The sequence below is a fragment of the Pseudarthrobacter sp. 05T312 genome, from assembly GCF_056396685.1.
The window spans coordinates 55838-145705 of record NZ_JBFTLY010000010.1 but is presented as its reverse complement, the minus strand read 5'-3'; the positions used below and the strand labels follow the sequence as shown (position 1 = coordinate 145705).

Here is an 89868-nt window from a genome sequence, read left to right as displayed (position 1 = left end):
GATGCGAAGTTGCAGCAGCCTGGGCCGGGCAGTGATGTTGTGGCGGTGGCGACGCGGAAGGCGTTGTTGAAGCAGCCTCTTGACGGGGGGACGGCGAAGACCGTGGGGTTTGATGGTGAGGGTGTGCCTGCGGCTCCGGTGCAGTTGGGCGGGTGTACGCATGCGGCGTGGTCGGGTGCGAACAAGTACGTCCGGGATTGCGTCAATGATGCTGATGATAAGAATGTAGCGGTGCCGAAGGCGAGTGCGTCGCCGTCGTATGTTTTCCGGGTGAACCGGGACCTGGTGGTCCTGAACGATGTGAACTCGGGGAATGTGTGGTTGGTCAACCAGAACATGCAGCTGGTGAACAACTGGGACGACGTCATCCCACCCAAGAACCAGTCCGACGACCAGGACCAGGAATCGGCGGACAACAACACCATCAACATCCTGCCGGACCGCACCAAACCCAACCGTCCGCCGGAAACCAAGCCGGACGCCGTCGGAGTCCGGCCGGGCCGCACCACCGTCCTCAGCGTCCTGGACAATGACTCCGACCCCGACGGCGACGTCCTCACCGCAGCGGTGGGGGACTCCGGACCCAAATCGGGAACGCTGGAAAGCATCTACGGCGGCACCGCCTTCCAGATCACCGTCCCCGCAGACGCCAAGCCGGGCACCGAGACCTTCAACTACAGCGCCTCGGATGGCCGCGGCCTGTCGGCCACGGGCCAGGTCACGCTCAGCGTGGTGGGGCCGGACGAAAACAAGCCGCCCAAGTTCAAGCGCGGGGAAGACACCACCATGCTGGTGGAACAGGGCAAGACCGTCAGCCAGAACATCCTTACTGACTGGATCGATCCCGACGGCGACGACCTGGTCCTGCTGGACGCCAAGGCCGACAACGACCAGGACCAGGTCAAGGTGCGGCGCGACGGCCTGCTGACCTTCCAGGATTCCGGCGCCACCGCCGGCAAGAAGAACGTCCAGGTCAGTATCTGGGACGGCCGCGCCACCGTCACGGGCAAGGTAGTGGTCAACGTGCAGCCGCCCGGAGCCCTGGCACCGGTGGTCAACGCCGACCACGTCACCGCCGTGGTGGGCCAGGATCTGGTCATCTCCCCGTTGAAGAACGACGTCGACCCCAACGGAGGTGCCCTCCGCCTGGCCCAGGTGGAAGCCAACGGCCCCGCCGAACTTGGCCCCGTCACCGACGGCGGCACCTTCACCTTCCGCAGCAGCACCCCGGGCCCCGTCTACCTGACCTACATCGCCAGCAACGGCCCCCAAAGCAGCCAGGGCCTCATCCGGGTGGACGTGGAATCCGGCAACGACGGCGGCGACCCCGTGGCGGTCCATGACGTTGCCCTGATGCCCACCGGCGGCAGCGTGTTGCTGGACCCCTTGGCCAATGACTCCGACCCCTCCGGGGGTGTCCTGGTGCTGCAGTCTGTGAGGCTTCCGGACAATGCGACGGTGTCCGTCAGCGTGATCAACCACAGCGTCCTGCGCATCACGGACATCCTGGGGACCAAGGACCCCATCCTGTTCGAATACACCATGTCCAACGGAAAGAAGTCGGCCACCGGCTCGGTCTCCGTGGTGCCGGTCCCGGCACCGGCCGTGGTGGAAGCACCCCAGCCCAAGCCGGACGAGGTGAATGTCCGCGTCAATGACGTGGTCACCATCCCCGTCCTGGACAACGACACCCACCCGCAGGGGCAGGAACTGACCGTGGACCCCGTCCTGCCGCAGGCGGTTGATCCTGCCGACGGCAAGAGCTTCGTCTCCGAGAACACGCTCCGGTTCATTGCGGGCAGCCAGCCCAAGACCGTGCGCGCCATCTACAACGCGGTGGATCCGCAGGGCCAGAAGAGCGCCGCCGCCGTGACCATCCACATCCTTCCGCTCGAAGGCGCGGAGAACTCCCGGCCGCAGCCGCGGAACCTCACCGCCCGTGTGGTGGCTGCCGGTACCGTCCGCATTCCGGTTCCCCTGGACGGCATAGATCCCGACGGCGACTCCGTGCAGCTGACCGGCATCGACAGCACCCCCGCCATGGGAACCGCCACAGTGGGCAGCAACTTCATCGACTTCACGGCAGCCGGGGACGGCGCCGGCACCGATACGTTCCGCTACAAGGTGGTGGACCGACAGGGGGCAGTGAACACGGGAACCGTCACGGTGGGCATCGCGCCCCGTGGTGACATGAACCAAAAGCCCACCCCGGTGGACGACGAGGTTCGGGTGCGCCCCGGCCGGCAGATCGCCGTCGACGCCACCGCCAACGACACCGATCCCGACGGCGACCGCATCCGCATCCTCACCGACGGCATCGAGGCCGACCCCGCCCTGCAGGCCACCGTCAGCAAGAACAGCGGCCGCATCATCCTCCTGGCCCCCAACGAGGCCGGAACCGTCAACGTGCGCTACACCATCGCCGACGACCGGGACGCCACCGCCCAGGCCACCATCCGCCTGGTGGTTGACAACGACGTGCCGCTGAAGGCGCCGATCGCCCGCGATGACCGGGTCACATCCGCCCAGGCCATGGGAAAGACCGCCGTGGACGTTCCCGTCCTGAAAAACGACGAGGATCCCGACGGCGTCGGCGAGAACCTGAAGATCAGCACGGACGCCACCACGGCCCGGCCCGGCGGCAACGGCAACATCCTGGTGGACCTCACCGAGCAGCCACAGCTCATCCCGTACACCGTGGAAGACGTTGATGGCCAGCAGTCCACAGCCATCATCTGGGTACCGGGCCTTGGCCAGCAGGTTCCCACCCTGGCCAAGGACGAGGTCCTCGAGGTCGTGGCAGGCCAGTCCGTGGACGTCGACCTGAAGGAATGGGTCAAGGTCCGGGAAGGACGTTCACCCCGGCTGACCCAGGCGGACCGGATCAAGCTCATTGGTGCCGACGGCGGCGATCCGGTGACGCGCGACGGCACCGGCCTGAAATACACGGCAGGTGCGGATTACGTAGGCCCCGGATCGCTCACGTTCGAGGTGACCGACGGGACCGGGCCGGATGATCCTGCCGGACTCAAGTCCACCCTCAGCATCCGCACCAAGGTCCTGCCGGACCCGAACAAGAACAACCCGCCGGAGCTGCTGGGCGCCAACGTGGACGTTCCCAAGGGTGACAGTGCCAGCACAGACCTTGGCAAGCTCACTTCAGATCCTGACCAGGACGACGTCGAGAAGATGAAGTACCAGCTGGTGGGGGATTCCCCGGGCGGCTTCAGTGCACGCATCGAAGGCAACACGCTTAAAGTTTCGGCGGCCGACTCCACGGCGACCGGAACCCGCGCCGCCGTGCAGGTCAAGGCCATCGACCCCCGCGGGCTCGAGGCCACGGCCACGTACCAGCTTGCCGTGACCGCCTCCAACCGGCCCAAACCGGTGGCCAACGACGACGTGCAGGACAACGCCGCCGCCGGCAAGCCGGTGACCATCAACGTGCTGGCCAACGACGCCAATCCGTTCCCCGAAACACCGCTGAAGATCATCGCCGCCAATACCGAAACGGGCAGCGGCAATGTGGGCGTCAACGGTGACTCTGTGACCGTGACACCGGCGCCGGGCTTTACCGGAACGATGGTGGTGGCCTACACGGTGGAGGACAAGACGGGGGATGCGTCCCGGCACGCCACTGCGCGTGTCCGGCTGACCGTTAAGGACAAGCCTGCAGCACCCACCACGCCGCAGGCACAGAGCGTCGGCGACCAGACGGCGCTGCTGACCTGGTCCGCGCCGGCCGACCGGGGCTCGCCCATCACCAAGTACACGGTGGTCGGCGAGGGCGGGTTCCGGCAGGAATGCCCGGCCAACACGTGCACCCTGAACAACCTGACCAACAACACCACCTACCACTTCCAGGTGACGGCCACCAACGAGTTCGGTGATTCCGACCCGTCCCCGGCGTCAGCCGATGTCCGGCCGGACGTTAAGCCGGATACGCCACAGGCGCCGTCGCTGAAGTTCGGCGACAAGCAGCTGGCAGTCAACTGGGCCGCGCCGGCCAGCAAGGGATCCCCGGTCAAGTCGTACGACCTGGAAATCTCGCCGGCGCCGGCCGGCCAAAACGCCCAGATCCAGGGGCTGACGTCAGTCAGCTACGTGTGGAAGGGCTTGCAGAACGGCGTCTCCTACAAGGTCCGGGTCCTGGCCCGCAATGACGCCAAGGACCCGTCCGAGTGGAGTCCCTATTCCGCAGCGGAGGTGCCCGCCGGAGTTCCCGCCACGCCGACGGCGCCCAGCGTCTCCCAGGCAACGCCCGTCGGTTCGCAGAGCCAGTTGCGCGTCGTATGGTCGGCCCCGAACAACAACGGCGACGCCGTCTCCTCCTACACCCTCACCACGCTCCGGGGTGGAGCGCCCGTGGCGAGCCAGCAGGTGTCCGGCACCTCGCAGAACGTCACCGTGGATAATTCGGAAACGAATTACACGTTCACGGTATCCGCCACCAACAAGGCTGGAACCAGTGCCACGAGCGCGCAGTCCGCGGCGATCCGGGCAGCCGGCAAACCTGGCACTGTCAACGCAGGAACCGTCAAAGAGAACGGGACCAGCGGCCAGCTGGACGTGACGTTCACGCCCCTGACGGATGCGCAACGCAACGGCTCCACCGCCTCCGAGATTGCCTATTCCTACAACGCCGACGGCAAGACCGGGTCGATCAAGGCCGGGGGAGGGACCATCGGCGGCATGACCAACGGCCGGGACATCACCGTGACCATCATTGCCACGTCCACCAAGAACAACATGTCCGGGGACGCCAAGGGGATTGGTACAGGTAACCCGTATGGTCCTGCCAACGCCCCCAGCGTGAACGGCACCACCTCAGCCAGGGGAGACGGCCAGGTGCACTGGACCTGGAATGATCCGGGGACAAACGGCAGGCCGCTGAGCTACTACGAAGTGAGCATGGACGGCGGTGGCTGGCAGAACGTTGGCAAAGCGAACAAGTTTGATGCCGGAGCCGGCGGGTGGAGCACGAGCCACAAACTGCGGGTCCGTGCCTTCACGGTCACGGCAGGCGCAGTCGGCGGACCCGCCACTTCGACGTCCGGCCCGGACAACGTTCCGCCCCCGCCCACGGACTGGTACGTGACGGCCAGCCCGGTGCGCAGCTGCACGGAGCCCCGCCAGGGGACTGACAGCTACATTGCCGGCAATCCGTCCCAGTGCACCGGTGCCGGCAAGTGGCTCGATGCCGGTGCCCCGTCCACGGCGGACCGCTACCAGGTCTGGTACAAGACCTCCAACAACCCGAGCGGCATCTGGTACCACCTGAACTCCGGGATGGCGTCCGGTAACTGGCTCCGCTGCGACACCTCCAACGTGGGCTGCACCCCGCCCAAGGGCATGCCCAACCGCTAGCAACCGCATCACCCCCTGTGGGCCCGGACCTCCCGGGCCCGCAAGGAATCCCGATCCATCAAAAGGAAGAACAACTTTCATGACCATGACCATTGAGCAGGCCGAATGGTTTGCCGGTACGTTCGAAAAGCTGGTTGCCAACGTTGGGCAGGCGGTGCTGGGCAAGGAACACGTCATCCGGCTGACCTTCACCGCCATGCTGGCCGAAGGCCACGTCCTGTTCGAGGACGCGCCGGGGACCGGCAAGACCTCCCTGGCCCGCGCCCTGGCTGCCACGGTGCAGGGCTCCAACAACCGCATCCAGTTCACCCCTGACCTGCTGCCTTCCGATGTCACCGGTGTGACCATCTACGACCAGAAGACGCAGAAGTTCGAGTTCCACAAGGGACCGATCTTCAACAACATCGTCCTGGCCGACGAAATCAACCGCGCCTCGCCCAAGACCCAGTCAGCGCTGCTGGAGGTCATGGAGGAATCCCGCGTGACCGTGGACGGTGTCACGTATTCCGCCGGCCGGCCGTTCATGGTGATGGCCACCCAGAACCCGATCGAACAGGCAGGAACCTACCGCCTTCCCGAGGCGCAGCTGGACCGCTTCCTGATCAAGACCTCCATCGGCTACCCGGACCACGCGTCCACCGTCAGGCTCCTGGGCGGCAGCAACCTGAAGGACCGCTCCAAGGAACTGTCCGCCGTCATCACCACCCAGGCAGTGGCGGACATGGCCGACCTCGCCGCAACGGCACACGTGGACACCGCGGTGCTGGAGTACATTTCCAGGCTCTGCGAGGAAACCCGCAACGCCCCGGAAACCCGGCTGGGAGTTTCCGTCCGCGGTGCCCTGGCCATGGTGCGGGCCGCGAAGGTCTGGGCCGCCTCGCAGGGCCGGAACTTTGTCCTTCCGGACGACATCAAGGAACTGGCCTCCGTGGTGTGGACCCACCGGTTCGTGATGGACCCCGAAGCAGAGTTCTCTGGCGCCACCGCTGAGGCCGTGCTGACCCGGATCCTGGCCGACGTCGCCGCCCCGCAGCAGCGCACCAACGCCTGAGCCGCCCGGCTGCGGCCGAACGCCGCAGCCCCCGCCATTCCATTCCAGCGCAACAACGAAGGCACACCCCTATGTCCGACGGCACGTCCAGCGGTACCCCGTTGACCCGGTTCGCGGAGCGTTTCCAGCAACTCTTCCACCGGAACGGCCGCCCCACCCGGCTGCACCCCGCAGCGGTGTGGTCCGAGGCCAGCAGCACCGCACTCCAGGCCCTGACGCCCGCTTGGCGGTCCGTCCGGGACACCTGGCTGAAGTATGCGTGGCCGGTTCTTTCCGTGGTCAGCATCCTGGGCTGGTCCGTCCTGGCCGCCGCGATCCTGCTCTGGGCCACCGGCCAGGCCTTCGGCTGGCAGGAAGCCACGGCAGCGGCCATAGCCGCCTTCGCCATGTTCGTGATCGCCGTTGCCTTCATCCTGGGCCGGTCCGCCTACGGCGTGGTCCTGGACCTGGCCCGAACCCGGGTGGCGGTGGGGGACAGCGCCGTCGGCAGCATCGCCGTGTCCAATACCTCGGCGCGTCCCCTCCTGCCGGCCGCGCTGGAACTGCCGGTCGGCAGCACCACGGCCGTGTTCCACCTGCCGCGCATGAAGCCCGGCCAGGTCCATGAAGACCTGTTCACCATCCCCACCGCCCGCCGCGCCGTCATCGTGGTGGGACCGGTCCGCTCCGTGCGTGCGGACCCGCTGCACCTGCTGCGCCGCCAGGTCCTCTGGACCGAACCGGAGGACCTCTTCGTCCACCCGCGGACCGTAGCCCTGGCCGGTTCCGCCGCGGGCTTCATCCGGGACCTTGAGGGCATGCCCACCACGGACCTCTCCAGCGCCGACGTCTCCTTCCACGCCCTGCGCGACTACGTACCGGGCGATGACCGCAGGCACATCCACTGGAAGACCACGGCCCGCACCAACAAGCTCATGGTCCGCCAGTTCGAAGAAACCCGACGCGCCCACCTGGCCATCTCGCTGTCCATCAACACCGAGGAATACGCCTCCGAAACCGAGTTCGAGATGGCCATCTCCGTGGCCGCCTCCATCGGCCGGCAGGCCATCCGCGAGCAGCGTGAACTGGATGTCCTGACCCAGAAGGGCCCCCTGCGCTGCGAAACCGGCCGCAACATGCTCGACGACATGACCCGGATCGTCGGCGCCCCCATGCGCCGCACCGCCGTCGACCTCGCCCGGACCCTGGCCGACACGGTGCCCAACGCCTCCGTGGTCTTCTTCGTGGTGGGCAGCAACGTGACGGCAACCCAGCTCCGCTCCGCCGCCGCCTCCGTCCCGCCCGGTGTCCGCAGCCTGGCAGTAAGGGTGGAAGCCGGCGCCGCCCCCACCCGGGCGAACATCGCAGACCTTACTGTCCTGACGCTCGGCGACCTGGCCGACCTTGCCATCGTGCTGAGAAAGGCGGCCGCATGAGCACCGCACCGGGCCGTTCCCCGCAAACACAGATTCCCCCAACCCGTACCCGCCGCAAGGCGGCCACCACGGAGTCGGCCTTCATGGACGGCCAGCCGCCATGGCACTTCGTGCTCGACGCCGGGGCGCTGGTGGTCCTGCTGGGGCTGGGCCTGCTCGGCTTCGGCCTGAGCTTCGGCGGGGACCCGTACTACCTGCTGTCCGGGTTCGGCGGCATCGTCCTGGGCCTGGGCATCGGCGCAGCGAACGCCCACCTGCGCCTGGGCCTGCTGATCACCACGGCCCTGGCCCTCGCCGCGTACCTGGTCCTCGGAACCTGGCTGGCGGTGCCCGATGCTGCCATTGCCGGATTCGTCCCCACCCTTGATTCGCTGCGGACCCTGCTCCTTGGCGTCGTCTTCGCCTGGAAGGACATGCTCACGGTAGGCGTGCCGGTGGGGACGGCCGGCGGGGTGCTCATCGTCCCGTTCCTCAGCTCGCTGATCACGGCGCTCGTGGCCGCGCTTCTGACCTGGCGCGCCAAAAGCCCTTACCTGCCCCTCCTGCCGGTCCTGGTCCTGTTCGTCACCGGCATCGCCTTCAGCACCAACGCGGCGTTCCTGACACTGGAACGCGGCGTCGGCCTGACCGTCCTCGGCATAGCCTGGGCCACCTTCCGCCGCGACGCCCTAAGGCGGAACAACACCCGCCGGGTGGCGGTCAACAACCCGCAGACGGACACGGCCGCCGGACGCCGGGCCAGGATCCGCCGGCTGGGCATGGCGGCGGGGGTCATCGCCGCCAGCGTGGGGGTCACCGCGGTGGCCGCTCCGCTGGTCAGCGCAGGGGAGGACCGGAAAGTCCTCCGCAACGTGGTGGTGCCCCCGTTCGACCCCAAGGACTACATCACGCCCCTGGCAAGCTTCCGGACGTACGTGAAGGACAAAAAGGACGACACCCTGTTCGTGGTCAAGGGCCTCCCGAAGGACGGCCGGGTCCGGCTCGGCGCCCTGGATGCCTTCAACGGGACCAACTACAACATGGACCCCAACGGCTCCGGAAACTTCAGCAAGGTGGGCGATGCGAAATCCATCAACACCCTCGCCGACTCCTCCGGTGTGGTGCCCACCAACGACTACTCGATCAGCATCAACATTGAGGACTACCAGGGCTACTTTGTCCCCGGCGGACGGAAGACCACCGGCATCAGTTTTGACCAGTCCGGCTCCGCCGCCGCTGCGGGCCTCTACTTCAACCCCGGCTCCGACACCGCGGTGACCACCAGTGGGCTGTCCCGCGGCGACTCCTACAGCGTCCAGGTCTCCGATCCCGTCAAGCTCGAGCATGGCCAATTGACGCAGTACGACTTCGCCAAGGTTTCCCTCCCGGACGCGCTGGAGGTGCCGCCGGTGGTGGGATCCCAGGCCAACGACCTGTCCGCCGATGCGCCCACGGCCATCGACCGGGTCCGCCAGATCGAAGCCCACTTCCAGAAGACCGGGGCGTTCAGCAACGGCCTGGTCAGTGAGGGCCAGCTGCCCAGCGTCTCCGGGCACGGCTCGGCCCGTATCCGCAGCCTGCTCACGGCCAAGCAGATGCTTGGTGACGATGAGCAGTACGCGGTGGCCATGTCCCTGATGCTCCGGCACCTGGGCATCCCCTCCCGGGTGGTGATGGGCTTCTACCCTGAACCGACCAGCCCGGAGAACGGCGCCGGCGAGGTGAAAATCACCGGCAAGGACGTCCACGCCTGGGTTGAGGTGGCCTTTGAACGGGTCGGCTGGGTCAGCTTCGATCCCACCCCGCCCAAGGACAACATTCCCATCCCGCCGGACCCCGAGAACAAGTCCAAGCCCAAGCCGCAGGTGCTGCAGCCGCCGCCCCCGCCGCAGGAGCCGGCGGACCTGCCGCCGGACTCTTCACCGGACGCGCTGGATGCCGACCAGAAGAAGAACAACCCGTGGCTGTTCTGGGGTGCCCTCCTGGGTGCCCTGGGCGTCGTCGCGATCCCGCTGGTGATCCTGGCGCTGCCGCTGCTGCTGATCGGACTCTTGAAGGCACGACGACGGAAGTCGCGTTTCCGCGACGGGCACCCCGCCCAGCGTGTGGGCGGAGGGTGGAACGAGGTGGTGAGCCTCGCGACAGACCTGGGCGCCGCCGTCGACACCCGTTCGACGCGGCGCGAAAGCGCCGCCGTGCTGGCCGAAGCGTTCCCTGCCACCCAGGGGACCACCACCATGCTGGCGCGGCGGGCTGACGCCTCCATCTTCGGAGCCGGGGAGCCCACCGAGGAGGAGGTCCGCGAGTACTGGACCATCGTTGACGGGTCACTCAAGGAAATGACCTCGGGCATGGGATTCTGGCGGCGGCAGCAGGCACGGTTCTCGCCGCGCTCGCTGCTGGCCGACGCCCGGACCGCTATGAACTCCGGCAACGGACTCAAGCTGCGCGGCGGCCGTGTGGCGCTCCCCGCGGTGGGCGGAATCCTGGCTGCGCGCCGCCGTCGCCTCGCCGGCGGAAGCGCTGCGGGGAAGGCCGCCGGAACGCCGACCCCATCATCGGCACCCCAACCGGAGACCCCGCAGCGCGAAGAGCCCGGACCCGAACAGCAGAAGCCAGACCAGCAAGGACCCAGCCCGCAGTGATGCCCGATCCCGAACGCTGCCCGCGCTGCCAACAGCAGATCCGGGCGGGCGCCACCTTTTGCACTGCCTGCTGCGCGCCGCTGCCCAACCGGGCCGCACGCCGGACCCGCACCCCGGATCCTGTGATGGGCTATGACAGGAGCGGTGCCCTGGGCGCGCGCCCCGAGCACGCCCCCGGGATTCCCGGTACTATCCCGGTAGTAGAAAGCCCCCCGGCAGGTCGGCCGGCGGGCACAGCACAAACGGGCCCCGCGGGCAGGAACAGCGCGCATGCGGGTGCCGGGCCGGGCATGACCGGCGGTTCCACCAGGGTGGAAGCCGCTCCAGGGGGAGGAACGGGAATGGCAGTGAACCTTGAGCTTGTTCCGGCTACGGCGGGCAAGCGGCTTGGCGCCGCCGTCATCGACTGGCTGCCCGGGGTGGCGGTGCTGGTGGTGGCGTTCGCCATCGGATTCGCCGGGATCACCCGGACCAGGAGCGGTGGCTTCATTGTGTACGACACCTCGTCCCTGGTGCTGTTTGGCGGCATTGGCCTGGGCCTCACCCTGGCCTACCTGTTCGTGGTGCTCGGGCTGGAAGCCCGGACCGGCAAGACGCCCGGCAACCTGGCCATGGGCATCCGCAGTGCGGACCAGGACGGCTACGCACCCGGCGCGGGCGCTGTCTTCCTGCGCGGCCTCATCACCGGGGCAGGCATCCTCCTGTTCCTGCTCGCGGCAGTGCTGGTAGTGGTCTTCAAATGGTTTGACGCCGCCCTGTTCATCCTCGGCCCCCTGCTCCTGGTGGGTGCGGCGTGGGCTGTGCTGGTGGTGGTTTCCAACCGGTGGGACAAGAACGGCGGCCTCCGGGGCTGGAACGACACCGCTGCCAAGACCCTGGTGTTCGACGTCAACGCCGGAAGGGACCCCATCACCACCGGCGGCATCCAGGGGCCTTACAGCTTCGCCCCCATGGACCTGCCGCCCGTGCAGCAGGTGCTCTCCCCAGTGGCAGGCGCCAAGCCACGGCACCCCGCGGCCACCGAAGCGTCACCCTCCCCGGCAGCGCAGCCTCCGGCCTCCTACGCCGCGGCGCCGGTGGCACCGGCGCCGCAGGTCAACGGACCCCAGGCGTCCTCGCCCCAAGCACCAGCGCCGTCGGCCACCATGCCGTCCCAGACCATGCCCTACACGTCGCCGGCGTCCTTCGCGCCGCCCGCGGTCGATTCCCAGGGCGTTCCCCCGGGGCACCGGGTGCCTTCGCAGCACGTGGACGACGACGTCGAACGCACCCAGGTCCGTCCCGGCGCCGGCGGCCCCGCCCAGGTGGCCGTCCTCCGCATCCGCCTGGACGACGGCCGCGACTTCCAGCTGGACCGCAGCGTCCTGGTGGGCCGAAACCCGGTGGGGCAAACGGGCGAACAGCACGCCCAACTGCTGGCCGTGGACGATCCCGGGCGCTCCATCTCCAAAACGCACCTGCACCTGCTCACCGACGGCGCGGGCATCTGGGTGACGGACCGGCAGTCGACCAATGGAAGCGCCGTCACCACCCCGGACGGCCTGCGCACCCCCCTGGTGCCGGGCGTCCCCACGTTTGTTACCCCCGGCTCCAGCGTGCACTTTGGAGACCGTACCTTTTACCTAGGACAGGCATGAACCAGCACCCCGCCAGTGTTTCCCCCACCATCCAGCCGGGGCCGGGCCTCAGCCTCACCTACGGCTACGGGACGGACAGGGGACTCCGCCGGGAACTGAACGAGGATTCCTACATCGCCGCCGACCCGGTCTTTGCCGTGGCCGACGGCATGGGCGGCCATGAAGCCGGCGAAATAGCCAGCGGCCTCTGCGTGCGCGCCCTGGCCGAAATGCCCCAGGTCACCACCGGGGAGCGGAACATCACGGCGTCCCTCCTCCAGCAGTACCTGGTCCGCGCTGACGCCTCCATCCGCGAAGCCACCGGCGCCCGCGCCGGGACCACCCTGACCGGGGCCGTGGTGGTGGAACAGATGGGCATGCCGTACTGGCTGGTGCTGAATATCGGCGATTCGCGCACCTACCGGCTCAGCCAGGGCCGGTTCGAACAGATCAGCGTGGACCACTCAGAGGTCCAGGAGCTTGTGGACGCCGGCGAGATCACCGCCCAGGAAGCCACCGTCCACCCCCGGCGCCACGTGGTGACCCGGGCCCTGGGCACGGGCGATGAGACAGAGGCGGACTACTGGCTCCTCCCCGTGCAGGAAGGCGACCGGGTGCTGGTCTGCTCCGACGGCCTCACCGGGGAACTGGCGGACGAGGACATTCTCCGGATCCTCAGCAGCGCCACGGAGCCGCAGGACGCAGTGGACGCCCTGATCCAGGCTGCCCTGCGCAGCGGCGGCCGGGACAACGTGACGGCAATCGTGGTGGACGCCCGGAACGTCGCGCACGACGACGGTGCCGGCACCACCGCGCCCCGCCACGCGCCGGTGGACGGTGACGAAGTGACGCTGCCGCGGCCCCCGGCGTCGGAGGCGGTAACAGAGCCCCTGCCCGAACCCGTTGACGCCCGCGCGGACCAGGACGGGGAGCCCGGCCGATGACGGGCGCAAGCTACACCCCCGGCACCTGGCTGGGCATTGTCCGGTCAGGGACCGCAGTCCTGCTGGCCCCGGAAACACCGGCGGAACTCGCCGGGGCCATCTGGGACCTCCTGGGTTCCCGCCCCGAGCCGCACGAGGTCCTGGCCGCCGTCACCAGCAGTTCCGGCGGGTCACTGACCCGGATACCGTCGTTCGGCATCCTCGATTTCAACGGGTCACTCCGGGTCTTCCTCCGCGGCGGGCTCGACCTCGCCGTGGAGCAGCCCGGCGGACCGGTGGATCTCGACGGGCGCGATGTGACCACCTGGACCGAGCGCATGTTCGTGGTGCCCGGAAAGTGCCGGCTGACCATCGCCGGCGGCACGGATACCGCGGGGCACGGTGCCGGCAGCCCCGGACGTCCGCTGGTCGGGCTGCCACAGCCTGGACTGCCACTGCCCGAGCTTCCCCTGGGGGAGGGCGTGGTGCTGCTCCAGTCCCTGACCCTGGGCGCGCCGTCCGGCCCCGCCGCCGTCGCCGCTCCAGCCCCAGCGGAGCGCGAAGCATCCATGGGCACTCCGGCCGGTGTTGACGGCCCATTCGCCGTGAATTCTTCCGGGGAGGTGGACGGTCCCGCCGACATCGACCAGCCCCTTGCCCCGGAAGTGCCAACGGGTGGGGGCCAAACATCCGATTCCCCCGTCGGGACCGCTACTGCCATGCCGGCCGCAGCCGCCGCTGACCCGCAGCAACCAGACGCGCTGCCCGATCCCGAACCCGCCGTGCGCCACCTTGATCCGGAAGCCACCATCGCTCCCGGCGCGATCATGGACGCCGACGGAGAGCTTCTCGAAGAAGCCGGCGACGAAGACTCGGCCGGCCTTGGCGACCCAGGACCGGAGCTGCCCGGTTCCGGTACAACCGGGGCGGAACCAACCGCCCCCGCGGCGGGCCACGCCGATGCCGCACCCGCCGTGGAGATGACCACGTCCTACGACCACCTGTGGGACCGCACCGTGATGCGGAACATCGAGGACGCCGCCGTCCGCGAGGACCCCGACGCCGACTCCGGGCACGTGGTGCCGCAGCAGCAGCCGGCGCTGGCCGCCGCCGAACCACTGCCCGCCCTCGGGACGGCAGGGGAGGCGGACCCGGCGGGCTCCTCCGCAGAACCGGCGGCAGCGGAAGCCGGAGCACCGGAAGCCGGCCCCGCGCCTGCCAGCCCGGACGGTGCCGAAGGACCCCGGACCAGCCCGGACGGTGCCGCTGCAGGTCCGCCCCGTCCTGGGTCGGCTGGAGTGCTCATCGACTCCGTCCCCTGGCGCACCGGGGGAGCAGCACCCGCGCCCTCCCGCCCCGAGGGCCAGCCGTCTGTCCAGGTACCGGCCCCGGTAGCCGGCCACGACCCGGTACCCGCCCCGGCTCCGGAACCCGCACCCGTCCAGGCTCCCGTCGCAGACCATGGGCCGCAGGCGCACCCGCCTGCCCCGGGCCGGCAGCCCGACCCAGGCTTCGACCCTGACCACGACGGGCAGACGGTCATGAAGAGCAGCCTCGCCGGAACCGCGGGCCCGGCCTCAAACGCACCCGCGGCGCAGCAGGCTGCGGGCGATGGTCCGCTGGTGCTGGCCCGCGTCTGCGCCCAGGGCCACGCCAACCCGCCCACCCGCGCCCAGTGCAGCGTCTGCGGGGCCGCCCTGTTGCCCGATGCGGTGCAGGTGGCTCGTCCCAGGCTGGGGCGGATGCGGCTGTCCACCGGAGACCTGCTGGACCTCGACCAGTCCATGGTGATCGGCCGCCAGCCGTCGGTGTCCCGGGTCCAGGGCGGCGTGATGCCGCGCCTGGTGCAGGTGGCAAGCCCGGGCGGTGACATCTCGCGGTCCCACGTGGAGGTGCGGCTTGAGGGCTGGCACGTGATGCTCTGCGACCTCAAGGCCACCAACGGCACCGTCCTGGTCCGCGAAGGCCAACCGCCCCGCCGTCTCGCCCAGAACGAGATGGCCATCCTGCTCGACGGCGACATCGCCGAGCTGGGCGACAACATCTCATTGCGTTTTGAGGAGATTCCTTGAGTTCCAAACGGCCCGTTGCGCCGCCGCCCCGCATTCCGGGGTTCACCTACATCAGCCTGCTCGGTTCGGGCGGCTTTTCCGACGTCTACCTCTACGAGCAGGACAGGCCGCGCCGGAAGGTCGCCGTCAAGGTGCTGCTCTCGGACCTGAAGACCGAGGGCGCCCGCCGGCGTTTCGAGTCCGAGGCCAACCTCATGGCCCAGCTGTCCTCGCACCCCTACATCGTCACCATTTTCGAAGCGGAAGTAACCGACGACGGGCACTCCTACCTGGCCATGGAGTACTGCTCCCGGCCCAGCCTGGACGTGCGGTACCGGCGCCAGCGCTTCAGCGTTGATGAAGTCCTGGCCGTCGGCATCCAGGTGGCCTCCGCCGTCGAAACCGCCCACCGCGCCGGCATCGCCCACCGCGACATCAAGCCCGCCAACATCCTGGTGACGGACTACAACCGTCCCGCGCTGACCGACTTCGGAATCTCCGGCACCCTTGCCGGGGACTCCGACGACGACTCCGGCATGTCCATTCCCTGGTCCCCGCCGGAACAGTTCCGCGACGGCAGTGTTGACGGCGTCATGGTGGACGTGTGGGCCCTCGGCGCCACGCTGTACACCCTGCTCGCCGGCCGGTCGCCCTTCGTCATGCCAGGGGCGGACAACTCACAGCGCGAACTGATCAACCGGATCAGCAACACCCCGCTGCCCCGGCTGGGCCGTCCGGACGTACCGGAGTCGCTGGAACTGGCCCTGGCAACGGCCATGGCCAAGTCGCCGCAGTCCCGGTACTCCTCCGCCCACGCCTTCGCCCTGGCCCTCCAGCGCATCCAGGCCGAACTCAACCTCTCCGTCACGCCCTTCGAGGTCCTTGAAGAACCCCAGCAGGAGGAGAGCCACCCGGACGACGGCACGGAGGAGACGCGCGTCCGCAGCATTGCCGCCATCGATCCCGAACGCACCGGCAGCGCGCCCACCTTCCCGGCCCGCACCCGGCCCAACGCAACCGGTGCCGGTGCCGACGCCACGGGACGCCGCGGTGGTGCCCTCCCGCCGTCGTCCTTCACTCCCGCCGGCCCCGACCAATGGCGGCAGGCCCCCGCTGTGCCCTCCATCCCGGCGGGTCCCGCCGGGACCAACGGGCCCGGAGCAGGCGCGGCCGACGGCGGCGGCCAGGGGGAGTGGGCACAGTCCACCGTCCTGCGCGGCAGCACCGGCGCGGCGAACTATGGTGCCCCGGTCAGCGACGGCGCGGGGCCTGACACCTACACCGCCGACGCAACCGTGCATCGGCCCGTGAACGTGGACCAGCCCCAGGCAGAGCCGGCGGCAGACCATGGCAAGCGCAACCTCTGGCTTGCGCTGGCGGGCGGAACCCTCCTGGCCCTGGCGGCGGTGGTGGGCATCGTAGTGGCCAACACTGCGACCGGGACGCCCAAGGCAGTGGACACCCAGCAGGTCAGCAAGCCGCCGGCCGACGCCGTGGACAGCGGCACCGTCCCCAGTGTTGAAGGCCTCACGGCATCACGAAAGCCCGAAGATCCAAACACCATCATCTTCTCCTGGACCAACCCGCAGCCCAGGGAGGGCGACTCCTACAAGTACCGCTCCAAATCGGCCAAGGCGGACGGGCCCTTCGAAACCACAAAGGTACCTAAAACCTTTGTTTCCGGGTTCGGCCCCACTCCCATTTGCCTGGAAGTGATCCTGGTGCGGGCCGACGGCAGCGCCTCGCCGGAAGGCCCGGACTCCGTCGCCTGCCTGCAGGACTAGCCAGCTGATGACGCAAACACATTGCCCACTGAGGAGGCACAGATCATGGGGGATCTAGCAATAGATTTCTGTGGCGAATGGTACGAGTTATCGGATGAGGACATCTTCAATATCGGCCGCGAAGGCGACCTTGAAGTGGATGACAACCCGTACCTGCACCGGCAGTTCCTGCAGGTGGCCCGCTACGACGGCATCTGGTGGCTCAGCAACGTGGGCAGCATGCTGTCCGCTACCGTGGCTGACGCGTCCGGGGGCATGCAGGCGTGGTTGTCGCCCGGTGCACGGATTCCGTTGGTGTTCAGCCACACCAACGTCATCTTCACGGCCGGGCCCACCACCTACGAGTTTGCCGTGCACCTGAAGACGCCGTCCTTCCGGCAGGAAGCCCGGGAGGATGCCAGCAGCGGTGACACCACCATCGGCCCCGTGGTCTTCACCGACGCCCAGAAGGCGCTGATCGTCGCCCTCGCCGAGCCGGTGCTCCGGCGCGAAGGCACCGGTTTCAGCACCATCCCGTCCTCGGCGGCCGCCGCCAAGACCCTGGGCTGGGCGCTGACCCGCTTCAACCGCAAGCTGGACAACGTCTGCGACAAGCTGGACCGCGTTGGCGTGGTGGGCCTGCGCGGAGGCGGCGGCAAGCTTGCCACCAACCGCCGCGCCCGGTTGGTGGAACACGCGGTCACCACGCACCTGGTGACCCCTGATGACCTGTACCTGCTCGAAAAGATGAGGGGCGTGGACGAAGGATGAGGATCCGGCTGACACTCCGCCGCGAACCCGCCGACGCCAAGGACCTGGCTGTCACGGTGGACGGCCTGGCCACCGTGGCCGACATCGCCACCGTGCTCTGGGCGGCCGACCCCGACCGCAAGGGCACGCCCGCGCCGGACAACCTTTCCCTGCGCATCGACGAAGCCTTCGTGGGCGCCGGCATCACCGGAAACGTCCTGGCCCGGGAGGACAACCTCCTCGAATCGGGCCTGCGCCCGGGCTCCGTGGTCTCGCTGGCCCAGGTGAGCGGGCAGTTCCACGAACCCGGAGCCAGCCGTGGCCCTGCTGCGGCCACGCTGCGCGTGTTGTCCGGGCCCGACGTCGGCCGCGAATTTTCGCTGCCCACCGGAACCAGCTACATCGGCCGGGACCGGGACGTGGACATCCGCCTGACGGACCCGCTCACGTCCAAGCGGCACGCCCGGATCACGGTGGGCGAGAGCATCGAGATCGTGGACACCAATTCCGCCAACGGCCTCCTGATGGACGGCCTGCCCGTCACCCGGGCCACCCTGAACTCGTCCGACACCGTGACCCTGGGGGACACCACCGTCACCGTGGTGCCGCTGGGGCACAACCACGCGGCAGCGCCGACGTCGCCCCTGGTTGACTTCAACCGCTCCCCGCGCGTTGTGCCCCGCTTCGACGTGCCCAAGCGCGTCCTTCCTGCCGGGCCCAAGCGCCCCGAGGACCATCCCTTCCCGTACATCATGCTGGTGGCACCCCTGATGATGGGCGCGGTGATCTTCGCGGTCACGCAGAACGTGCTGTCCATGGTGTTCATGCTGATGATGCCCCTGTTCATCGTGGGCCACTACGTGGACACCAGGATGCGGACGCGGAAGCAGCAGAAGGAACAGCTCAAGCAGTTCCGCGCCTCCATGGCTGCGTTCCGGCAGGACCTGACCGAACTGCAGCAGGTGGAAAGGGCGGTCCGGCTCCAGGAAGCACCGTCCGTCAGTGACACCGTGGATGCCATCTACAAGCTTGGGCCTTTGCTGTGGACGCACCGGCCCGAGCACTCCTCCTTCCTGGGCCTGCGCTTTGGACTGGGGACCGCGCCCTCCCGCATCCCGCTGGAGGAACCCTCCAACAATGACACCGAGGTCCAGTTCGCCCGCGAGATCCAGGACTGCATCAAGCAGTTCAGCGAGATCGAAGGCGTCCCCGTGGTCTCCCAGCTGCGCACCTCCGGCGCCCTGGGCATCGCCGGCGCCCGCGGCCTGGTGGACGACGTTGCCCGCGGCATGGTGCTGCAGCTCGTGGGCCTGCATTCACCCGCCGAGGTGGTCCTGACGGCCATCACCTCCGCCCAGTCCCGCGAACGGTGGAACTGGCTGCAATGGCTGCCGCACGTGGGCTCGGGGCACAGCCCGCTGGGCGGGGACCACCTGGCCGCCGGCTCCGCCGGCGGTTCGTCCCTGCTGGCCCGGCTGGAGGACCTGGTGGATGCCCGCGAAGCGGCCGCCAAACGGACCGCCCCGGAACTGCGCCCCGGCATCGACCCCGTCAAGCATGAACTCGAAGAGCCGGTCCTTCCCTCGGTGCTGGTCATCGTGGAAGACGACGCTCCCGTGGACCGCGGCCGGCTCACCCGGCTGGCGGAACGCGGGCCCGACTCCGGCGTCCACGTCCTGTGGGTGGCCACCGACATCCAGGCCCTGCCCGCCGCCTGCCGCGACTTCATGGTGGTGGACGGCGACCACGGCACCACCACCGGACAGGTGCGCCTGGGCCGCCACACCTATCCCGTCAGCTGCGAGAGCGTGGACGCGGAACTCGCCGCCCAGCTCGCCCGGATGCTCGCGCCCGTGGTGGACGTGGGCAAGCCCGTCAACGACGACTCCGACCTGCCGCGCGCCGTGTCCTACGCAACGCTGATCGGCAAGGACTTCCTGGACAACCCGCAGTCCGTGGCCGAGCGCTGGACGGAAAACAACTCCGTGCACGCCACCGCGGTGGCGAACCGCAAGGACAACGGCACGCTCCGGGCCCTGGTGGGCTCCAAGGGCATCGAGCCGCTGTACCTGGACCTGAAGAACGAGGGGCCGCACGCGTTGGTCGGCGGCACCACCGGCGCGGGCAAGTCCGAGTTCCTGCAGTCCTGGGTCATGGGCATGGCCGCCGCCTACAGCCCGGACCGGGTCAGCTTCCTGTTCGTGGACTACAAGGGCGGCGCCGCATTCGCGGACTGCATCAACCTGCCGCACACCGTCGGGCTGGTCACCGACCTGTCCCCGCACCTGGTGCGCCGTGCCCTGACGTCCCTGCGCGCGGAGCTGCATTACCGTGAGCAGCTGCTGAACCGGAAGAAGGCCAAGGACCTGCTGGCCCTGCAGCGCGAGGCAGACCCGGAAGCCCCGCCGTACCTGATCATCATCGTGGACGAGTTCGCCGCCCTGGCCAACGATGTTCCCGAGTTCGTGGACGGGGTGGTGGATGTGGCCGCCCGTGGCCGCTCCCTGGGCCTGCACCTGATCCTGGCCACCCAGCGGCCCGCCGGCGTCATCAAGGACAACCTCCGCGCCAACACCAATCTCCGGGTTGCGTTGCGCATGGCCGATGAGGACGACGCCACGGATATCCTCGGCGTCCCGGACGCCGCCTACTTCGACCCCGCCATTCCGGGCCGCGGTGCCGCCAAGACGGGGCCCGGCCGCATCCAGGGGTTCCAGACCGGCTACGCCGGCGGCTGGACCACCGACAAGCCGCAGCGGCCCCAGATCGACATCGTGGAAATGGCTTTTGGTTCCGGTCCCAGCTGGGAAGCGCCCGCCCCTGACAAGCCCGTTGCCCAGGAACCGGCCGGCCCCAACGACATTGCCCGGATGACTTCCACCATCGTGCACGCAGCGGACACCCTGGCCATCCAGCCGCCCCGCAAGCCATGGCTGGACGAACTGGCCAAGACCTACGACTTCTCCAAGCTGCCCAACCCCCGCACTGACGAACAGCTCCTGCTCGGCGTGGCCGACGACCCCGTGCACCAGGACCAGCCCACCGTGTTCTACGAACCGGACCGGGACGGCAACATGGCCATCTACGGAACGGGCGGTTCCGGCAAGTCCGCAGCCCTGCGCGGCATTGCCATTGCCGCTGCCGTCACCCCGCGCGGCGGCCCGGTCCACGTGTACGGCATCGACTGCGGCTCCTCCGGGCTGCGGATGCTGGAAGAGCTTCCGCACGTGGGCGAGATCATCAACGGCGACGACGTGGAACGAGTTGGGCGGCTGCTGCGCCTCCTCCGCGACATCGCCGAGCTGCGGTCCGCACAGTTCGCTGAGGTGCGGGCGTCCACCATCGTGGAGTACCGGAAGCTGGCCAACCGGCCGGACGAGAAGCGGATCTTCGTGCTGGTGGACGGCATGTCCGCGTTCCGGGAAGCCTACGAGCACAGCAAGCTTTCCGGGCTCTGGGACATCTTCCTGCAGCTGGCCACCGACGGCCGCACGCTGGGCATCCACCTGGTGGTGACGGGGGACCGGCCCAACGCCGTCCCCGCGTCGCTGCTCGCCTCCATCCAGCGCCGGCTGGTGCTGCGCCTCTCCAACGAGGACGACTACATCTCCATGGACGTGCCCAGGGATGTCCTCACCGCCACGTCGCCCCCGGGCCGCGGCCTGCTGGACGGGCTCGAAGTCCAGCTGGCCGTGCTGGGCGGCAACTCCAACCTGGCGCTGCAGGCCCGGGAAGTCCACAAGCTCAGCGAAGCCATGCTGCGCCAGGGCCTCGATACCGCACCTGGAATCGAACGGCTGCCCGAGCAGGTGGACCTGGACGTCCTGCCCGCCGGCAGCCCGGACCTGCCGGTGGTCGGCGTGGACGACGAATCCCTGCAGCCCGCGGAGATCATGGCCCGCGGCCCGCTGCTGCTGGCGGGCCCCCCAGGCGCCGGCCGGACCGTGGCCCTGGTGACCCTGGCCTACGCCCTGCGCCGGTCCAACCCCGCCACCGAGCTGATCTACCTCGGATCCCGCCGGTCCGCCGTCGCCTCCCTCCCCATCTGGAACCGCTCGGTGGTGGGACCTGACGACCTCGCCGAGGTGGTGGAGGACCTGGTGGAGCATTCCACCGGTAATCCCGGAGCTGTGGCGTTCTTCATCGAAGGCCTGACGGAGTTCACGGACACCATCGCCGAATCAGGGATGGCGCAGCTGGTCACCGCTTCATTGAAGGCGGACCAGTGGGTGGTGGGCGAGTCCGAATCCTCCACCTGGTCCAGTGCCTGGCAGCTTGCCCAGCCGTTCAAGTCCGGGCGCCGGGGCCTGCTCCTCAACCCGGGCGACATTGAAGGCGACAGCCTGCTCAACACCTCGCTGGGCCGGGTGAGCCCCGACTTCATCCCGGGCCGTGGGTACGTGGTGGGACGCGGCAAGGCACGGAAGATCCAGGTGGCCCTGCCGCCCGAAAACCGGGACTGAGCAGGACCAATGACGGCGGGGCCGCTGCTGCGGCGGATTTGCGGCCCCGCCAGGCGCTGTAGAAGACTACCGGGGACACCAGAAAGCCGCGGTGGGGGGCTGCGCGCATCGAAAGGTAGCAATGACCCCGTCCGCTCCGATCCTCCATGCCGTCTCGACGACGGCTTCAGCAGCTGCCCTGGCTCTAGCTCTTGGCTTCTTCCCGGCCGGGCCCGCGCTCGCCGCCGCCACCGCGCCCTCGCCAACTCCGGCGTCGGACACCCAGGCCCCATCAGACTGCGGGTTGGTCTGCGTACCCATCCTCGCCAGCAGCCCCGACGCGGGCCAGACCGGGCGGCCGCGGAAATCCAGGGACCCGGTCCCGCCGCCGGCCCAGCCGGCACCTCCCGCCGGAGTGCCTGCCCCTACACTCCAGCCCGTCCAGCCCCAACCGGCGCAGCCTGACGTCCCGGCCCCGGACCCGGCCCAGCTGCCGGCAACGGTGGCGCCGGACCCGGAGGGGGCCGCTGCCACGGAATCGCCGTCGGCCACAGCGGGCTACCGCCCACCCACCGGCCCCTCGAGCGGGCAGGACTGGAACAGCCCCGTCACCCGCTCCGGCGGGCCGACCCAGATGGCTGCCGTGGCTCCCGCCGGCGGTGAGGGCCCGGGTGGACCGGCCCTCGGACCCATCGCCCTGGGCACGCTGCTGGTGGGCACTTCCGCCGGTGCCTTCGCCGTGTGGAACCGGAACCGGCTCCGGTCGCACTGAGCCCGGGCGGGTGCCACGCCGTGCTGCCCCACGGCTGTCGGAGGTGTAGGGCAAGATAGGTCTGTGAGCACAGGACCAGGACCCGCAGAACAGACCGCCACCCGGACCACGGCACCGCACCAGCCCGAAGCGGTACCCACAGAGGCCATCCGCGAGGAATACGAAAACCTTGCTGACCTGGTCCGGAAGTACCGGTTTGCGTACTACCAGGAGGACGCGCCCCTGGTATCGGACGCCGAGTTCGATTCGCTCTTCCGCCGCCTCGAGGAGATCGAGGCGCTGCACCCCGGGCTCGTCGCCAACGATTCACCCACCCAGGAAGTGGGCGGCGAGGTGTCCGCCGCCTTCGCGCCGGTGGAACACCTGCAGCGCATGTACAGCCTGGAGGACGTCTTCTCGCTGGAGGAGCTTGAGGCCTGGCTCAACCGGGCCGAGGCCAGCATCGAAAAAATCGGCGACGGCGGCGCCAATGCTGCCTGGTTGACCGAACTGAAGATCGATGGCCTGGCGGTCAACCTCCTGTACCGCGACGGCAGGTTGGTGCGCGCGGCCACCCGCGGCGACGGCACTACCGGCGAAGACATCACCCACAACCTGCTCACCATCAAGGAAATCCCGCAGGAGCTGCGCGGCAGCGGTTTTCCCGCGGAAATGGAAGTGCGCGGCGAGGTCTTCATCCCGTCCAAGGCCTTCGCCGAGTTCAATGAGGCCCTGATCGAAGCCGGCAAGGCTCCGCTGGCCAACCCACGCAACGCCGCAGCAGGTTCGCTGCGGCAAAAGGATCCGGCAGAGACGGCCAAACGGCCGTTGAAGATGTTCGTCCATGGCATCGGCGCCCGGGAGGGCCTGGCCGCCGGCAGCCAGTCGGAAACCTACGGCCTGCTGAAGGAGTGGGGCCTGCCGGTCAGCCCGTACTTCGAGGTCCTGGCCGCCCGGGACGACGTCCTGGCCTTCATCAAGCGGTACGGGGACCAGCGCCACAAGCTGCTCCACGAAATCGACGGCATCGTCATCAAGGTGGATGATTTCGCCACCCAGCGGGCCCTGGGCAACACCACCCGCGTTCCGCGCTGGGCCGTGGCGTACAAATACCCGCCGGAGGAAGTCCACACCAAGCTGCTGGATATCCAGGTCAACGTGGGCCGCACCGGCCGCGTCACGCCCTACGGCGTCATGGAGCCGGTCAAGGTTGCCGGATCCACCGTGGAAATGGCCACCCTGCACAACCAGGACGTGGTCAAGGCCAAGGGCGTCAAGATCGGCGACATCGTCGTCCTGCGCAAGGCGGGGGACGTCATCCCCGAAATCGTGGGCCCGGTCCTGAACCTCCGGGACCAGCAGGACCCACCGGTACGCGACTTCGTGATGCCCACCGAGTGCCCTTCCTGCGGTACCCCGCTGGCACCTGCGAAGGAGGGGGACGTGGATGTCCGCTGCCCCAACGCCAGGTCCTGCCCGTCCCAGCTGCGGGAGCGGGTGTTCCATGTAGCCGGCCGTGGCGCCTTCGATATCGAGGCCCTGGGTTGGGAAGCGGCCATCGCACTGACGCAGCCCGCGGAACCGGACACCCCTCCGCTGACTTCCGAAGCCCGGCTGTTCGACCTCACCCCCGAGGACCTGGCCGGCGTCAGGATCCAGCGCGAAAAGAAGAGCAAAGGCGTTCCCACGGGCGAATACGAGCTGGTGCCGTACTTCTTCAGCAAGGGCACGGCCAAGTCGCCGTCCAAACCCACCGCCACCACCCAGAAGCTGTTCACGGAACTTGAAAAGGCCAAGACCCAGCCGCTTTGGCGCGTCCTGGTCGCCCTGTCCATCCGACACGTTGGTCCCCGCGCATCACGGGCCCTCGCGCAGGCGTTCGGCAGCATGGACCGCATCCGCGCCGCGTCCGAGGAGGAACTTGCGCATGTGGACGGCGTCGGCCCCACCATCGCCGCCGCGCTCAAGGAGTGGTTCGCCGAGGACTGGCACGTCGAGATCATCGACCGCTGGGCCGCCGCCGGGGTACGCATGGAGGACGAACGCGACGAGTCCATGCCGCGCACCCTGGAAGGGCTGACCGTGGTGGTCACGGGGTCCCTGCCCAACTTCAGCCGCGACGAGGCCAAGGAAGCCATCCTGCTCCGCGGCGGCAAGGCAGCCGGCTCCGTTTCCAAGAACACCAGTTATGTGGTTGCGGGCGAAAGCGCCGGCAGCAAGCTGGACAAGGCAGAGCAGCTGGGCATCCGCGTCCTGGACGAGGACGGGTTCCGGCAACTGCTTGACGGCGGGCCGGCAGCCGTGGGGGATGCGGCGGCAGGAGATGCCGTGGAACCGGGCGGGGATGACGGGGGCAACGAAGAGGCGACCGTACCTGCCTCTGCAGGGGAGAACACTGCCGGGGAGAGCACCGTGGAGGAGAACGCATGACGTCCGCAACGGAACTGCTGGAGGTAGCCAAACAGGCCGCCGCGGCAGGCGCTAAAGTCCTGTCCGGCCGTGACGGCAACGCCCTGGACGCGAGCAACAAGGGAGCGGCCGGGGACTGGGTGACGGCCTTTGACCTTGCCGCGGAAAACGCCGTGCGTGGCGTCATTACCGCCGCCCGCCCCGGCGACAGCATCACCGGCGAGGAACAGGGCACCACCCGGGCCGCCGACCCCACCGGTTACCGCTGGTCCATCGACCCCCTGGACGGCACCACCAACTTCATCCGCAACATCGTCTACTACGCCACCTCCGTGGCTGTCGCCGATGCCGACGGCGCCTGGCTGGCCGGCGTCGTCAACGCCCCCGCCCTGGGGCGGGTGTACTACGCTGCCCGCGGCCAGGGCGCATGGCTGGAGGAGCGCGGCACTGTCACCAGGCTGGACGGGCCGGTACCGGGCCGCGCCGGGCAGATCCTGGCCACCGGGTTCAGCTACGAGCCCGATATCCGAGCCCAACAGGCCGCTGCCTTCGGCGCCTTGATGGACGGCTTCGCCGATGTCCGCCGGCTTGGTTCCGCCGCCCTGGACCTGTGCATGGTGGCCGACGGAACCCACGATGCCTACGGTGAGCGGGGACTGAACGAGCATGACTTTTCAGCCGGCGCCCTGATCGCGGAGGAGGCCGGCTGCTGGGTGCGCAGGCCGCGCCTCACCAGCCCGCTCGACGGCGGACCCACGGACGACGAGCGCCTGGACGCCTGGACCTGCGCCGCCAGCCTGGAGCTGTCCGGCAAGTTTCCGCTCTGAGCGGGCACACGGGTGGCCTGATTGAAGGAACGGGGTTGCCCGTTCTGATAGTTCTGTCACGGAAAGTGCCTTCCTGCCGTACGGCGCCCCGGCCCGCCACTAGCATTGACGGGTGCAGCCGCAGATAACCATCCGTCCCGCCGTCGAGGCCGACTTCCCCGCCATTGCCCGGATCACCGGAGCTTCCTATCTTTCGGCAGGCTACTTCGACGACGCAGCCCACCCCTACATGGTCAACATCATGGATGTGGCAGAGCGCGCGGAGCAGGCCACCATCTGGGTGGCGGAGCGCGATGGAGCCGTGGTCGGTTCGGTGACCCTGGCACTGGCGGGGGAGCCCTACGCTGATATCGCCCTGCAGGATGAGCTGGAATTCCGGATGCTGGTGGTGGACCCGGCCGTCCAGCGCAGCGGCGCCGGCAAAGCCATGGTGGAGGCCATCATCGGCCATGCCAGGACGCTTCCCGGTATCCGTGCGGTGGCCCTCACCACCGGCCAAACCTGGGAGAGCGCGCACGGGCTCTACCGCAAGACCGGCTTCCAGCGGGTGCCGGCACGGGACTGGCTGGTCCCCGGAACCGACATAAAACTGCTGGTTTACCGGCGCGACCTGTAGCAGCCCTACAGTGGTGGCGACCCATTCCAGCTTTGAAAGGCCCACCCATGCGCAAAACCTTCGGCAGCGGATCCGTCTGGGAACAGACCCTCGGTTATTCCCGCGCCGTCCAGGTGGACAACACCCTCTACATCTCTGCCACCGCGGCCAGCGGCGACGAAGGAGTGGTGGGGGATGACTTCTACACCCAGACCCAGTACATCCTGCAGAAACTCGACAAGGTCCTGGCGGATGCCGGCTTCGACTACGGGGACGTGGTGCAGTCCAAGCTGTACCTGACGGACATCAGCAAGTGGGAAGAGGCCGGCCGGGCCCACGGCGAGGTGTTCGGCGAGATCCGCCCCACCCTCTCCCTGGTCCACGTGCTCCCGTTCCTGGACCCGAAGATGCTCGTCGAAATCGAAGTGGTCGCGCAGAAGAGCGAGTAAGTTTCCGGCCCTACCGTGCCGGCAGGCCGTAGCGGTGCTCGGGCCTGCCGGTGGTGCCGTAGCGGAGCTGGATGTCCACCGCTCCGTCGTCCGCCAGCGAGGACAGGTACCGCTGGGCGGTGGCGCGGGAAACTCCCACCCGGGCGGCCACCTCGGCGGCGGAGTACTGCTCGCCGGGGGCCAGCGATTCCAGCACCGCGGCCTCCGTTGCGGAGCGTGGTTTCGACGACGGCGTGACGTCCCCCGGAATCAGCGCGCGTTTGGCGCGCTCCACGCCCTCCTGGTCCAGTGCCCCGGGCTGCCCTAGGAGGCGCCGGTACCGGGCATAGGAGCGCAGCTGCTGGGACAGTGATTCCGCGGTGAAGGGCTTGAGCAGGTACCCCAGGGCGCCGCGGCGGAACGCCACCCGGACCGACGCGGGATCAGACGCGGCGCTGAGGATGATCGTGTCCACGTCCAGCTGCTGCAGCAGGTCCAGCCCGGAGGCGTCCGGAAGGTACACATCGAGCAGCACCAGGTCCGGCCGCAGGCTGTGGATCGCCTGCAGGGCCAGCGACGCCGTACCGACAGGGGCCAGCGCCAGGAACCCGGCCACCGAATCCACGTAGGCGGCGTGCAGCTTGGCCACGTGGAAGTCGTCGTCCACGATCAGGACCCGAAAATCGTCAGCCATTCTTTTCCTTTCCGGCTTCCCCCGTGGTCTTTGCGGCAGGGCTTCCTGCCGTCGTATGCGGCAGGGTGGCCATGAATACGGCCCCCGGCCCACCCCTTGCGCCGCGGTCCAGCACCTTCACCTCGCCGCCCCGGCGCCGCGCCAGCTGGCGGGCCAGCGCCAGTCCGAAACCCTGGCCGCCGCCGGCGCGGACCGGTCCGGACGCGGTGGTGAAACCCTCGGCAAACACGGCTTCCGTGTCGGTGCCTTCCGCCAGCCCGTCACCGGAGTCCGCCACCACGACGTGCAGCGTGCCGCCGTCGTCGCCCGGCTCATCCAGCACCTCCAGCTCAACCCAGCGGTCCGCGGATGACCCCGCCACGGCGGCGTTGACGGCGTTGTCGATCAGGTTGCCCAGCACGGTGGTCACATCCTGGGCCTCCGTCACCTGCCCGCGGACAAGGGTTTCGGGCCCGATGCGCAGCGCGACGCCCCGCTCGTCCGCCTCCACGCCCTTGGCGCCCACGAATGCCTGCAGGTACGGGTCCTGGAGCAGCTCGGCCTGGTCCACCGGGAACTTCAGCGGGCCGGTGGCGGCGAGCCCTGCGAGGTAATCACGCGCCTCCTGGTGCTGCCCGATGCCCAGGAAACCGGCAAGGGTGTGCAGCTGGTTGGCGAACTCGTGCCGCTGGGCGCGCAGCGCGGTGGACATGGTGCCGACGGCGTCGAGCTGCCGCGTAAGCTCCTGCAGTTCCGTCCGGTCGCGCAGCATGACCACCCAGCCCAGGTCCTCCCGGCGGTGCAGGGCTTTGCGCGCATTCACCACCAGCACCCGGCCGCCCGCCACCAGCTCGAGGGCGTCCTGGGGCGATGCGCTGCTGCCCACCGCCGGGCCGGCAACACCGGATCCCGGGCGGGTCAGGGACTTCAGCTGTTCCGGGACCGGCGCGTCCTCCCAGCGCGAGCCCGCCAGGTCCGGCAAACCAAGCAGACGCTGCGCCGCGGCGTTGAAGACGCTGACCCGGCCGTCGGCACTGACGCCGATCACGCCGTCGTCCACGCCCTGCAGCACCGCCACCTGGTCGTGCACCAGGGTGCTGATCTCCTCCGGCTCCAGGCCCAGTGTGAGGCGCTGCAGGCGGCGGCGCAGCAGGAAGGAGCCCAGCACCCCGGCCAGCAGGGCGCCAGCGGCGGTCAGTGCAACGGGCCCGATATCCCGGGCCACGCTCTGGGCCACTGTTTCCATGGAGTAGCCCACGCTCACCTCGCCCACCACCGTGCCGGTCCCGGGCGCGTACACCGGAACCTTCGCGCCGGCGGACGGACCGAGCGTTCCGGTGTTCCGGGTGGTGATCTCCTGCCCGGACAATGCCTCGGAGGGATCGGTGCTCACCTTTTCGCCCAGGCGCTGCGGATCCGGGTGGGCCAGCCTGATGCCGGTTTCGTCGGTAATCACCACGAACAGCGCCCCGGTCCGGGTCCGCGCTGCCTCCGCGGATGCCTGCAGCGGCCCGGCCAGGAGTTCGGCGGGCGGGGGAGTGCCGGGCTGGTTGCTGATCGCCAGCACATCGGCGCGGACCTCCGGATCGGAGGCAACAGTCCGGGCCAGGGTCAGTGCCTGGTTCTCCGCATCGCTGCCCACCCGGTCGTAGGTCAGCCACGCATGGACGGCGGTGCTCAGCAGCACCACCAGCAGCACCACGGCCAGCTGGAGCAACAGCGTCTGGGTGGAAAACCGCAGCGGCTGCCGGGACGCGGAACGCTGCATTCATCCTCCTTGACGGGTGGCGGCGGGCCAGGGTTTTGGCGCCGAAGCGCTGTGAGCACAATGAGCAAAATGCTTCCAATAAGCAGTATGCCAATCAATTGAGCCAAAGGCACTGCCGTGACGGCCGCCACCCTACAGTCTGTAGCACGCGTCACACCGCTGTGCCGCTGTTCACAAGAAGGAGCCGGCTGTGCTGGTAATACTTGGATTCGCCATGATCGCGGTATTCATGGTGCTGATCATGACGAAGAAGTTGACGCCAGTGCTGGCGTTGATCATTGTCCCTACTGTTTTCGGCCTGTTCGCCGGTGCCGGCCTGGGCATCGGCGACATGGTGATGGACTCCATGAAGTCCATGACCTCCACCGCGGCCCTGCTGATGTTCGCCATCATCTACTTCGGCCTGATGATCGACGTCGGGCTCTTTGACCCGCTGGTGAAGTTCATCCTCCGCAAGCTGGGCAACGACCCCGCCAAGGTGGTCCTGGGCACCGCCATCCTGGCCGCCGCCGTGTCCCTGGACGGCGACGGGTCCACCACCTTCATCCTCACCACCGCGGCCATGCTGCCGGTCTACCTGCGGCTGAAGATGAGCCCCGTGGTCCTGACCTGCGTGGCCGGCCTGGCCAACGGCACCATGAACATCCTGCCGTGGGGCGGCCCCACGGCCCGCGCCGCCACCGCCCTGAAGATCGACGTCAACGACGTCTTCGTTCCCATGATCCCGTCCCTCGTCGCCGGCCTGGTGGTCGTCTTCGCCTTCTCCTGGCTGCTGGGCCTGCAGGAACGCAACCGCCTCCGCGCCACCGCCCCCGAGATCTGGGGCGTGCCGGACACTGCGGAAGAGTTCGACGGCGGCACGTCCGCAGGTGCCTCCGGAACCCCCGCTTCCGGAACCGGCCGCGGCCGCAGGGGCGGCAACCCCGGCGGAGCAGCCCCCGCCGGTGGCTCGGTGGCTGTCCTGGACCGTACCGAAACCCTGGTGGATGAGCACGATTCCGCCATGGCGGACACCGCGCTCGATCCCCACCGGAGCACCCTGCGCCCCAAGCTGTTCTGGTTCAACCTGGCCCTGACCGTCGCCGTCATGGTGGTGCTCGTCGCCAACGTCGTCCCGCTGCCGTTCGTCTTCATGGTGGGCGCCGCGATCGCCCTGCTGGTCAACTTCCCCAAGGTCAAGGACCAGGGCGCCCAGCTCATTGCGCACGCACCGTCCATCGTGGCCGTGGTCAGCATGGTCATGGCCGCCGCCGTCCTCACCGGCGTCCTCAAGGGCACCGGCATGGTGGAAGCCATGTCCGCCTGGCTGGTCCAGATCATCCCCACCTCCATGGGCCCGTTCATGGCCGTCATCACCGGTGTGCTCAGCATCCCCATGACGTTCTTCATGAGCAATGACGCGTTCTACTTCGGCGTCCTGCCGGTCCTCAGCGAAACCGCAGCCCACTACGGGGTCGGCGCCGCCGACATGGCCCGCGCCTCCATCACGGGCCAGCCCTTCCACCTGCAGAGCCCCCTGGTTCCGGCCATCCTGCTGCTCGTTTCGCTGGCCAAGGTGGACCTGGGCGACCACCACAAGAAGGTCCTGTGGCGCACCGCCGTCATCTCCCTGGTGATGCTCGGCGTCGGGATGCTGACTGGAGCCATCGGTATCGGTTAGTCTGTAGCTGCCCGCGCTCCCTGTCCCCGAGGCAGGAGCGGGCATCGAAGGTGCCCGTCTGACGCCCGCTGGGGGATGTCAGACGGGCATCTGCGTTTCCGCACTAGACTGGATCGGAAAACAATTCGAACTTTGCAGGGGAGATCCATGGCTGCGATCAACCGTGACGACGTCGCGCACCTCGCGCGGCTCGCTCACATCGAGATGAGTGCCGAAGAGCTGGACAGGATGGCCGGCGAACTCGCCGTCATCGTGGATTCGGTCAAGTCCGTCAGCGAGGCCGCAGGGGACGACGTGCCGGCCACCTCGCACCCCATTCCGCTGACCAACGTGTTCCGCGACGACGTCGTGGGCCACACCTTCACGGCGGAACAGGCACTCTCCGGCGCCCCGGACTCCGACGACAACCGTTTCAAGGTTCCGGCCATCCTGGATGAGGCATAGACATGACTGACAAGAACACCAGCGCCGACACCCTGATCCGGCTCTCTGCCGCGCAGCTTGCCGAGAAACTCCACGCCGGCGAAGTCACCGCCGTCGAAGCCACCCAGGCCCACCTGGACCGCATTGCCGCCGTCGACGGGAAGGTCAACGCCTTCCTGCACGTCAACGCCGAAGAAGCGCTCGCCGTCGCCGCCGAGGTGGACGCCATCCGTGCCGCCGGCGGGGCGGAAGCCAAGGCCCTGCACTACCTGGCCGGCGTCCCCATCGCCGTCAAGGACCTCATCGTCACCATCGGCCAGCCCACCACTGCCGGCTCGAAGATCCTCGAAGGCTGGCACAGCCCGTACGACGCCACCGTGGTGGAGCGCCTGCGTGCCGCAAAGATGCCCATCCTGGGCAAGACCAACCTGGACGAGTTCGCCATGGGCTCCTCCACGGAGCACTCTGCCTACGGCCCTACCCGCAACCCCTGGGACCTGGACCGGATCCCCGGCGGCTCCGGCGGTGGCTCCGCTGCCGCCGTCGCCGCTTTCGAGGCACCCCTGGCCCTGGGCACGGATACCGGCGGCTCCATCCGCCAGCCCGGTGCCGTCACCGGAACCGTTGGCGTGAAGCCCACGTACGGCAGCGTTTCCCGCTACGGCGCCATCGCCATGGCGTCCTCCCTGGACCAGATCGGCCCCGTCACCCGGACCGTCCTGGACTCCGCCCTCCTGCACCAGGTCATCGGCGGCCACGATCCCCGCGACTCCACCTCACTGCCTGAACCCCTGGCGGACCTCGTCGCCGCCGCGAAGACCGGTAACGTGCAGGGGCTGCGGATCGGCATCATCAAGGAACTGCACGGCGAGGGCTACCAGGCCGGCGTCGAAAACCGTTTCAACGACGCCCTGGAGCTGCTCAAGGAAGCCGGCGCGGAGATCGTGGAGGTCTCCTGCCCCAACTTCCAGTACGCCCTGGGCGCCTACTACCTGATCATGCCGTCCGAGGCCTCCTCCAACCTGGCCAAGTTCGACGGCGTCCGGTACGGCCTGCGCGTCCTCCCCGAAGAGGGCCCCATGACCATCGAACGCGTGATGGGTGCCACCCGCGCCGCCGGCTTCGGCGACGAAGTCAAGCGCCGCATCATCCTGGGCACCTACGCCCTGTCCGCCGGCTACTACGACGCCTACTACGGCTCCGCGCAGAAGGTCCGCACGCTGGTCCAGCGGGACTTTGAGGCCGCCTTTGCGCAGGCTGACGTCCTGATCTCGCCCACCGCCCCCACCACGGCGTTCCCGCTCGGGGAAAAACTGGACGATCCGCTGGCCATGTACCTCAACGACGTCGCCACCATCCCGGCCAACCTTGCCGGCGTCCCGGGCCTGTCGCTGCCCGGTGGGCTGGCCGACGAGGACGGGCTGCCCGTGGGCATCCAGCTGCTGGCCCCGGCCCGCGAGGACGCCCGCCTGTACCGGGCGGGTGCGGTCCTCGAATCGCTGCTCGAAGCGAAGTGGGGCGGCCCCCTGCTGGCACAGGCTCCTTCGCTGGTTGAGCCTGTCGAAACCGCCGCCGCTGCCGCTACCCTCGAAACCCAGGAGGCAAAATAATGAGCACTGACGACATCCTGAGCTTCGAAGAGGCCATGGAGAAGTACGATCCTGTCCTGGGGTTCGAGGTCCACGTGGAGCTGAACACCAAGACCAAGATGTTCTCCTCCGCCCCGAACGTCTTCGGCGATGAGCCCAACACCAACGTCAACGAGGTGGACCTGGGCATGCCCGGCGTGCTGCCCGTCGTCAATAAAACGGCCATCGAGTCCTCCATCAAGATCGGCCTGGCGCTCAACTGCAAGATCGCTGAGTCCTGCCGCTTCGCCCGGAAGCAGTACTTCTACCCGGACACCCCCAAGAACTTCCAGACGTCCCAGTACGACGAGCCCATCGCGTACGACGGCTACCTGGACGTTGAGCTCGAGGACGGCACCGTATTCCGCGTGGAGATCGAGCGCGCCCACATGGAGGAGGACGCCGGGAAGCTGACCCACATGGGCGGCGCCACCGGCCGGATCCAGGGCGCCGACTTCTCGCTGGTGGACTACAACCGCGCCGGTGTGCCGCTGGTGGAAATCGTCACCAAGCCCATCGAAGGCGCAGGCTCCCGTGCACCGGAACTGGCCAAGGCCTACGTGGCGGCCGTCCGGGAGATCGTGAAGAACCTGGGCGTGTCCGACGCGAAGATGGAACGCGGCAACGTTCGCTGCGACGCGAACGTTTCGCTCCGCCCGCACGGCCGCGAACGGTTCGGCATCCGCTCGGAAACCAAGAACGTGAACTCGCTGCGCGCCGTGGAACACGCCGTCCGCTACGAGATCCAGCGCCACGCTGCCGTCCTGGACTCCGGCGAACCGGTGATCCAGGAGACCCGCCACTGGCACGAGGACACCCGCACCACCACGTCCGGCCGCGCCAAGTCCGACGCCGACGACTACCGCTACTTCCCGGAACCGGACCTGGTTCCCGTGGTGGCCTCCCGCGAATGGGTGGAGGAACTGCGCGCCACCCTGCCCGAGCCGCCGGCCGAGCGCCGCAAGCGCCTCAAGGCCGACTGGGGCTACTCCGACCTCGAATTCCGCGACGTTGTCAACGCCGGCGTCCTGGACGAGATCGAGGAAACCATCGCCGCCGGCGCCACGGCTTCCGTGGCCCGCAAATGGTGGATGGGTGAGATCGTGGGCCGTGCCAAGGCCGCCGACGTGGACCCCGGCCAGCTGGGCGTTGAGGCTGCCACCGTGGTGGAGCTGAGCCGCATGGTTGAGGCGGGCAAGATCAACAACAAGATGGCTTCACAGGTCCTGGACGCCGTGCTCGCCGGTGAGGGCACCCCGGAGGAGATCGTGGCGAAGCGCGGCCTGGCCGTCGTGTCCGACGACGGGCCCCTCCTGGAAGCCATCGACGCCGCACTCGCCGCGCAGCCCGACGTCGCGGACAAGATCCGCGGCGGCAAGGTACAGGCCATCGGCGCGATCGTGGGCGGGGTCATGAAGGCCACCCGCGGCCAGGCCGACGCCGGCCGCGTGAAGGAACTGATCCTGGAGAAGCTGGGCGTCACCGTTTAGCACTCCCACCCAGCCGGGCCGCACTTGTTGCCGTTTTGAGCCCTCATCACGGCATTAACTGCGGCCCGGTTGGCTTTAAGTACTCAGCCGGCGGTCAGCGAAACTACCCGTGGCTGCGCGTCGGTGGCGGACTTACACTGGAGCCCACAGGGCGCAGGTGCCCTGGCTGCGTGCGGGAGGAACAACCATGGTGGTCCGGGAACCTATGAGGATGCGCAAGGCGGTGCTGGCCGGTGCCGTGGCCGTGGCACTCACCGGGACGGGCGCCGCGCTGGCATGGTCCGCCACCGGCACCCCCGCACCCTCACCATCATCACAACCAGCGCCTGGCAACCCAGGCAACGCTCCGGGGCCTGATAAGCCGGGCAAAGCCGCGCGGGGGCAACTCCTGCACGGCGAGGGCGTGGCCAAGAACCCCGACGGTACGTTCCAGACGGTCCTGGAACAGAACGGGACCGTGGAATCGGTCAGCGGTTCGGCCATCACCGTCAAGAGCGGGGACGGTTTCTCCCAGACCTACACGGTCAACGGCGACACGAAGGTCACCACGATTCCTCCGGCCGCCAACCCAGGTGCAACGCCCAACCCAGGTGCAACGCCCAGTCCGGGAGGAGCGCCCAGCCCCGGTGGAAAGTCCGACGACGGCAAGCGGCTTAAGCCGGCCGACGGAACCATCGCAGACATCGCCGCCGGGGACACCGTGCGCATTACCGGCTTCAAGGACGGTGACAAGGCCACGGCCACGCGGATCGTGAAGGGCGCCGGCGATGGACCCGGCCTTGGGTTGGGACGCGGGTTGGGGCGGGGTCCAGGCCATGCGCCGGGACACGGCCAAGGACTTGGCCACAAGATGGGGCAGGGCAGCGACCAGGACGGCCAGGACTCCTAGCTTTCAACGCACCAGCCGGCTCAGCCGTGCTGCACCAGCCCTGCCATGATGTCCTCGAGGGCCTCGCAGACCATCACCACGGAGCGCCGCTTCAGGTTCTCCGGCCTGGCCAGCAGGTCGATCCTGCGCCGGGTGCTGATGCCCTCCAGCGGCCGCAGCACGATGTCCGGGTTCAGGACCGGGCCCGCCGTGTACCTGGGCAGCAGCCCCACCACGCCCCCGGCAGCCACCAGCGCTGCAACCGTGGAGTAGTCGTTGATGCGGTGGATGATGTTCGGTTCCCGGCTGGAGAGGGCAGCTACCGCGGACAGGACGTCGGCGGGGGAGTAGCCGGGGTGGCTGGTCACCCAGGCCTCGCCGCCGACGTCGTCCGCCGTGACCGTCTCCTGTTGGGCCAATGGGTGGCCTGCCGGCAGCGCCACATCCAGCGGCTCATGCGCCAGCGGGATCACGGCGACGCGTTCCGCCGGCCAGCGCGGGCTGTGGTCCATACGGTGTGCGAGCACCAGGTCGTACCGGGCGGTGAGGGCCGGGAAGTCCTGCTGGGCAACATCCTCGTCCGAAAGTTCGATGCGCGGGTGCTCCGGCCGGTCCAGCATGCGGGCCAGCGGCGCGAACAGCGCCTGCCCCGCGCTGTGGAATCCACTGAGAGTCACCCTGCCCGCGGGGGACCCGTGATAGGTGCCCAGCGCGCCTCGGGCCTCGGCCATGGCGCTGACGACGGCGGCGCCCGCGTCCGCGAGCACCTGTCCTGCCTCCGTCAGCACCAGGTTCCGGCCCTCCTTGCGCGTCAGCGGAACCTCCACGGTGCGCTGCAGGTGCGCCAGTTGCTGCGACACGGCTGACGGGGTGACCATGAGCGTATCGGCCACCGCTTTCACGCTGCCGAGGGCGCCCAGTTCCCGCAGGATTTCCAGCTGATGAACCTCCATACGTCCACTCTAATCATTAGCAATGGCTACATCGTCGATTGAGAAGATCCCTGTTGTGCTAAAGCATCGCCGGGGCTTCAATGGGGAGGTACCCCGCAGAGTGAACGCCAAGCAGTAAAGGACGCCAATGAAGGCCCTGTATAAAGCCGGCCCGCACGCCGGCTTCGAGCTCGTCGACCGGCCCGAACCCGAAGCCGGCCCGGCCGACGTGAAGATCCGCGTCATGACCACCGGAATCTGCGGCACCGACCTGCACATCCAGTCCTGGGATTCCTGGGCACAGGGGATCATCGAAGCTCCCCTGATCGCCGGGCACGAGTTCTACGGCGAAGTGGTGGAAGTGGGCGAGGACGTCCGCGAGGTCAAGGTAGGGGACAGGGTCTCCGGCGAAGGCCACGTGGTGTGCGGCATGTGCCGGAACTGCCGGGCCGGACGCCGCCAGATGTGCATCCACACGGTCAGCGTGGGCGTCCAGCGCGACGGTGCCTTCGCCGAGTACGTCGTCATCCCCGAAACCAACGTCTGGGTCCACCACGATTCCTCCGTCACGCCCGAACTCGGTGCCATTTTCGACCCCTTCGGAAACGCCGTCCACACGGCCCTCAGCTTCCCGCTGGTAGGCGAGGACGTGCTGATCACCGGCGCTGGCCCCATCGGGCTCATGGCCATCGCCGTGGCCCGCCACGCCGGGGCACGCAAGATTGCCATCACGGACGTTTCCGGGCCGCGGCTGGACCTGGCACGGCAGCTGGGGGCCGACCTTGCCATCGATGTCTCCACCACCAAGGTGCGCGATGCCCAGCGTGAGCTGGGCATGCGCGAAGGCTTCGACGTCGGAATGGAAATGTCCGGGCACCCCTCCGCCCTGCCTGAGATGATCGACAACATGAACCACGGCGGCCGGATTGCCATGCTGGGGCTGCCCAGCCAGGAGATCACCATCGACTGGGGCAAGGTGGTCACCCACATGCTCACGCTCAAGGGCATCTACGGCCGCGAGATGTACGAAACCTGGTATGCCATGAGCGCCATGCTCTCCTCCAACCCCCTGCTGCACGCCGGAATCTCTGCCGTGGTGACGGACACGCTGCCGGCCACGGACTGGGAAAAAGGCTTCGATATTGCCCGCAGCGGCGTGGGCGGCAAAGTTGTCCTCGACTGGACCCGACTGTAAGGAACCCCATGTTCACCTCCATCAAGGACCAGCTGCGCGAAGAGCTGGACGAGATCCGCACCGCCGGACTGTACAAGACCGAACGCAGCATCAGCTCACCGCAGTCCAGCCACATCACCGCCGGGCAGATTGGCGGCCCCGGAGCCGACGTGCTGAACTTCTGCGCCAACAACTACCTGGGCCTGGCCGACCACCAGGACATCATCGGCACCGCCAAGGCCGCCATGGACGAACGCGGCTTCGGCATGGCCAGCGTCCGGTTCATCTGCGGCACCCAGGACCTCCACCTGGAACTCGAAGCAAAGGTCTCCGCGTTCCTCGGCACCGAGGACACCATCCTGTTCTCCAGCTGCTTCGACGCCAACGGCGGTGTCTTCGAGTCGCTGCTGGGACCGGACGATGCCGTGATCTCCGACGCGCTCAACCACGCCTCCATCATCGACGGGATCCGCCTCTGCAAGGCCCGCCGCTACCGCTACGCCAACCAGGACATGGCCGAACTCGAAGCCCGCCTGCAGGAAGCACAGGGCGCCCGCCGGACACTGATCGTCACCGACGGCGTCTTCTCCATGGACGGCTTCCTCGCCCCGCTTGAAGCCATCTGCGACCTCGCCGAAAAGTACGGCGCCATGGTCATGGTGGACGATTCCCACGCAGTGGGCTTCATGGGCGCCACCGGGGCCGGGACTCCCGAGCACGCCGGCGTCTCCGACCGGGTGGACATCTACACCGGCACCTTCGGCAAGGCCCTGGGCGGAGCATCCGGAGGCTACGTCTCCGGACGCGGCGAGATCGTGGCCATGCTGCGCCAGAAGGCCCGGCCCTACCTGTTCTCCAATTCCCTCGCTCCCGCCATCGTGGCCGCCACCCTCAAAGCGCTGGACCTGGTGCAGAACTCGGCCGACCTCCGCCGCCGCCTGTTCGAGAACGCCGAACTGTTCCGCCGCCGCATGACCGAGGAAGGGTTCGACCTGCTCCCCGGCGAACACGCCATTGTCCCGGTCATGTTCGGCGACGCCGTCATGGCAGCCAAGGTGGCGGACCGCATGCTGCAGCACGGTGTCTTCGTCACAGCATTCAGCTTCCCCGTGGTCCCGCGCGGTGCCGCCAGGATCCGGGTGCAGCTCTCCGCTGCGCATTCAGCGGACGACGTCGAAGCATGCGTGCGTGCCTTCGTCGCCAGCCGTGCCGAGGCGGCAGCCTGACGGGATTTCCCCCGAAACGCAGGTCCCCGGACGCGCGATCTCTGTCAGGATGGACCAATGGCAGCACACTACGATGTCCTGATTGTGGGCGGCGGCATCGCCGGCCTGTCCCTTGCGTCCGCGCTCGCCGGCCGCTGCAGCGTTGCGCTGGTGGAGGCGGAGCAGGAGCTGGCGTACCACACGTCCTCCCGCTCCGCCCGCCAGCTGATTCCCAGCTACGGGCCTCCCGTGGTGCAGGAGCTCACCGTCCGGACCCTCGAACTGCTCGCGGCCCGCGACGCGGAAGCCCCGGAAGCTGTCCTGACACCGCGCAGTTTCATGCTGGTGGGCTCTGCGGAGGATGTTGCCGCGGAGGCCAGCGGACATATGCAGCCCATCACGGTGGACCGGGCCCTCGAGCTGTGTCCGGCCCTGAAGCCGGGAACCTTTGAAGCCGCCGGACTGGATACCGGCTCCTTTGGCTGCAACGCACCCCTGCTGCTGGAGGACCACCGCAAGCGGGCGCTCGCCGCCGGAGCCGACATCATCACCGGTGCCCGCGTGCATTCGGCACAACGGCTGGGTTCCGGGTGGCAGGTGGGGGCCGGCGCTGAGGGTTTTGAGGCCGCGGTCGTGGTCAATGCGGCCGGCGCCTGGGCGGACGAACTGGCGGTGCTCAGCGGCGTCGAGAAGCTGGGCCTCCAGCCGTACCGGCGCACTGCGGCGATTGCCGCCGTCGACCATCCCTTGCCGGCTGGCACCCCTATGGTGGCGGCGGCGGACAACACGTTCTATTTCCGTCCCGACGGCCAGGACGTGCTGATTTCCCCTTCGGAGACGGTGCCCAGCGGGCCCGAGGATGCCCGGCCCAATCCCGGCGATGTGGAGCGCCTGGTGGAGAAGCTCAATGCGTTCACCGGCCTGGGGATCACCGGTGTGCGCCGGGCCTGGACTGGCCTGCGCACCGAAGCCGCAGACGGTGTGCCGGTGGCCGGGTTCGATGCTGAAGCGGCCGGGTTCTACTGGCTCGCGGGCCAGGGCGGCTATGGATTCCAGACGTCGGCGGCCCTGGCGGAGTTCGCCGCCGGCCAGATCCTTGCGGGGTTGGGCTCTTCCGGCAGCGCTGTCCCCGCCGATGGGGCTGCGGACGGTCCGGAATCCCGGACAGTGCAGGCCCTGGCAGCCACGCGCTGGTCCGTCAGACGCTGAAGAATGATCCCATGAGCACCTTGATCACCAACATTACCGAGCTGATGACACAGGGCCTGGAACACCGGGTTTTGAAGGACGCGGCGGTGGTCATCGAAGGTGAACGGATCTCCTGGATCGGGGCGGCGGCCGACGCTCCGGCAGCGGATGACGCCGTCGACGCCGGAGGCCGGGCCATGCTGCCGGGGTGGGTGGACTCGCACAGCCACCTGCTGTTCGCCGGGGACCGCACCGCAGAATTCGAAGCCAGGATGGCGGGGGAGGCCTACGCTGCCGGTGGCATCGCCGTCACCATGAACGCCACGCGGGCCACCTCCGACTTCGACCTCACCCGCCTTGCCATGGGGCGGGTTGCCGAGGCAGTCTCGCAGGGCACCACCTACCTCGAAACCAAGACCGGCTACGGCCTGGACGTCGAACACGAGGCCCGGAGCGCGCGTATTGCCTCCACCATCGCGGACCAGGTGACCTACCTCGGCGCACACCTGGTTCCAGCCGGGCAGGACCCGGAGGAATACACCGAGCTGGCCTGCGGGCCGATGCTCGCTGCGGTCCGCCCGTACGTCCAGTGGGCCGACGTCTTCTGCGAAGAGGGCGCCTTCAATGCCGAACAATCCCGCCGTGTGCTGGTGGCCTGCCGCGAGGCCGGCCTGGGACTGAGGGTGCACGGCAACCAGCTCGGCGAGGGTCCCGGCGTGCAGCTTGCCGTGGAGCTGGGCGCGGCCAGCGTGGACCACGTGAACTACCTTGCCGCGCAGGATGTGAAAGCCCTGGCCGCATCCTGGTCAGGCTGGGATCCGGCCTTGGGAACCGGGCAGCGGGGCACCGTTGCCACGTGCCTTCCTGCCTGCGACCTCTCCACCCGCCAGCCGTTGGCTCCCGCCCGCGAACTTCTCGACGCGGGGGTGCAGGTGGCGTTGGCCTCCAACTGCAACCCCGGCACGTCGTACACCAGTTCCATGGCCTTTTGCGTGACGACGGCCGTGCTCCAGATGCGCCTGAGCGTGCACGAGGCTGTCCGGGCCGCCACCTACGGCGGCGCGCTGGCGTTGCACAAGGAAGCCGGCCGGGACGTCGACGGTGAACGCGCCGTGGGGTCCATCGCCGTCGGACACCGGGCCGACCTGCACCTGCTGAATGCGCCTTCTGCGACCCATCTCGCTTACCGTCCCGGGATGCCATTGACGTACGCTGTGTGGCGGGCCGGAGTGCGCGGGCGTTAGCACGTCTCCTGCTGTATGATTGTTCCTGATCTTTTCCGTATGGTTAGAATCAGGAAACGTCATCCCGAAGCGGTGGCTGATGTATCGAAAGGCCCGCTTGCATGACGCGCACCGACCGGCTGACAGCGATTCTGGACCTGCTCGCCAGAACCGGCCAGGTAGAAGTCGACGAGATCGTCAGCACCCTCAACGTTTCCCCTGCCACAGCCCGGCGCGACCTGGACAGCCTTGCCAAGCGCCGCCTGCTGACGCGGACGCGCGGCGGTGCCACCACCGGCGCCCTGGCGTATGACCTGCCCGGACGTTACAACCGCGACGACCATGCCGAAGCGAAGGAACAGATCGCGCAGTGCGCCGCGGCCCTCATCCGGCCGGGCGCCGTCATTGGTCTCTGCGGAGGCACCACCAGCACCGCGCTTGCACAGATCCTGGCCACCCGGGAGGACCTGAATGCACCCTCCAACCAGCCGACGCTCACGGTCGTAACGAACGCCATCAACATTGCGGGCCAGTTGGCGGTCCGGCCCAATATCAAGGTGATGGTGACAGGCGGCATCCTCAACCCGCGGTCGTATGAGCTCGTGGGCCCCTACACGGACATCATCATGCAGAAGGTGGTGCTGGACATCGCCTTCATCGGTGTCAACGGTATCGACCCGGAGGTGGGACCCACCAACACGGGGGAGGGCGAGGCCTCCGTCAATGCCCTGCTGGCTTCCCGCGCCCGGGTGTCCTACGTCCTGGCTGATTCCTCCAAAGTCGGAGTGCGGGCCTTTGCCACGATGGACGGGTACGACTTCACCCGCCTGATCACCGATTCCGGGATCTCTGCGCGCGACAAGGCAGCCTTTGAAGCCAACGGCACGGAAGTGATCGTGGCACCTGCCTGATACTCCCGGGAGGCTGGGGGGAGTTCCGTCAGGCAGGATCCAGAAACTGAAGGCAAGATGGGAACATGCTGGTTCCCTCACGCCGTCGACTGCGGCTCGAAGTCTGGATCGTCCTGGGACTGTCCCTGGGCCAGTCCGCTGTCTACTCCGTGGTGCAGCTGCTCGACAAGATGACCCGCGCCCCGCTGGCCGAGGGTACCTCCACCCTGAACCGCTCGCAGAGCACCCGCGAGTACTTCGATCTGACGTATCAGCTGCTCGACATCATCTTTGCGCTGGTGCCTGTGCTGCTGGTTCTCTATTTCCTCACCGACCAGCGCCAGGCTTCCGCCGGAGACGCACAGAACTCCGGCTCAGCATTTCGGAAGCTGGGATTCAACTTCGCCCGGCCCGGAAAGGACCTGCTGCAGGGTCTGGGGCTGGCCGCGCTGATCGGGATACCGTCCTTGGGGCTCTACGCGGCCGGCCGGGCGCTCGGCATCACCACCGCCATCATCCCCAGTGCCCTCGACGCGTACTGGTGGACCGTTCCTGTCCTGATCCTCTCGGCGATGCGCCACGCGGTGCTGGAGGAAGTCATTGTGGTGGGGTACCTGATGGACCGCTTCGGGAAGTTCGGCTGGAGCACGCCACTGGCCATCGCCGTGAGTTCCGTGCTGCGTGGCAGCTACCACCTTTACCAGGGCTTTGGTCCCTTCATTGGGAACGCCGTGATGGGGGTGGTCTTCGCCTGGCTCTACACCCGCACCAAGCGCGTCATGCCGCTGGTCATCGCCCACGCGCTGCTGGACATTGTGGCATTCGTCGGCTTTAGCCTCTTCGGTAAGGCCGTAGGGCTGGGCTAGCGCCGCCGCGGCCTGGCAGGGGGGGCTTAGTGGCTACCTGTGCGGCACAAGTGTTGTGTTCCCGCAATGCCCAACACCACCCACCTTCACATGCCCAGCAGCAGCTGCCAGCCCGCCTGCGGGTCAGCGGGCAGCTCGAAAGACTTTGCATGGAACTCATCCCACAGGGGATCAGCGGGGCAAAGCTCGCCGGGGTCCACCATGTTCTCACCTGGCGGTTCTTCGACAGGCGGATCAGGCCACAGCGGCATCGATGCGATGACCTGCTGCCAAGGGATATCTTCCGACAGATGCAACCCGCGCCACGTTGGCGCTGCAGCCAGTGGAACGGTGTCAGCAAGTTCTGGGGCGTCGCTGAGTCCAGGCGTGTCATTGGGTTGACCACTGTTGCCACGGCCAGCTGTCCGTTCGGGCGGACCTGACGCATCGGTGTGCCCCACGATTGCCTCCAGCGGCAGGATTCCCGGCGGCCAGTGGGTTGGTTCGGGGTCCTGGCGTTCGGGGTTGTAGTGGCGTCCGGTGGGTGAGGTCCAGCCGGGCGGGTCCTTGCTCGTGGCCGGGTCGGGTGTCCATTGGCTGTGGTGTTTGAGTCGGTGGTGTTTGGGGCAGAGCTGTGCGAGGTTGTTGACGTTGGTGGTGCCGCCGTGTTCCCACGCTTGTAGGTGGTCTGTTTCGTTGTCGGGGGTTTTGTTGGTGCAGCCGGGGAAGGTGCATGTGGTGTCGCGCATGCGGATCCAGTGTTTGATGGCCCCGGTGAGCCGGTAGTTTTTGCGGCCGATCTCCAAGGGTGCCCCGTCCCGGGGGTCGACGAGGACCCGGTAGAACGAGTCCGCCCCGTCGGCGACAAGTTTGCGTGCCATGGACGCCGGGATCGGCCCGAAACCATCCAGTACGCCGGGTTCATCGGTAAGGCCGAGGAGCGCGAACACCGGCACGGTGACCAGCACATCGGCCCGCGGAGCAGGAACCTTCCCGATCCCCGTGAAGCCCTGGGTGCCCGGGGCGGTGCCGGCGGAACCCTCACCCGCCACCTGCACGGCGCCGAGGAGGAGGCTGGCGGCGATGTCCGGCCGGAGCTGGGTGAGGGTGCGGGGTTCGTCGGGGCCCTGGAGTCCGCGGGCGGTGGCGGTGGTGCGGTTCCAGATCGCGCACGCGGTGTCCCCGGGGAGGTAGAGGGAGACCCAGGCCATGCCGTCCTTGTCAGGGGTGTATTCCATCCGGCGGTCAGCTACCCCCTTTGCATGGCGTTTCTCGATCGATTCCGGATGGTGGCGTTCCCGCCACGCCCGGACCTTCGCCCGGAACCGTGACGGAACGAGCTCCCCCGGCGCGGCACCCCGGGCGGGGTGGGGTGCAGCCGGGTCGAAGAAATGCGCCACCAAAAACGCCTCGCCCTCAGGGGTAAGGCCCTCGGTTTCGTCCGCGACAATCCGGGCGTGTTGCCACGACACTTCTCCGGCGGCCAGGGCCTCGGATACCAGCGGCAGGGAGCAGATCCGGCGTGAGTGCTCCACCATTGCCCCCGCTGCGGCGGAGCTGATGGTCAGGACACCCGCGATCTCCTCCACCACCGACATCTGCGCGTAAGTGCGGTCCTGCACCGAGGCATCCGGCGGAGTCATGGCTTCCTGGAACTCAACGGCGTCGGCAGCGTCCTGTGCTTTCACCGCGGCGAGCTGCGCCTCCAGCCGCGCCGCAACCTCCAAGCGCTCCAGCCGGATCTCGTAGCGCCGCTGGAGCACGTCAACACCGGAACCAATGCCGGCGCCGGCAGCCAGGGAAGTATCCTCGACATCAAGCGCATCCAGGGCAGCAACAGAGGCACGAACACCCTCCAACACCACCCCAACACCCCCGCTGATTCCCATACCCACATCATCCAACGAGGCACTGACATTCAAAGTGGGCGCGGTTCACGCTGGCGCCCTGGTAACGGCGCAGGGGGCACCTTATTAAATGAATTCGGCCGCCATTGGGTGGTGACGCCGTTGTCACCACCCAATGGCGGCCGAAGTTTGCCCGGGCACACGCCGGGGACCTCCCCGAAATGGTCCGGGGAGGAACGGGGGAGGGTCAGATGGTGACAGCTCCGTTGGCGGTCTCAAACGTGACCGAGAGGATGCCTGGGGTACCGTGCGGGGCCACCCACTCCACCGCAACGTCCTCAAGCGGCTTCTCCACGGGCTCGCCCAGCCACTCGGTAACGCGCGAGGCGGAACCGGCGATGGTCAGGCAGCTCATTTTGAGGTTGCTCTCGTACGCGTGGGACGGGTGGAGAGAGGGATCGCCCTCCCACTTGAGCATGTAGGGCACCTGGGGATCGGCGATGAGGCCCAGGATGCCAATCTGCTTCCAGACCAGCTCGCGGCCGTCCGGGAACTTGCGGTTGCCGTTCACGGCGGCGCGGCCCAGGCGTTCCTCGAAGGGGGCGAGGTCGTCCACTTCGACGCACCAGCCCATCCAGCCGCCACCGGCAGCGGAGCGGGCACGTACGGCCTGGCCGAACGGTGCCTTGTCCGACGCCGGGTGGTCCAGGACCTCGACGACTTCGAGGTACTTGTGGCCGGCCAGGGGGATGATCATATTCCTGGTTCCGAAGCGGGGGTGGACGCCACCCTTCACTGCCTCAACGCCGAGGGCAGTTGCAATACGTTCGGTAGTGGCCGCGAGGCCATCGTGTTCACAGGCGTAAGAGACGTGATCCATGCGCATGCGAACATCTTGGCACTTTGTGATCGGGCTCTCAGCTAAGGATACCCTTACTGGCATTTCGCGTGGTCTTGCCCCTGTGCAAATGCCCCGGGGCAAGACCATGTTCGTCACAATGCTGTCCACGGCAACCGTCAGGTTCCTAGACTGGGCCCAGGTCATGAGTGCCAGCGCCAAGCCCCGGCTCGCTGGCCGGCAACCCTCCATCCGCGGTGGGGTGCCCCGGGTGAAGACCTGGCTCTCCGGCAACAGCCGGGAGCAAGCGCGGCCCGCACTGCTGGTGAGCATGCCGGGCCCATGTCAAAGGAGATTTGGATGTCCAACGGTTGGTCTTTTGAAACCCGCCAGATCCATGCTGGCCAGGAGGCGGACAGCGCAACAGGGGCCCGCGCCCTGCCTATCTACCAGACCACGTCATTTGTGTTCCCGAGCGCCGAAAGCGCGGCCAACCGCTTCGCCCTGGCCGAACTCGCACCCATCTATACGCGCATCGGCAATCCCACCCAGGATGCCGTCGAGCAACGGATCGCCAGCCTTGAAGGCGGCCTGGCGGCATTGCTGCTGAGTTCGGGGCAGGCTGCGGAGACCTTTGCAGTGCTGAACATCGCTGAGGCAGGCGACCATATCGTGGCCAGCCCCAGCCTTTACGGCGGAACCTACAACCTGTTCGCCCACACCTTGAAGAAGTTCGGCATCTCGGTGACCTTCGTGGCTGATCCTGACAACCTGGACCAGTGGCGCGACGCCGTGCAGCCCAACACCAAGCTTTTCTTCGGTGAAGTGGTGTCCAACCCGCGCCAGGACGTCCTGGATATTGAAGGCATCTCCGAAGTGGCCCACCAGGCCGGCGTGCCCCTCATCGTGGACAACACCCTTTCCACCCCATACCTGATCCGCCCCTTGGAATGGGGCGCGGACATCGTGCTCCACTCGGCCACCAAGTACCTGGGCGGCCACGGCTCGGCCATCGCCGGCGTCATCGTCGATTCCGGCAGGTTCGATTTCGGCAAGGACCCGGAACGGTTCCCCGGCTTCAACACCCCGGACCCCACCTATAACGGCCTGGTCTATGCACGCGACCTTGGCGAAGGCGGCGCGCTCGGCGCCAACCTCTCCTACATCCTCAAGGCCCGGGTGCAGTTGCTGCGCGACCTCGGCTCGGCTGTCTCGCCCTTCAATGCGTTCCTGATTTCCCAGGGCCTGGAGACGTTGAGCCTGCGGGTGGAGCGCCACGTTGCGAACGCCACGGATGTGGCGCGCTGGCTCGAGGCAAGGGACGACGTCGAATCCGTCGCCTACGCGGGGCTGCCGTCCAGCCCGTGGTACGAGCGAGGCCGCAAGTACGGGCCCAAGGGAACGGGCGCCGTCGTCGCCTTCAACCTGGCCGGCGGCGCGGAAGCCGGCAAGCGCTTTGTCGACGCCCTGGAGCTGCACTCGCACGTGGCCAACATCGGCGACGTGCGCTCCCTGGTCATCCATCCGGCGTCGACCACGCACAGCCAGCTCTCACCGGAGCAGCAGGTTGTGGCCGGGGTGCACCCCGGCCTGGTCCGGCTTTCCGTTGGGTTGGAGCACATCGACGACATCCTGGCTGACCTGGAAGCAGGCTTCCGGGCCGCCAAGGGCACCGAAGGGGCTTAAGGAACGACGCCGGCCCCCATGAGAGAGATGCCGGCCCGCCAGTAAGGAGGCCGGCAGGGGGCGCAGCAAGCCGGGAAGTCACAACCAGTCATACTCTTGGCCAGGAGCGGGGGGTGTTTCGTACACTCGAACCAGGTCATGAGTGCCAGTGACAGCCCCGGCTTGCTGGCCGGCAACCCTCCATCCGCGGTGGGGTGCCCCGGGTGAGGACCTGGCCTGCCGGTCAGACGACGGCAGGCAAGCGCGTAGAAGAGGTCTTGCCATGACGGTTACCGTCGCCCGAACCACCATCCCTGAACATGGAATCGTCCGTTACGCCTCCATTGGGGGTCTGGAACTCGAAGCCGGGGGATACCTCCCGGATGTGACCCTGGCCTACGAAACCTGGGGGACGCTCAACGCGGACGCCAGCAATGCCATCCTGATCGAGCACGCTCTGACCGGCAGTACCCATGTGACCCGCGGCGACACCGACGAAGAGGGCTGGTGGGAGCAGCTGGCCGGCCCCGGAGCTCCCGTGGACACGGACCGCTTCTTCGTGGTGTCCATCAACATCGTGGGCGGCTGCTACGGATCCACCGGCCCGTCCTCGCCCGCGCCGGACGGTAAACCCTGGGGCTCCCGGTTTCCCCTGGTCACGCTGCGCGACAGCACCGTTGCCGAAGCCCGGCTCGCGGACCAGCTGGGCATCAAGGACTGGTTCGCAGTCCTCGGCGGATCCATGGGCGGCGCACGGGCCCTGGAATGGGCCGTGACGTACCCGGAACGGGTGCAGCGCTGCGCCGTGATCTCCGTGGGAGCCGCCAGTACTGCCGAGCAGATTGCCTTCGCGCAGGCGCAGACCCTGGCCATCCGGCAGGATCCCCACTTCAACGGCGGAGACTACTACGGCGGTCCGTGTCCGGAGGAGGGGCTGGCCCTCGCCCGCCGGATCGCCCACATCACCTACCGGTCCGCCGCGGAGCTGGAAGGCCGCTTCGGCCGGGAGCCCCAGGCGCCGGAGTCGCCCCTGCAGGGGGAAGTGTTGGCCTCCCGGGGCCGCTACCAGGTGGAAAGCTACCTGGACCACCAGGGCAACAAGCTGGTGAAGCGCTTCGATGCCAACAGCTATATCGCCCTGACCGAGGCGCTGATGAGCCACGATGTCTGCCGGGGACGGGGAACCCTGGCCGAAACCCTGGCCGCCTCCACGGCGCGGTTCTTCGTGGCCGCCGTCGACTCCGACCGGCTCTATTTCCCGGCGCAGTCCCACGAACTGGCCCGGGCCCTGCCCGGGGACGTGGATGTCCATGTCATCCAGGCGCCGATTGGGCACGACGGATTCCTGACCGAAATCGGGCAGCTGGGCGGCCAGCTCCGGAGCAGCTTCCTGGTCTAAACCCCCGGCGAACAGCCGGCAATGTGCATTCCTGCAGATGCCTTCTGCACTAATCGGCGTTGAGGTTGCCCCGCGGGCAGACCATACTCATCGAATCCGGCTTTCGTGGTGTGCATCACATCCGTCTGCCATTGACTGGTCCCCGTGGTGTCGACGACGACGCCGAAGGAGTTCGCATGAGTACGGAAAGCTCCGCCGCAAGGCGTACAGAGGAAACCGACGTCAAGGCCTCAGGCCTGAAGAAAGTGGTGACGGCGTCCATGGCCGGCACGGTCGTGGAGTGGTACGAGTTCTTCCTCTACGCATCGGCCGCCACGCTGGTGTTCGGGAAGGCCTTCTTTCCCAACGCCGGCACCGAACTGGACGGCATCATCGCCGCCTTCCTTACCTATGCCGTCGGTTTCGTTGCCCGTCCCATCGGCGGCATCGTCTTTGGCCACTTCGGAGATAAGTTCGGCCGGAAGCAGCTCCTGCAGCTGAGCATCATCCTGGTGGGGGTCTCGACCTTCCTCATGGGCTGCCTGCCCACTTTCGGGCAGATCGGCTACTGGGCGCCCACGCTGCTGGTCTTCCTCCGGTTCGCCCAGGGCTTTGCCGTGGGCGGGGAGTGGGGCGGCGCGGTACTCCTCGTCGCCGAGCACAGCCCCAGCAAGTCCCGCGGCTTCTGGGCCAGCTGGCCGCAGTCGGCGGTGCCGCTGGGCAACCTGCTCGCCACGGCCGTGCTGTTCGTCCTCTCCTCCACACTGACGCAGGACGCGTTCCTGGGCTGGGGCTGGCGCGTGGCGTTCTGGCTGTCCGCCGTCATCGTCATCATCGGTTACTACATCCGCACCAAGGTCAACGACGCCCCCATCTTCCTGGAGGCCCGCAAGGAAGTGGACGCCGGCCACAAGGGCTACGGCGTAGCCGAGGTGTTCCGGCGGTACCCCCGCGGCGTCTTCACCGCCATGGGCCTGCGCTTCGCGGAGAACATCCTCTACTACCTGGTGGTCACGTTCTCCATCACGTACCTGAAGACCGTGGTGCAGGCCGACACCACGCGGATCCTCCTGCTGCTGCTTGTTGCCCACGCCGTCCACTTCTCGGTGGTCCCCGTGGTCGGTAAGCTGTCGGACCGGTTCGGCCGCAAGCCCGTGTACATGGCCGGCGCCGTCATGGGTGCCACCTGGGGCTTCTTCGCCTTCCCCATGATGGACACCAAGAACGACTTCGTCATCCTGGCGGCCATCATGATCGGGCTGGTTTTCCACGCTTTCATGTATGCCGGGCAGCCGGCCATCATGGCGGAAATGTTCCCGACCCGGATGCGGTATTCCGGCGTCTCGCTCGGCTACCAGGTGACGTCCATCGTGGCGGGTTCCCTGGCACCGATCATCGCTGCCTCGCTCCTGGGCACCTACAAGTCCTCTGTACCGGTAGCGGTGTACCTGCTCATCGCGTGTGCCATTACCGCCGTCGCGGTCTTCTTCCTGAAGGAAACCCGGGGCATCTCGCTGCACGATGTTGACGCCGCCGACGCCAAGGGCACGGCAGACCTGCTCGCGGCCAGCAGGAAGTAGGCCCATGAAAGCCGCCGTCCTCTACTCCACCGTTCCCGCCCCGGCCGCAGCCGGGGGAAAGCAAAGCTACGCCGAGTCCCGGCCGCTGCTGGTGCAGGAGCTGGAACAGCCGGAGCCGCGAGCCGGTGAGCTCGGAGTTTCCATCACCTACTCGAGCCTGTGCCATTCGGACCTTTCCGTGGTGGACGGTTCCCGGGTCCGGCCGCTACCCATGGCCCTGGGACACGAGGCCGTGGGGCGGGTGGTGTCCGTGGGGGACGGCGTGGCCGACGTGTCCGTGGGCGACCATGTGGTTCTGGTGTTCGTGCCCAGCTGCGGCCAGTGCCGCTCCTGCCTGGCCGGCCGGCCGGCGCTTTGCCACCGGGCAGCTGAGGTGAACGGATCCGGTGACCTGCTCCATGGTCCGGCACTGTTGCGGACGCCGGCGGGGGAGCGGATCAACCACCACCTGGGCGTTTCCGCCTTCGCTGATTACGCGGTGGTTGCGCGGGAATCAGTGGTGGTGATTGACGACGACGTCCCGGACACCGTCGCGGCGATGTTTGGTTGCGCCGTGCTCACCGGAATGGGAGCAGTGTTCAACACCGCCGCAGTTGGCACCGGCCAGTCCGTGGCAGTGTTCGGCCTGGGCGCCGTGGGCCTGTCGGCCGTGATGGCGGCCCGCCTGGCAGGGGCCGCCAGCGTCATCGCCATCGACCCCAACCAGGGGAAGCACCAACTGGCCCGCGACGCCGGGGCCACCGCGGTGGGGACGCCGGAGGACGCGGGGCGGCTGATTGAGGAAGCAGCCGGCGACGGCGTCGACGTCGCCATCGAAGCGGTGGGCTCGGCCGCTGTGATCGCGTCCTGCCTGGCGCAGGTCACCAGGGGTGGCGCGGTGGTCTCGGTGGGCCTGCCCCACCCCTCTGCAGAGTTGACGGTACCGGCCCTGCAGTTCGCCGGGGCCGGCAAGCGGCTGCTGGGCTCCTACATGGGTGACGCCGTTCCCGCGCGGGACATCCCCAAGTACCTGGCGTACTGGCGGGAAGGGAAGCTGCCGGTCGAGCTGCTGCACACCGACACCCGGCCACTCAGCGAGATCAACGAGGGCCTGGACGCGCTCGCAGCGGGGCAGGTAGTGCGGCGGCTCTTCCGGGCCTGAACTGTCAGGCCTGACCCGCCGCACCTAACCCGCCGTCACCGCTGCTGGCCGGCTCACCCGGCCAGCAGCACCGAGCGCTCCTTCACCTCGTCCTTCAGGGCAGCGATCACTGCCTGCACGCGGGCCGAGCGGAGCGACTCCGGCCTTGCAACGGCCCAGATGGGCAGCTGGCGCTCGAAGTCCCCGGCAAGGACCGGGACGAAGTCGTCACGGTCCGCCACCATGAAGTTGGGCAGCAGTCCAATGCCGGCGCCCTGGCGCACCGCTTCGACCTGGGCGAACACGCTGGTGGCCTGGAAGCTCGTCCTGGGCGTCGGAAGCTGCGATGACCACCGGGGCCCAAGCTCCGCCACCTGGAGTGCAGACTCCACGTAAGAGACGAACGCATGCTGCCCCACGTCGTCGAGCGTTTCCGGCAGCCCGTGCCGCGCGGCATAGCCGTGGCTGGCGTAGAGGCGCAGGTAGTAGTTACTCAGGAAGATGGTCTGCGCTGTGCTGACGTCGGCCCGGCCCACCACGATTTCAAGGTCCACGCCTGACCGGTTCTGGCTGACTTTCCGGGTGGCGCTCAGCATTTCGACGTTCAGCTGCGGGTTCTGCTGCTGGAGCCGCACCAGCGACGGGGTGACGAACACGGCTCCCACTCCGTCGGTGGTGGCGACGCGCACCAAACCGGCCAGGGTGCTCTGGTCCTGGCTGATCAGGCCCGAGAGGGAGCCAATCGTGTCCTCGATTGTTTCCGCCGCCGCGACAGCGGCTGCGCCGAGCTGCGTCAACTCCCAGCCGTGCGGGCTGCGTTCCAGGGTCCGGCCGCCCAGTTGTTTGTCCAGGGCCAGGATGCGGCGGGAAATAGTGGTGTGGGTGGTGCCCAGGGTTTCGGCCACTGCGTTGAACCGGCCCAGGCGCGCCACGGTCAGCAGGATGAGGAGGTCGTCGGGGCTGGGCAACCGTCTCGAGTCCACGCGTGACCTTCCTTGTGTGTGCATCAATGCACAGAGCGTCTGTGTTTTTTCCCCTTGATTGCACTCTAGCAGGGTGTGATCGTAGACACAGGCATGCCGGCAGATGCCGGAATGGAAGCAAAGGAGCTTACGCATGGCAGTTATCGGATGGATCGGCCTGGGCAACATGGGCGGCCACATGTCGGTGAACCTGGCCAAAGCCGGGCACGATGTGCGCGGCTTCGACCTCAACCCCGCGGCACTGGCAGCCGCTGAGGCAGGCGGTGTCAAACGGGCAGCGAGCATCGCTGAAGCAGTGGACGGTGCGGACGCCGTCTTCACCATGCTGCCCAAGGGCGAACACGCCCGTGCCGTCTACCTCGGGGACGACGGCGTGCTGGCGCACGCGGATACCCGGACGCTGCTCATCGACTCCTCCACCATTGACATTGCCTCCGCGCAGGAACTGCACGACGCCGCTGCTGCCGCCGGCTTCCGCTTCGTGGACGCCCCGGTGTCCGGCGGAATGAGCGGCGCGGAAGCGGGGACCCTGACCTTCATGGTGGGCGGCGAAGAGGGTGCCGTCAAAGACGCCTCGGGCTACATCGGGCCCATGTCCGGAAACATCATTCCCACGGGTGGCCCCACCACTGGCCAGGCGGCCAAGATCTGCAACAACCTGATGCTCTTCATCAACCTTGCCTCCACGGCGGAGGGTGCTGTCCTGGCTGACCGGCTGGGCCTGGACAAGCAGGTCTTCTGGAACATCGCCTCGGTCTCCTCGGGGGACTCATGGGCGCTGCGGACCTGGTACCCGGTCCCCGGCGTGGTGCCCACGGCGGCCTCGAACAACGACTTCGCACCCACCTTCACCACCGAGCTTGCCAACAAGGACATCGGCCTGGCCATCAGCGCCGCCGAGGACACCGGCACGCCCCTGGAAATCGGCAAGCACGTCCAGCAGCTGTTCCAGCGGCTCATTGATGCCGGTGATGCGGGCAAGGACTGCTCCATGATCATCAAGCTCGTGGACGGCTCGCTCCAGCCAGCCGACCAGGCACCGTCCAACTAACCACGCCGCCGGCACCGCAGGAAAAGAGACTCCCTTGGAAACCATCCCGCACTACATCAACGGCGCGCGCGTCACCGATGCCGACCGCTTTGGCCCGGTCTTCAACCCCGCCACAGGCCAGCAGGAAAAGCAGGTGGCCCTCGCCTCCACAGCCCGGACGGAGGAGGCCATCGCGGCAGCCCGCGCCGCGCTGCCGGAATGGCGCGCAACCAGCCTGGCGAAGCGGACCACCATTTTCTTCAAGGTCCGCGAGATCCTCACCCAGCGAAAGTCCGAGCTCGCGGCGATCCTCACCAGCGAGCACGGCAAGGTCCTCTCCGACGCCGAAGGTGAAATTGCCCGCGGCCTGGAAAACATCGACTTCGCCACCGGCCTGTCCCACATGCTTAAAGGCGAACGCTCGGAGCAGGTCTCCAGCGGCATCGACGTCCACTCCGTCCGCCAGCCGGTGGGCGTGGTGGCGTGCATTACCCCGTTCAACTTCCCGGCCATGGTGCCGCTGTGGATGATCGGCAGCGCCCTGGCGTGCGGCAACACCGTGCTGTTGAAGCCCAGCGAGAAAGACCCGTCGGCCGCCGTCTTCATCGCCGAAGCCTTCGCCGAGGCGGGGCTGCCGGCCGGTGTCCTGAACGTGGTCCAGGGGGACAAGGAAGCCGTGGACGTCCTGCTGGAGCACCCTGACGTGAAGGCTGTCAGCTTCGTCGGCTCCACGCCGGTAGCCCAGTCGATCTACAAACGTGCGGCCGAGCACAGCAAGCGGGTGCAGGCCCTGGGCGGCGCAAAGAACCACATGGTGGTGCTTCCCGACGCCGACCTGGACATGGCCGCCGACGCTGCGGTTTCCGCCGCGTACGGTTCCGCCGGCGAACGCTGCATGGCCGTCAGCGTCCTGGTGGCCGTCGGAAACATTGCCGACGACCTGGTCAAGGCGATCTCCAGCCGCATGGCAGACCTGAAGATCGGTGCGGGCACCGACCCGGCGTCCCAGATGGGTCCCCTGATCACCGCGGAGCACCGCGACCGGGTGGCATCCTATGTTTCCGGAGCCGAAGGCGAAGGAGCCACCGTGGTGGTGGACGGCCGCTCCCAGCAGTTCGACTCCGATGGGTTCTTCATCGGCGTCAGCCTGGTGGACCACGTCAAGCCGGGCATGAAGGTGTACGACGACGAGATCTTCGGCCCGGTCCTGTCCGTGGTCCGCGTGGACACCTACAGCGATGCGGTGCAGCTGGTCAATGACAACCAGTTCGGCAACGGCACGGCCATCTTCACCCGCGACGGCGGGGCGGCGCGGCAGTTCGAGTTCGACGTCGAGGCAGGCATGGTGGGCGTCAACGTCCCCATCCCGGTCCCGGTGGGTACGTTCTCGTTCGGCGGCTGGAAGAACTCACTGTTCGGCGACACCCATATGTACGGTCCCGACAGCATCCGGTTCTACACCCGCGGCAAGGTAGTCACCACCCGCTGGCCGGACCCGTCCACCTCAGTGATCGACCTTGGCTTCCCGCAGGTGGACTAGCCAGGTGCACTGAGCGCGACGATTAAGCAACAGCAGGCCGGGGACCGGCATTCGGTCCCCGGCCTGCTGTGTGCAGGTGTGGCTAGCCGTTCATGATGTCGCCGCGGCGCTTCATGTACTCCTCCATGGACAGCTCACCGTTGCTGTACTGCTGGTCCAGCTCTGCGAGCTTCCGGGCCCGGTACCCCTGGGGAGCTGCCGGCGGCGGGGGCGTGGCCGGCCCGGAGGACGGCTCGTGGCCCTGGTAAGGCGGTTGCTGCTGCTGGAACGGGGGTTCCGGCCCGAAGTCCTGCGACCCAGCGCCGTAACGGGGGTCCGCCATGGGCGGCTGTCCGTACTGGTAGGGCGGCAGCTGCTGGCCGCCAAAGGGACCCTGCGGCTGGCCGGGCTGGCGGAAGCCGCCCGAGAAGTAATCCTGCTGGGTATACCCGTCACGCGGCTGGTTGCTCTGCGGCCCGGAGGAGCCGGGGAACTGGCCGTAGCCTGGGAACTGGTTCGAACCCGGGAACTGGTTCGGGCCGGGGAACTGTCCGGGCAGGCCCTGGTCCCGGTCCCGCCGCGCCATGGAGCGCCGGTATGCCCGCATGGCCATGGGGACAACGAAGGACAGGATGATGATCCAGATAAACAAGCTGCTCACGGTGCCGCGCCTCTCGAGTGTTGTCCTACCAGCGTAACCCCGGCAGCCTTACCGGCGGCTGGGTTCGGAGGTTCCCAGCGGACCCTCGCCGGAGCCCAACGGAACGCCCGGGCCAAAGACGGGACCCGGCGTCGGACGTTTTGCCGTGATGCCGTCGCCGGAGGACTGGTGGCGCAGGCGGCGCAGCACCCACGGCACGAAATACTCGCGCGCCCACACGAAGTCCCCGCTGCGTGCCTCGCGCCAGGTCCGCGGCGGCAGCGGCTTGGGCTGCAGTGGTTCCAGGGAATGTTCCACGTTCAGGGCGTCCAGCACCATGGCGGCAATGGTGTGGTGGCCCAGGGGGGAGAAGTGCAGGCGGTCCTGGTCCCACATCTGCGGGTCGCTCAACTGCCGCAGGGACCACATGTCGGCAATGACCGCGTCATGCCGGGCTGCCACCGTCCGCAGGTTTTCGTTGTAGATGGCCACCTTGCTGCGGATCCTGCCCAGCACCGATGACCCCGTGTCCGGCCCGTTGAACAGGACCACCGTGGCGCCGCCCATGGACAGGATCTGGACCACGGAATCGAGTTTCTCGGCCAGCAAGTCCGGGTCCCCGCCGGGGCGGATGAGGTCGTTCCCGCCGGCGGACAGGGTGACCAGGTCAGGCTTCAGTTCAAGGGCGGGGGCCAGCTGCTGGTCCACGATCTGCTGCAGCAGCCTGCCGCGGACGGCGAGGTTGGCGTAGGCGAAGTCCGGCTGGGTGCGGCCGAGTTCCTCCGCGACGCGGTCGGCCCAGCCGCGGTGGCCGCCGGGGCTTGAAGGTTCGGGGTCGCCGATGCCCTCGGTGAAGGAATCGCCCATCGCCACATACCGGGTCCAGGGATGGGAACCGGCGGGCGAAGGAGTAGTCGAAAAGGCACTTGCATCAGTCACGGTCCTATCCTGCCTTCCGCTCCGCTGCCTACGCGAACGTAGGTTGTTACTTTCCGGTAACTGTAAGAATGGAAACCATGACTGACGCCGAAGTATTTCCTGCCCCCGTTGTCCTGTGGTCCCATCCGGAAGACCAGCGCGCCGGCAAGCCGCTGCTGGTGCTGCTCCACGGCTACGGAGCCAATGAGCAGGACCTGCTCAGCCTGGCCGACATGCTGCCCGGGGACTTCGCCGTCGCGTCGCTGCGGGCGCCCATCGCCATGGGCCCCGGCTTCACTTGGTTCCCGCTGACGGCCTCGATCGAGTACTCGCTGGAACGGGTCAACAAGGCGTCCGCGTACGTGCTGGAGTGGATCGACAGCATCCGCGACGGCCACCCTTCGGTGAGTCTGCTCGGCTTTTCCATGGGCATGGCCATGGCCACCACGCTCCTGCGCCAGCGGCCCACGGACTTCGCCGCCGTCGTCGGACTCTCAGGGTTCGTGGTGGACGCCGCCGGGGACCCCAGCTTCAAGGACGGCGAGCTGGGCGGCACCGTGCCCATGTTCTGGGGACGGGACCAGCAGGACCCGGTGATCACCCAGGACAAGATCGAGTTCACCATGGGGTGGGTGCGCAGGCACGTCAAGCTCACCAAGGTCCTCTACACGGGCATGTGGCACGGCATTAACCAGCAGGAAATCGGGCACGTGGGGGAATTCCTCACGCATGAGGTGCTGAAGAAATAGGACGGACGACGGCGGCGCGGCAGCCGCGCGGCTAGTCGGCCGTGGGTGCCACGACCCGCACGGCCTGGCCATTGACGGCGACAGTGTCCCCGTTGTGGAGCTGCCGGCCCCGGCGGTCATCGATCTCGCCGTTGACCTTGACCAGCCCATTTTTGATGAGCTCCGCCGCCTCCACCCCGTCCTCAACGAGGTTGGCCAGCTTCAGCAGCTGGCCCAGCCTGATCATGGTGTCGCGGATGGGGACGTCCTCAATGGGGTTGCTCATAGAGCAATAATGCCTGAACTAAGGTGGATTCAATGACCTCCCCTTCCCGCCTGCCGGCACTTGCAGGCCTGCCCCTGGCCGTGGGTTCCGGCCTGGCCATCCCCGTCCAGGGCCGCATCAATGGTGCCCTGGGGGCACGCCTGGACGACGGAATCGCTGCGGCGGCCGTGAGTTTCAGCACAGGCCTGCTGGTCATGCTCACCATTTCCCTGGTGCTGCCACGGGGCCGGGCCGGCCTGGCCGCCATCATCCCGGCGGTCCGCAGCCGCGCGTTTCCCCGCATCTACGTGGTGGCCGGCGCCATTGGAGCACTGTTCGTCTTTGCCCAGTCCTTCACCATAGGCATCCTCGGCGTGGCGCTGTTCACCGTGGCCACAGTTACCGGACAGACCGTCAGCGGCCTCCTGGTGGACCGGTTGGGCATAGGCCCGGCCGGAAAGAAGTCGGTCACCGCCATCCGCATCATCGGCTGCATCCTGACCATCGCCGCCGTGGCCTGGGCGGTCTCTCCAAGGTTCAGCAGCGCGGGTTCCGGGGACGGGACGGCCGGGTTGCTGGTTCCCCTCCTGCTGCCGGTGGCGGCGGGATTCCTCATGAGCTTCCAGCAGGCCATGAACGGTACCGCCACCCTCCACTACGGCACCCCCATTGCCGCCACCCTGGTGAACTTTGTGGCCGGTTGCATTGTGCTGTGGATTGCGTTCGCTGTGAAGCTGGCCGTGGCCGGCCCCGCGAACCCGTTGCCGGGGGAGTGGTGGTACTACCTGGGCGGGCCCATGGGCTGCGTCTTCATTGGGCTGGGCGCCCTGCTGGTCCGCAGCCTGGGCGTACTGGTCACCGGCCTGGGCATGATTGCCGGCCAACTGCTCGGCTCCCTGGCCCTGGACCTTGCCCTGCCGGCCCCGGGAACCGTCGTAGCGCCGGCCACGGTCCTGGGAACCCTGCTCACCCTCGGCGCCATCATCCTGGCCACACTGCCCTGGCCCCGGGGCGCGCTGCGCAGGCAGCGGCCGGTACGCTAGGACACAAGCTTTTCCACGATCTTCCTTCATCCGCCCCGACCCGTTGCCGCTGTGCCGCAGGCACATGGCAGCCGGGGCCTGACAACCCGCGGACCGCACCCAGCGGCCCTGTAGAAATTGGAGTTACCCATGGCAGCAAAATCCGTCCTCGACCAGGTCATTTCCCTCTCCAAGCGGAGGGGCTTCGTGTTCCAGGCCGGTGAGATCTACGGCGGTTCGCGCTCTGCCTGGGACTACGGGCCCCTCGGAGCCGAACTCAAGGAAAACATCAAGCGCCAGTGGTGGCAGTCCGTGGTCCGCGGCCGCGAGGACGTGGTGGGCCTGGACTCCTCGGTGATCCTGCCCCGCCAGGTATGGGAAGCCTCCGGCCACGTCGAAGTCTTCTCCGATCCGCTGGTGGAATGCCTCTCCTGCCACAAGCGCTACCGGGCAGACCACCTTGAGGAAGAATACGAGGAAAAGAAAGGCCGGCCCGCCGAGAACGGCCTGAAGGACATCGCCTGCGCCAACTGCGGCACCCGCGGCCAGTGGACCGAGCCGCAGGAGTTCTCCGGCCTGCTCAAGACCTACCTGGGACCGGTGGCCAGCGAGGAAGGCCTGCACTACCTGCGGCCCGAAACCGCGCAGGGCATCTTCGTGAACTTCAACAACGTCCTCACCACCTCGCGGAAGAAGCCGCCGTTCGGCATCGGCCAGATCGGCAAGTCCTTCCGCAACGAGATCACGCCCGGAAACTTCATCTTCCGCACCCGCGAGTTCGAGCAGATGGAAATGGAATTCTTCGTCGAGCCCGGCACGGACGAAGAGTGGCACCAGTACTGGATGAAGGAGCGCATGGCCTGGTACACCGGCCTGGGCATCCGCGAGGAGAACCTGCGCTTCTTTGAGCACCCCAAAGAGAAGCTCAGCCACTACTCCAAGGGCACCACGGACATCGAGTACCGGTTCGGCTTCCAGGGCTCCGAGTGGGGCGAGCTGGAAGGCATCGCCAACCGCACCGACTTTGACCTGTCCACGCACGCCAAAGCCTCCGGGACGGACCTGAGCTACTTCAACCAGGCCACCAACGAGCGCTACACCCCGTACGTGATCGAGCCCGCGGCCGGCCTGACCCGTTCCTTCATGGCGTTCCTGGTGGACGCCTACACCGAGGACGAAGCCCCCAACGCCAAGGGCGGCGTGGATGTCCGCACCGTCCTGAAGCTGGACCCGCGCCTGGCCCCGGTCAAGGCCGCCGTGCTGCCGCTGAGCCGCAACGAGGCCCTGTCCCCGAAAGCCAAGGACCTCGGCGCCCAGTTGCGTAAGAACTGGAACATCGACTTCGACGACGCCGGTGCAATCGGCCGCCGCTACCGCCGCCAGGACGAGATCGGCACCCCGTTCTGCATCACGGTGGACTTCGACACCCTCGAGGACCAGGCCGTCACCATCCGCGAGCGGGACACCATGAGCCAGGAACGCGTCTCCCTGGACAAGGTGGAAGGCTACCTGGCGGCACGGCTGATCGGCGCCTGAGCGTGGCCATCGAATACCGCGAATGGCGGGACGGGGACGACCTCGCGCTGCTGGAGATCTGGGGCGGCCCCGAGACCGCCCAGGCCCGCCAGTTCCGTGGCGCCCTGGCCGTGTCCTCCAACGGAGGGAACGGCACGCCATGGCGCCGCTGCATCGTGGCCGAGGACGTGGTTGACGGCGTCGGCATCCCGGTCGCAGCCGGTGTCGTCTATGAAGCGTCCCTGCACCCGGAACGTCTCTGGACCTACATCGAAGTCGCCAGGGACCACCGCGGCAACGGCATCGGCGCCACCCTCCTGGCCATGCTGCGCCGCGAAGCCGAACACGCGCCGTCGGGCGTTTCCAAGCTCCGCGCCAAGGTGGAACCGGGCACGCCCGGGGCCGCGTTCGCCGAAGCTGCCGGGCTGGCACCCATCCAGCGTTCCCGGCTGGTCGTCGTGGAGCCTGGAGCCCTCCGGCTGCCCGTCTTCCCGGACAAGGACCACGGCGGCCGCCCGGTTGACGGTGAAAACGCCGGTTCCGATATCGTCATGGACCTGGCCACCGGTTCGGTGGAGCTGACCGATGTGGTGGGCCGGTACTACACCTCCATCCACGGCTGGGACTCACCCGGTGTGCTGTCCGTGGGCCAGGTGCAGAAGCTTTTCCTGGATGAGCTCACGGGAGCCCACGGCGCCATCGTGCTGCGGGCCCAGCCGGAATCGGCGTTCGGCCAGGGCGTGGCACCCAGCAAGAAGGGCCGCATCCGGGCGTTCGCCGTCAGCTACGCAGCCCCTGCCGGCCCTGACGACGCACCGCAAGCGGAAACGGGCGCCGGGCCGGACAGTCCCACGGACGTATTCGTTGGGCACGAGCCGTCGCTTGATGCCGACGACGCGGCCGAGGCTGTCCGGGACATGCTCGCCCTGATCGCCTACCAGCACCCCGTCATGCTGGAACTGGACGATTCGATGACCGCACTGCGCGCCGCCGTCGAGCCCCTCCTGGCAGGCGGCAAGGCCCGCCTGGCGGGTGCCGAAACCCTGGTGGTTTCCGACTAGGCGTCGCCCGTCCGGTGATTTGCGCCGCGTGCCGTTCCCGGACGGCGCGTGGCGCTGCCGTTTAAGCCGCCTACCTGCTGCGGGGCGCTCGACGGCGGCCCGCCGCGGCGTCGGCAGCGTCCAGGAGTTGCCGCTCGGCATCCGTGGGCGCGCCACCACCCAGCCGCGCCGGCATCCACCAGGCTCCGGGTTCCGGCCGGAGTGGAAAGCCGGCGATGCAGCGGTCGATTCCCGCCTGCAGGGTGCTGCGCAATGCTTCGGTTGCCGCCTCAACGTCAACGCCGGCCGCATATACCAGCGGCGCGTCCACCTGGATCCGGACGGGCGCCCGCCAGCTGCGCCGGAGGGAAAAGCCGTGCCCCCGGGTCAGGATGCGGTGGGCGCCCCAGATGGACACCGGAATGACGGGAACACCGGCCTCCGCCGCCATCCGGACAGCCCCCGTACGGCATTCACGGACCGTGAAGCTCCTGCTGACCCCCGCCTCGGGAAACACTGCCAGGTATTCGCCCTCGCGCAGCCTGGCAACCGCGGCCGCGTAAGCGTCTGCACGGCCCGTATAGCCCACCACCACATGGCCGCTGGCGCTGATGGCCGGGCCGGCCAGCCAGTGGTCCGCTGCGCCCTGGTGCACCAGGAACCGCAACTGGGCGCGTGCATGGCGCCACAGGAGCAGTTCCAGCACGGCAAAATCGACGTACCCGAAGTGTGTCACGGCAAAAACGGCCCCTTCTCCGCGGACCGCCTGCCGGGATGGCCCCTTCCGCCGCCCGGGACTGGGCAGGTGCTCCACTCCCGTGGCATGCAGGTCCAGCTGGAGGGCCCAGCGGAGGAACTGGCCCGTGCGGACGATCAGCCGGTAGAAGCGGTCGTTGGGCGGCGGACGCCACGTCACGGGACCGGTCCCTACAGGGTGACGTGGACGGAGGACTCGGGAAGCAGCTCCACGAACGCACGGGATGGCTGGACGCCGGCGCCCGTGCTCTCGGCGAAGGATTTGATGACAAACCCGGTGGCCAGGGTGTGCCACACACGGACCTTCCGGAGCATGAAGTGCCCCACGCCCTTGAGCGAGACGTATTGCATGCTCGCCGCGTCAGCGGACGCCCGGCGGGCAAAAGCCAGCGACTGCGAGGGGCTGGTCATATGGTCGGTGGTGCCATGGATGATCAACACCTTCCTGCCGGCGACCCGGTGGGCAGGGGTTTCGGGGCTCAGCCATGGTGCCAGTGCCACTACGGCCTCCACCTGCGGATGGTCGGCCGCGCACACGGCGGTCAGCCCGCCCATGGAGTGGCCCAACAGGAAAATGGGAACGCCCGGGTGGCGGTCCGCGATCTGCTGCAGCGCCCAGCGGGCATCCTGCAGCGGTGACATGTCCGGGCCGTTCCAGCCGCGGACGCTGTTGCGCAGGGACCACACCGCCAGTCCCTGCTTCCTGCCGGCACGATGCAGGTGCCTGGCGAAAGGGACCATCCTGGCCGGGCTCAGGTGCCGGGCCTCCACCGGATCCCGGCTGTGGGCCTTGCCGCCGTGCAGGACCAGGACCACGCCCCGGGTGTTGCCTGATGCTTCAAGGACGCTCAGGAACGGCTGGTGGGCGGAAACACCCGCCACCTGCCCGGCCTGCACGCCGCCCTTCCCATGTGCTCCATTGCTGCCGCCCCCATGCCCACCACGGTTGTCCATGCCAGGTTCCTCCCCATCCCGATGGTCCATTTATAAACCCTATGGCGCCGCACGTAGAGTTCAACCATGAGGTTGTACTGCTGATGGGCGCCGGTCACTCCCACTCTTCCTTGGATCATTCGGAGCCGACGCCCCAGGCGATGGCTGCCCGCAGCAAAGCGAACCGGATCCTGGCCGCTGTGCTCATTCCGCTGGCATTGCTGACCTTGGCCGGGATGGCGGCGCTCTGGCCATCCGGCAGCAAGGAAGGGGTGTCGCTCGCCAACCCGTATTCCACTGCCCCCGGCGTCACCTTCGATACCGGCACCATCCAGAATGTCGTGACCGAGAGCTGCATGCAGGGGAGCAGCCAGCAGGGGCCGGGCCAACAGGGGACCAGCCAACAGGGGACCAGCCAGCAGGGCCCGCAGCAGCCGCCGGGCCAGGGCTCGGCCTGCACGTTCGCCTACACCGAGCCGGACAAAGGCGGCAGCCCGGTCAAAGTGGTCATCAACCCGGACGTGGCCTCATCCCACGGGGTGAAGCCCGGAGACCAGATCCGCTACCTGAACCTGTCCAACGCCCAGGGGGCCGGCGGGTCCCAGGGATCGCCGGCGTACATTTTCGTGGATTTCGTCCGGACCCTGCCCATCATCCTGCTCGCCGTCCTCTACGCCGTGGTGGTCATCGCCGTTGCAAGGTGGCGCGGGCTGCGGGCCCTGATCGGGCTGGTGGGCGCATACTTCGTGCTCGCGAACTTCCTCCTCCCGGGCCTGGTGGAGGGCAAACCGCCGCTCCTGCTCGCCCTGGTGGGATCCACCGTGATCATGATCGGGGTGCTGTACTTCGCCCACGGGTTCTCCGCCCGCACGTCCACGGCGCTCCTGGGCACAGTCTTCGGGCTGGCCATCACCGCGCTGCTCGCAGCCTGGGCCACGGACGCCGCCAACCTCGCCGGCGTGGGCAGCCATGACGCCGCCACCCTGGTGAACACGTCGTCCAACATCTCCATCTCCGGAGTGATCCTCTGCGGACTCATCATCTCCGGGCTGGGCGTCCTCAACGACGTCACCATTACGCAGTCCTCGGCCGTGTGGGAGCTCTACGAACTGGCACCGGCCAGCAGCGCCCGGAAGCTGTTCACCTCCGCCATGCGGATCGGCCGCGACCACATCGCGTCCACGGTGTACACCATCGCGTTCGCCTACGCCGGAGCCGCGCTGCCCATCCTGATCATCGTCATGCTCTACGACCGGCCCCTGATGGACACCCTCACCAGCGCCGAACTCTCCGAGGAAGTCATCCGGACGCTGGTGGGTTCCATCGGGCTGGTCCTGGCCATTCCGGTCACCACGCTGATCGCCGTACTGGTGGTCAAGGCAACAGGAATCAAGGCAACGGGGGCCGCGGACGACGGCGGTCACAGCCACCCGGAGGACGTGGCGGATACGGGGGCGCTCGCCGCGGCCGCCCTTGAGCAGCGCAGCCGGCGCACCGCCGTCGGATCACGCGGCCTGCCCGGGGAAGAGCCGGCCACCCGCCGGGGCCGGCGGGCAGACCGCGGCTGAACCCGCGCGGACTGCCGCTTCTTGTCCTACTGGTAGTCGGCCAGCCAGAGGTCCGGGCCGAAGACTTCGTACTGGATGTCCTTCGCCCGGACACCTGCCCCCACCAGGGCGGACCGGACGGCCTGCATGAAGGGCACGGGACCGCACAGGTAATACTCGGCGTCGGACGGCAACGGGATGTCCTTGACGTTCATGAACCCCGAGTGCACCGTACCGCCGCCGCTGCCCGCGGAGGAGCCTTCTCCGTCGGGCTCCAGGAACCACGACGTAAGGGAAGCGTCAGGGAGCGCCGCAAGGTCGGCCGTCACCTGGTTACGCAGGGCAAAGGAGGCCGGGGAGTCGGCCGCATGCAGGAACAGGACCTTCCGCTGCGAGCCGGACTTGACCAGGTGGGACAGCATGCCGGCCATGGGCGTAATCCCGATTCCTGCGCTCGCCAGCACCACGGGCCGGTCCGTGTATTCCAGGACGACGTCGCCGAAGGGGGCGGAGAGGGTGACCTCGTCGCCAACGTTGACGTGGTCGTGCAGGAGGTTGGACATTTCGCCGTCCGGCGCCCCCTCCGTGCGCACCCGCTTGACGGCGAAGCGCCGGTGCTGCCCGTCGTCGGCCTGCGTCAGGCTGTACTGGCGTGGCTGCAGGACGCCGTCCGGCATCTCCATCCGGAGGGTGACGTACTGTCCCGGCAGGGAGGGCTTGACTTCGCGCTCGTCGGTCCGCGCCACCACGAAACTGACAACGTCGTCCGTTTCCTGGATCTTCTCGGCCACCCGCCAGGTGCGCCACACGGTCTCGGGGCTCAGCCGGACGGCGTCGTACAGCCCCCGTTCCTTGTTGATGAGCATGTTGGCCATGAGCCAGTAGACCTCGTCCCAGGCCGCCGCCACCTCAGGAGTCACGGCGTCGCCCAGGACATCCACAATCGCCCACATCAGGTTGTCGTGCACCACCTGGTACTGCTCCGGGCTCAGGCCCAGGGAGACGTGCTTGTGCGAAATCCTGGACAGCAGGTGGTCCGGCAGATGCGTAGGGTCGTTGACCAGGAAACCGGCAAACGCGGCCACCGAACCGGCCAGCGCCTGCTGCTGCCGGCCATCGGCCTGGTTGCCCCGGTTGAACAGGCCGTTGAGCAGCTCGGGGTGTTCACCGAACATGTGCTGGTAGAAACGGGACGCTATTTCCTGGATATGCTCGCCCACCACGGGAAGGGTGGCCCGGATGACGGGATACGAGGTCTCTGACAGCATGGGTAAGTCTCCTTGAAGCGTCCTGGCTGGTGGTCCGTCCCCGCGCCACGCTAACAGCCGCCCGGACCGGGGGACAGGTACTTTGGCACTGGCCGGAAGCGCCGATTTGCCCGGCTTTGCAACAATGGACAGGTGACTGTTGCTGCAACTCCGCCCGCCCCCAAGCTGGAACTCCCGCCCCTGAAGCTGGGACCCCTCACCGTTGACACCCCGGTGATCCTCGCCCCCATGGCCGGCATCACCAACTCCGCCTTCCGCAGGCTGTGCCGTGAATACGGCGGCGGCATGTACGTGGCGGAGATGGTCACCTCCCGCGCGCTGGTGGAGCGGACCCCAGAATCACTCCGCATCATTTCGCACGACGACGACGAGAAAGTCCGCTCCGTCCAGCTCTACGGCGTGGACCCCGGCACCGTCGGCGCTGCCGTGCGGATGCTCGTGGAGGAGAACCGGGCCGACCACATCGACCTCAACTTCGGCTGCCCGGTCCCCAAGGTGACCCGGCGCGGCGGCGGCTCGGCACTGCCCTGGAAGATCGATCTCTTCACCTCGATCGTGCAGACCGCCGTCAAGGAAGCCTCCAAGGGCAATGTTCCGCTGACCATCAAAATGCGCAAGGGCATCGACGATGACCACCTGACGTACCTTGACGCCGGGCGCATCGCCCGCGACTCCGGTGTCGCCGCCGTCGCACTCCACGGCCGGACCGCCGCCCAGTTCTATTCCGGCAAGGCCGACTGGTCTGCCATCGCCCGGCTCCGCGAGGCGCTGCCCGACATCCCCGTGCTGGGCAACGGCGATATCTGGTCCGCCGAGGACGCCGTCCGCATGGTCCGCGAAACCGGCGTGGACGGCGTGGTGGTGGGCCGCGGCTGCCAGGGGCGGCCGTGGCTCTTCGGGGACCTGCAGGCAGCGTTCGAAGGCAGCGACGTCCGGCACCGCCCCAACCTGCGCCAGGTGGCCGAAGGGGTGTACCGCCACGCTGAACTCATGGTGGAGACCTTCGGTGACGAAGGCAAGGCGCTGCGTGAGATCCGCAAGCACATCGCCTGGTACTTCAAGGGCTATGTGGTGGGCGGGGAACTGCGCACCCGGCTGGCCCTGGTGACCAGCCTGGAGGTGCTCCGCGACACGCTGGCCGAACTGGACCTGGACTCGCCCTACCCCGGAGTGGACGCCGAAGGCCCCCGCGGCCGTGCCGGCTCGCCGAAAAGGCCGGCCCTGCCCAAGGACTGGCTGGACTCCCGGGCACTCAACGAGGACCAGTCCAAGGACATTGCGGCAGCAGAACTGGACGTGTCCGGTGGCTGAAGCATCGGTTGCCGGGCACCAGTCCACTGGAACCCCCACCGCGGCCCTGGCGCTGCCGGGCTACGACACGCACGATTCCGCCCGCTGGGTGGAAGAACCGCCCAAGAACACGTACCGCTCCGACTTCGAACGGGACAGGGCCCGGGTGCTGCATTCGTCCGCGCTGCGCCGGTTGGGCGCGAAAACCCAGGTTGTGGCCCCGGACACCGACGACTTCGTGCGCACCCGCCTCACGCACAGCCTGGAGGTGGCGCAGGTGGGCCGCGAACTGGGCCGGGCCCTGGGCTGCGACCCGGACGTGGTGGACACGGCCTGCCTCAGCCACGACCTCGGCCACCCGCCCTTCGGCCACAACGGCGAATCGGCCCTGAACGAGGTGGCGCACGCCATCGGCGGCTTCGAAGGCAACGCCCAGACCCTCCGCCTGCTCACCCGGCTCGAGCCAAAGGTGCTCACGGCTGACGGCCAGCCCGCGGGGCTGAACCTCACCCGCGCAAGCCTTGACGCGGCGTCGAAATACCCTTGGTCAGCCCTGGAAGCGCCGGTGATCCACGGCCAGCGGACCAGCAAGTTCGGTGCCTACGAGGACGACCTCCCCATCTTCACCTGGCTCCGCGAAGGTGCGCCGGAACGCCGGAGCTGCCTGGAAGCCCAGGTCATGGACCTCGCGGACGACATCTCCTACTCGGTGCACGACGTGGAGGACGCGATTGTTGCCGGCCACTTCCAGCTGCGCTGGATGGACAACCCGGACCACCGCGCCCGCGTGGTGGGCTACGCCAAGCAGTGGTACCTGCCGCACAACGACCCCGCGGCCATCGATGCCGCCCTGGCCCGGCTGGAGGCCACGGACGTCTGGGTGCGCGAGGCCGATGGCAGCCGTAAATCCATGGCTGCGCTGAAGAACATGACCAGCCAGCTGATTGGCCGGTTCTGCCAGAGCGCCCTGGAAACCACCCGCGCCGTCTATGGGCCGGAAAACCTCACGCGCTATAACGCAGAACTGATGGTTCCCGACGAAACCGTCATGGAAATTGCGGTGATGAAGGGCTTGGCCACCACGTTCGTGATGACCACCGAGCACCGGCAGCCCATCTACGAGCGGCAGCGGGAAGTGCTCCACGCCCTGGTTACCGCCCTCAGCGCCACGGGGGACCGGCACCTGGAGCCGATGTTCGCGGCGGACTGGCGGGCGGCGGACGACGACGGCGCGCGCCTTCGCGTGGTCATCGACCAGGTGGCGTCGCTGACCGACGGGTCCGCCCTGGCCATGTACGAGCGCCTGGTGGGAAGCCTGCCCTCGCTCTGGTGACCAGCCCGGGTGTGGCCGGACATCCGCCCGATCAACAGCTTCCTTAAAGCATCTTCACAGGAAGGAGGCGCACCATGGGAGGAAAGACAGGCCGCTAGGAACGGGAGCTGGTCATGAGTACTCGCAGCAGGGGCAAGCGCCTTGCCACCGGGATCACCGCGGCCGTGGGCGTTGGCAGCTTCGCCGCCGCCGGGGTAGCGGCATCCGCCGTCTACGCCGCAACGCCCTCCGTGATCGCCAGGACCACACCCGCCACGGACACCAGCACCACCCAGCCAAGCACGCCCCAATCCGGATCGGCCCGCTCCGACGGCGACGACCGCGGGACCACCAAGAACAACACCTCACGCCGTTCGAAGACGTACGGCAGTTCCGGCAGCACCACACCGGTCCAGCCCGGCAAGGGCAGCACCGTCCATGGCCGGTCCTCGGGGTCCTGAGATGGCAGGCTCCGGCAGGGCCGCTGCCGGCGCAGCCGGCACCAGGGCCGCCGAACACCGTTCACGCGCGGGAAGCAATCCACCGGCGGACAACACTGCACAGGCCAGGTGGACTGTCTGGGAACTTGAGGCATCCGTTACCGTCACCGATCCGGAAATGCTCGCCGCAGCCGAAGAGGCCGTTCGCGGCGTCGTGGCTGCGGTCGACCTCGCCTGCAGCCGCTTCCGGGAAGACTCCGAATTGATGAGGGTCCAGTCCCGGATGCCGCAGGGCGTTGGCATCAGCCCCCTGTTCCGGCTTCTGCTCGAGCGCGCGCTGGACGCGGCCCGGCTCACCGGCGGCGATGTGGACCCCACCCTCGGAGCTGAGTTGGCGGCCTTGGGCCATGGCCCGGAATGGCAGAGGCCCGGCCTCACCAGCATCCCGGTGTCGCCGCAGCCCGCACCTCCCCGGCAGTCTTCGGTACCGCGGGCACCCGGCTGGTCCCGCCTGGACCTCGACGCCTCGACCCTGACCCTCCCGCCCGGCCTCCGCCTGGACCTGGGGGCAACAGCAAAGGCAGTCGCAGCCGACCTCGCCGCCGCCGCCGTGCACCGGGCACTGGGCTGCGGCGTGCTCGTCGGCCTGGGCGGTGACCTGGCCAGCGCAGGCCCGGGGCCGCAGGAGGACGGCGGCCCGGGCCAGTGGCAGGTCATGGTGCAGGACCTCCCTGCCGACCCGTGCCAGCAGGTTTCCCTGGCCCCGGGCTTTGCCCTGGCCACCTCCAGTACGCAGAAGCGCCGCTGGAAGCACCAGGGGACCGAGGTGCACCACATCCTTGACCCCCGTTTTGGCCTGCCTGCAGAGCCGGTCTGGCGTTCGGTGACCGTTGCCGCCCCCACCTGCCTGAAAGCGAACGCATGCAGCACGGCGGCAGTCGTCCGCGGCTTCGCTGCCGTGGACTGGTTCCGGAGCGAAGGGATCGCTGCCCGCCTGGTGGACAGCCGGGGCAGGGTCATCACCACCGGGGAATGGCCCGCTGAAAGCGGCAGCCCGGCCCTGGCCGCCGGCGGAAGCTCCCCTGCCGGAGGTGGCCGCCGTGGATGAGGCAATGTGGGCCTTTGGGCGGGTCAGCGGCTTCGTGTCCCTGGCACTGTTCACCGCGTCCGTGCTGCTGGGGATCCTCAACAGGTCCGGCCGCCCGCTGATGGTGCTGCCCCGGTTCTCCATCAGCCTCCTGCACCGGAACATTGCGCTGCTCGCCACGGTGTTCCTGGGGCTGCACGTGGGATCCCTGCTCCTGGACTCGTTTGCCAAGCTGAACCCGGTGGACATCGTCGTCCCGTTCCTGGGCTCGTACCAGCCGTTTTGGCAGGGGCTGGGGACGGTGGCCCTGGACCTCGTGCTCGCGGTGGTGGTGACGGGCCTGCTGCGGCACCGGATCGGGCAGCGCAGCTTCAAGGCCGTGCACTGGCTCAGCTACGGCGTCTGGCCGGTGGCCATGGCGCACGCCCTCGGCAACGGCACCGACGTCTCCAGCGGATGGTTCCTCCTGCTGGCCGTCGCGTCAGCGGTCGCCGTGGCGGCGGCCCTGCTGTGGCGCCTGAGCCCCTCCTTCCTCGAAACCTCCCATGCCAGGCAAGGAAACGTTCCGTGACCCACCCCAATGACACCCACCAGCCGGTGCCACTCCACCCGGAACAGGACAGCCTGCGCCAGCAACCGAGGCTGCTGGCCGCTGGCCCTGACGCAGGCTGGTCGCAGCATCTTGAGGCGTTTGGGCCCTGGGAAGCGCAGGCTGCCGGACCAGGGCTGCTGGACACCCTTGCCGCGGCCGGGCTCACCGGCCGGGGCGGCGCCGCGTTCGAAACCTGGCGCAAGGCCAGTGCCGCTGCAGGGTCCGGACGGAAAGGCATGTTTGCTGCCCGGCCGGTGGTGATTGCGAACGGTGCAGAAGGCGAACCCCTGAGCTTCAAGGACCGGACCCTCCTCGCCCATGCACCCCACCTGGTCATCGACGGGCTCGTGGCCCTCGCCGAAGCATTGGGCGGCGCAAGCATGTACATGTACGCGCCGGCGGCCGGTCTTCCCCGCGTTGAACAGGCCGTCGGCGAACGTCCCCGGGGCAAGCGGATCCGCATGGTCCAGGCTCCTGAAACCTTTATCTCCGGTGAGTCGAGCGCCGTCGTCAACATGATTGCCAACGGCAGTGCCGTCCCCACGGACCAGCGGCGCCGCCTCAGCGAATCCGGCCTCAACGGGCGGCCCACGCTGGTGGTCAATGTCGAGACCCTTGCCCAGGTTGCCCTGATCGCCCGTTACGGGGCGCCGTGGTTCCGCCAAATGGGGACTGCGGCGGACCCCGGCACCCGGCTCGTGTCCGTTTCCGGGCCTGCGCCAGTACCGGACGTGGTGCTGGAAGTGCCCGGCGGTGCGCAACTTTCCGCGGTCCTCCAGGAGGCGGGGATGGACCCTGCCGCCCTGTCCGCCGTCCTGGTGGGTGGCTACCACGGGCGGTGGGTGCGGGCCGCCGCCCACGCGCTCTCTCCAGCGGGGCTGCCCGGCCGGACCCTCCGGCCGGGGGCAGGCGTGATCCATGCCCTGGACCTGCAGTCGTGCGGCATCCAGGCCACGGCCAGGATCGTCAGTTACCTGGCCGACCAGTCAGCCCGGCAATGCGGCCCCTGCATGTTCGGGCTGCCGGCCATGGCGTCCATCCTCAACCGGATCGCCGGCGGGGAAACCAACCATCGGCTTGCTTCTGAGCTGGACCGGCTGGGAAAGCTGGTTTCGGGACGTGGCGCGTGCCGTCACCCGGAGGGGACCACCGGCCTGGTCAGCAGTGCCCTCGAGGTCTTCGCCGGGGACTTCCGCGCCCACCTTTCCGGCTACTGCACGGGCCCGGGAGGGGCGGCGGCATGAAAACCCACCTGCATATCGATTGGACCAGCTGCGACGGCCGCGGACTGTGTGTGGAGCTGCTTCCCGGCGTACTTGACCGGGACGACTGGGGGTACCCGGTGGCACGAGGGAAGGTGGGCCGGGACCGGACAGACGTTCCGCTGCGTGACGCCGACCGGGAAGCGGCGCAGGAGGCCGTCGTCCTGTGCCCCAAGCTGGCCCTGAGCCTGCTGGAGGGAAAGGCGCCGGAACCGGAGAAGCGGGCGCCGGGGACGTGAAGCCGGCCGGTGACACTAAGATTGCTGTGTGGCTGGGCTGATTAAACGTGAAGATATTGACGAAGTACGCCAGCGCACGGACATCAAGGAAGTGGTTGACGGCTACGTCACGCTCAAGGGCGCGGGGCTGGGAACCTTCAAGGGTCTGTGCCCCTTCCACGACGAGCGCTCGCCGTCCTTCACCGTCCGTCCCCAGGTAGGCCGCTACCACTGCTTCGGCTGCGGCGAGGACGGTGACGTCATCGCCTTCGTCCAGAAGCAGGACCACAGCTCCTTCCAGGAGGCCGTGGAGAAGCTCGCCTCCCGGATCGGCTACGAGCTCCGCTACGAGGACGGCGGCACCGGCCCCAACCGCGAGGAAGTGGGCCGCCGCCAGCGGCTGCTGGACGCACACAAGATCGCGGACGAATTCTTCCGGGCCCAGATGCTCACGCCCGGCGCGGCCACGGCCCGCAACTTCCTGTTTGGCCGCGGCTTCGACCGGGCCGCCGCGGAACACTTCGGCTGCGGGTACGCCCCCCAGGGGTGGGATGCGCTCCTGAAGCACCTCCGCGGCCGCGGCTTCACCGACGCCGAGCTCAAGCTCACCGGCATGTTCAGTGAAGGAAACCGGGGCATCTACGACCGTTTCCGCGGCCGCCTGATCTGGCCCATCAAGGACATGGCCGGCGACACCATCGGCTTCGGTGCGCGCAAGCTGTACGAGGACGACCAGGGTCCCAAGTACCTCAACACCCCGGAGACCACCCTCTATAAGAAGTCCCAGGTCCTCTACGGCATCGACCTGGCGAAGAAAAGCATCGCCAAGGACCGCCAGCTGGTGGTGGTGGAGGGCTACACCGACGTCATGGCCTGCCACCTTGCAGGAATTACGACGGCGGTAGCCACCTGCGGCACGGCGTTCGGCACCGAACACATCAAGATCGCCCGCCGGCTTTTGTCCGACGACGGCACCGGGGGAGAAGTGGTGTTCACCTTCGACGGCGACGCCGCCGGGCAGAAGGCCGCCCTGCGGGCCTTCGAGGAGGACCAGCGCTTCACCGCCCAGACCTTCGTGGCCGTGGAACCCACGGGCGCTGATCCCTGCGACCTGCGCCTCAGCCGTGGGGATGATGCGGTGCACGCCCTGATCCAGTCCCGCCGGCCGCTGTTCGAATTTGCCATCCGCAGCACCTTGAAGCAATTCAACCTCGACACCGTTGAGGGCCGTGTCCAGGGCCTCAAGGCCTCGGTGCCGGTGGTGGCCGCCATCCGCGACGCCTCCACCCGGACAGGGTATTGCCAGGCGCTGACCGGCTGGCTGGGCATGCCGGACCCCAACGAGGTCCTGCGGATGGTCAACGCCGAAGTGAAGAACGCCGGAAAGCGCGGCGAACCGGGACGGTCCCCGGCTCCGGGCCAGCCGCAGCCAGGCGGCCCCTCCCGCCCGGTGCCTGCCCAGCCCGGGGCGCCGGGCGTAGCTGCCGGGCCGTCGTCGGGCGTTGTCCCGTCCTTCCACCGTCCGGACCCCCGCGATCCCGTGGCCTCCATGGAGCGGCAGGCGCTGGAGGTGGCGCTGCAGCAGCCTGCGCTGCTGGCCGGCGGGGTTTGGGACCGCTTTGCCGCTGCCCGGTTCGCCATCCCTGCTTTCCAGGCCGTCCACGACGCCATGCGCGCCACCGGCCCCGGCCTGACCGTTGACCCCGTGCGCTGGGTGGAACACGTGATGCACGAGGTTCCTGAGCCCCTCCGGCCGCTGGTATCCGAACTCGCCGTCGTGCCGCTGCCGGCCCATACCGAGGAAGCGGTCCTGAAGTACTGCCGCGACATCCTGTCCCGGCTGTTCGAACTGCAGATCACCCGGGTCAAGGCGGACAAAATGGGCCAGTTGCAGCGCCTTGACGCGGCGGCGGACCCGGAAACCTACCAGCGGCTCAACCGGGAACTGATGATGCTGGAAATGGAACGCAGGGCCCTGCGGGCCGAGGCGTAGTGGTGGCCCGGGCCGCGGGCCCGGGGTGGGCCACGTCACGGCCGTCCGATTTCATTTCCCCGCCAGGTGTTTGCTAGGCTGGTACCCGCTTCATTCCTCCTTAGCTCAATTGGCAGAGCATTCGACTGTTAATCGAAGGGTTGCTGGTTCAAGTCCAGCAGGAGGAGCTTCCAATCCCCGTTCCGGCCTCCGGAACGGGGATTTTTGTTTCCCGGCGGGGGAGTTTGGGCCCCGGAAACTGCCGATTTCCCTGTGCCGGAATCCTTTGCTAATGTCATACCTGCTTCATTCCTCCTTAGCTCAATTGGCAGAGCATTCGACTGTTAATCGAAGGGTTGCTGGTTCAAGTCCAGCAGGAGGAGCGCAACGAAAAATCCCCGTTCCTCCGGTTGGAGGAGCGGGGATTTTTCTTTTGCGGCGCTGCAGTGGATCAGACGAAGTCCATCTCCACCTGCAGGAACCTTTCCGCCTCGGCGATGGCAGCCTGGAAGGCTTCCTGCTCGGTTGGCGACTTCCGGGGTTCGCGGGGGTTCCATTCGTGCGGCGCGGAGTGGATCCTCACGAAGCCGGCGTCCGGGGGAGCGTAGAAGATGCCGAAGCGCTGCACCGGCCATTCAGGGGAGGTTTCCGGCGCCACCAGCAGGGCCGCGTTGAAGGCGGGATTGAACCATTGGGCGATGGGCCGGCGCCGGTCTTCGGTGAACAGTCCCGCGGCGTACAGGGCCGCCGACTGTTGACCTGCCTGCGCACACAGCCGCTCCCACCACAGTGGCAGGATCCGGGCGTCGCACCGTTGCCATGTGGCCGGAAGTGGCGGTTGGTTCTGCCAGTTGGGCACGGCATCATTTTATCGCGGTCGGGACCCGGACGGCAGGGAAAGCCGCACCGGACCGGCCACAACAATCAGTGCGTGACGTTCAGCGGCGCCGGCGGGAGCCCGGGTTGACCCGGTACAGGAGCGCGGCGCCCGCCAGCGTCCCCAGGATGATGCCCCAGGCCGGGTTTCCCACGGCGCGGCCGGCGAAGTAGCCCACGACGGCGCCGAGCACCGCCCCGAGGAACAGTCCCCGTCCGTTGCGTTGCGGTTTGCGGCTCACGGGCTGCCTTTCGATTGGAGGCGGGGGGCTGTCATGCGCCCCCGATGATGGCCTGGCTCAGTGGATCGAGGGTACCGTGCGCGGCCGGACAACCAGCCACAGTGCGGCGGCCGCCAGGAGGATGCAGGCTGCCTGCACCCCGCCCATGGGCGCGGCGCTGGTGATGCCGAGCCAGCCCACCACCGGGGAAATGAGCCCGGCCATCAGGAACGTCGCGGCGCCCAGGAGCGATGCTGCCGTTCCCGCCTGGGCTGCGTGCCCGGCCAGGGCGAGCACCTGGACGCAGGGGAACATGAAGCCGGTGCCCAGGATGTAGAACCACAGCGGGACCATGACGCCCCACAACCCCAGGCCCGCCCGGTCGAAGACCACGATTAACAGGGCCATCAGGAACATCCATGCCGTGGCGCCGGCCAGGATCCATTGCGGCGGAACGATCCGGATGAGCCGCGAACTGGTCTGCACGCCGGCCACGATGCCCAGGGAGTTGACGCCGAAGAGCAGGCCGTACTGCTGGGCCGAGAACCCGAAGACGTCCTGGAACAGGAATGGAGAAGCCGAAAGGTAGGTGAACAGGCCGCCGAAATTGAATCCCGCAACCATTAGCAGCCCCACGAAGATCCGGTCGCTGAACAGCGCCTTGTAGCGTTGCCCGGCTGTCATGCCGGTCCGGCCCCGTTTCTCCGGCGGCAGCGTTTCACGCACCAGGAGGAGCGCGGCCACGATCACCAGGGTTCCGTAGGCTGCCAGGAACACGAAGATGCCCGGCCACGGCATCACCAGGAGAAGCTGTGAACCGATGACAGGGGCAAGGATGGGCGCCAGCCCGTTGACCAGGGACATCCTGGAGAACATGCGCACCATGGCGTAACCGGAAAACAGGTCGCGGACCATGGCCATGGCCACCACGCCGCCGCCGGCCGCGCCAACCCCCATCAGCACGCGGAAGATCCCCAGCGTGGTGATGTCGGCGGACACTGCGGCGCCCAGCGATGCCGCGATGTGCAGCGCCGTGGCCAGGATCAGAGGAGTCCTGCGGCCGAACTTGTCGCTGAAGGGGCCCACCACCAGCTGCCCGAACGCGAATCCGACCGTGGTTCCGGCCAGGGTGAGCTGGACCTGGGCCTCCGTCACCCCCAGGCTTGCCTCCAGCGCCGGAAAGGCGGGCAGGTAGAGGTCGATGGTAAATGGACCAAGGGCGGTCAGGGCGCCCAACAGGAGGATGTACAGGAGCTTCCGGCGGCGGCTCAGCAGGTCGCCCGGATTGGGGGGATTGGTCACGGAGAACAATCCTAGGCCCGCCCGGGCCCGTTTTTGCAGCGTTGTAGGCCGCGCCCACCGGCAAGCCCCCAAGTTCGCCCTGAACCTGAATGGTAGTTTTGGTGGCGTGGACTGTGCGGCTGCACATTCCACACCCAACGGATGCAGTATCGACCCATGAACCAGTAAGGCGGAACCGATGAGCGGACGTCACAGCGGGCGTACCAGCCCGGGATTGCGCATCACTGCGCTGCCCGGAACGGCAAGACTCCTTTTCCGGTTGGCCCCCCGCCAGCTCAACGACGAGATCGCCTTCGCCAAGATCGAACTCAAGCGCAAGGGTATCCAGGTGGGGGTGGCCGCGGCCTTCTTCGCCGTCGCGCTGCTCTTCCTCGCATTCCTGGTGGTCGGACTGATCGTTGCGGCCATCATGGGCCTGGCCACCATCATGCCCGCCTGGCTGGCAGCCCTCCTGGTCTCCGCCGCTTTCCTGCTGATAGCCCTCATCGGCGGCCTTGTTGGCCTCGCAAGGTTCAAGAAGGCCATGCCGCTGATGCCGGAAGAGACCATCCGCGGCATCAGGCACGATATTGGGGTGGCCCGCGAGGGCTCGGCCTTCAACCCGGCCATCCTTGACCCGGAGAGCCCCGAGGCCAAGGCTGCCAAGGCCGCCAAGGCCGAGGCAGCTGCCAAGGCCAAGGCGGAGAAGGAAGCCAAGGCCGCCCAGCACGAGCAGGAATTCCCGCACGCGTCAGAAGCCGACCTGGTGCGCCGCCTGAGCCAGCGCCGCCACCACCTCACCGAAGTCCGGGACGAACTCGGCACGGAGCTGGACGTGAAGACCCAGGCCCGCTACCTCCTCGCCGCCGCCCAGGTCAGGGCACGCGAGGGCCAGGTGCTGGCGCGGCACGGCGTGGAATCGGCGGGGCAGCGGTTCGCCGCCGTGTCCGGCTCCGCCGACCTGTCCAGGCGCTGGAAGCCGCTGGCTGCCTTCGTCGCGGCAGGCACGGTCCTGGTGGTCCTCCTGCGCAGGCTTTTCCGCGCCAACTAGGTCCCCGGCCGGGCAAGCCACGTTCCGGCGGACGCGTTTTCCGGCCCTGCAGGCATGGGCCACCAGGGCATGACAGAAAGACTGCGCCGCGGCGCAGCAGGAAGGAGAGGGGGACGGGTGAAGTTCATTGGTGCAGGCGCCCGACCCGGCCGTCCCCAGGTGGACCATGACCGCGTGGTTACCATCCCCAACCTGCTCACCGTGGTGCGGTTCATGGGCGTTCCGCTCTTCATCTGGCTTGTGCTGGCCCAGAAGGAATATTGGGCCGGCGTGGTTGTCCTGGCTGTCATGGCGGGGACGGACTGGATCGACGGCTACATCGCCCGCCGGTTCGACCAAGCCTCCAAGCTTGGCCGGGTCCTTGACCCCATTGCCGACCGCCTGGCCCTGCTGGCGGTGGCCTTCACGCTGGTGATTGCCGGCGTCGTGCATTGGCTGTACCTGGCGGCACTGGTGATTCCCGATGCCGTCCTGCTGGTATTGACGCTTTCCCTCTTCCACGGACACCCGGACCTCCCGGTCAGCGTGGTGGGCAAGGTGCGGACCGGGCTGCTGCTGTTGGGGACGCCCCTGCTGCTCCTCTCCCGCCTGGATACCGGTATGTCCGCCACGCTCCTCACTGCCGCCTGGGTGGTGCTGGGCCTGGGCCTGGTGGGCCACTGGATTGCCGCGTACAACTACTTCTGGGCGATGCTGCGCAAGGGCCGGGAACAACAACAGCACGACGGCGGGAACGGCTGATGGTGTGGCTTGCCGTCGGCCTGGCAGTGCTTGGCGCCTTCTGCCTTGCCCTGGGTGCCCAGCGCCAGGGGAGCGCCGTCAAGGCCGATACCGGCGGCCTGGCCCTCAGCTCCAACGGTTTCCTGCGCCTCCTGCGCAACCCCCGGTGGATGCTGGGGCTCCTGCTGCTGTGCACCGGCATGGCCATGAATGCCGTAGCCCTGGTCTCCGCGCCGCTGACGGTGATCCAGCCCATCGGTGCCATTGCCCTGGTGATCACCACAGTGGTCAACGCCCGGGACCAGGACCTGACCATCAACCGCGCCACGGCCGTCTCCATCGCCGCGTGCGTCACTGGATCCGCGCTCTTCGTCCTCCTGGCGGTCAACGTGACCCAGGAGAACCACCATGTCAGCCCTGAAGACGAGCTCACCATTGTGCTGCTCCTTGCCTTGGCGGTGGGGCTGTTCGGCACGCTGGCTGTAACGTTCAAGCACCGGATGAACGCGTTTATCTATATCCTCGGCGCCGGTATTCTGTTCGGTTTCGTGGCAGTGCTCACCCGGATCATCGGCAAGCACCTCCTGGACCCGAACGGGCTCTTCCTGCTGAACGTCCAGTGGTATTCCGTGGTGGCCATCATCGCCGCCGGGGGGCTGGGGTCATGGTTCGTGCAGAGCGCCTACTCCACCGGGCCGCCGGACCTGGTAATCGCCGGGCTCACGGTGGTCGACCCCATGGTGGGCATTGCCGTCGGCGTCATCATCCTGGGTGAACTGCGGCCGGACGTCCACGCGGTCATGGCCATTGCAATGGGAACGGCGGCCTGCCTTGCTATCGTTGGAGTCATCGCCCTTTCCCGGCACCACCCGGAAGTCACCAAGCGCAAGAAGGACGCGCGGAAGGCTTCCGGAAGGCCCACCCACTAGTCCATTTCCCGTCCAACTTCGCCAGTCATCCCACGAAGCCCGGCGCCCCTGCGCCAGTGGCCAACCGTGCTGTCAGTTCCACGCTGTCCGCACCGTGACCATCAGGAGTACTCCCCATGACCACGCCAGCCGACCAGCGCCCCCTGACCATCCTGATCGCCGCAGACACTTATCCGCCCGACGTAAACGGTGCTGCCCAGTTCGGATACCGGCTGGCCAAGGGGATGACGGCCCGGGGCCACAACGTTCACGTCCTGGCCTCCCGCGACAGCAAGGGAAAGAGCTTCACCGAATTCCGCGACGAAGCCACCGTGCACCGGCTCCGCTCGCACAAGGCGTTCACGCACGAGAGCTTCCGCCTCTGCTTCCCTTGGGAAATCAAGAAGGAAATCAGCCTCCTGTTCGATCGGGTCAAGCCGGACGTGGTGCATATCCAGAGCCACTACATGATTGGCGAGCACGTGCTGTACGAGGCCGTGAAACGCGGCGTCCGCATTATCGCCACCAACCACTTCATGCCCGAAAACCTCAACCCCTTCCTGCCGTTCCCGCAGTGGTTCAAGGACATCATCGGGCGGGTCTCCTGGAAGGACATGGGCAAGGTCATGGGCCAGGCCGACGTCGTCACCACCCCCACCCCGCTTGCCGCCCGGGCCATGCACGAGCACGCCTTCCTCCGCAAGGTCCTGCCGCTCTCCAACGGCATCGACTCTGCCGTGTACGAGCTGCAGCCCGGTGAGCACATCGAGCCGCACGCCAACCCCACCGTCCTGTTTGCCGGCCGCCTCGCCGAGGAAAAGCACGTGGACGTGCTGATCGAGGCCATCGGCAAAACGCCGCCTGAACTGAACGTGCACCTGGAGATCGTGGGCGGCGGCGAGGTGCGGTCTGCCTTGGAGGACCTGGTTCGCCGGCTGGGACTCACCAGCCGGGTCAAGTTCCTGGGCCTGGCCAGCGACGAGGAACTGCGGACCGCCTACATCCGTGCCGACCTGTTCTGCATGCCCGGGACGGCTGAGCTGCAGTCGCTGGTGACCCTGGAAGCGATGTCTGCTTCCACCCCCGTGGTCCTGGCCGACGCCATGGCGCTGCCGCACCTGGTCCGTGACGGAGAGAACGGGTACCTCTTCACGCCCAATGACAGCGACGACCTTGCCAAGAAGATCACCCAGGTCCTGGAACTGCCCAAGGAGGAGCAACGCGCCATGGGCCGGGCAAGCCGGCAGATGGTGGAACCCCACAGCATCCAGGGGACGCTTCAGACCTTCGAGGACCTGTACCGCGGCGCGTCCTACGAGGACAAAGTGGTCTGAACCCTTTCCCGGGTTTGCTAGAGTGTTTTTGCCCTGCCGGAGCACGGCGGTCCACCGCGTGCTCCCGGGGGCTGGGGGCTATAGCTCAGCTGGTTAGAGCGCGGGACTCATAATCCTAAGGTCCTCGGTTCAAGTCCGAGTAGCCCTACCCATAAACCGCGGCCGACAATTTCCTGTTGGCCGCGGTTTTCTTGGTTAACTCCGCACCCTGCGGTATGTTACTGACCAGTAACATACCGTGCTCCGCTCCGCGGCATGGTCAGCGCTGATCACCAAAGAAGGTAACCATGGCCACCTCCGCAGCCGACTTTCCCGAGCTTCCCTACGCCGACGGCGACTTCTTCGCGTTTGAGCAGCTTCTCTCCGGCAAGGAACAGGACCGGCTGGCCGAAGTCCGAGAGTTCCTGGCGCGCGAGGTCAAGCCGATTGCCGTGGACTGCTGGAACCGTGGGGAGTTCCCCATGGAGCTGGTTCCGAAACTTGCCGGGCTGGACCTGGTCAGCCCGGTCCGGCGGCAGGGCTACTCCAACCTCTTCGCCGGCATTCTGCACGCCGAGGCCACCCGGGCAGATGCCTCCATCGCCACCTTTCTGGGGGTACACGACGGGCTCTTCACCGGATCCATCGAGTTGCTGGCATCCCAGGAGCAGAAAGATGAATGGCTCCCCGACATCTATGCGCTGAAGAAGATCGGCGCCTTCGGCCTGACCGAGCCGCTGGGCGGCAGCGACGTCGCCGGCGGAACGCGCACCACGGCCCGCAGGGACGGGGACAGCTGGATCCTCAACGGCGCGAAGCGCTGGATCGGCAATGCCACGTTCTCCGACTGGGTGGTGGTGTACGCACGCGACGTGGCGGACAACCAGGTCAAGGGCTTCCTGGTGGACACCACGCTGCCTGGATACAGCGCAACAAAGATCGAGAACAAGATCTCCCTGCGGACTGTCCAGAATGCCGACATCGTCCTGACGGACGTAGTGGTACCGGACCACTTCAAGCTCGCCTACGCCAACAGCTTCCGCGACGTGAACAAGGTGCTCAAGGTCACCCGCCTGTCGGTTGCCTGGCAGGCTGTGGGCCTCCAGATGGCCGCCTTCGATGTTGCCCGCAGCTATGCCGTGGAGCGCAAGCAGTTCGGCCGGCCCCTGGCCTCGTTCCAGCTCATCCAGGACCAGCTGGTCCGGATCCTGGGCAATACCGTCAGCTCCATGGGCATGATGGTAAGGCTGTCGCAGCTGGAGGACGCCGGGGAAGCCAAGGATGAGCAGTCTGCCCTGGCCAAGGCGTTCGCCACCGACCGGATGCGGGAGAGCGTGGCGCTGGGCCGCAGCATCCTGGGCGGCAACGGCATCGTGACCGACTACGGGATGGCCAAAATCTTCGCCGACGCCGAAGCCATCTATTCCTACGAGGGCACGGCTGAAATCAACACCCTGGTGACAGGGCGGGCCATCACCGGCATCTCGGCCATCGTGTAGGCGGGCCGCTCCGTACAGGCAGTTGACTGACTGACTAACTGCCTGACTGGCTGCTGCTGCTATGGGTCCATGCCTGCGTTCCGTGATCATTGTCCACCCGCGAGCGGCAGTAAAATGGACGGCCGCAGGTCCAGGACGAACTGCAGGGGATTGACGTAATCCGCACCGTCCCGGACTCCCCAGTGGAGGCACTGCGCCGGCGGGCAGTGACCGGGCAGGACAGTGCCAACCACCTGGCCTGCAGCCACGGCGGTACCCTGCGGCAGCATGCTTTCCACCGGTTCGAAACTGCTTCGCAGGCCACCGCCATGGTCGATGGTGATGACCGGCCGGTCCACCACCACGCCCACGAAGCTGACCGTTCCTGCCGCCGGGGCGTGGACCTCGGCGCCGGCCCCGGCAGTGCCGAGATCCACGCCCCGGTGTCCGCTGAGCCACGGTTTTGGTGGGGGATCGAATCCGCGGAGGACCGCAGGCCGCGGAGCCAGCGGCCACTGCCACGAGGCCCGGGCGCCTGGCTGGCCCGCCGTCGCCGGAACTCCTGCCTGGCCCGGAACGGCTGCCTGGGCCGCCGTGCCGGCGGTGGCCGGCGCGAGTGGGGCGCCGGAGACCGCGGAGGCGACGGACGCCGGCAGCAGCAGGATTGCTGCCAGCAGGACTGGTGTCTTCATGCGACCAGACTGCCCGCCCTGGCCCGCCCGCGGCAGGGCGGATTCCGGCTATGTGGACAACGGCCCGTGCAGGCGCACAGTGTCCGGCGGCCGGGGGTGCCTGTAGTACACTTGATGGAGCAGTTTGCTGCGCCCTCAACGCTTTCCGTCCCAGTGGTCCACCCCCGCGGTGCATCGCCGTGTCCGGACGGCGTCGGCACATCTCATTCAGGAGTGTGGGGGAGCAGCCGCTGACTACGCGCATCCGGCCTTCCGGCAGCCAACGCTCCGGCGTTGTCCATGGAGGACCGCGCTTCCTGCGGTCAGGCTTTCGTCCTGATGGGAAGGGCGGGGGATGCCAGGAGCACGGCCCGTCCGGGCCACGCTGATCAACCGTCAACTATTGGCAGGGTAAGAAACCTCAGGGTTTTCTCATGAATGACCTGCCGGAAAATAAGGAGCGCCGGAATGCCCGTCGTAACCATGCGCCAGCTGCTTGACAGCGGCGTCCACTTTGGACACCAGACCCGCCGTTGGAACCCGAAGATGAAGCGCTTCATCTTCACCGAGCGCAACGGCATCTACATCATCGACCTGCAGCAGTCGCTGTCTTACATCGACCGCGCCTACGAGTTCGTCAAGGCCACTGTTGCCCACGGCGGCACCGTGCTCTTCGTCGGCACCAAGAAGCAGGCCCAGGAAGCAATTGCCGAGCAGGCAACCCGCGTGGGCCAGCCCTACGTCAACCAGCGTTGGCTCGGCGGTATGCTGACCAACTTCCAGACGGTTGCCAAGCGTATCCAGCGCATGAAGGAACTCGAAGAGATCGACTTCGACGACGTCGCCGGTTCCGCTTACACCAAGAAGGAACTCCTGCTCCTCAAGCGCGAGCTCACCAAGCTGGAGTCCAACCTCGGCGGTATCCGCAACCTGACCAAGGCTCCGTCCCTGCTGTGGGTTGTTGACACCAAGAAGGAACACCTCGCCGTTGACGAGGCCAAGAAGCTGAACATCCCGGTTGTGGCCATCCTGGACACCAACTGCGATCCGGACGAAGTCGACTTCCCGATCCCGGGCAACGACGACGCCATCCGCTCCGTGAACCTGCTGACCCGCGTTGTTGCCGACGCCGTTGCAGAGGGCCTGATCGCCCGCAACAACCGCGGCACGGGCGCTGCCGAAGCTCCGGAAGAGCCGCTGGCCGAGTGGGAGCGCGAGCTCCTCGAAGGCAGCAAGGCAGAAGCCGCCGCAGCTCCGGCAGAGAACGCTGAAGCTCCGGCCGCCGAGGAAGCACCGGCAGCTGCCGAGGCTCCCGCCGAAGACGCCAAGTAAGTCACGCAAAAAATCCGGATTCTCCGCGCTGTCCGCAGCCGGAGCTGCTGACAGGATGGCAGCCCACCGACGTGGGCTGCCGTCCTGTCGGTCCGTACACCACCACACATTTCTAGACAGAGGGGTTCACATGGCGAACTACACTGCCGCTGACATCAAGGCCCTGCGCGAGCGCACCGGCGCCGGCATGATGGACGTCAAGAAGGCTCTTGACGAAGCCAACGGTGACGCCGAAAAGGCCATCGAGATCATCCGCATCAAGGGCCTCAAGGGCGCTACCAAGCGCGAAGGCCGTTCCACCGCTGAAGGCCTCGTGGCCGCCAAGGTCAGCAACGGCGTCGGCGTCATGATCGAGGTCAACTGCGAGACCGACTTCGTTGCCAAGGCTGACAAGTTCATCCAGCTGGCCGACAAGGTCCTGGCCGTCGCTGTCGAGTCCGGCGCTGCCGACCTCGAGACCCTGCTGGCCACCGAAGTTGACGGCAAGCCGCTCTCCGAGGTTGTCGTCGAAGAAGGCGCCATCCTGGGCGAAAAGGTCGTTGTCCGCCGCATCTCCCGTGTTGAGGGTGCAACGGTTGACGCCTACCTGCACAAGACCTCCAAGGACCTCCCGGCCCAGGTCGGCGTGCTGTTCGCCGTCGACGGTGAAGGCGAAGCCGCCACCGCCGCCGCCCACGACGTCGCCGTGCACATCGCTGCCATGGCCCCGAACTACCTCACCCGTGAGGACGTTCCGGCCGAGCTCGTCGAGTCCGAGCGCCGCATCGCCGAAGAGACCGCCAAGGCAGAGGGCAAGCCTGAAGCTGCCCTCACCAAGATTGTGGAGGGCCGCGTAACCGGCTTCTACAAGGGCGAGGTCCTGGTTGACCAGGCATTCGCCAAGGACGCCAAGAAGTCCGTGGCACAGGTCCTCGAAGAGGCCGGTGTCAAGGGAACCGCGTTCACGCGCTTCCGCGTCGGCTCTTAGTCGAAACTGCAAGGGGGTGGCCACTTCGGTGGCCGCCCCTTTTGCATGCGCCCAAACGGCCGCAGCAACAGTCCGCTTGGACCACTGCCGGTTCCGACCACCGGAGCCGGCAGGATACCCTTTTTTCAGAGTCACCAACGGGAAGGCATCATGGAAGCCGTCAACACTGTCACGCATTCGGAGAAGAACCGGCGGCGGGTCCTCCTGAAGCTCTCCGGAGAGGTCTTCGGCGGCGGGAAGCTCGGTGTCGATCCCGAGACCGTCCGCAACGTTGCCAAGCAGATCGCCGCAGCCGTTCCCGAAGTGGAGGTGGCCATTGTGGTGGGCGGCGGAAACTTCTTCCGCGGCGCCGAACTGTCCCAGAGCGGCATGGACCGCTCCCGCGCGGACTACATGGGCATGCTGGGAACGGTCATGAACTGCCTGGCGCTGCAGGACTTCCTGGAACAGGCGGGCGTCGAAACCCGCGTCCAGAGCGCCATCACCATGGGCCAGGTGGCCGAGGCCTATATCCCGCGCCGCGCCATCCGACACATGGAAAAGGGCCGCGTGGTCATCTTCGGCGCAGGGGCCGGCCTGCCCTACTTCTCCACCGACACCGTGGCCGCCCAGCGTGCCCTGGAAGTCCACGCCGACGTGGTCCTCATGGCCAAGAGCGGGGTGGACGCCGTGTACACCGCTGACCCCAAGAAGGACCCCACCGCAGAGCGGCTGGAAACCCTCAGCTACGACGACGCCCTCCGCCGCGACATCCGCGTCATGGACCAGACGGCCATGACCATGTGCAAGGACAACGACCTCTCCATGGTGGTTTTCGGCATGGAAGGGGAAGGCAACGTCACCCGCGCCATCCTCGGCGAAAAGCTGGGCACCCTGGTCACCGCCTAGCTGCGGCTAGGATGATTTCAGGACAGTTCCGTCCCCGCCCCACCGGGCGGGGACGGAAACGGCAACATAGAACCACGTGAGTGCAGGGAACCGGCGCCCCGGACTGCACCAAAACCGTCAGGAGAGACCGTGATCGAAGAAACCTTGCTCGAAGCCGAAGAAAAGATGGACAAGGCGGTAGAGGTAGCCAAGGAAGACTTCGCCGCCGTCCGCACCGGCCGCGCCAACCCCGGCCTCTACAACAAGGTCCTGGTGGACTACTACGGCTCGCCCACGCCGCTGCAGCAGCTGGCCTCCTTCGCCATCCCGGACGCCCGCACCATCCTGATCACCCCGTTCGACAAGACCGCCATGCGGGACATCGAACGCGCCCTGAGCGACTCCGAGGTCGGAGCCAACCCGTCCAACGACGGCAACGTCATCAGGATCACCATTCCTGAACTGACCAAGGAACGCCGCAAGGAATACGTGAAGATCGTCAAGACCAAGGGCGAGGACGCCAAGATCTCCATCCGCAACATCCGCCGCAAGGCCAAGGAAACCCTCGACCGCCTGGTCAAGGACGGCGAGGCCGGCGAGGACGAAGGCACGCGCGCGGAAAAGGAACTGGACAGCCTCACCAAGGCCCACGTGGACGGCATCGACGAGCTGCTCAAGCGCAAGGAAGCGGAGCTGCTCGAAGTCTGATGGGCCAGGCAGATCAGGCTCCCGCACCACGGGCGCGCATACGGGGGAAGCAGCCCAGGAGCAACCCGACGCCAAAGGCCGGGCGGAACCTGCCCGCCGCCGTCGTGGTGGGCCTGGCCATGCTCATCGCCGTGCTGGGCGGCCTGCTGTTCGTCCCGCTGGCCTTCGTAGCAATCGTCACTGCCTTCGCCGTCTTTGGCGTGTGGGAGATCTACCGGGCGCTGGAAGCCAACGGCACCAGGATGCCCATCGTGCCGGTCATGACCGGCACGCTCGCAATGCCGTTCGCCGCCTATTTTGGCGGCATCGAGAGCCAGCTGTTCGCCCTGCTGCTCAGTGCCGTGGCGGTGTTGCTCTGGCGCTCGATCGAAAGTGCCGCCGGCTCGGCGAACAGCATCTTCGCCGGGGTGTTCACCCTGGGGTGGGTCCCGTTCTTCATCAGCTTCGCGGCGCTGCCGCTGCATGCGGCGGGCACCACCCCACTGGGGCTGTGGCCCGGCGGCCTGGCCCCCATCGGGGCGTGGGAGATCGCCGTCATGCTCCTGCTGGTGGTCTCCAACGACACCTTTGGGTACCTGGTGGGCGCGTCCCTCGGGAAGCACCCCATGGCACCAAAGATCAGCCCCAAGAAGTCCTGGGAAGGCTTCGCAGGGTCGGTGGCGGGTGCCATGCTGATAGGCGTCCTGGCCGCCCTCTTCGTGCTGGACAAGCCGTGGTGGGTGGGTGCGGTGCTGGCCGTGGGAACAGTGGCAGCGTCCACCGCCGGCGACCTCGCCGAGTCCATGGTCAAGCGTGAGCTGGGCGTCAAGGACATGAGCAGCATCCTGCCCGGGCACGGTGGAGTGATGGACCGGCTGGACTCCATCGTCTTCGCTTCACCGGTGGCCTTTATCCTGTACGGCATGGTGGCCGGCGCATAATCCCTCCAGCGCCCCCCGCGCCTGGAAATGACACACAACGGGGACCCGCGGCCGCGCTGGTCCCGGCACCCTAAACTGGTGCGGAAGCACTACCGGCTGAAGAGCATTGAAGGAATCGAAGTGGCATTGGACATTCATCGGCAGATCCCTGCGTCCTTTGAGCGCGTGCAGCGCAGCGAGTACGGGTACAACGCCCGGCAGGTCGACCAGTTCCTGCAGCGCGCACGGATCTCCCTGGAGACGCCAGAGTCAGCCACTGAGCCCGTCAACAGCGCCGACGTGCGGTGCGTGTCCTTCGACCCCGTCAAGGGCGGCTACTCCGCCGCCGTGGTGGACGCCGCACTGGACCGGCTCGAGGACGCGTTCGCCCGCCGGGAGCGTGACGAACTGATCGCCGCACGCGGGGAAGAAGCCTGGCTGCGGGAAATCGGCAGCCTCTCGGGGATCCTCCGTGGACGCCTGCACCGGCCCGACGGAGAGCGCTTCCGCCGCCCCAGCAAGAACCGGGCGCGCAGCTACAACACCGACGACGTCGACCGGCTGTGCCGCGAACTCGTCGCGTACCTGGAGCAGGACAAGCCGCTGAGCGTGGACAGCGTGCGCCGCGCAGTCTTCCGCCCGGCCGTGGGCCGGGAAGGCTACGAGGAATCGCAGGTGGACGCCTTCCTGGACCGCGTTGTCGAGCTGATGGCAGCCATCGACTGACCGGGCCACTGCTGCGTGGGCTCAGTCCCCGGCCGGCGGGGTGGGGGAGAGCGGCGCGAAGCGGCGCCACACCTCCTGGTAGCTCCGGTACCCCCGCACGGCGGACACCGCCAGGAACGCCAGTCCGCACAGCGCCCCAACGATGAGGCCGCCTGACGTCCCCGCCCCTGCCAGGGTGACCAACAACCCGGCAACGATGGCAATCAGGGCAGCGTTCGCCGTCGTCATGAAGATCATGCTGCTGCCCGCGACGTGGCTGAAGGAGCCGCGGTTGCCGAAGAAGTAATAGGTCTGCCTCGAACCGGCCTCATCGTCGTGGTACGCGGCCATCAGGTAGGGCGCCACGCCCGGATCGAGGTCCACGTAGGCGGCCCGCAGCCTGTTCATGGCCGTGACGTACATCAGGTCCTCGTGGGCCACGTTCATCACCCGGAGCTGTGTCAGCAACCCGATCGCCGTGTCGATGACCAGGACCACCACTGCCAGCAGCACGAACGCATCCGAAAAGCCCGTGGCCTGCCCCACCAGGGCCACGCTGACAACGCTGGCCGAGGTGAACGTCAGGAACATGCTGATGCGGGTCAGCACCTCGCCCTGGGCCGTACTGCGCGACGCCAGCAGGCCCCAGTGTTCCGTGGCGAGCAACTGGGCCCGCACGGAGGGAGGGACCCCGCCTTGCTGGCGGGAGGCACCGCCGTCCTCGATGGACATGGCGCTATTGTCCTCCCGATCACCGCTCGGTTGCCAGCGGCCGTTCCGGGGTGTGCAGGCGCGTCATGATGCGGGGCATGGTCCCGGGAATCCGGTGTGAAGTGGCACGGGACACGATGACCATGACGGCGAAGGCGGCCGGCACGCTCCAGGCTGCCGGCTGCGCCAGCCAGGCCGGCGTCGGGCCGGTTCCCGGCAATGCACCGGCGATCATCGCCCCGCCGCACAGCACCCCGCCGGTCACCATGCCGGCAATCGCCCCGGCGTCGGTCAGGCCCCGCCACCAGATGCCGAGCAGCAGGACGGGGCAGACCGTGGACGCCGTGAAGGCGAAGACCAGGCCCACACTGCCGGCCAGGGCCAGCGAGCCGGTCATGAACGCAAACCCGAGCGGGACCACTGCGGAGATGACGGCAGCGAGCCGGAACCCGCGGACGCTGCCGCCCAGGACGTCCTGGCTGATGACACCTGCCAGGGACACCACCAGGCCGGAGGTGGTGGACAGGAACGCTGCGAAAGCCCCGGCCACCACCAGGGCCGAGAGCAGGTCACCCGCCACCCCGCCAATGAGTTCACCGGGCAGCCGCAGGACCATGGCGTCCGGCTGCCCGGAGCGGGCAAGATCCGGGGCGAACATCCTGGCCACCAGCCCGAATGCCGTGGGGAAGAGGTAGAACACGGACAGCAGTCCCAGGACGATCAGCGTGGTCCGCCGTGCCGAGTGCCCGTCCGGGTTGGTGTAGAACCGGACCAGCACGTGCGGCAGCCCCAGGGTGCCGAAGAGCAGCGCCACCAGCAGGGACACGTTCTGGTAGAGCCCCGCGGGAGCCGCCCCCGTGGGGTTCACCGCGGGAGCGGACTCGGGTTCGGCTCCCTGGCCGGCCAGCACAAAGATGATGAACAGGATGGGCACGGCCAGCGCGGTCAACTTGAGCCAGTACTGGAATGCCTGGACAAACGTGATGGACCGCATTCCGCCCGCCACCACCGTGAGGCATACCACCACCACGACGGCCAGCGAACCCACCCAGTTGGGCAGCCCCGTGGCGATATGGATGGTCAGGGCCGCGCCGTGCAGCTGCGGCACGATGTACAGCCACCCCACCATCACCACCACCAGGCTGGTGACCCGGCGGACTGTCCGGGAGGCGAGCCTGGACTCGGTGAAGTCAGGGATGGTGTAGGCGCCGGACCGGCGCAGCGGGGCGGCGACGAACAGCAGCAGCATCAGGTAGCCGGCGGTGTAGCCCACCGGGAACCACAGCGCGTCGGTCCCGGACACCAGGATCAGCCCGGCAACGCCAAGGAAGCTGGCCGCAGACAGGTACTCGCCGCCGATCGCCGACGCATTCCACCAGGGCCGCACAGTCCGGGACGCCACATAGAAGTCCCCGG

Annotated in this window: 74 protein-coding genes, 3 tRNA genes and 2 riboswitches (1 of these 79 running past the window's edge); of the genes, 59 read left to right on the top strand and 18 right to left on the bottom strand. The window is 67.8% G+C overall.

Annotated features, from left to right (window positions below; genetic code table 11):
* The 15 genes from AC1DIP_RS14300 to AC1DIP_RS14230 all read left to right on the top strand — a co-directional run.
* Positions 1–5367: Ig-like domain-containing protein (locus AC1DIP_RS14300; protein WP_477734122.1), on the top strand; the 5367-nt coding region annotated here is incomplete at its 5' end.
* Between the two features lie 79 nt (positions 5368–5446).
* Complete coding sequence (locus tag AC1DIP_RS14295; RefSeq protein ID WP_476210151.1) at positions 5447–6418, top strand: AAA family ATPase; 972 nt, start codon at positions 5447–5449, stop codon at positions 6416–6418.
* Between the two features lie 71 nt (positions 6419–6489).
* Entirely contained in the window at positions 6490–7833 is a 1344-nt protein-coding gene (locus AC1DIP_RS14290) for a DUF58 domain-containing protein (RefSeq protein ID WP_477734121.1), read from the top strand.
* Positions 7830–10457, top strand: coding sequence for a transglutaminase-like domain-containing protein (locus tag AC1DIP_RS14285; RefSeq protein ID WP_477734120.1), 2628 nt, complete (start codon positions 7830–7832; stop codon positions 10455–10457). The genes AC1DIP_RS14290 and AC1DIP_RS14285 overlap by 4 nt, the downstream gene beginning before the upstream one ends.
* A gap of 341 nt (positions 10458–10798) precedes the next feature.
* Positions 10799–12094, top strand: coding sequence for an RDD family protein (locus AC1DIP_RS14280; RefSeq protein WP_477734119.1), 1296 nt, complete (start codon positions 10799–10801; stop codon positions 12092–12094).
* Positions 12091–13017 (top strand): PP2C family protein-serine/threonine phosphatase, encoded by a 927-nt coding sequence (locus AC1DIP_RS14275; protein WP_477734118.1) that lies wholly within the window; start codon positions 12091–12093, stop codon positions 13015–13017. The genes AC1DIP_RS14280 and AC1DIP_RS14275 overlap by 4 nt, the downstream gene beginning before the upstream one ends.
* A complete protein-coding gene (locus tag AC1DIP_RS14270; protein ID WP_477734117.1) occupies positions 13014–15068 on the top strand; it encodes an FHA domain-containing protein in 2055 nt (684 codons plus the stop codon). Before AC1DIP_RS14275 ends, AC1DIP_RS14270 begins: the two co-directional genes overlap by 4 nt.
* Positions 15065–16831 carry a serine/threonine-protein kinase gene (locus AC1DIP_RS14265; RefSeq protein ID WP_477734116.1) on the top strand — a complete coding sequence of 589 codons (1767 nt, stop codon included), beginning with the start codon at positions 15065–15067 and terminating at the stop codon, positions 16829–16831. Before AC1DIP_RS14270 ends, AC1DIP_RS14265 begins: the two co-directional genes overlap by 4 nt.
* A 45-nt stretch (positions 16832–16876) precedes the next feature.
* On the top strand, positions 16877–17581 hold the full coding sequence (locus AC1DIP_RS14260; protein WP_477734115.1) for a hypothetical protein: 705 nt from the start codon (positions 16877–16879) through the stop codon (positions 17579–17581).
* Positions 17578–22023, top strand: a complete 4446-nt coding sequence (locus AC1DIP_RS14255) for an FtsK/SpoIIIE domain-containing protein (protein WP_477734114.1) — start codon at positions 17578–17580, stop codon at positions 22021–22023. The genes AC1DIP_RS14260 and AC1DIP_RS14255 overlap by 4 nt, the downstream gene beginning before the upstream one ends.
* 121 nt (positions 22024–22144) lie before the next feature.
* Positions 22145–22774 (top strand): hypothetical protein, encoded by a 630-nt coding sequence (locus AC1DIP_RS14250; protein WP_477734113.1) that lies wholly within the window; start codon positions 22145–22147, stop codon positions 22772–22774.
* A 63-nt stretch (positions 22775–22837) separates the two neighbouring features.
* Complete coding sequence (ligA, locus tag AC1DIP_RS14245; protein ID WP_477734112.1) at positions 22838–25183, top strand: NAD-dependent DNA ligase LigA; 2346 nt, start codon at positions 22838–22840, stop codon at positions 25181–25183.
* The gene (locus AC1DIP_RS14240) at positions 25180–25989 is read left to right on the top strand and encodes an inositol monophosphatase family protein (protein WP_476210165.1); all 810 of its coding nucleotides are present in this window, start codon (positions 25180–25182) and stop codon (positions 25987–25989) included. The genes ligA and AC1DIP_RS14240 overlap by 4 nt, the downstream gene beginning before the upstream one ends.
* 112 nt (positions 25990–26101) lie before the next feature.
* Positions 26102–26605, top strand: a complete 504-nt coding sequence (locus tag AC1DIP_RS14235) for a GNAT family N-acetyltransferase (protein WP_477734111.1) — start codon at positions 26102–26104, stop codon at positions 26603–26605.
* Between the two features lie 47 nt (positions 26606–26652).
* Positions 26653–27033, top strand: coding sequence for a RidA family protein (locus AC1DIP_RS14230; RefSeq protein ID WP_477734110.1), 381 nt, complete (start codon positions 26653–26655; stop codon positions 27031–27033).
* 10 nt (positions 27034–27043) lie between these two features.
* On the opposite strand, the gene AC1DIP_RS14225 is transcribed toward AC1DIP_RS14230, so the two are convergent.
* On the bottom strand, positions 27044–27706 hold the full coding sequence (locus tag AC1DIP_RS14225; RefSeq protein WP_476210171.1) for a response regulator: 663 nt from the start codon (positions 27704–27706) through the stop codon (positions 27044–27046).
* Positions 27699–29453, bottom strand: a complete 1755-nt coding sequence (locus tag AC1DIP_RS14220; protein ID WP_477734109.1) for a sensor histidine kinase — start codon at positions 29451–29453, stop codon at positions 27699–27701. The genes AC1DIP_RS14225 and AC1DIP_RS14220 overlap by 8 nt, the downstream gene beginning before the upstream one ends.
* A gap of 190 nt (positions 29454–29643) precedes the next feature.
* Between AC1DIP_RS14220 and AC1DIP_RS14215 the strand changes: the two genes are divergently transcribed.
* The 5 genes from AC1DIP_RS14215 to AC1DIP_RS14195 all read left to right on the top strand — a co-directional run bounded on the left by AC1DIP_RS14215 (position 29644) and on the right by AC1DIP_RS14195 (position 35543).
* The gene (locus AC1DIP_RS14215; protein WP_477734108.1) at positions 29644–31113 is read left to right on the top strand and encodes a CitMHS family transporter; all 1470 of its coding nucleotides are present in this window, start codon (positions 29644–29646) and stop codon (positions 31111–31113) included.
* A 147-nt stretch (positions 31114–31260) separates the two neighbouring features.
* Positions 31261–31557, top strand: a complete 297-nt coding sequence (gene gatC / locus AC1DIP_RS14210) for an Asp-tRNA(Asn)/Glu-tRNA(Gln) amidotransferase subunit GatC (RefSeq protein WP_018763018.1) — start codon at positions 31261–31263, stop codon at positions 31555–31557.
* 2 nt (positions 31558–31559) lie between these two features.
* The gene (gatA, locus tag AC1DIP_RS14205) at positions 31560–33146 is read left to right on the top strand and encodes an Asp-tRNA(Asn)/Glu-tRNA(Gln) amidotransferase subunit GatA (RefSeq protein ID WP_477734107.1); all 1587 of its coding nucleotides are present in this window, start codon (positions 31560–31562) and stop codon (positions 33144–33146) included.
* The gene (gene gatB, locus AC1DIP_RS14200; RefSeq protein ID WP_477734106.1) at positions 33146–34654 is read left to right on the top strand and encodes an Asp-tRNA(Asn)/Glu-tRNA(Gln) amidotransferase subunit GatB; all 1509 of its coding nucleotides are present in this window, start codon (positions 33146–33148) and stop codon (positions 34652–34654) included. The genes gatA and gatB overlap by 1 nt, the downstream gene beginning before the upstream one ends.
* 187 nt (positions 34655–34841) lie before the next feature.
* A complete protein-coding gene (locus AC1DIP_RS14195; RefSeq protein WP_477734105.1) occupies positions 34842–35543 on the top strand; it encodes a hypothetical protein in 702 nt (233 codons plus the stop codon).
* Between the two features lie 20 nt (positions 35544–35563).
* On the opposite strand, the gene AC1DIP_RS14190 is transcribed toward AC1DIP_RS14195, so the two are convergent.
* Positions 35564–36475: a LysR substrate-binding domain-containing protein gene (locus AC1DIP_RS14190; protein WP_476210180.1), complete on the bottom strand. Its 912-nt coding sequence runs from the start codon at positions 36473–36475 to the stop codon at positions 35564–35566.
* Between the two features lie 127 nt (positions 36476–36602).
* Here AC1DIP_RS14190 and tdh point away from each other — a divergent pair, with 127 nt between their 5' ends.
* The 6 genes from tdh to AC1DIP_RS14160 all read left to right on the top strand — a co-directional run bounded on the left by tdh (position 36603) and on the right by AC1DIP_RS14160 (position 43000).
* Positions 36603–37649 carry an L-threonine 3-dehydrogenase gene (gene tdh / locus AC1DIP_RS14185; protein WP_477734104.1) on the top strand — a complete coding sequence of 349 codons (1047 nt, stop codon included), beginning with the start codon at positions 36603–36605 and terminating at the stop codon, positions 37647–37649.
* 8 nt (positions 37650–37657) lie between these two features.
* On the top strand, positions 37658–38854 hold the full coding sequence (locus tag AC1DIP_RS14180) for a glycine C-acetyltransferase (RefSeq protein WP_477734103.1): 1197 nt from the start codon (positions 37658–37660) through the stop codon (positions 38852–38854).
* 57 nt (positions 38855–38911) lie between these two features.
* Positions 38912–40042 carry an NAD(P)/FAD-dependent oxidoreductase gene (locus AC1DIP_RS14175; RefSeq protein WP_477734102.1) on the top strand — a complete coding sequence of 377 codons (1131 nt, stop codon included), beginning with the start codon at positions 38912–38914 and terminating at the stop codon, positions 40040–40042.
* An 11-nt stretch (positions 40043–40053) separates the two neighbouring features.
* On the top strand, positions 40054–41265 hold the full coding sequence (gene hutI / locus AC1DIP_RS14170) for an imidazolonepropionase (protein WP_477734101.1): 1212 nt from the start codon (positions 40054–40056) through the stop codon (positions 41263–41265).
* A 101-nt stretch (positions 41266–41366) separates the two neighbouring features.
* On the top strand, positions 41367–42155 hold the full coding sequence (locus AC1DIP_RS14165; protein WP_476210187.1) for a DeoR family transcriptional regulator: 789 nt from the start codon (positions 41367–41369) through the stop codon (positions 42153–42155).
* A gap of 65 nt (positions 42156–42220) precedes the next feature.
* Positions 42221–43000 (top strand): CPBP family glutamic-type intramembrane protease, encoded by a 780-nt coding sequence (locus tag AC1DIP_RS14160; RefSeq protein WP_476210189.1) that lies wholly within the window; start codon positions 42221–42223, stop codon positions 42998–43000.
* Between the two features lie 86 nt (positions 43001–43086).
* Here the strand turns inward: AC1DIP_RS14160 and AC1DIP_RS14155 are convergent, their stop codons facing one another.
* Entirely contained in the window at positions 43087–44868 is a 1782-nt protein-coding gene (locus AC1DIP_RS14155) for an HNH endonuclease signature motif containing protein (RefSeq protein WP_477734100.1), read from the bottom strand.
* Positions 44869–45073: 205 nt separating this feature from the next.
* A complete protein-coding gene (locus tag AC1DIP_RS14150; RefSeq protein WP_477734099.1) occupies positions 45074–45706 on the bottom strand; it encodes a VOC family protein in 633 nt (210 codons plus the stop codon).
* Positions 45707–45865: 159 nt separating this feature from the next.
* Positions 45866–45980, top strand: a riboswitch (SAM riboswitch).
* A gap of 44 nt (positions 45981–46024) precedes the next feature.
* Here AC1DIP_RS14150 and AC1DIP_RS14145 point away from each other — a divergent pair.
* From AC1DIP_RS14145 to AC1DIP_RS14130, 4 genes are all read left to right on the top strand, one after another.
* Positions 46025–47350 (top strand): bifunctional o-acetylhomoserine/o-acetylserine sulfhydrylase, encoded by a 1326-nt coding sequence (locus AC1DIP_RS14145; protein WP_477734098.1) that lies wholly within the window; start codon positions 46025–46027, stop codon positions 47348–47350.
* Positions 47351–47484: 134 nt separating this feature from the next.
* Positions 47485–47600, top strand: a riboswitch (SAM riboswitch).
* 12 nt (positions 47601–47612) lie between these two features.
* On the top strand, positions 47613–48728 hold the full coding sequence (metX, locus tag AC1DIP_RS14140; RefSeq protein WP_476210196.1) for a homoserine O-acetyltransferase MetX: 1116 nt from the start codon (positions 47613–47615) through the stop codon (positions 48726–48728).
* Positions 48729–48904: 176 nt separating this feature from the next.
* Entirely contained in the window at positions 48905–50287 is a 1383-nt protein-coding gene (locus AC1DIP_RS14135; RefSeq protein WP_476210198.1) for an MFS transporter, read from the top strand.
* A 4-nt stretch (positions 50288–50291) separates the two neighbouring features.
* Positions 50292–51428 carry a zinc-binding dehydrogenase gene (locus tag AC1DIP_RS14130; RefSeq protein WP_476210200.1) on the top strand — a complete coding sequence of 379 codons (1137 nt, stop codon included), beginning with the start codon at positions 50292–50294 and terminating at the stop codon, positions 51426–51428.
* Positions 51429–51481: 53 nt separating this feature from the next.
* Here the strand turns inward: AC1DIP_RS14130 and AC1DIP_RS14125 are convergent, their stop codons facing one another.
* Positions 51482–52414 carry a LysR substrate-binding domain-containing protein gene (locus AC1DIP_RS14125; protein ID WP_476210201.1) on the bottom strand — a complete coding sequence of 311 codons (933 nt, stop codon included), beginning with the start codon at positions 52412–52414 and terminating at the stop codon, positions 51482–51484.
* Between the two features lie 109 nt (positions 52415–52523).
* On the opposite strand from AC1DIP_RS14125, the gene mmsB reads away from it, so the two are divergent.
* Complete coding sequence (mmsB, locus tag AC1DIP_RS14120; protein WP_477734097.1) at positions 52524–53441, top strand: 3-hydroxyisobutyrate dehydrogenase; 918 nt, start codon at positions 52524–52526, stop codon at positions 53439–53441.
* 34 nt (positions 53442–53475) lie between these two features.
* Positions 53476–54960: a CoA-acylating methylmalonate-semialdehyde dehydrogenase gene (locus tag AC1DIP_RS14115; protein ID WP_476210204.1), complete on the top strand. Its 1485-nt coding sequence runs from the start codon at positions 53476–53478 to the stop codon at positions 54958–54960.
* A gap of 82 nt (positions 54961–55042) precedes the next feature.
* Here the strand turns inward: AC1DIP_RS14115 and AC1DIP_RS14110 are convergent, their stop codons facing one another.
* Together AC1DIP_RS14110 and AC1DIP_RS14105 are read right to left on the bottom strand one after the other, a co-directional pair.
* On the bottom strand, positions 55043–55600 hold the full coding sequence (locus tag AC1DIP_RS14110; protein ID WP_477734096.1) for a hypothetical protein: 558 nt from the start codon (positions 55598–55600) through the stop codon (positions 55043–55045).
* A 48-nt stretch (positions 55601–55648) separates the two neighbouring features.
* Positions 55649–56446 carry a GDSL-type esterase/lipase family protein gene (locus AC1DIP_RS14105; protein WP_476211858.1) on the bottom strand — a complete coding sequence of 266 codons (798 nt, stop codon included), beginning with the start codon at positions 56444–56446 and terminating at the stop codon, positions 55649–55651.
* 149 nt (positions 56447–56595) lie between these two features.
* Here AC1DIP_RS14105 and AC1DIP_RS14100 point away from each other — a divergent pair, with 149 nt between their 5' ends.
* Entirely contained in the window at positions 56596–57246 is a 651-nt protein-coding gene (locus tag AC1DIP_RS14100; protein WP_477734095.1) for an alpha/beta hydrolase, read from the top strand.
* A gap of 31 nt (positions 57247–57277) precedes the next feature.
* Here AC1DIP_RS14100 and AC1DIP_RS14095 read toward each other — a convergent pair whose 3' ends face one another.
* Positions 57278–57511 (bottom strand): RNA-binding S4 domain-containing protein, encoded by a 234-nt coding sequence (locus AC1DIP_RS14095; protein WP_477734094.1) that lies wholly within the window; start codon positions 57509–57511, stop codon positions 57278–57280.
* A gap of 32 nt (positions 57512–57543) precedes the next feature.
* On the opposite strand from AC1DIP_RS14095, the gene AC1DIP_RS14090 reads away from it, so the two are divergent.
* The 3 genes from AC1DIP_RS14090 (at position 57544) to AC1DIP_RS14080 (ending at position 61088) form a co-directional block, all read left to right on the top strand.
* Positions 57544–58533, top strand: coding sequence for a DMT family transporter (locus AC1DIP_RS14090; protein ID WP_477734093.1), 990 nt, complete (start codon positions 57544–57546; stop codon positions 58531–58533).
* A gap of 129 nt (positions 58534–58662) precedes the next feature.
* Complete coding sequence (locus tag AC1DIP_RS14085) at positions 58663–60048, top strand: glycine--tRNA ligase (protein ID WP_476210211.1); 1386 nt, start codon at positions 58663–58665, stop codon at positions 60046–60048.
* Between the two features lie 2 nt (positions 60049–60050).
* Positions 60051–61088 carry a GNAT family N-acetyltransferase gene (locus tag AC1DIP_RS14080; protein WP_476210213.1) on the top strand — a complete coding sequence of 346 codons (1038 nt, stop codon included), beginning with the start codon at positions 60051–60053 and terminating at the stop codon, positions 61086–61088.
* Between the two features lie 70 nt (positions 61089–61158).
* On the opposite strand, the gene AC1DIP_RS14075 is transcribed toward AC1DIP_RS14080, so the two are convergent.
* Positions 61159–61983, bottom strand: coding sequence for a 1-acyl-sn-glycerol-3-phosphate acyltransferase (locus AC1DIP_RS14075; RefSeq protein WP_476210215.1), 825 nt, complete (start codon positions 61981–61983; stop codon positions 61159–61161).
* Between the two features lie 11 nt (positions 61984–61994).
* Positions 61995–62777, bottom strand: a complete 783-nt coding sequence (locus tag AC1DIP_RS14070) for an alpha/beta hydrolase (protein ID WP_477734092.1) — start codon at positions 62775–62777, stop codon at positions 61995–61997.
* A 140-nt stretch (positions 62778–62917) separates the two neighbouring features.
* Here AC1DIP_RS14070 and AC1DIP_RS14065 point away from each other — a divergent pair, with 140 nt between their 5' ends.
* Positions 62918–64324 (top strand): YibE/F family protein, encoded by a 1407-nt coding sequence (locus AC1DIP_RS14065; protein WP_477734125.1) that lies wholly within the window; start codon positions 62918–62920, stop codon positions 64322–64324.
* A gap of 26 nt (positions 64325–64350) precedes the next feature.
* On the opposite strand, the gene AC1DIP_RS14060 is transcribed toward AC1DIP_RS14065, so the two are convergent.
* Entirely contained in the window at positions 64351–65571 is a 1221-nt protein-coding gene (locus AC1DIP_RS14060; protein ID WP_477734091.1) for a globin domain-containing protein, read from the bottom strand.
* A 132-nt stretch (positions 65572–65703) separates the two neighbouring features.
* On the opposite strand from AC1DIP_RS14060, the gene dusB reads away from it, so the two are divergent.
* The 10 genes from dusB to AC1DIP_RS14010 all read left to right on the top strand — a co-directional run bounded on the left by dusB (position 65704) and on the right by AC1DIP_RS14010 (position 74127).
* Positions 65704–66882, top strand: coding sequence for a tRNA dihydrouridine synthase DusB (gene dusB, locus AC1DIP_RS14055; protein WP_476210220.1), 1179 nt, complete (start codon positions 65704–65706; stop codon positions 66880–66882).
* Complete coding sequence (locus tag AC1DIP_RS14050) at positions 66875–68194, top strand: deoxyguanosinetriphosphate triphosphohydrolase (protein ID WP_476210222.1); 1320 nt, start codon at positions 66875–66877, stop codon at positions 68192–68194. The genes dusB and AC1DIP_RS14050 overlap by 8 nt, the downstream gene beginning before the upstream one ends.
* A 113-nt stretch (positions 68195–68307) precedes the next feature.
* The gene (locus AC1DIP_RS14045; RefSeq protein ID WP_476210224.1) at positions 68308–68634 is read left to right on the top strand and encodes a hypothetical protein; all 327 of its coding nucleotides are present in this window, start codon (positions 68308–68310) and stop codon (positions 68632–68634) included.
* Position 68635: 1 nt separating this feature from the next.
* Positions 68636–69721, top strand: a complete 1086-nt coding sequence (locus AC1DIP_RS14040) for an FAD:protein FMN transferase (protein ID WP_477734090.1) — start codon at positions 68636–68638, stop codon at positions 69719–69721.
* Positions 69714–70271 (top strand): ferric reductase-like transmembrane domain-containing protein, encoded by a 558-nt coding sequence (locus AC1DIP_RS14035; protein WP_476210226.1) that lies wholly within the window; start codon positions 69714–69716, stop codon positions 70269–70271. The genes AC1DIP_RS14040 and AC1DIP_RS14035 overlap by 8 nt, the downstream gene beginning before the upstream one ends.
* Positions 70268–71536 (top strand): NADH-ubiquinone oxidoreductase-F iron-sulfur binding region domain-containing protein, encoded by a 1269-nt coding sequence (locus AC1DIP_RS14030; protein ID WP_477734089.1) that lies wholly within the window; start codon positions 70268–70270, stop codon positions 71534–71536. Before AC1DIP_RS14035 ends, AC1DIP_RS14030 begins: the two co-directional genes overlap by 4 nt.
* Positions 71533–71793 (top strand): ferredoxin, encoded by a 261-nt coding sequence (locus AC1DIP_RS14025; protein WP_477734088.1) that lies wholly within the window; start codon positions 71533–71535, stop codon positions 71791–71793. The genes AC1DIP_RS14030 and AC1DIP_RS14025 overlap by 4 nt, the downstream gene beginning before the upstream one ends.
* Positions 71794–71821: 28 nt before the next feature.
* Positions 71822–73765, top strand: a complete 1944-nt coding sequence (gene dnaG / locus AC1DIP_RS14020; protein WP_477734087.1) for a DNA primase — start codon at positions 71822–71824, stop codon at positions 73763–73765.
* Positions 73766–73859: 94 nt separating this feature from the next.
* Positions 73860–73932: transfer RNA gene (locus tag AC1DIP_RS14015), tRNA-Asn, on the top strand.
* A 122-nt stretch (positions 73933–74054) separates the two neighbouring features.
* Positions 74055–74127 (top strand) — tRNA-Asn (locus tag AC1DIP_RS14010).
* A gap of 68 nt (positions 74128–74195) precedes the next feature.
* Here the strand turns inward: AC1DIP_RS14010 and AC1DIP_RS14005 are convergent.
* The 3 genes from AC1DIP_RS14005 to AC1DIP_RS13995 form a co-directional block, all read right to left on the bottom strand.
* A complete protein-coding gene (locus AC1DIP_RS14005; RefSeq protein WP_476210231.1) occupies positions 74196–74603 on the bottom strand; it encodes a hypothetical protein in 408 nt (135 codons plus the stop codon).
* 79 nt (positions 74604–74682) lie between these two features.
* Positions 74683–74862 carry a glycine zipper 2TM domain-containing protein gene (locus tag AC1DIP_RS14000; RefSeq protein WP_476210233.1) on the bottom strand — a complete coding sequence of 60 codons (180 nt, stop codon included), beginning with the start codon at positions 74860–74862 and terminating at the stop codon, positions 74683–74685.
* Between the two features lie 57 nt (positions 74863–74919).
* Complete coding sequence (locus AC1DIP_RS13995) at positions 74920–76143, bottom strand: multidrug effflux MFS transporter (protein WP_477734086.1); 1224 nt, start codon at positions 76141–76143, stop codon at positions 74920–74922.
* A 178-nt stretch (positions 76144–76321) separates the two neighbouring features.
* Here AC1DIP_RS13995 and AC1DIP_RS13990 point away from each other — a divergent pair, with 178 nt between their 5' ends.
* The 6 genes from AC1DIP_RS13990 (at position 76322) to AC1DIP_RS13965 (ending at position 81613) form a co-directional block, all read left to right on the top strand.
* Positions 76322–77173 (top strand): phage holin family protein, encoded by an 852-nt coding sequence (locus AC1DIP_RS13990; RefSeq protein WP_477734085.1) that lies wholly within the window; start codon positions 76322–76324, stop codon positions 77171–77173.
* Positions 77174–77290: 117 nt separating this feature from the next.
* Complete coding sequence (locus AC1DIP_RS13985; RefSeq protein ID WP_477734084.1) at positions 77291–77914, top strand: CDP-alcohol phosphatidyltransferase family protein; 624 nt, start codon at positions 77291–77293, stop codon at positions 77912–77914.
* On the top strand, positions 77914–78822 hold the full coding sequence (locus tag AC1DIP_RS13980) for a DMT family transporter (protein WP_477734083.1): 909 nt from the start codon (positions 77914–77916) through the stop codon (positions 78820–78822). The genes AC1DIP_RS13985 and AC1DIP_RS13980 overlap by 1 nt, the downstream gene beginning before the upstream one ends.
* A gap of 116 nt (positions 78823–78938) precedes the next feature.
* Entirely contained in the window at positions 78939–80135 is a 1197-nt protein-coding gene (locus tag AC1DIP_RS13975; protein WP_477734082.1) for a glycosyltransferase, read from the top strand.
* 74 nt (positions 80136–80209) lie between these two features.
* Positions 80210–80283, top strand: a tRNA-Ile gene (locus tag AC1DIP_RS13970).
* 139 nt (positions 80284–80422) lie between these two features.
* Positions 80423–81613: an acyl-CoA dehydrogenase family protein gene (locus tag AC1DIP_RS13965; RefSeq protein ID WP_477734081.1), complete on the top strand. Its 1191-nt coding sequence runs from the start codon at positions 80423–80425 to the stop codon at positions 81611–81613.
* 86 nt (positions 81614–81699) lie between these two features.
* Here AC1DIP_RS13965 and AC1DIP_RS13960 read toward each other — a convergent pair whose 3' ends face one another.
* Positions 81700–82284 (bottom strand): murein hydrolase activator EnvC family protein, encoded by a 585-nt coding sequence (locus AC1DIP_RS13960; protein WP_477734080.1) that lies wholly within the window; start codon positions 82282–82284, stop codon positions 81700–81702.
* Between the two features lie 447 nt (positions 82285–82731).
* Here AC1DIP_RS13960 and rpsB point away from each other — a divergent pair, with 447 nt between their 5' ends.
* The 6 genes from rpsB (at position 82732) to AC1DIP_RS13930 (ending at position 87762) form a co-directional block, all read left to right on the top strand.
* A complete protein-coding gene (gene rpsB, locus AC1DIP_RS13955) occupies positions 82732–83595 on the top strand; it encodes a 30S ribosomal protein S2 (protein ID WP_141161029.1) in 864 nt (287 codons plus the stop codon).
* A gap of 130 nt (positions 83596–83725) precedes the next feature.
* Positions 83726–84562, top strand: a complete 837-nt coding sequence (gene tsf / locus AC1DIP_RS13950; RefSeq protein ID WP_477734079.1) for a translation elongation factor Ts — start codon at positions 83726–83728, stop codon at positions 84560–84562.
* Positions 84563–84712: 150 nt separating this feature from the next.
* Entirely contained in the window at positions 84713–85450 is a 738-nt protein-coding gene (pyrH, locus tag AC1DIP_RS13945; protein ID WP_141161027.1) for a UMP kinase, read from the top strand.
* A 129-nt stretch (positions 85451–85579) separates the two neighbouring features.
* Complete coding sequence (gene frr, locus AC1DIP_RS13940) at positions 85580–86137, top strand: ribosome recycling factor (protein ID WP_306631816.1); 558 nt, start codon at positions 85580–85582, stop codon at positions 86135–86137.
* Positions 86137–87057 (top strand): phosphatidate cytidylyltransferase, encoded by a 921-nt coding sequence (locus tag AC1DIP_RS13935; protein WP_476210244.1) that lies wholly within the window; start codon positions 86137–86139, stop codon positions 87055–87057. The genes frr and AC1DIP_RS13935 overlap by 1 nt, the downstream gene beginning before the upstream one ends.
* 120 nt (positions 87058–87177) lie before the next feature.
* Entirely contained in the window at positions 87178–87762 is a 585-nt protein-coding gene (locus AC1DIP_RS13930) for a DivIVA domain-containing protein (protein WP_476211860.1), read from the top strand.
* Between the two features lie 21 nt (positions 87763–87783).
* On the opposite strand, the gene AC1DIP_RS13925 is transcribed toward AC1DIP_RS13930, so the two are convergent.
* A complete protein-coding gene (locus AC1DIP_RS13925; protein WP_476210246.1) occupies positions 87784–88473 on the bottom strand; it encodes a hypothetical protein in 690 nt (229 codons plus the stop codon).
* A 19-nt stretch (positions 88474–88492) separates the two neighbouring features.
* A protein-coding gene (locus tag AC1DIP_RS13920; RefSeq protein WP_476211861.1) for a sodium:solute symporter family transporter crosses the window boundary here: on the bottom strand, positions 88493–89868 show its 3' portion. Its footprint extends 91 nt past the window's final position; only the last 1376 of its 1467 coding nucleotides appear in the window; its start codon lies off the right edge, out of view; its stop codon occupies positions 88493–88495.

Coding starts and splice junctions, on each gene's coding strand:
- AC1DIP_RS14155 (WP_477734100.1), bottom strand. CDS start 44,868: ATGGGAATCAGCGGGGGTGTTGGGGTGGTGTTGGAGGGTGTTCGTGCC.
- AC1DIP_RS14145 (WP_477734098.1), top strand. CDS start 46,025: ATGTCCAACGGTTGGTCTTTTGAAACCCGCCAGATCCATGCTGGCCAG.
- AC1DIP_RS14090 (WP_477734093.1), top strand. CDS start 57,544: ATGACCTCCCCTTCCCGCCTGCCGGCACTTGCAGGCCTGCCCCTGGCC.
- AC1DIP_RS14135 (WP_476210198.1), top strand. CDS start 48,905: ATGAGTACGGAAAGCTCCGCCGCAAGGCGTACAGAGGAAACCGACGTC.
- AC1DIP_RS14045 (WP_476210224.1), top strand. CDS start 68,308: ATGAGTACTCGCAGCAGGGGCAAGCGCCTTGCCACCGGGATCACCGCG.
- hutI (WP_477734101.1), top strand. CDS start 40,054: ATGAGCACCTTGATCACCAACATTACCGAGCTGATGACACAGGGCCTG.
- AC1DIP_RS14195 (WP_477734105.1), top strand. CDS start 34,842: ATGGTGGTCCGGGAACCTATGAGGATGCGCAAGGCGGTGCTGGCCGGT.
- AC1DIP_RS13975 (WP_477734082.1), top strand. CDS start 78,939: ATGACCACGCCAGCCGACCAGCGCCCCCTGACCATCCTGATCGCCGCA.
- AC1DIP_RS14130 (WP_476210200.1), top strand. CDS start 50,292: ATGAAAGCCGCCGTCCTCTACTCCACCGTTCCCGCCCCGGCCGCAGCC.
- AC1DIP_RS14150 (WP_477734099.1), bottom strand. CDS start 45,706: ATGGATCACGTCTCTTACGCCTGTGAACACGATGGCCTCGCGGCCACT.
- AC1DIP_RS14065 (WP_477734125.1), top strand. CDS start 62,918: ATGGCTGCCCGCAGCAAAGCGAACCGGATCCTGGCCGCTGTGCTCATT.
- AC1DIP_RS14085 (WP_476210211.1), top strand. CDS start 58,663: ATGGCAGCAAAATCCGTCCTCGACCAGGTCATTTCCCTCTCCAAGCGG.
- AC1DIP_RS14070 (WP_477734092.1), bottom strand. CDS start 62,777: ATGGACAACCGTGGTGGGCATGGGGGCGGCAGCAATGGAGCACATGGG.
- AC1DIP_RS14040 (WP_477734090.1), top strand. CDS start 68,636: ATGGCAGGCTCCGGCAGGGCCGCTGCCGGCGCAGCCGGCACCAGGGCC.
- AC1DIP_RS14225 (WP_476210171.1), bottom strand. CDS start 27,706: ATGGCTGACGATTTTCGGGTCCTGATCGTGGACGACGACTTCCACGTG.
- metX (WP_476210196.1), top strand. CDS start 47,613: ATGACGGTTACCGTCGCCCGAACCACCATCCCTGAACATGGAATCGTC.
- AC1DIP_RS14250 (WP_477734113.1), top strand. CDS start 22,145: ATGACCCCGTCCGCTCCGATCCTCCATGCCGTCTCGACGACGGCTTCA.
- AC1DIP_RS14160 (WP_476210189.1), top strand. CDS start 42,221: ATGCTGGTTCCCTCACGCCGTCGACTGCGGCTCGAAGTCTGGATCGTC.
- AC1DIP_RS14230 (WP_477734110.1), top strand. CDS start 26,653: ATGCGCAAAACCTTCGGCAGCGGATCCGTCTGGGAACAGACCCTCGGT.
- AC1DIP_RS13925 (WP_476210246.1), bottom strand. CDS start 88,473: ATGTCCATCGAGGACGGCGGTGCCTCCCGCCAGCAAGGCGGGGTCCCT.
- tsf (WP_477734079.1), top strand. CDS start 83,726: ATGGCGAACTACACTGCCGCTGACATCAAGGCCCTGCGCGAGCGCACC.
- AC1DIP_RS14175 (WP_477734102.1), top strand. CDS start 38,912: ATGGCAGCACACTACGATGTCCTGATTGTGGGCGGCGGCATCGCCGGC.
- AC1DIP_RS14285 (WP_477734120.1), top strand. CDS start 7,830: ATGAGCACCGCACCGGGCCGTTCCCCGCAAACACAGATTCCCCCAACC.
- AC1DIP_RS14220 (WP_477734109.1), bottom strand. CDS start 29,453: ATGCAGCGTTCCGCGTCCCGGCAGCCGCTGCGGTTTTCCACCCAGACG.
- mmsB (WP_477734097.1), top strand. CDS start 52,524: ATGGCAGTTATCGGATGGATCGGCCTGGGCAACATGGGCGGCCACATG.
- gatB (WP_477734106.1), top strand. CDS start 33,146: ATGAGCACTGACGACATCCTGAGCTTCGAAGAGGCCATGGAGAAGTAC.
- AC1DIP_RS14165 (WP_476210187.1), top strand. CDS start 41,367: ATGACGCGCACCGACCGGCTGACAGCGATTCTGGACCTGCTCGCCAGA.
- AC1DIP_RS13960 (WP_477734080.1), bottom strand. CDS start 82,284: ATGAAGACACCAGTCCTGCTGGCAGCAATCCTGCTGCTGCCGGCGTCC.
- AC1DIP_RS14290 (WP_477734121.1), top strand. CDS start 6,490: ATGTCCGACGGCACGTCCAGCGGTACCCCGTTGACCCGGTTCGCGGAG.
- AC1DIP_RS14275 (WP_477734118.1), top strand. CDS start 12,091: ATGAACCAGCACCCCGCCAGTGTTTCCCCCACCATCCAGCCGGGGCCG.
- AC1DIP_RS13980 (WP_477734083.1), top strand. CDS start 77,914: ATGGTGTGGCTTGCCGTCGGCCTGGCAGTGCTTGGCGCCTTCTGCCTT.
- AC1DIP_RS14095 (WP_477734094.1), bottom strand. CDS start 57,511: ATGAGCAACCCCATTGAGGACGTCCCCATCCGCGACACCATGATCAGG.
- AC1DIP_RS14255 (WP_477734114.1), top strand. CDS start 17,578: ATGAGGATCCGGCTGACACTCCGCCGCGAACCCGCCGACGCCAAGGAC.
- AC1DIP_RS14025 (WP_477734088.1), top strand. CDS start 71,533: ATGAAAACCCACCTGCATATCGATTGGACCAGCTGCGACGGCCGCGGA.
- AC1DIP_RS14240 (WP_476210165.1), top strand. CDS start 25,180: ATGACGTCCGCAACGGAACTGCTGGAGGTAGCCAAACAGGCCGCCGCG.
- AC1DIP_RS14180 (WP_477734103.1), top strand. CDS start 37,658: ATGTTCACCTCCATCAAGGACCAGCTGCGCGAAGAGCTGGACGAGATC.
- AC1DIP_RS14100 (WP_477734095.1), top strand. CDS start 56,596: ATGACTGACGCCGAAGTATTTCCTGCCCCCGTTGTCCTGTGGTCCCAT.
- AC1DIP_RS14190 (WP_476210180.1), bottom strand. CDS start 36,475: ATGGAGGTTCATCAGCTGGAAATCCTGCGGGAACTGGGCGCCCTCGGC.
- tdh (WP_477734104.1), top strand. CDS start 36,603: ATGAAGGCCCTGTATAAAGCCGGCCCGCACGCCGGCTTCGAGCTCGTC.
- AC1DIP_RS13935 (WP_476210244.1), top strand. CDS start 86,137: ATGGGCCAGGCAGATCAGGCTCCCGCACCACGGGCGCGCATACGGGGG.
- gatA (WP_477734107.1), top strand. CDS start 31,560: ATGACTGACAAGAACACCAGCGCCGACACCCTGATCCGGCTCTCTGCC.
- AC1DIP_RS14280 (WP_477734119.1), top strand. CDS start 10,799: ATGGCAGTGAACCTTGAGCTTGTTCCGGCTACGGCGGGCAAGCGGCTT.
- AC1DIP_RS14295 (WP_476210151.1), top strand. CDS start 5,447: ATGACCATGACCATTGAGCAGGCCGAATGGTTTGCCGGTACGTTCGAA.
- gatC (WP_018763018.1), top strand. CDS start 31,261: ATGGCTGCGATCAACCGTGACGACGTCGCGCACCTCGCGCGGCTCGCT.
- pyrH (WP_141161027.1), top strand. CDS start 84,713: ATGGAAGCCGTCAACACTGTCACGCATTCGGAGAAGAACCGGCGGCGG.
- AC1DIP_RS14270 (WP_477734117.1), top strand. CDS start 13,014: ATGACGGGCGCAAGCTACACCCCCGGCACCTGGCTGGGCATTGTCCGG.
- AC1DIP_RS13990 (WP_477734085.1), top strand. CDS start 76,322: ATGAGCGGACGTCACAGCGGGCGTACCAGCCCGGGATTGCGCATCACT.
- rpsB (WP_141161029.1), top strand. CDS start 82,732: ATGCCCGTCGTAACCATGCGCCAGCTGCTTGACAGCGGCGTCCACTTT.
- AC1DIP_RS14060 (WP_477734091.1), bottom strand. CDS start 65,571: ATGCTGTCAGAGACCTCGTATCCCGTCATCCGGGCCACCCTTCCCGTG.
- AC1DIP_RS14105 (WP_476211858.1), bottom strand. CDS start 56,446: ATGGGCGATTCCTTCACCGAGGGCATCGGCGACCCCGAACCTTCAAGC.
- AC1DIP_RS14125 (WP_476210201.1), bottom strand. CDS start 52,414: ATGCACACACAAGGAAGGTCACGCGTGGACTCGAGACGGTTGCCCAGC.
- AC1DIP_RS14260 (WP_477734115.1), top strand. CDS start 16,877: ATGGGGGATCTAGCAATAGATTTCTGTGGCGAATGGTACGAGTTATCG.
- AC1DIP_RS13965 (WP_477734081.1), top strand. CDS start 80,423: ATGGCCACCTCCGCAGCCGACTTTCCCGAGCTTCCCTACGCCGACGGC.